The organism is Streptomyces sp. UW30 (assembly GCF_008042075.1).
In the GTDB taxonomy this organism is placed as follows: domain Bacteria; phylum Actinomycetota; class Actinomycetes; order Streptomycetales; family Streptomycetaceae; genus Streptomyces.
In genome coordinates this window covers 462,831-544,695 of record NZ_RDBN01000033.1, presented here as the reverse complement: position 1 = coordinate 544,695, position 81,865 = coordinate 462,831, and the positions used below count along the sequence as shown (strand labels likewise).

Genomic DNA, 81,865 nt, shown 5'->3' with positions numbered 1-81,865 from the left:
GTCCGGGTTGCTCGGTACGGCCGTGGAGTTCTACGACTTCCTCGTCTACGGCACCGTCGCCGCGCTGGTCTTCGGCGAGCTGTTCTTCCCGGGTGCCGACCCCGCCGTGGGCACCATCGCCGCGTTCGGCACCTTCGCCGCCGGCTATGTCGCCCGCCCGCTCGGCGGCATCGTCTTCGGGCACTTCGGCGACCGGCTCGGCCGCAAGTCGATGCTGCTGCTCACCATGGGTCTGATGGGCGGCGCCAGCTTCCTCATCGGCCTGCTGCCGACGTACGACACGGTCGGCGTCTGGGCGCCGGTCCTGCTGATCGCCCTGCGTGTCCTGCAGGGCATCGCCATCGGCGGTGAGTGGGGCGGCGCCACCCTGATGGTCGTCGAGCACGCCGGAGAGCGGCGCCGCGGACTGTGGTCCAGCTTCACGCAGATGGGCGCCCCGCTCGGCTCCCTGCTGTCCTCGCTCGTCGTCACCTTCGTGGTCGCCATGCCCAGGGACCAGTTCACGGCCTGGGGCTGGCGCGTGCCGTTCCTACTGAGCGTGGTGCTGCTCGGCGTCGGGCTGTTCGTGCGGCTGAAGGTGGTCGAGAGCCCGCTGTTCGCCGAGGTGAAGAAGGACCGCGCCGAGGCCCGGCTGCCGATCGTCGACGTCCTGCGGCGGCCCCGGCCCCTGCTGCTGGCCTGCTGCGTGGGCATCGGCGCCTTCACCGCCCAGTCCCTGCTGACCAGTTACCTGATCGCGTACGCCACCGGCATCGGCTACGCCCGCCCGCAGGTGCTCACCGCACTCACAGTGTCCGCCGCCGTCGCCCTCGTCGTACTGCCCTGCGCCTCCGCGCTCTCCGACCGCGTGGGCCGGCGCCCGGTCGTCCTCACCGGAGCCGTCCTCTCGGCGGCCACCGCCTTCCCGGTCCTCTCGCTGATCGACTCCAAGTCGCCGGGCGCGCTGATCCTCGCCGTCGTCATCGGCCACGGCATCGCCCAGTCCGCGATGTACGGCCCGCTGGGCGCCCTGCTCACCGAGATGTTCGGCACGCGGGTGCGCTACACCGGCGCCTCCCTCGGCTACCAGGGCGCCACTCTCATCGGCGCCGGCTTCTCCCCCATGATCGCCGGAAGCCTGGTCGCCGGAAGCGGCAACGGCACCCCGGTCGCGCTGCTGCTGTGCGGCGGCTCCCTCATCACCGCGCTGACCGTGTGGTTCGTACGCGAGACGAGCCGTACGTCCCTGTCCGGCGCCCCCACCGAACTCCCCACCACCCCACGCTCGCAGGAGATCACCGCATGACGACCGGCACCCGCACCGCCTTCGCGGCGGCCCTCCTCCTCGCGGCGACCGCCCTCCCCACCTCGACGGCAGCCGCCACCGGTGAGCCCACCCACCTGAACGGCCGACTCCCCTCGGGCGCCACGTACATGATGGACGTGCCCGCCCAGTGGAACGGCACTGTCCTGCTCTTCAGCCACGGCTACACCTCCGGCCCGGCCAACCCCGCTCAGGACGCACCGGACGACGCCACCAAGGCCCTGCTCCTCCAGCGGGGTTACGCCCTCATAGGCTCGTCCTACGCCACCACCGGCTGGGCGGTGACGGACGCGGTGCCCGACCAGCTCGCCACCCTCACCGCCTTCACCGAACGCTTCGGCACGGCCTCCCGCACCATCGCCTGGGGGCAGTCGTACGGCGGACTCGTCACCACCGCCATCGCCGAGCGCCACCCGGAGCGGATCGACGGCTCGCTGTCCCTGTGCGGTCTGGTCCATGGCGGCGTAGCCAACTGGAACAGCACCCTCGACCCGGTCTTCGCCCTCAAGACCCTCCTCGCGCCCGGCACCGACATTCCGCTGGTGAACCTTCCGGACCAGCGGACCGCCGCCGCCGCGGCGAACACCCTGACAGCCGCCGTCGAGACCGCCCAGGCGACACCCGCCGGACGGGCCCGGATCGCCCTGGCCGCAGCCCTGCACAACATCCCGGGCTGGAACCAGCCCACGCAGCCCCGGCCCGCCGCGACCGACTGGGACGCCCAGCAGGCCCATCAGTACGAGGCCGTCAAGGGCCTGGTCAAGCTGCCCGCCTTCAGCTGGCGACAGGAGGCCGAGACCCGGGCCGGCGGCAACATGTCCTGGAACACCGGGGTCGACTACGCGAAGCTGCTCGGGCAGTCCTCGGTCGCCAAGGAGGTGACCGAGCTCTACAAGGAGGCCGGCCTCTCCCTGAAGGCCGACCTCGCCACCCTCAACCGCGCCCCGCGCGTCAGCGCCGACCCGGACGCCGTCGCGTGGATGGCGAGCACCAGCTCCTTCACGGGCGAGCTGACCAAGCCGCAGCTCGCCGTCCACACCACGGGCGACGCCCTCATCCCCGTCCAGGCGGAGAGCGCACTGAAGCGGGCCGTCACCGCCGCGGGATCGGCGTCGCGGCTGCGGCAGGCGTACACCGACAACGCCGGCCACTGCACCTTCAGCCCCGCCGAACAGGTCGCCGCCCTGCACACACTGGAGGACCGCCTCGCCACGGGCAGGTGGGAGGGCACCGACGCAGCCTCCCTCAACTCCCGTGCCACGCAGGCCGATCCGACCACACCCACCCGCTACGTCCACTACCGCCCGACCCCGTACCTGCGCCCGTTCGACCTCGCGCACCCCGCCGACGGCCGATGAAGCCCCGCGACCGCCCGTCGCACCGTCGGCGGGCGGCCGTAACCTTGCCAGCGTGGAGGACGACGACATCCTGGACGGTCAGGACACCTCGCAGGGCCCGCAGCCGCGCCCGCAGTCGCTCATGCTCGCCTTCTTCGGCAACCACGTCCTGGAGGAGGGCGACGTGGGGGTCTACTCGGGCAGCATCATCGACGTGCTCGGCCGTGTCGGGGTCGGCGAACAGGCCGTGCGCTCCACCCTGACCCGGATGGTCAACCGGGGCCTGCTGCGGCGCCGGCGCGAGGGCCGCAAGATGTTCTTCGGGCTGACCCCGCAGGCGACGCGCGTCCTGGAGGACGGCCGTACCCGTATCTGGCAGCAGGGCGCGGTCAACGACGACTGGGACGGCTCCTGGACCCTGCTCGGCTTCTCCCTGCCCGACTCCTGGAAGCGCCAGCGCCACGACCTGCGCTCCCGGCTCACCTGGTCCGGGTTCGGCGCGCTGTACAACGGACTGTGGATCGCGCCCGGGCATGTCGACGTCGGCGGTGTGGTCGCGGAGCTCGGTCTCGCCGCCCACGTGAAGATCTTCCACGCCCAGGCGGACGGGGCCACCGACATCGAGCTGATGGTCCGTGACACCTGGGACCTGGAGAGCATCGCCGCCCGCTACGTCGTCTTCGACAAGCGCTGGACCGCGCATCTCGACGCCGGGTCCGGCGACGACCCGATCGGCACCCGGCTGCGGCTGGTCAGCGAATGGCTCTGGACGATCCGCGCCGACCCCAGGCTGCCGGCCCGGCACCTCCCTCCGGAATGGCCGGCCCGCCCCGCACAGGAGACCTTCCGGCGCGTCGCCGACCACACCGCCGGGCCCGCGCGGGAGATGGCGCGCCAGCTGCTGGAGACCACCCGGCTGCCATGAGCGATCGGCGACGCTTCGGGCGTCCTCAGCCTCGACCGTCGTGCCCGGCCTGCCCCTTCCACCGGTAAGTGGCGAAGGATCCCGCCGGTACGGTCACCACGAACCTCTGGCCGCCGGCCACGACGCGGACCCTGCTGTCGGTGCCGGCGCTGTTGCCGAGGACGGCGACATAGCCGCTTCTGCCGGAGCGGTAGACCACGTTGCTGACCCCGTTCTCCGCGGCGCTCGACTCCAGGCGCACGTCACCGGGCGCGAGGTACTTCGCGAACTGTCCGAGCCCGTACAGCTCGTCGCGGACGGTGAAGTCCTTGGTGACCGTGTTCACCTTCACCAGCCGGTTCGGCCACTTGGTGGTGGCGCCGACCTGCTCCCAGTCGATGTTGTTGTCCCGGGACGGCGTCCAGTGCAGGGTCCCGCCGTCCTGGTCCGTGGTCTGGGCCCACAGGATGTAGGAACTGGCGTCGAGCCGGAAGTCGTCGAGGACGGTCGAGGGCGCGAGGTCGCTCGTCTCCGTGAGGTGGACCGGCTTCCCGGTCTCCTCGCGGGCGTCACGCATGACGCCCGGGTCTCCCCAGTACGGGTGGAAGGCGACGCCGTCCGCCGCCTTGCGGACCTGCTCGCCGGTCACCGAGCCGTCCGGGGCGTCCTCGAAGATGCGGTGGTAGTTCTTGGTCGCCGTGCTGTTGGGGTCGCGCCAGTCCCAGAAGTTGAAGTCGTGCACGTACAGCTGGGTGTTCAGCCGGGCGGCGCGCAGTTCACGCTTGATGGCCAGGGCCAGCTTCTGCTGCTGGGCGACGCTGATGTCCATGGCCGGGTAGACGACGTCCATGCCCGGCTCGTTCAGCAGGGTCAGCGCGTCGACGCGGATGCCGTGGCGGGCGTACGCCTGGACGAACTTGACGTAGTAGCGCGCGAACACGTCGACGCAGTCGTCGCGCAGCTTGCCGACCTGGTAGTGCTCGGTGGTGCTGCCGGGCTTGAGCGCGACCTCGCCGGTGAACCGGTTGTTGGTCTTCATCCACGCCGGGGCGCTCCATGCCGACGCGAAGAACGTGGCCTTGGGGTTGTAGCGCTGGATGAGCTTGATCGTCTCGATGATGTGCAGGTCGATGTCCCTCTGGACGGAGAAGTGCTTCAGCCCGAAGTCCTCGGTGACACCGGCGGGCAGGTCGTCCAGCGACCAGAACGGCAGATGCTCGATGAGGTCGGGGCTGCCGATCGTCAGCCGGAAGCGGTCCAGGCCCGCGCCGCGTTCGGGGTCGACGAGCAGCCGGACGGCCTTCTCCCGCTCGGCGCGGGTGAGCTTGAACAGGTTCGACACGCTCGTCTCGTCCAGGGAGAAGCCGACGCCCGCGTACTTCTGCCGGGTGGCGGCGGGGTCGGCGACCACGGTGGCGTCGACGGGGCCGCCGGAGTCGTTGCCGATCCGGACGGTCGGCAGTGGCCGCCAGGCCTGAGTGCCGCCGGTCGAGTACGTGCCGGTCACGGCCTGGCCGTGGGCGGCCTGACCGGTGCCGACCAGTGCGGACAGTGTCGTGACCGCGACGGCCGCGAAGGTGGTGAGGGGACGTCTCACAGCTGCTCCTGACGTGGGGGACCAACAGCGCGGGATGGAGCGGGAGTTGAGATCCAAGCAACGTCCGCACACTTAAGTCAAGACGTGAAGAAAGCCCTCATGGGGTGTGCGGGGCGTCCGTGCCGTCCGAGGACGGTTCACCCGGCGGCGGCGGCTTCGAGCAGGTGGGCCCGCGTGGGCCCCGGCGGCATGCGGCGCTCGAGCTCGGGCATCAGCCCGTCCACCGCCTCGACCAGGGCGGGAGCACTCAGTTCGGCAGCGGCTCCGGGCAGGAGGTGGGCGGCGGCCCGCTCCGCCCGCAGCGCGTCAGGCTCGCGTTGCGTCAGCAGCGCCAGCGCCCTCGCCCGGTCCCAGTCGGGGTGCCGGTAGCGGCGGCCGGCCGCGTGTGCGTCCATCTCGGCCAGGCGGTGCCGGGTGTAGGAGGTGCTTCGCCGGTATACGCCGCCGAGTCCGTCCCGGGTGGCCCGGCCGAACGCGGTGACCAGCTCGACGCGGTCGGCGGTGCCCGTGCGCCGCAGGACGTCACGCAACATCAGACTGTGCCGCATGCTCATCGCCAGTCCCCGTCCGATGGTCGGCACGGTGAGCGCCCACGCGTCGCCGACGGCAACCACCCCGGTGACTCGGGGGTGTTCGTCGTCGTACAGGGTCCGCTTGCGGTCCGTCAGGCCGGCCATGATCTGCACGCCGTCGGTGAGGGGCCGGCCGTCGAGCCAGGCGTCCGCGCCCGGGAAGAGGCGGACGGCGGCACACCAAGCGCCCTCGTGGCGCAGCAGCCGGCGCAGTTCGTGGTCGTGGCTGCGGCTGATGAGGCCGAGCGAGTACGTGCCGTGGTCGGCCGGGATGCGCAGGAGGCCGAGGGATCCGTGCTCGGCGATCAGGGGGAACGTACTGGCCGGCAGGGCGCCGTCGGCCGACCGGAAGTAGCGGCAGTAGTACGTGAAGCCGCGCCGCCCCGCTTCCTCGACCGGGCCCGGTACGCCGATGTCCCGCAGCCAGGCGGGGAGCGGTGAGCGGCGCCCGGTGCAGTCGACGACCAGGTCGGCGGCCAGGGGGCCGGTGCCGGTCTCCACCCCCGTGACGTGCGGTACGCGCCCCTTGGCTCTCGGCCCGTCATCGGAGCCGGCGCGCAACCCTCGGCACACGACACCCCGTTCGATGCGCACACCGGCCGCCTCCGCCGCACGCGTGGCGACGTGCTCCAGCAGACATCTCCGTGCGGCCAGCGTGTCGAAGCGCACGTCGGCGGGCAGCAGGCCGCCACGCATGCCGGGTTCGGGCGCCAGGACGTTCATCCGGACTGCCCCGGCCGCCGTCATCCGCTCCACCAGGCTCGGCAGCTGCGCTTCGGACAGTTGGAGCCAACTGGCGAGCGGGAGGTGGGTGAGGCGCAACTGGGGGATGCCCGGGCGTTGCCACCGCGACCATGCCTCTTCCGGATCCGGCGGCGCCGGATCCGGGTCACGCTCCAGCACGGTCACCTGATGGCCGTCCGCGGCCAGCAGCAGGGCTGTCTGCAGGCCACCGAGGGCGGCGCCCAGTACGACGATCCTCGCCATGAGGGTCATCATTCCCCGTGGGACGGGCAGATGCCCGGCCGGACGGCTCCGGCCGGGCATCTCACCGGTGAGACCCGGCGTTGGTGTGGGGGCTAGTCGCGCGTCGTCTCCTGGAAGCGGCCCGCCCAGTACGCGGTGCGGTCCAGGTATGCCGTCTGCGCCGCCTCTCCCGTCTGCCCGTACGCGCCGTCGTAGGTCCGGTAGCCGTGGCCGGCGGGCGGCGTGGAGTCGGCCGGTTCGATGGAGCTTCCTTCGTGCCACTCGTTGAACGAGGTCACCGACACCCAGGTCGGTGAGCCGCCGATCGCCGGGTCCAGGGCGTTGGACCACTGCCGGTCGTAGGCCGCACCGTTCGCCCGTTCCACAGTGGGCGTGGAGTTGCCCGGCACGGCCCGGTCGTCGATGTAGCCGGGCGCGACGGACGGGGCCCAGATCAGGCCGTTGGCCCGGGCGTGGTCGCCGGCCTGCTTCCAGCCCGGGGCCGTGGCGCCCGCGATGCCGTCGTAGGTGTACATGCCGGAGAAGTGCGCGATCTTGGTGGTGTCGGTGGTCTGGGCGAGCACGATGCCGGTGTCGGTCACCTGGTCCAGCGCCGACCAGTCGGTGATGTCCAGGCTCTGGAACACGTAGAACGCGCTTCTGTCGCCGTGCTCCGCCGAACGGTAGAAGGCCGGGTGGCCGCCGTAGGTGCTGTTGATGTACTCGATGTCGGCGGCCGTCGAGGCGGCGGTGCGGCCCGCGTACGGCTCCAGGTGCCAGGCCACCTCGATGCCCCGCTCCTGCGCCGCGTCGAGCACTCCCCGCACGAGCCGGTCCTCATAGCTGCCCCGGCCCCACCAGCTGTAGACGATCACACCGGCACCGGACCGGGCGACCCACTCCATGTGCCGGGCGACGGCGCCTTCGAGGTCGCCCGAGTCGTACGGGCCGAGGGCCGGGTAGAGGTCGGCGCCGATGTCGTCGGGCGGGGTGCGGCCGCCCTGCTGCCAGTGCCGCCAGCCGCCGTTGACCGCCGGGCTGCCGTACCACGGGTAGTAGAAGAGGTGCACGTCGTCGGCCAGGGCGCCGGCCGTGGGTTCGGCGCCGAGGCTGAAGGTGTCGACGTCGAACAGGGCTCCCCCACCGCCGGTGAACCTCAGGAACAGCGGCCCGGAGGCGGAGCCGGTCAGGGTCGTGGTGACGGTCGTGAAGGTCTCCCAGCCACCGGTCACCGGTACCGCCACGGAGCCGAGCAGGGTGCCCGTCGCCGAGCCCGAGCGGATCTCGATGGTGCCGCCCGCTCCCGCCGAGGACACCTTCGCCGTGAAGGTCCGCGCCCCTGCGGTGGAGACGGAGGCGTAGCCCGCCCAGTCCCCGTTCTCGATGTAGCCCAGCGTCTGGCCCCCGCTCGCCGGAGTGTGCGCGGCGGGCTGCACTCCGGAGCCGGAGGTGTACGACTCGGCCTCGACCTGTCCGCTGCCGTCCGGGGCGGAGCAGTCGGCGGCAGCCTGCCCGGCGGCGTAGCGCACGCCGCCCAGCAGCAGGGAACGGAAGGCCGGGTCGGCGTAGGACTCGGTGGTGTGGCCGAGTCCGGTGTAGAAGGAGCGGCCCTGCCCCTGGCCGTGGCACCAGGTGATGGGGTGGTCGGCGCCCATCGAGCCGCCGTTGTAGGTGCTTTCGTCCAGGGTCTGCAGGACGTGCACGTCGGAGCGGGGGTTGGCGCGGTAGTTGTACCACTCGTCGGTGCGGGTCCAGGTCGCGCCGAGGTGCGAGGTGGCCGGGTGGGTGCGGTCCTCGTTGCGGATCGTGGCCTGCTGGATCGCTGGATGGCTCTGGAACCATGCGCCGACGAGCTGCCCGTAGTACGGCCAGTCGTACTCGGTGTCGGCGGCCGCGTGCACGCCGAGGTAGCCGCCGCCGGAGTCGACGTAGGACTGAAGGGCGTTCTGCTGGGCGGTGTTGAGGACGTCGCCCGTGGTGTTGAGGAACACCACGGCCTCGTATCCGGCGAGGTTCGCGGACGTGAAGGCGCCGGCGTCCTCGGTGGCGGTGACGGTGAAGTCGTTCTGCCCGCCGAGGGTGCGCAGGGTGTCGAGGCCGGCCGGAATGGCGTCGTGCCGGAACCCGGCCGTCTTGGAGAAGACGAGGATCTCGAAGGAGGCCGCGTGCGCGGTCCCGGCCGGGGTGAGCAGGGCGCCGAGCACGGCCAGGGCCAGTGCGGTCGCGCCACGGCGCAGCCGCCGCGTCAGGGTGGTCATGTTCATCGCCCCTTTCGCGCCGAGGAGGCGAGCGTGAAGGTGTCGACGTCGAAGAGGCTGCCGGTGCCTCCGGTGAAGGTGAGGAAGAGCGGGCCCGTTCCGGCGCCGTTGAGCGTGCTGCTGACGGTGGTGAAGGTGTCCCAGTCGCCGGTCACCGGCACGGTCACCGAGCCGAGCAGCGGCCCGGTCTGCGAGCCGGAGCGGAACTGGAGGGTACCGCCGGCACCGGCGGAGGAGACCCGGGCGGAGACGGAGGTCGCGCCGGCGGTGGAGACGGAGGCGTAGCCCGCCCAGTCGCCGTTGTCGATGTAGCCCAGCGTCAGTCCGCCACTGGCCGAGCCGTGCGCCGCGGACTGGACGCCGGAGGCGGAGCTGTACGACTCCGCCTCCCACGGTGTGGTCGTGGTGGTGCCGGAGCCCAGGGTGAAGGCGTCGATGTCGAAAAGGTTGCCCTGCCCGGTCGGGCCGCGGAACACCAGGAACAGCTCGGTGGTGCCGGCGGGCGCGCCGGAGAGGTTGGCGGTGACGTCGGTGAAGGTGTCCCAGCCGCCGGTCACCGGCACGGTCGCGGTGCCGAGCAGTGTGCCGGTGGCGGATCCGGCGCGCACCTGGAGGGTGCCGCCCACTCCGCCGGAGGCCACCCGGGCGGTGAACTTGGTTGCACCGGCGAGGACATACGGCTTGAACGAGATCCAGTCGCCGTCGTCGGTGAACCCGACCGTCCTGCCGCCCTCGGCGGTGGCGTGGTTCGCGATCTGGATGCCGGACTGGGCGCCGAAGTGCTCGCCCTGCCGGTGGCGGGGTTGCAGAGTGCGCACGGAGTGCGTGGTCAGGCCGCCGGCGTCGGTGTACTCGGCGTCGAAGACTCCGTAGAGGTTGGCGGCGCTGTCGTGTTCGCCGTCGGCGGGCACGGTGAGGTTGCCCTCGCAGCCGTTGGTGGAGGTGATGGCGTGGGTGTGGCTGTCATGGCCGAGGAGATAGGTGACCTTCACCTTGGAGCAGTCGACGGTGCCGTCCTCGGGATCGCTGACCTGCACCTTGAAGGGCACGGTGTCACCGAAGGCGAACGGCTGCCCGTCCGGGGGCTGTTGCAGGGTCACCGTCGGTGCGGTGTTGCCCGCGGTGACGACCAGGCTCGCGGTGCCGGTCAGACCCTCGGGGTCGCGGACCGTGAGGGTGGGGCGATAGGTGCCGGCCGTGGTGTACGTGTGACTGGGATCGGCCTGCGTGGATGTGGTGCCGTCGCCGAAGTTCCAGGAGTAGGTCAGCGCCCCGCCCTCGGGGTCGGAGCTGCCCTGGGAGGAGAACCGCACCGTGAGCGGCAGGGCGCCGGAGGTCCGGTCGGCGGACGCCTGCGCGACGGGGTTGCGGTTGCTGCCCGCGATGTACTCGATGCGGTACAGGGCCTGGTTGTTGCTGCCGGTGCCGTAGTCCAGGACGTACAGCGCGCCGTCGGGGCCGAAGTCGGTGTCCATCACCTGGGTGCCGTCCCAAGGGACGTCCTCGATCGTGCCGTAGGTGCCGTCGCTCCTGACCTCGACGGCCTTGATCCACTGGCGTCCGTACTCGGCGGCGAAGAAGCGGCCGTCGAGGGACTGCGGGAACTTCACCGTGGACGTGGAGTTGGGGTCGTACCGGTAGACCTCGCCGCCCATCGGGGACTCCGAGCCGCCGCCGAACTCGGGCGGTGAGCCGTCCAGGCCGTACTTGATCCAGCTCGGCCTGGCCGGGGGCAGCTTGGCCTGGCCGGTGTTGCGGAAGGAGTTGTTGGCGGGGCCGCCGGCGCAGTCGTACTTCGCTCCGGAGGGGCCGCTGGGGAAGGTGTACTCGTTGTACGTCTCGCCGGTGGTGTTGGTGCCGGTGCAGTACGGCCAGCCGTAGTTGCCGGGCGCGGTGATGCGGTCGAACTCGACCTGGCCGCCCGGTCCGCGGTTCGCGTCGGTGCCGCCCGCGTCGGGGCCGTAGTCGCCGACGTAGACGGTGCCGGTGGGACGGTCGACGGACATGCGGAACGGGTTGCGGAAGCCCATCGCGTAGATCTCGGGCCGGGTGCCGGCCGTGCCCGGTGCGAAGAGGTTGCCCGCGGGGACGGTGTAGCCGCCGGCCGCGGTCGGCTTGATCCGCAACACCTTGCCGCGCAGGTCGTTGGTGTTGCCGGAGCTGCGCTGGGCGTCGAACTGCGGGTTGCGGTCGGTGCGTTCGTCGATCGGCGCGTAGCCGGAGGAGTCGAAGGGGTTGGTGTCGTCGCCGGTGGTCAGGTACAGGTTCCCGGCCGCGTCGAAGTCGATGTCGCCGCCCACATGGCAGCACTGGCCGCGGTCGTTGGGGACCTCCAGGACGACCTTCTCGCTCGCCGGGTCCAGGGTGCCGTCGCTGCGCAGCGTGAACCGCGACAGGTTGAGGTGCCCTTTCCAGGGCTCGAAGTCGGCGGCGGTGCCGGTGACGGGGGCGTCGCCCGCCGGGGTGTTCAGCTTCGGGGAGTAGTAGACGTAGACGTACCGGTTGGCGGTGAAGGAGGGGTCGACGGCGATGCCCTGGAGGCCCTCCTCGTCGTGTGTGTAGACGTCGAGCCTGCCGGCCTGTTTGGTGTTGCCGGCGGCGTCGGTGAGGCGGATCGTGCCGTCGCGCGCGGTGTGCAGGACCGAGCGGTCGGGCAGTACGGCCAGGGACATGGGTTCACCCAACTCAGCCGCGCCGGTGGCGAGTTGGACCTGCTGGTAGTCGGTGGGCGGGAGGTCCGCCGGGGCCGCGGAGGCCGGGCCTGCCGTGGGTGCCGTGGTGACGGCCGCGGCCATGAGGAGCGCGAGCGCGGTGAGCGTTCTCAGCCCCGCGCGAGGGCGCCGAAGCATGGGGGGTTGTCCTTCCTGACGATGCGGGTGTCAGGCAAGGCGCGCGCCGGCCGCGCTTGCCGGGGTGTGTCCGTGCGGATTCGATGCGCAGTGCGGAAAAATTACGCCTTGAACAAAGGGAATTGCAGGCTTCCGCAGATGTCTTGCATGCTGCGCGGGACCGTCAAATTTGTCAAGGGCCTGTCAAAATTGACGCTACCGCGCCGGGGTCACGAGAAAACGAGTGGACGACGCCCCGCACGCGGGTGCTAGCTTGAGCGAGCTCAGCCCATCGACTTTGTTCCACCTTGCCCTGGAAGGGGTGTTTATGACCCGGCTCGCGCCGAGCGCGCCTCGACGCATCGCGTAGCCGCCCCTGACCCCTGTCAGGGCTTCCCGAGGCCGCTCGGCCTGCTCTTGCTGTCATCGCAGACTTCTCAGCAAGGAGCATCCGGGTGTCCAGCGACAACCTCGATCACCAGCACAACCCCACCGACCACGTCCTCAGCACCGGCACCTTCTCCTGCATGTGGTGCGGGCTGACCGTGTCGGCCCTGGCCGCCGACGGCAGCCGCCGCAACCACTGCCCGTCCTGCCTGCATTCACGGCACGTCGCCGACCAGGTCGACGGCGGTCGGTCCGAGTGCGACGCGCGCATGAACCCCATCGCCATCGCGGTGCTGCGCACCGGTGACTGGATGCTGATCCACCGCTGCATCCGCTGCGGCGAGCTCACCTCGAACCGGGTGTGCGCGGACGACAACCAGCTCATCCTGATGCGCATGGCCGTACGGCCACTGGCCCAACCTCCCTTCCCCCTCGAAGCGTTCGGGACCCTCTGAACGCCGCGGACGGAAAGGAGGACCAGCCATGCCACGCCGCACACAGACAAATGGCCGCAAACGGCGCCGCCGACCTCAACGGACCAAGGACGTGCCGCACGCGAGCGGCGGTCACCGCGGCAATGACTTCCGGTGCGTGGGCTGCCGACTGGACGTGCCCCTCGTCGCGCCCGGCACCGCGCACCGCAACCACTGCCCGAACTGCCTGGTCAGCCTTCATGTCGACCGGAGAGTTCCCGGCGACCGGGCCGCGGACTGCCATGGCCGCATGGAGGCACTGAGCCTGACCGTACGGCCGGACGGTGAATGGCTGCTCATCCACCAGTGCCGGACCTGCGCCGGGCTCAGCGCCAACCGCATCGCCGGCGACGACAACGCACTCGCCCTGATACGTCTGGCCCTCAGACCCCTGCGGGACGGCAGAGCCGCCGGCAGCGCACTGCTCACGGTTCTGTGATACCGAGTCAGTGAGCGGCGCTGCGCCGGGGCGGGCGGGTCGCTGATCCCCCTCAGCGACCCGCCCGGACCGGCGTCCTCAGGCGGCCCCGCCCCGGCGCTTCGTCAGCCACCACGCACCGCCGCCGAGCACCACCACTGCGGCAGCGATGCCCACGGGCACGGCGATCGACATGCCGTCGTCGTCCTTCGCCTCGGCCGCCGCCGGCTCGGCGGAGGAACCCTGGGCGGCAGGCTTGTCCGAGGCGGGGGCCGACGACGGGGCAGCCGTCGTCGGTTCCTGCGTGGGGGTCGGACTCACCGACTCGGCGCCGGSGGCGGCCGCCTTCAGGGCCAGGTGGGGTGCGGGGTGGCCGTGTCCGTGGCCGTCCCCCTCGGCCTCCTCCTCCAGCTCGATCCAGCGGTCGACCTTGCCGTCGCTGTAGGTCTGGAGGGTCTTGAAGGCCACCTCCTTGGCGTCCGGCAACTGCCGTACGGTCACGACGTACTCGACGTCCTCACCCACGGCCAGCTTCGGCCCGGACACCGTGTAGCCCCGGTCGGTGGAGGCGAACTTCCAGCCCTTGGGCCCCTTTTCGTAGGTGATGTCCTGCGGGACGATTCCCTCGGGCAGGATCACCTCCAGCTTGCTGATCCCGGCCGAGGCCGACTCCGACTCGGCGGAGAAGGTCAGCTCGACGTTCTGGTCGAGGGCCCGCGCGCCCTCGGCCTCCACCTCCGCATGAGCCGCCGCCGGCCCCGCGGTGGCGACGGCCAGCGCGAGGGCGACCGAGGTGAGTACGCCGGTTCGGCGCAGACTGCGGATCAGAGTGGAGCGGGACACGTACGACTCCCTTGTAGCGACGACGTGGTGACTGCGGACGAGCGCGGACAGAGCCGCCTCTTCACACAAGTCGGCCGCGGACCCCGATGAGTTCCCGGCCATCCCCAGGAAATCTTGGGGCGGGTCCGGCCTTTCGGTCGAGTGCGAGTGGTGCAAGTTGAAACTCATACGAAACAAGGGCTTGTTAGCGCGATTTTCTGAGGGTTATTTTAACCGTCACTCGAAGCCGGGCCCGGGCTCCCGAGAGCTGATCCCTGCGCGTTCGCGCACCTCAACGAGGGGTATTGCCATGCCAGTTGACAGGCTTCAGGTGTCCCGCCGTGGTTTCCTCGGCCTCGGGATCGCGGCCGGTGTCGTGACCCTCACCGCGTGCGGTTCCTCCAGCGGCGGTTCCACCGGCGGTCCGCTGGTGATGACGGTGTGGGGAGGCGACGCCGACCGCAAGGCGTACCAGGCCCGCATCGACCTGCTGGTGAAGAAGTACCCGGAGCTGAAGGTCAAGCTGCAGCTGATCCCGAGCGACTCGTACCCGCAGAAGGTCCAGACGATGATCGCCGGCGGCAACGGGCCGGACATCATGCAGGTCGCCGAGAGCGTCAACACCTATTCGAGCAAGAACCAGCTGCTGCCCCTCGACGACCTCGCCAAGAAGGCCGGGCTCGACGCCGGGCAGCGCTTCGGCTCGGTCGGCTCCATCTACACGTACGAGGACCAGCTCTACGCGATCCCGGACCGCTCCGGCGCGATGATCGTCTACTACAACAAGGAGCTGTTCGAGAAGAAGGGCATCAAGGCGCCCACGGCGGACTGGACCTGGGACGACGCGCTCGACGCGTTCAAGGAACTCACAGTCCCGGGCAAGCAGTGGGGATACGGCGGTGCCGGCTGGTGGCCGCAGTGGTGGAGCTTCGTGTACCAGAACGGCGGCGCCATCATCGACGAGGCCGGCAGACCGGCCGTGGACAGCGACGAGGCGATCGAGGCCCTCCAGTGGGCCGGCGACCTGGTCTTCAAGCACAAGGTCGTGCCCACCGCCGAGGACTACGCCGACATGGGCGCCGACATCGGCGGCGACCAGGCGTTCGCGAACCAGAAGGTCGCCGTCAACGCCACCGGGTTCTGGGCGATCGCCGGACTGACGGAGACGAAGTTCGGCTGGGACATCGCACCCCTGTGGCGGGGCAGGAAGCAGGCGGTCTCCGCCTTCGGCAGCGGCCTCGCCGTCTCCCGCAGCTCCAAGCAGGCCGACAACGCGTTCAAGGCCATCGACTTCCTCACCTCGCCCGAGGCTCAGCAGGTGATCATCTCCTCCGGCGAGGACGTACCGGCCAACCTGGAGGTGCAGAAGAGCGACGCGTTCCTCAAGCCCTCGTGGATGAAGACCCAGGTGGACATGGGGGTGTTCGCCGAGTCGAGCGAGTTCGTCTTCCGGGCGCCGTTCATCCCCGAGTGGAACGAGATGCAGGCGGCCATCGAGAGCGGGCTCGCCGACTTCTGGCTCGGCAAGGAGCGCAGCGCCAAGAAGGTGCTCACCGCGCTCCAGAAGAACCTGGAGTCCCTCATCAAGTCTGCGGGATGACGGGCGATGGCGACCACGACGGCCCCGACCCCGCCGACCGCACCGGCTGTCGCTAAGGGGGCCGCGTCACCGAAGAAGCCGAAGCTCTCGAAGAGGCGACGCCGTGAGGCGCTCTCCTTCTACCTGTTCGTCTCGCCGTGGGCGATCGGCTTCCTGGTCTTCCTGCTCGGCCCGATGATCGCGTCGGTCTACTACTCACTGACCGACTGGGACTCCTTCACCCCGCCCCAGTGGGTCGGCTTCCAGAACTACGTCACGCTCCTGACCGACGACCCGGCCTTCTGGAAGGCGCTGGGGAACACCTTCTACTACGCCGCGATCTCGGTCCCGCTCGGCCTGGTGCTCGGCCTGTGGCTGGCGAACCTGCTCAACAAGCAGGTGCGGGCCCGCAAGTTGTTCCGCACCCTGATCTATCTGCCGACGCTGGTCCCCCTGGTCGCCACGGCGATGATCTTCAAGATGGTGCTGGCCCSGTCCGGCCCGGTCAACGACTTCCTCGGCCTCGTCGGCATCTCGGGCCCGGCGTGGCTGATCGACGGCCCCTGGGTCAAGCCCGCGCTGATCCTGATGTCGGCGTGGGGCGCGGGCAGCGCGACCGTGCTGCTGCTCGCCGCGATGAAGGGCATCCCGCGGGAGCTGTACGAGGCCGCCGAGGTCGACGGGGCGGGCTCGGCCCGGCAGTTCTGGAGCATCACGCTGCCGCATCTGACGCCCATCATCTTCTTCAACCTGATCATGGGCCTGATCAACGCGTTCCAGGTGTTCGCGCAGGTCTACATCCTGACCCCGAAGAGCAACCGCGGAGCCTACGACTCGGCCCAGACGATGGTGCCGCTCCTGTTCGACCAGGCCTTCGGCTTCTACCACATGGGGTACGCGTCGGCGATCTCATGGCTGTTGTTCGCCGTGATCCTCGTCTTCACGGTGATCGCCTTCCGAACGACCCGACGCTGGGTGTTCTACGAAACCGAGGTGAAGTGATGGCCACTGTGGTGACGTCAGTACGCCAAGACGGCCAACAGACCTCTGCCGTACGGGCGTTCCGCGCGACCCCGTTCACCTACGGCACCCTGATCATCGTGGCGGCGATCCTGTCGACGCCGCTGGTGTTCGTCGGGTCGATCGCGCTGTCCAGTGACGCGACCGTGAACGCCAACACGTTCACGATCATCCCGCGCGAGTTCCACTGGGAGAACTTCTCCCGGGTGTTCGGCACCGAGCTGCCGATGGGTACCTTCCTGCTCAACTCGGTGATCATCTCGCTGTTCTCGGTCGTCGGGCAGGTGCTCTCCAGCGGCCTCGTCGGCTACGCGTTCGCCCGTCTGCGGGCCCCGGGCAAGAGCACGATGTTCCTGGTTGTCCTCGCGACGATGATGATCCCGACGCAGATCACGATGATCCCCCAGTTCATCCTGTTCCGGGACCTGGGCTGGGTGAACACCTTCCTGCCGCTGATCGTGCCGAACTTCTTCTCCAACGCCTTCAACATCTTCCTGGTCCGCCAGTTCGTCTCCCGGCTGCCGAGCCAGCTCGACGAGGCCGCGATGGTGGACGGCCTGGGCTTCTTCGGCATCTACCGGCGGATCATGTTCCCGATGCTCAGACCGGTGCTGATCGCCATCGGCATCTTCACGCTCACCCACACCTGGGGCGACTTCATGGGCCCCCTGATCTATCTGAACGACGAGTCGAAGATGCCGCTGGCCCTGGGCGTGCAGTACATCACCAGCACATCGGCGGCGATGCAGGCGCCGCCCTGGAACCTGGTCATGGTCGGCTCCATCCTGCTCGCGGTTCCGATGATCGTCATCTACTACCTGGGCCAGAAGTACCTGTACGAAATGGACATCAGCGGCGGAAGCGCGGGAGTGAAGTGAACCGTACGGAGACCATCGAAGCCGTCCGCCTCGACGGCCGGGGCGTGTGGATCGACGGCCGCCCGCGCACCCTGCTGTGCGCCTCGCTGTTCTACTTCCGGCTGCCCCGGGAGCAGTGGCGCGAGCGGCTGGAACAGGTGCGGSCGTCGGGGTACACCTGCGTCGACGTCTATCTGCCGTGGAACTTCCACGAGRCGGCGCCCGGCCGCTGGTCCTTCGAGGGCCGGCGGGACGTCGCGGCCTTCCTGGACCTCGCCCACGAGACGGGCCTGTACGTCGTCGCGCGGCCGGGCCCGTACATCTGCTCCGAGTGGGACGGCGGCGCACTGCCCGCCTGGCTCGGCCTCGACGCCGAGTTGAGGGTCCGTCAGAACGAGCCCCGGTTTCTGGAACGGGTCACCGCGTGGTTCGACCAGGTGCTGCCGTTGCTGGCCGAGCGGCAGTACCCGGCGGGCGGCCCGGTCATCATGGTGCAGTTGGAGAACGAGCTGGACTTCTTCGACTGCGCGGACCGCGCGGGCTATGTGAGCGCCCTGCGTGAAGCGGCGCTCGGGCACGGCATCACGGTCCCGCTGATCGCCTGCTCAGGCCAGGGCGACCTCACGGGCGCCACCGGGGACGTGGACGGTGTCGTACCGGCCTGCAACTTCTACCCGGACGACGACTCCCCCGACATCGAGGCCGAGGTGGGCCGCTATGCCGCCCTGGTCGCCGAGCGCGGGGTGCCGCTGCTGATCACCGAGACGAACCGGCGCCACCGTACGCTGCGGCGGCTGTTGGCGAGCGGCGCCAAGCTGATCGCGCCGTATCTCCAGTCCTCCGGCTGGAACTTCGGGTACACGCCGTCCAGCGGCAACTGGGGCCGGCCGGGCAACTTCATGAGCCATGGCTACGACTTCGGCGGATACGTCACGTCGACCGGCGCGCAGCGGCCGGAGTTCGCCGAGGCGCAGGTGCTGGCGCGGGTCGTCGAGACCTGGGGGGACCAACTCGCCCTGGCGAAAACGACGTTCTCGGACCTGGACGCCGACTTCCCGACCAGCTCCGAGCTGTCGGCGCTGGACATGCCCGAGGGCGGCCGGCTGGTGGCCGTACCGCATCTCGGAACGGACCCGGGCACGGCGGTCGTCGAGGGCGTGCCCGTCGCGGTCGCGCCGGGATCGTGCCCCCTGATGGCGGTGGACGTGCCCCTGCGGCCCTGGGGCATCGACGCGATCCTGTCGCTCGCGTCCGCGGATCTCGTCGCGGCGGCGGACGGGGTGCTGGTGTTCTCGTCCGACGTGCCGGTCACCGTCGTACTGGACGGAGCGCGGACCGAGATCCCGGTGTCCGAGCGCAGGACCGTGGCGGGAGTGACGCTCGTCGTGCTGCCGTCGGCGCGGGCCGCACGGCTCCGGTCGGTCGACGCCGACGGCACGGTGCACGTGACCGACGCACCGCACCGGCCCGCCAAGTCCGCGCCGACCGCCGTACGCGAGGTGCGGCGGCGATGCGACGCCGCCCCGGAGGAGCCGGCCGGCCGGCACGCGCTACCGCCTACGCTGGAGTCGCTCAGGGTCTACCGGGGGCGGGGCGTCTACCGGACCGCCACGGATCTGACCGACGTCGAGGAGCTGCTGCTCACCGGCGCGGCGGACATCGTCGACCTGTCCGTCGCGGGCCGGACGCATCCGCCGATCGCCGGGTTCGGTGCGGCCCGGCTTGTCGACGTCAGGGACGTGACGGGCAGCGTCGCGGTCGAGGCCGTGGTGGAGATCTGGGGCCACGCCAACTTCGACGACGCCCGTCTGCCCGCCCTGCGCATCGGCGCGCTGCGCGGCCTCGGCACCCTGTGGAAGGTACGGGGAACGACGGATGTGTCGGCGCTGTGGACCGTGCACGGGCACTGGGCCGCGGACCCCGCACCCACCCGGGTGCTCGGCGGCTGGAGCAGCACACGCGTCGCGGAGCCGGTCACCTACACCCGTACGCTGCACTCCCCCACCCCGTCGGCGCTGCATCTGCGCGGTGTCGTCCAACCGCTGCGGGTGAGCGTGGACGACGGCGAAGCGGAGACCGTCCACGCCGAGAACCCCTGGGTGCTGCTGCCCGCCGGCGCCCATCAGGTCTCGGTCACCCTGCCGCACCATCCCAGCGGCCCCGGCCTGCGCGCCGAGCTGCTCGCGTTGGAGGCCGTGCGGGACTGGTCGTGCGCGGCGCAGAACGACGAGCTGCTGACCCGGTTCGCGGCCCGGCCGGGGCGCACGGAGGAGGTTCGGCTGCCGTTGGCGCTGAAACCGGGTGAGGAGGCATGGCTCGACGTCGACCTGCCGCCGTCCCCGGAGGGTTACCTGATCCGACTGGAGGCCACGCAGGTCCGGGTGACCGGGTGGGCCGGCGGGGAGTGCGTGGGACGCGTCTGGGCCGGCGACCGGCCCGCCTTCTCGGGCGGGGACCCCGATGCGCTCTGGGTACCGCCGGGCTGGCCGGGCCTGACCTTGTTCGCGCAGGGCATCGAGGGGCGGGAGGCTCCGGAGATCCGTGCGCTGTGGCTCGGGGCACCGACCGACTGAGGCGCAGGGACGGCCGGCCAGGCACCGCGCTCGCGAGGAGGCCCCCGCGCCCGGCGAATTGCCTTTGATATTCCTGGGCTGGACGGATGAAAGCGGCCTGCTCCATATGAGGTGCCGCGAGCGGCTGTTGAGGTCTGTGCGGATCCGCTCCTCGATCATCTTCGCGTCGGCGCCCGGCCGGCGATGAGATGAGGAGTGGCCCGATGTCGAATCGGATTGTTTCCCGGAGCCGGTGGAACCGGCGGCGCGCCAGGTGGGCCGCGGTCTGCGCGGGCCTCGCCCTGTCGCTGACCGCCGGACCCCGGGGTGCGGCGGCAGCATCCGAGGACCCGACGCCGCCGCGGCCGTTGAGCCGGATCCTCGACGTCACCACCGCCGTGGCCGGAGGGCTCCTCCACCCGCAAGCGCCTCCGTCCGGGGCCAACGACTGGAGTTGCCGTCCCACGCGCAAGCACCCCCGCCCGGTCGTGCTGCTGCACGGGTCCGCGGCGAACGCGTTCAACAACTGGGGCATGATGTCGCCCTGGCTGAAGCAGCAGGGATACTGCGTCTTCGCCCCCAACTACGGTGGGCCGCCCGGCAGTCCGTTCCAGGCCACCGGTCCCGTCCGGGACTCGGCCCGGCAGGTCGCCCGCTACGTCGACCGCGTCCTGAAGGCCACCGGCGCCCGCCAGGTCGACATCGTCGGACACTCCCAGGGCGGCGGTCCCACGCCCCGCTGGTATCTGCGGTTCGAGGGCGGCACGAACCCCAAGCACCCCGACCGGAACAAGGTGCGCAGCCTCGTCGCCCTCGCTCCGTCCAACCACGGCGGGAACATCTCCGGCATCGGCACGCTGACGACCCGGCTCGGTCTCAACCCCGCCGTGTCCGCCGTCGTCGGGCAGGCCTGGTCGGACCAGATGGTCGGCTCCGGGATGAACAGGACGCTCGACCGGGACGGCGACACCCAGCCAGGCGTCCGCTACACCGTCATCGCCACGCGGTACGACGCGTTCGCCACCCCGTACCGGAACAACTTCCTGACCGCGGGACCGGGCGCGACCGTGCGGAACATCCTGATCCAGCAGATCTGCAAGCAGGACCTCGCCGACCACCTGTCGCTGGCGTACGACACCAACGCGGCCCAACTCGTCAGCAACGCCCTCGATCCCGCTCACGCACACCCCGTCCGCTGCGGACTCGCGCTGCCCGTGCTCGGGGGCTGACGCGAGACGCCTCAACTGCGTTTCCCGGAGGGCACTTTCCTGCGGCTCCGCTACCGCGCGACGTGACCGGCCCGAGGGTCAGGCAACAGGATTGGAGTGCGGGTTGGCTGCCGTGCCCTCGGTGCTGAGCAGTACGACCACCGAGGTCACGTCGAGTCCCAGTGCCGTACGGCGCTCCGCGCATCCCGTGCCGGTGAGGACCGCCCGTGTCCCGGCGAGCGTGGCGGCTCCGCAGGGGCCCGAGTTGACGCCGAGGGCGGCGAGGCGGTCGGCGGCGCGGGCACTGTCGGCGTCGGGGACGGCGACCGCGGCGTCCAGCCCGCCGTACAGGTACGGCCAGGCGATGCTGGACGGGGTTCCGCAGTTCAGCCCGGCCATGATGGTCTCGCCGGTGGTGACGCTGACGGGTTCGCCGAGGGCGAGGCTGTGCAGGACGCAGGCCGCGTTCTCCGGTTCCACCGACAGCAGCGCGGGAGCCCGCCCGCGGGGGCGGCTGCGGTAGTGGGTGACGACGGCCTGGGCCAGCGACCCCACGCCCACCGGCACGGCGACGAGGTCGGGGCCCGCGGCGACCCCGTGAGCCGCCAGTTGCTCGTCGATCTCGGCGCAGAGGGTGGCGTAGCCCTCGACGATCCAGCCGGGGATCCGCTCGTAGCCGGGCCAGGCGGTGTCCTGGACCAGGACGGTGTGCGGCGCGTCGGCCGCCTCGGCGGCGCGGCGTACGGCCTCGTCGTACGGGCCGGATACCTCGGTGACCTGCGCCTGTTCGGCGGCGATGGCGGCCACCGCCGCCGGGTGCACGCCCTGCGGGACGAAGATGTGGGCGCGCTGCCCGAGCAGGCGTGCGACGCGGGCCACGGCCCGGCCGTGGTTGCCGTCGGTGGCGGCCACCAGGGTGACGGGGCCGGGCTCTTCAGCGCCGTCGGCGTGCTCGGCGAGGGTGCGGTGGATCGCCCAGGACGCGCCCAGCACCTTGAACGCGGGCAGCCCCAGACGGCACGACTCGTCCTTGACGAAGACCCGGCCCACCCCCAACTCCGTTGCCAGTTGCGGTAGTTCGATCAGTGGGGTGGGTGAGTGGCCGGGCAGTGCGGCATGGAAGGCGCGCACCTCGGTCGGTGCCGGTGCGCACCGCCATGTGCGGGCGCCGGTGCGCACGATCCATGGCGGTGCGTGAAGGGGGGAACGGTTGTCGGACACAGGATCAGGGTCCGACGGGCACGTGCAGTCGGTCCAGCGAATGTTCTCGACCTATGGCCATCGGAATTGCCGATCGGTGGGTCATCGGATCAGTTCGGCGGGCTTGGTGGCCTTTCCGAGCAGCCACTCCAGGGGGCCGCGGCGGAAGCGGCGTGACCAGAGGGCGGCGAACACGGTCATGGCCGCGATGAAGCCGAGCAGCACATGGAGGGCGGGTCCGGGCAGTTCCTCGATGCCGAGGAAACGGATGGCGGCTATGTGGAGGACATAGGCGGTCAGGGACATCGAGCCGACCGCGATCACCGGGCGGGCGAGGCGGTGGAAGCGGGGGAAGGCGTCCACGGCGGCGAGGCAGCCGACCAGGACCGCGATGGCAACCCCGGTGTTGGCCACGATCGACAGGGTCGTCTCGCTGTGCGGCGAGGCGACCAGGAGCCCGGCCGGGGTGCTGCCGTCGGGGTAACCCCAGGTGTCGGACCACCAGGCCGACGAGACCGTGCTGCCACCGCCCCAACTGACCTCGCTCAGCCGCGACATGGCGCCGGGGACCAGATGAAGGGCCAGCCAGGAGCCGGCGTAACCGAGTACAGCGAGGCGGACACCGGTGAGTGCGAGGCGTACGCGGACGGCGGTGGCGGCGAGGTCCAGCCGGGCCACGGCCATGCCGGCGATGACGAAGGGGATCCAGGTCAGAGCCGGGTAGCTGCCCGTGAACAGCAGCGAGACGATGCCGTCGGCGTCCGCGGGCCAGGCCCAGATGCCGGCGGCGCCGTCCGCGGGCAGCGCGTGCTGGACGACGTACAGGATCTGTGGCAGCACCAGTGCACCGGCGGCGGCGATGATCGCCAGCGCGCGGGCGCCGAGCCGGTGCAGCGGCAGGACGAGCAGGAAGTACAGGCCGTAGAAGGCGAGGATCACCTCGACGGAGGTGCCGATCATGGTCAGCGCGGTGCCCAGCGCCAGCAGGACGAGTGCCCGGATCACCACCTTGGCGACCGCCTGGCGGCCCGCGCGGCCCGTCTTCGGGGTACGGCGGCCGGTCATCAGCATGATCGAGAAGCCGGCGAGGAAGGCGAACAGCGCGGAGGCGCGGCCGTGCGCCAGCTCCATGACGTGGCCGGTGAAGCCGCCCTGGGACGGGTCGGGGCCGACGTGGGCCGCGTACATGCCGAAGACCGCGAGCCCGCGCGCCAGGTCGACGCCGATGAGGCGGCCGGTCGAGGACGGTGGGCTCTGCGCGGGCCCGGCGGGTGTGGTCCGGACCGTCCCGGGACGGGGCACGGTCGGCGCCGCGAGCACGGAGTCGTCTGCGTTCTGGGTCATGCCTCCACGCTGGCGATCGGCCCGGGCCCGCAGTATCCGGCGACCGTCCGGTCCTCCCCCGCCACCCGGCGGGTCGACCCCCTGCCGGACAGAGACCCGACCGATGGCGTCGCGCCCCGCCGGACACGGCCCGGCCGGTGGCGTCGCGCGCTACTTGATCAGGGCATTGGCGACCACCACGACCACGCCCAGCAGCGCGTCCGCGCAGCCGATCGCGAGTGCCGCGCGCCAGGTCCGGCCGCGGGCGCGGGCGGTGGACAGGCCCCAGGCGAAGAGGAGGGCGATGTTGAAGCCGAAGGCCACGTACTCGATGCCGGCGGAGCGCCACCAGCCCCAGCCCGCGCCGAGCAGGATCACCAGCGTGGGCAGGGTGGCCACCACGAGCGGCCATTCGCCGGCCAGTGCCCGCAGTGCGCCGGGCACGCCGCGTCGGGCGGTGTCGCCGCGCCGGGCGATGAGGTGCGCGTATCCGTGCGCCAGGGCCGAGGCGACGGCCGTGATCAGCAGCCACCGGGCGTCGTAGAGCCGCTCCTCACGTGCCGTCTCCCCGTACTGCGTGAGCGCGGCGACCAACGAGCTGGCCAGTACGGCCCCGTACACACCTCCGAACAACACGTTCGGCTGTACCGCGACTCGTCGCAGGGCGGGGGACATGGACATGAGAGCCTTCCTCGGGAGTGGGGTTGCGGGCACAAAGGCCGGTCTCCCAGGAGACCCGGTACGCGCTCGTGGGGACCATCCCTCGCTCTTCCGGAACGACCCCGTCGGCCGGTCACCGCGCGTCCCCCGTACGGCGGGAACCCACCCCCCGGGTGGCGGGAGTGTCCCGTCGGCCCGCCTCACCAGGCGTTTCCCGCTCTACCGTCGAAGCGGTGACAATCGACACCGACGTGCGGCCTGAGACGTACGCACAACGACGACGAGGCGGAGCGCACGTGATCCGGGTCATGGTGGTGGACGACGAGGCGCTGGTGCGCTCCGGCTTCGAGTTGATCCTGAGCGCGGCCGACGACATCGAGGTCGTCGCGACCGCGGTCGGCGCCGAGGCGGTCGACACCGTACGGCGGGAGGGTCCCGACGTCGTGCTGCTGGACATCCGGATGCCGGACGTGGACGGGCTGACCGTGCTGGGGCAGCTGCGCGCCCTTGCGGAGCCGCCGGTGGTGGCGATGCTGACGACCTTCGACGCCGACGAGTACATCCTCACCGCGCTGCGCTCCGGCGCGGCCGGCTTCCTGCTCAAGGACACCGAGCCCGACCAGCTCGCCCAGCTCGTGCGCACCCTGGCCGCGGGCGGGGTCGTGATGTCGCCGAAGGCGTCCCGCGCCGTCTGGCAGAGCCACCCGGGGGCCGCGGCCGTCGACGACGAGGAGACCGCGCGCGTCGGCAGGCTCACCGACCGCGAGCGCGAGGTGCTCGTGCTGATCGCGGAAGGACTGTCCAACGCCGACATCGGCGCCCGCATCCACCTCAGCGCGGGCACCGTCAAGGACCACGTCAGCGCGATCCTCACCAAGCTGCGGGTCGGGGGCAGGGTGCAGGCGGCGCTGCTCGCGCAGCGGGCCGGACTGCTCGACGACGAGGGGCAGCGCCGCCCGGGATCAGGGCGATGACCGCGGCCAGGGCGTGGTGGGCGCGGATCCCCGATCCGGTGATCGACCTGGTGGTCGTCGCGGTCGCCGTCGTGGACGCCCTGGTCAGCCTGGAGGACGAGAGCCGTCTCGTCGTGGCGATGGCCGCGCTGGCCTGTGTCGCGCTCGTGGTGCGGCGGCGCTTCCCGTTGCCGGTGTTCCTGCTGACCCTCCCGGCCAGCCTCATGCTGGACATCGTGTTCGCCCCGTTCGCGGCCCTGTTCACCCTGGCCGAACGGTCCCGCGACCGGCGTCTGCTCGGCGTCTGCGCCGTGCTGTTCGCGGTCGCCTCCGCCGCGCCCTGGCCGCTGAGCGACCTCACCTCGTACGACCGCACCTGGACCCTGGTCTACTTCTTCTACACGCTGGCCACGGCCGCGGCCCCCGTGCTGCTGGGCCAGCTCGTCCAGGCCCGCCGGGACCTGGCCCGGCGTCTCGTCGAGATCGAGGATGCGCGTGAGCACGAGCGGCTGCTGCACTCGCAGGCCGTCCTCGCCCGGGAACGCGCCCAGCTCGCCCGCGAGATGCACGACGTCGTCTCCCACCAGGTCAGCCTGATCGCCGTACAGGCCGGTGCCCTCCAAGTCGCCGCGAAGGACCCGGACTTCAAGGAGGGCGCCCGCACCATCCGCTCCCTGAGTGTCGACACCCTCGACGAACTGCGGCACATGGTCACGCTGCTGCGGGCCTCCGGTGGCCGGGCCACCGAGCTCACCCCTCAGCCGACCCTCGCCGACCTGCACAAACTGGTCACGACCAGCGGCATCGACGCGGAGCTGACCGGTGACCCGCCTCCCGACGTCAGCTCCACCGCGCAGCGCGCCGTCTACCGAACCGTCCAGGAGGCCCTCACCAACGTCCGCAAGCACGCCCCCGGCGCCACTGCGGTCGTCGGGCTGTGGCACGCCGACGACGGCGACGCCTTCGGCGTGACCATCACCAACACACCGCCGGCCCGCCCCTCACTGCCGCTGCCCGGTTCCCAGCAGGGCCTGGTCGGCCTGAGGGAGCGCGCCGAGCTCCTGGGCGGCACGTTCGAGTCCGGTCCCACGGCCGACGGCGGCTACGAGGTGAGCCTGCGCATCCCGGCGCGGACGGGCTGACGGCGGCCTGCGGACCTCTCAGGGACGTCGGCTACTGTGCAGGGCGAAGTGTGACGAAGAGGGGCAGAGCAGGCGGAGGACAGGGCTGTGGCGGACGAGGGACGGCTGGTCGCCGGGCGATACCGGCTTGTCGAGCGCGTCGGCAGCGGCGGTATGGGCACGGTGTGGCTGGCCAAGGACGAGGTGCTCGCCCGCCGGGTCGCGCTCAAGCGGCTCCACCCGCAGCCGCACCTGTCCGACGCGGAGGTCGCCACGCTCTACGAGCGCACGCGCCGCGAGGCACGCAGCGCCGCCCGGGTGGTCCACCCGAACGTGGTCGTGGTGCATGACGTCGTCGAGGACGACGGACGGCCCTGCATCGTCATGGAGTACGTGCCCGCGCCGACCCTCGGCGACGTCCTCAAGCACGGCCGCACCCTGCCGCCCGGGGAGACCGCCCGTATCGGGCTGGGCATGATCGCGGCCGTGCGGGCCGCGCACGCCGCCGGAGTCCTGCACCGCGACATCAAGCCGGGCAACGTCCTGCTCGGCGCCGGCGGCCGGGTGGTCCTCACCGACTTCGGTATCGCGCAGACCGCGGGCGCGTCGACGCTCACGCAGACCGGCGAGATGGTCGGCTCCATCGACTTCATGGCCCCGGAGCGCATCCGCGGACACAAGCCCGGCCCGTCCTCCGATCTGTGGTCGCTGGGCGCGACGCTCTACCAGGCGCTCGAAGGGCGCCCGCCCTACCGTCGGGACACGGCCATGGAGACCGCGTACGCCATCGCCGTCGACCCGCTGGAGCCGATGCGCCGGGCCGGTCCGCTGGAACCGCTGGTCGAGGTCCTGCTGGCGAAGGACCCCGAGGACCGGCCCACGGCGGAGCAGACGGAGCGGGCCCTGCACGCCGCCCGGTCCGGCGGCTCGACGACCACCCGGCCGGTCGCCGTGGCGGATGACCGTCCCGAGGGCATGCCGGTCGCGGCGCCGCCCCAGCCCGCGCCCGGGAAGGGCAGCCGCCGGGGCCGGAGGCGAGGGCGCCGCGCTCTGGTGGCCGTCGCGGTCACCTTGGCGGCGTTCACCGCGGCCGGCACGCTCTACGTCACGTCGCACCGAGGCGACGGTGACGCCGCGATCTCGACGCCGACCCGGTCCGCCTCGCCCTCCCCCGTCCCCGACGGCTACCGCCTGGTCCGCGACGAGCGGCTCGGCGTCTCGTTCCCCGTGCCGAAGGGCTGGAAGCTGAGGAAGGGCGCGACCGACGAGGTCACGTATACCGACCCGACCGGCCTGGCCGGCCTCACCATCGGCATGGTGGACCCGGCCGGCTCGCACCCCGTCGAGCACTTCAAGGACATCGAGGCGAACACCAAGGCCAACTACCCCACGTACCGCAGGCTGCGCCTGCAGAAGACCACGTTCAGGGACAAGCCGGCCGCGGTGTGGGAGTTCACCTTCCAGGGCCGCGCCCGCGGCTTCCGGGCCATCGACCTCGGCTACGGCACCGCGGGCGGCCGGGAGTACGACATCTACCTGTCGGCACCGGACGCCCAGTGGGACACGTACCGTCCTGTCTTCGACAACGTGCGCGACGGGTTCACGGACTGACGCGCCGAACGCGCTGAACGTCACATCGCATGACGCTCAGACGTACTCCGTCGCCGCGTCGAGCAGCCAGTCGGCCAGATAGCCGGCGAACGACGCACGCACCAACACCCAGAATCCGGCCCTGGGTTCGTCCCGGGCGACCAGTACGACCTGAGTGCGGCCCAGTGTCGTCTGGGCGCAGTGCCCGGAGCCGAAGGACCGCGGATGCAGGTCCAGGGAACAGCCGTGGGCCAGCAGATCGTGGGCGCGGGGGCCGGTCACCAGCAGCGTGGTGCGTTGTGCGGAGACGTCGGTGACCGAGACCGGCTCGTCCCCCGCCGCCTCCCGGATCCGGCTCTCCAGGTCCCGTTCGCCGCCCGGCGGTCCCACCAGGAGCCATTCGTCCGGGCCGAGCCACAGCGCGGTCAACTCCCCCGCGCGGACGACGGTGTTCGGCTGGAGGGGCAGCTGGAGGTCCAGCGCCAGGCCGACGGCTTCCGCCGCGGCTCCCTTGGCGTCGAGGCGCACATTGAGCTGGGTGAGGAAGGGGAGTTCGGCCAGCCGGATCGCGCCCCGGGAGCTACGGGTCACGGCGGCAAGGCGATCCGCGACCGGCGACAAGGGGCTGCGGAGCGGGACGGTCGGGGCGTTGTCAGCCATCGCGGCGGGCTCCCTCGGGGTCGTAGAGGACGGGGCTTGCGACGGTCACGGGGACCAGTTGGTCGCCCACGGGGGCGTACAGCCGCTCGCCCATGCGGTCCCGGCCGCCCTTGATCAGGGCGAGCGCGAACGTCCGGCCGAGGGCCGCGCTGCGATAGCTGGAGGTGACGTGGCCGAGCATCGGGACGGGCGGGATCGGCAGCACGCCCTCGGCGATCAGATGCGTGCCCTCCGGGAGGAAGGTGCCCGGGTCGTCGGGGAGGAGGCCGACCAGGTGCTTGCGGTCGGGGCGGGCGGTGTCGGCGCGGGCGTGGGAGCGCTTGCCGATGAAGTCGCGCTTCTTCTTCGACACCACCCAGCTCATGCCGAGGTCCTGGGGGGTGACGGTGCCGTCGGTGTCCTGGCCGATGATCGGGTAGCCCTTCTCGGCCCGCAGGACATGCATGGTCTCGGTGCCGTACGGGGTGATGCCGTACGGGGCACCCGCCTCGTGCACCGCCTCCCACAGGGCGAGTGCCTGCCACGGTGACACGTTGATCTCGTAGGCGAGTTCACCGGAGAAGCTGATCCGGCAGACCCGGGCCGCGATGCCGGCGACGGTCGTCCCGCGCCAGGCCATGAACGGGAAGTCGACATTGGCCACGGCCAGTTGGGGTGCGAGCGTGCCGAGTACGTCGCGGGACTTCGGGCCGACCAGGGCGATCGTGGCCCACTGCTCGGTCACCGATGTGCAGTGGACCTTCAGCTCGGGCCACTCCGTCTGGTGCCACTCCTCCATCCAGTCCAGTACGGCGGCCGCGTTGCCCGTCGTCGTGGTGACCAGGAAACGGTCCTGGGCGACGCGGATGACCGTGCCGTCGTCGAAGACCATGCCGTCCGGGCGGCACATGACGCCGTAGCGGATCATGCCGACCTTCAGGGTGCTCATCATGTTGGTGTAGAGCCGGTCGAGGAAGGCGGCCGCGTCCGGGCCCTGTACGTCGATCTTGCCGAGGGTGGAGGCGTCCATGAAGCCCACGCTCTCGCGGGTCGCCCGGCACTCACGCAGTACGGCGGCCTCCATGTCCTCGCCGTCCTGCGGGTAGTACCAGGGGCGCTTCCACTGGCCGACGTTCTCGAACAGGGCGCCGCGCGCGACGTGCCACGCGTGGAGGGCGGTCGTACGGACCGGGTCGCTGAGCGCTCCGCGGTCACGGCCTGCGAGGGCGGCGAAGGAGACCGGCGTGTAGGGCGGGCGGAACGTGGTCGTGCCGAGTTCCGAGATGTCCACGCCGAGCAGCTCGGCGACGATGCCACTGGCCAGGACGCCGGAGGTCTTGCCCTGGTCGTTGGCCGTGCCGGCCGTGGTGTAGCGCTTGGTGTGCTCGACCGAGCGCAGGCCGGCGCCGGTCGCGCGGGTCAGGTCGTCGACGGTGACGTCGCGTTGGAGGTCGACGAAGCGCGGGGCGTCCGCGTCACCCGGGACGACGTACACGTGCATGGGCGGCGTACGCCGCGGTTGCGCGYCCGGCGCCGGGAGGCGGGGCGTCTCGGGCGGGTAACCCTCGGCCTCGACGGCACGGGCGCCTGCCGCCGCGCCCTGCGCCAGGGCCGTGGCCAGGTCGAATACGCCGCTCGCGGCGCCCGCGACCTCGACCGCCTGGCGGCCGCCGTCGGGGACGAAGGAGCCGAGCGCCTCGTCGTAGTGCAGTGTGCCGCCGGACTGGCTGAACAGGTGCGCCACCGGGTTCCAGCCGCCGGAGACCAGCAGCAGGTCGGCGGCGAACTCCCGCCGCCCCACGGACTCTCCGTAGGGGGCGACGGTCACGGCGGTGACGCGTGCCTCGCCCTGGGTGCCGATGACCGCGTGCCCGGCCAGCACCTCGATGCCGGCCGCCCGCGCGCGCTCGGCCCACTCCCCCGGTTCGGGACGGGTGTCGACGATGGCCGTGACGGCCAGGCCGGCCGTGGTGAGGTCCAGGGCCGCGGCGTAGGCGCTGTCGTTGGTGGTGAAGACGACCGCGTGGCGGCCGGGCAGGACGCCGTGGCGGTTGACGTACGCACGGGCCGAGGCGGCCAGCATCACTCCGGGGCGGTCGTTGTCCGCGAAGGCGAGTGAGCGTTCGTGGGCGCCGGTGGCGAGGACGACTCGGCGGGCGCGGATGCGCCAGACGCGTTCGCGGGCGACGCCTGCGGGGGCGGCGGCGCCGAGGTGGTTGGTGCGGCGTTCGACGGCGAGGAGGTGGTTGTCGTCGTAGTGGCCGAAGACGGTGGTGCGGGGCAGGACGCGTACCTCGGGGGCGGTGGCGAGTCGTCCGGCGACGTCCGCCACCCAGTCGAGGTGCTCGCCGGTACCGAGGAGGCTGCCGCCGGGCTCCGATTGGTCGTCGGCCAGGATGACGCGGGCGCCGCTTGTCGCTGCCGCGGCTGCGGCGGCGAGGCCTGCGGGGCCCGCGCCCACGACGAGCAGGTCGCAGTGGGCGTGTACGGCGTCGTAGCGGGCCGGGTCGGGTTCCGTGGCCAGGCGGCCCTGGCCGGGGAGGCTGCTTGCGGCCAGGCCGTCGTACAGCTCGACCGTCGTCGCGGGGAGCATCGGCTCGGGGAAGGGTGCCTCGATCTGGACGACCGCGTTGGGTTCTTCGGCGCCGGCGGAGAAGATGCCTCGCGGGCGGCCGAGCTTGATGCTGGTGCCTGCCTGGATGACGCCGTTGGCGAGGAGGGCCGACGCGAGGGTGTCGCCTCGGTAGCCCTGGTATTCGGTGCCGTCGAAGGTGAACGTGAGGGGGGTGTCGCGGTCGATCCTGCCGCGGGTGGGGTGTCGGAATGTCTCGCCCCCGCCGCCCCTGCCCTTCCCGTCCTGAAGGGGCTCCGCCCCTTCGACCCCGCCAGGGGGCTCTGCCCCCTGGACCCCCGTCGGCCCTGAACGGGCCTCGTCCTCAAACGCCGGACGGGCTGGAAGTACCTGGCTCGGCTGGGATGTGACCGGACGTTCCTCGCCCGATCGGTACACCGTCAGGATCTCATTCGTGGACGTGTCCCGTACCGCGTTGAACCAGCGGCGGCAGCCCGCCGCGTGGGTCCAGCGTTCCGCGAAGGGGCCCTTGGGGTTGTCGCGGAAGAAGAGGTATCCGGCCCACTCCTTGTCGGTGAGGGACGCCGGGTCCTGCGGGTACGGCACGTGGGCCTGGCCGCCGTAGTGGAACTCGGCCTCGTCGCGGGGCCCGCACCACGGGCAGGGGATGAGCAGCATGGATCGGCTCCCAAAGCGTCCAGTGGTCCTAGTGGGCCACCGCGGCCGCGCCGTGCTCGTCGACGAGCGCGCCGGTGGTGAAACGGTCGAGCGAGAAGGGGGCGTTCAGGCCGTGCGGGGTGTCGTTGGCGATGGTGTGGGCGTAGACCCAGCCGACGCCCGGGGTGGCCTTGAAGCCGCCCGTTCCCCAGCCGCAGTTGAGGTAGAGGTTGTCGACCGGGCTGAGGCCGATGATCGGCGAGGCGTCCGGGCTGACGTCGACGATCCCTCCCCAGGTGCGCAGGACGTGGGCACGGGCGAAGACGGGGAAGAGTTCGAGGGCCGCCGACATCTGCTCTTCGATGATGTGGAAGGCGCCGCGCTGGGTGTAGGAGTTGTACGCGTCGATGCCCGCGCCCATGACCAGTTCGCCCTTGTGCGCCTGGCTGACGTATACGTGGACGGCGTTGGACATGACGACCGTGGGGTGGACCGGCTCCAGGAGCTCCGAGACCAGGGCCTGCAAGGGGTGGCTCTGGAGGGGGAGTTCGATGCCGGCCATGGCGGCGAGGACCGAGGTGTGGCCGGCCGAGCACAGGGCCACCTTGCCCGCCGCGATGGGGCCCAGGTTCGTCCGGACGCCGACCACCCGGCCGCCGGCCAGGTCCAGGCCCGTGACCTCGCAGTTCTGGATGATGTCGATGCCGGCGGCGTCGGCGGAGCGGGCGAGGCCCCAGGCCACGTGGTCGTGCTTGGCGATGCCGGCGCGGGGCTGGTAGGTGGCGCCCAGGACCGGGTAGCGCACGTCCGGGGAGGTGTTGACGATCGGGCAGACTTCCTTCACGCCGTCCGCGTCGAGCCACTGCGCGTCCACGCCGTTGAGGCGGTTCGCCTCCACGCGGCGCACGCTGTCACGGACGTCCTGGAGGCTGTGGGCCAGGTTCAGCACGCCTCGCTGGGAGAACAGGATCGGGTAGTCGAGCTCCTCCGCCAGCCCCTCCCACAGCTTCAGCGCATGCTCGTAGATGCCGGCGCTCTCGTCCCAGAGGTAGTTGGAGCGGATGATCGTGGTGTTGCGGGCCATGTTGCCGCCCGCGAGCCAGCCCTTCTCCAGCACGGCGACATTGGTGATGCCGTGGTTCCTCGCCAGATAGTGGGCGGTGGCCAGGCCGTGTCCGCCGCCGCCGACGATCACCACGTCGTACGACCGCTTCGGCTCCGGGGTGCGCCACAGCCAGTCGGGGTGTTCGGGGAGGTCGGCGCCGGGCGTGCGGGGGCTCATCGGACGGCTCCGCCCTTGGGCAGGGACAGGTTCATACGGTGTTCGCGTTCCTCTCGGCGGCCTCGACGACGTTGGCCAGCAACATGGCGCGGGTCATGGGGCCCACGCCGCCCGGCATGGGCGCGAGCCATCCGGCGACCGCCGCGGCCTCCGGGTGTATGTCGCCGGCCAGCCCGTCGGCGGTGCGGGTGATGCCGACATCGAGGACCGCCGCGCCGGGGCGCAGCATGTCCTTGGTGATCAGTCCGGGCGAGCCGGCGGCCGCGATGACGATGTCCGCCTCGCGTGTGTGCCAGGCCAGGCCCTTCGTGCCGGTGTGGCACAGGGTGACGGTGGCGTTCTCGGAGCGGCGGGTCAGGAGGAGACCGATCGGGCGTCCGACCGTGATGCCCCGGCCGATCACGCACACCCGTGCTCCGGCGAGCGGTACGTCGTGGCGGCGGAGCAGTTCGACGATGCCGCGCGGGGTGCACGGCAGCGGGGCCTCGACGCCCAGGACGAGCCGGCCGAGGTTGACGGGGTGCAGGCCGTCGGCGTCCTTCGCCGGGTCCATGCGTTCCAGGACGGCGCCCGCGTCCAGGTGGCGCGGGAGCGGGAGCTGGACGATGTAACCGGTGCAGTCCGGGTCGGCGTTGAGCTCGTCGATGGTCTCCTCGACCTGCCGCTGCGAGGCGTCGGCGGGCAGGTCCCTGCGCAGGGAGGCGATGCCGACCTGGGCGCAGTCGCGGTGCTTGCCGGCGACGTAGGCGTGGCTGCCGGGGTCGTCGCCGACCAGGACGGTGCCGAGGCCCGGGGGCCGGCCGACCGTGGCGGTCAACTTGGCGACGCGCTCGGCGAGTTCGCGGCGGATGGCAGCGGCGGTCGCCTTGCCGTCGAGCAGCTGTGCGTTCACCTTCGGTGTTCCTTCCCTGGGCGGCGACGCTGGGTGTCAGCCACGGAGGCGGGACATGGTGGGGTCGAACAGGGGCTCCTCGGTGACGACCGCCTCGACGCGCCGGTCGAAGTAGCCGATGTGCACGGCCTGGCCGGGGGTGGTGAGCTCGGCCGGGAGCCATGCGTAGGCGATGCCCTTGCCGATGGTGTAGCCGTAGGCGGCGCTGGTGACATAGCCGACCGCGCGGTCGCCGTCGTACACCGGCTCCTTGCCCATGACGACCGACCAGGGGTCGTCGATGGTGAGGCAGGTCAGTTTGCGCCGCACGTCGGACCTACGGCGCTCCAGCGCCGCCTTGCCGATGAAGTCGTCCTTGTCGAGCTTGACGGCGAAGCCGACGCCGGCCTCGTAGGGGTCGTGCTCGTAGGTCATGTCGGTGCCGAAGGAGCGGTAACCCTTCTCCAGGCGCAGGCTGTTGAAGGCTCCGCGGCCTGCGATGACGCCGCCGAGCGGCTGGGCCGCCTGCCACAGGGTGTCCCACAGTTTCAGGCCCTGGTCGGCGGTGGTGTAGAGCTCCCAGCCGAGTTCGCCGACGTAGGACAGCCGCATCGCCGTCACCGGGACGCTGCCGATGTGGGCGCGCTTGGCGCGGAAGTACTTCAGACCGTCGTTGGAAAAGTCCTCGTCGGTCAGGGGCTGCAGGACCTTGCGGGCCAGCGGGCCCCACAGGCCTATGCAGCAGGTGCCCGGGGTGATGTCACGGACCTGGACCGTGCCGTCGGCCGGGAGGTGGCGGGTGAACCAGTCGAGGTCGAGGTTGCCGTTGGCGCCGACCTGGAAGAGATCACGGCCGAGGCGCGCGACGGTGACGTCGCTGCGGATGCCGCCGTCGTGGTCGAGGAGCAGGGTGTACGTGACCGAGCCGACGGACTTGGCGACCTTGCCGGAGCACAGGCGCTCCAGGAGCTGCGCGGACCCGGGGCCGCTGACCTCCAGGCGCTTGAGGGCCGTCATGTCGTACAGGGCGACCGTCTCGCGGGTGGCCTGCGCCTCGGCGCCGACGATGGGCGTCCAGTACTGCGCGGCCCAGTCGTTGGGGGTGGGGATGCTGCGGCCTTCGACGAGGGGGGCGTTGGCCTCGTACCACTGCGGGCGCTCCCAGCCGTTCGCCTCCAGGAAGAACGCGCCGTGCTCCTGCTGGCGGGGGTGGAAGGGGCTGGTGCGGATCGGGCGCGGGTCCCCGGAGGGCTGGAGGGGGTGGAGGATGTCGTAGACCTCCACGAAGTTCTGGCAGTCGCGGGCCAGGACGTACTCCGGGGACAGCTGGTGCGGCTCGAAGCGGTTGACGTCGCACTCGTGCAGGTCGAAGGACGAGCAGTGGCCGTCGACCAGCCATTCGGCCATGGCCCGGCCCACGCCCGCGGAGTGGGTGACCCAGACTGCCTCGGCGACCCAGAAGCCCTTGACGTCCGGGGACTCGCCGAGCAGCGGGAAGTTGTCGGTGGTGAAGGAGAACAGGCCGTTGATGCCCTCTTCGACCTTCGCCTCGCGCGTCGCGGGGAGGAGGGACTGGGTCTCGGTCCAGGCCGGCTCGAAGTCCTCCTCGGTGAACTTCAGGACGGACGGCATGTCGTCGGCCTCGTCGACGGAGAGGATCTCGTCGGCGGAGATCGGCATCGGGCGGTGGCCGTAGTAGCCGATGCCGATGCCGTCGAAGCGGTCGCGGTAGTAGAGGTCGGCGTCCTGGTGGCGCAGGATCGGGCGGACCGCCTCCTGCGTCTGACCGGCGAGGGCCGGGWCGGGGCCGGTCCAGGCGAGCTGGTGGGCGAGCGGGGTGAGCGGGAGGTTCATGCCGGCCATGCGGGCGATCTTCGGGCCCCAGATGCCGGCGCAGCACACGACGATGTCGGCGGGGATCTCGCCCTGGTCGGTCAGGACGCCCGTCACCTCGCCGTCGGCCCGCAGCACGTCGAGGACCTCGTGCCGGGCGAGGAAGCGCACGCCTCGCTCGGTGGCCCGGCGGATCTGGGCCTCGACGGCGAGGACCGCCTTGGCGAGGCCGTCGGTGGGGACCAGGAGGCCGCCGAGGACCCGGTCGCGGTTGACCAGCGGGTGCTGCTCGACGCACTCGTCGGGGGTCAGCAGACGGGACTCGATGCCCCAGGCGGTGATCCAGCCGTGGCGGCGGTGCAGTTCCGTGAGGCGCTCGGGGCTGGTGGCCACTTCGAGGCCGCCGACCTGGAGGAAGCAGGGCTTGCCGTCGACTTCGAGGGAGCAGAACTTCTCGACGGTGTAGCGGGCCAGTTCGGTCATGGTCTTGGAGGAGTTCGTCTGGAAGACCAGGCCCGGGGCGTGCGAGCTGGAGCCCCCGGTGGCGGGGAGCGGGCCCTGGTCGACCACGGTCACCTCGGTCCAGCCTCGCGCGGAGATCTCGTCCGCGAGGGCCGCACCGACAACTCCCGCTCCGATGATGACCACTCGGGGTCCCGCCATCGCCGCACCTCCGGTTCAGTTGCTTCGTACGCAACGTGATTCAGGTTGCGCAACTCAATGTGCCTGGCGTGCAGGTGGGTGTCAAGGGGTCCGCGACCTCGGGAAACGCGCCCGGAAACGGCAATGCCCGGTGGGCGGTGCGCGTCCCGTGCGCACCGCCCACCGGGCATCCGTGTAGGGCCTACTTGATCCAGGCGTCCACCTTGTCGCGGTTGGCCTCGACCCACTTCTTGGCCGCCGCCTCGGGGGCCATCTTGTCCACGGCGATGTACTTCGCCACGACGTTCTGGTCGTCGTTGGTCCAGGTGAAGTTCTTCACCAGGTCATAGGCCGGGCTGCCCGACTTGGCGAACTTCGCGCTGACGATCTTGTCCAGCTCGTACACGGGGTAGTCGCAGTTCACCTTCTCCGTGTCGGCGTCGCAACCCTCCTTGTACTCGGGCAGCTTGACCTTGACGAGCGGTACCTCGGACATGAACCACTGCGGCTCGTAGAAGTAGCCGATCACCCATTCCTTGTTCTTCTCCGCCTTGCGGAAGGCCTGGATGAGCGCGGTCTCACTGCCCGCGTACACCACCTTGTAGTCCAGCTTCAGGTTCTTCACCAGCGCCTCGTCGTTGGTGACGAACGACGGGTCGCCGTCGAGGAGCTGGCCCTTGCCGCCGGACTCGGACGTCTTGAACTCGGCCGCGTACTTGTCGAGGTTGTTCCAGTCGGTGATGTCGGGGTGCTCCTTGGCCAGCCACGGCGGCACGTACCAGCCGATGAGCCCCTTGTTGCCGGTCGCGCCGGCCTCGACGGCCGTCTTCTGGTCGGTGATGTACTTCTTCTTCAGGTCGTCGTGGCCCCAGTTCTCGATGACCGCGTCGACCTCGCCGGTCCCGAATCCCTGCCAGGCGATCTCTTCCTTCAGGTCCTTCTGGGTGACCTTGCAGCCGAGGTCGTGTTCCGCGACGTAGGCGACGACCGCCGCGTTGGCCTCGTAGCCCACCCACGGGTTGACCGCGAGGTTGAAGGTGCCGCACTTGCCGGAGTCGCCCGAGCCGCCGGAGCCCGCGGAGTCGTCGCCGACCTTCGCGCCGCCGCATGCGGTGAGGGTGAGGCCGAGGACCGCTATCGCGGCCGCCCCGGCCCGCCAGTGTCTTGCCATGGTGTGGTGCTCCTTATGCGCTGGTGCGGCGAGCCGCAGCCTGAGTGATCCGGTCGAACATGACGCCGAGAAGGACGATGGCGAGCCCCGCGGCGAGTCCCTTCCCGTACAGCTGTCCCTGGGAGAAGCCGGCCACGACGTCGTAGCCGAGGGCACCCGCCCCCACCAGGCCGCCCACCACGACCATCGCAAGGACGTAGATCAGGCCCTGGTTGGTCGCGAGCGTCAGGGCGCTGCGCGCCATCGGCAGCTGGACCTTGGTGATGATCTGCCAGGTGTTGCACCCGGCGGCGGTGGCCGCCTCCACGGTGGTCGCGGGCACGTTCCGCACCCCGTCCGCGATGATCTTCATGGCGACGGGGGCCGCATAGACGACGGCGGCGACGATCGCCGTGAAGCGGGTCGCGCCGAACAGCGCGAGGAACGGCACCAGATAGACGAACGGCGGCATGACCTGGGCCGCGTCCAGGCTGGGCCGCAGCAGCCGGTCGACGAGGGCGCTGCGTCCCATCCACACGCCGAAGCCGGTGCCGAGCAGCATCACGAGCACCGTGGCGACAACGGTCGACGCAAGGGTCGTCATGCTGTCGGACCAGACGCCGGTGGCGACCAGCAGGCCCACGCACACCGCCGTGGTGATGCCGGCGCGCCAGCCGCCGAGGACGACGCCGAGCGCGATCAGGGCCGCGCCGACGAGCCACCACGGGGAGTCCGTGAGCAGTGTCTGGAAGGGGTTGAGCAGACCGTTGGTGATGGCGTCGCGGATCGCGTTGGTGAGACCGGACAGGTTGTCCTGTGCCCAGGTGGTCACGCTGTCGGCGCCACTGGAGATGGCGCTGCCGGTGCCTCCCTCGCCGGGGAACTCCGCCGCCCACAGATAGGTGTGGGAGAGGTAGATCAGGACCACCGTGAGCGCCGCGCCCGCCCCGAGGAGCGGGCGGCGCCAGGTCTGGAAGCGGTTCTTCGAGCGCCGGGCCGCCTCCTCGCGTCCGCTCGCCGCGGTGGTGACGCGGTCCAGCACGATGGCCATGACGACGATGGCGAGGCCCGCGTTGAAGGCGGTGCCGACGTCGAGCGACTGCAGGGCCTGCACGACGGTCTTGCCGAGGCCGGGCGCGTCGATCAGGGCGGCGATGGTCACCATGGCCAGGGCGGCCATGATGGTCTGGTTGACGCCCATGACCACGGTCCGCTTGGACATCGGCAGCAGCACCTTCATCAGGGTCTGCCGTCGGGTGGCCCCCAGCGAGTCGGCCGCCTCGACCGTGGTCGCCGGCACGGAGCGGATGGCGTGCGCGGTGATACGGATCGCGGGCGGCGCCGCGTAGATGAGCGTGGCGATGGTGGCGGWGGCCGGGCCGATGAGGAAGAACAGGGTCAGCGGGGCCAGGTAGACGAAGGTCGGCATCGTCTGCATGAAGTCCAGGAAGGGCGTCATGATCCGGTTGAACCGGTCGGACAGCCCCGCCCAGATTCCCAGCGGGATCGCGAACAGCAGCGCCACGAACACGGCGCAGACGATGAGCGCGAGGGTGTCCATGCTCTCCTGCCACAGGCCCTGCAGGCCCAGGAAGGTGAAGCCGGCCACCGCCAGCAGCGCGACCCGCCAGTTGCCCACGGCCCAGGAGACATAGCCGGCGATGCCGACGACACCGAGCCAGCCGATCTGCGGGACGGGGCGGTCGGCGCCCGGCTGGGAGATCAGCTCCTGGACGAAGGTGACCAGGGAGTCGATGACGAGCCGGATCTCGTTGAAGAAGTACAGGAAGAGCGGGTTGGAGTTGCGGTTCGCGCCGATCGAGTCGTTGACGTCGTTGAACCACCGGTGCAGATCGGTGAGGTCGGCCGCGGCCAGGGACAGGGTCTGCTTTCCGCGCAGGACGGCGAACAGCACGAGCCAGACGACGAATATCGCGGCCACGACCATGGACCGGGAGACCTTGAACGCGCCCTTGGCGGGGGCGGGTTGCTCGACGCTTGTGGTCTTCTCGGGTTTCTCGACGGTGACGGTCATCACGCGTCGCCTTCCGTCCCGGCGACCACGGCGAGGATCTCCTCGTCGCCGACGATGCCGAGCAGCTTGCCGTTCTCGACGACCTTGACCGGCTTGTCGGCGGCCAGCACGGCCCGGGTGGCTTCCCGTACCACGACGTCCGGTCCCAGCTCGGGGCCGTCCAGGGCGTCGCCGTCCGCCGGCGGGCGCATGATCCAGCGCAGGGTCAGCACATCGGCGCGCTGGACGTCCTTGACGAACTCGCGGACGTAGTCGTCCGCCGGGGCGCCGACGAGTTCGTCGCCGGTGCCGCACTGGACCATCTTGCCGTCGCGCATGATGAGGATGCGGTCGCCCAGCTTGAGGGCCTCGGAGAGGTCGTGGGTGATGAACACCATCGTCTTGCCGACCTCGTGGTGCAGCCGGATGACCTCGTTCTGCATGTCCCGGCGGATCAGCGGGTCGAGTGCCGAGAACGGCTCGTCGAAGAAGAGGACGTCCGGGTCTCCGGCCAACGCCCGGGCCAGGCCGACGCGTTGCTGCATGCCGCCGGAGAGCTGGTCGGGGTAGGAGTTCTCGTAGCCGGCGAGGCCGACCAGTTCGACGACCTCCTGGGCCCGCTTGACGCGCTCGGCCCTGCCCATGCCCCGGATCTCCAGACCGAACGCCACGTTCTCGACGACGCGGCGGTGGGGCAGCAGACCGAAGTGCTGGAAGACCATGGAGAACTTGCGGCGCCGCAGGTCGCGCAGGCGCCCCGCGTCGGCCTTGCGGATGTCCTCGCCCTCGAAGACGACCTCGCCGGCGGTGGGTTCGATCAGCCGGGTCAGACAGCGCACCAGGGTGGACTTGCCGGAGCCCGACAGGCCCATGACGACGAAGACCTCGCCGGGCGAGACGTCGAAGTGCACGTCGCGTACGGCGGCGGTACAGCCGGTGCGGTCCATCAGCTCGCGGCGGGTGAGGCCGCACAACTCCTCGGATTCCGGCACCTGGTCGGCCTTCGGGCCGAACACCTTCCACAGCCTGCGCACGGAGATGACCGGGGTGGAGCCCGAGTCCTGGGGCGTGCCGCGCCGCTGCGGCACCTCGGTCTGTGTGGTCACGTTCGACCTTCTTTCGGCGTTCAGCCGCGGAACCAGTGCTGCGGCCGGGGTTGGATGTTCTGCCAGATGTGTTTGGGCTCTCGGTACTCGTTCAGGCCGGTCGGTCCCAGTTCCCGGCCCACGCCCGAATGCCCGAAGCCACCCCATTCCGCCTGCGGCACATAGGGGTGGTAGTCGTTGATCCACACCGTGCCGTGGCGCAGCCGCCGGGCGACCCGCTGGGCCTTGCCGGCGTCCTGGGTCCACACAGCTCCGGCGAGTCCGTACTCGGTGTCGTTGGCGATGCGTACGGCGTCGTCCTCGTCGGTGAAGCGCTCCACGGTGAGCACGGGCCCGAAGGACTCCTCGTGCACCACCCGCATGTCCTGCCGGCACTCGTCGAGGACGGTGGGCGGGTAGTAGTGGCCGCCTCCCAGCGCGGGGTCGTCGGGCCGCGCGCCGCCGCAGCGCAGTACGGCGCCCTCGGCGAGGCCGGAGGCGACGTACGCCTCGACCTTCTCCAGGTGCTGCGCGGAGATCAGCGCACCGGTATCGGCGTCGGGGTCGAAGGGGCCGCCGAGGCGGATCCGGCGGGCACGGCGCACCACCTCGTCGACGAAGGCGTCGTGGAGCGAGTCCTCGACGATGAGCCGGGCGCCGGCCGAGCAGACCTGTCCCGAGTGCAGGAAGACGGCCGTGAGGGCGAAGTCCACGGCGGTCTCGAAGTCGGCGTCGGCGAAGACCACGTTGGGGTTCTTGCCGCCGAGCTCCAGCGCGACCTTCTTCACGGTCGCGGCGGCGGTGGCCATGATGCGCCGGCCGGTGTCCAGGCCGCCGGTGAAGGAGACCATGTCGACGCGGGGGTCCTCGGACAGGGGCGCGCCCGCTTCGGGTCCCGCGCCCAGGACGAGATTGGCGACGCCGGCCGGGAGTCCCGCCTCCTCCAGCGCCCGCATCAGCAGGACGGAGGTGGAGGGGGTGAGCTCGCTGGGCTTGAGGACGATCGTGTTGCCGGCCAGGAGCGCCGGGGCGACCTTCCAACTGGCCTGCAGCAGCGGGTAGTTCCAGGGGGTGATCAGTCCGCACACGCCGACCGGCTCGTACACGACGCGGCTGACGGCGTCGTCACGGCCGGTGTCGATCACGCGGCCCGCGTCGGTGCCGCCGAGTCCGCCGTAGTGCCGGAGGCAGGAGACGACGTCGGCGATGTCGTACTCGCTCTCCACCAGCCGCTTGCCGGTGTCCAAGGACTCGGCGCGGGCGAAGTCCTTGGCGTCGCGTTCGAGAATGTCGGCGGTGCGCAGGAGCAGCGCGCCACGCTCCCGTTCCGGGGTGTTCGGCCAGTGCCCCGCGTCGAAGGCGCGGCGCGCGGCGGCGATCGCGGCCTCGGTGTCGGGGCGGGTCGCTTCGGAGACGGTCGCCGCGAGCGTGCCGTCAGCGGGACATCGGATCTCCCGGTGACCGCCTGCCACCGGATCCCGCCATTCGCCATCCACGTACAGGTCTGCCACGCGCCGAGCCTTTCAACAGAAATTCGTTGCGCATCGTGCACCCGATTGCTTGTGGTGGAACACCCTGGCGAATGTCCAGACAGACGTCAAGGGGTTGGCGGATGACGATTTCCCCGGGCGGCGTCCCCACCCGGGGCCGTCGCCCCACGCCCGTTCCCGTTCCTGTCCCCGCCCGGCGGGCGGAGCCGCTCCCCCAGTCCCGTCAGCGCCGCGTACTGCTCCCCCAGGCTCGCGGGGCCGTCCCCCACCGGGTCCTTAAAGTAGAAGCCGAGTTCGGCGAGCGGGCCGGTCAGGCCGGCCTCGTGGGCGCGGGCGGTGAGGCGGGCGAGGTCCAGTACCAGGGGGGCCGCGAGGGCCGAGTCGCAGCCCTGCCAGATGGTCTGGAGGATCATGCGGGTGCCGAGGAAGCCGTCGAAGGCGATGTGGTCCCAGGCGGTCTTCCAGTCGCCGAGGGCCGGGACGTCGTCGATGTGCACCTCGCCCTCGGGGACGGTGCCGAGGGTGTCGGCGAGGACGCGTTCCTTGCCGGCGTTCTTCGCGGCCGCGGCGGCCGGGTCGGCGAGGGCGGCGCCGTCGCCGCCGCCGAGCAGGTTCGTTCCGGACCAGGCCCGGACCCTCAGCGCCCGCTGCGCGAACATCGGGCCGAGCACGGCCCGCAGCAGTGTCTGTCCGGTCTTGCCGTCCCGGCCGGCGTAGGGCAGGCCGCTCCGCTCGGCCTCGCGGGCGGCGACGGGGTGGTGCATGCCCTCGGACGGGGTGAAGTTGACGTAGGGGCAGCCCGCGCGCAGGGCCGCCAGTGCGTACAGGGTGCTGGCGGGCAGCGGAGCGTCGGGCCCCTGGGACGCCGGTTCGGTGGAGGCGACGTTCACCACCACGGCCCGCTCCAGCTCGTGGCGGTGCACGAAGTCGCGTATGTCGTCGGCGAAGGCCGTGATCAGTTCGGCCTCGCTCCTGGTGTCCCCCGGGGTGGGGCCACCGGGCCTGATCTCCCGGTCCGCGGCGGCGAGTTCGGCGGTGACGGCGGTGGCGACGCCCGGTGGGAGGACGCCGCCGGCGGTCAGGGTCTCGGCGCGTTTGGGCAGGGGGCAGTCGAGGGTGTCGTGGCCGCCGAAGACGAGGTCGGACAGCGCGGGTAGGCCGCTGCCGGCAAAAATTGCGCTCTCGGTCACCATGCCGGTGGGCGGATGCAGCCCCGCGGTGATGGCGGCGCACCCCGTGACGACGGTGGTGGCGACGGAGCCTCGGGCTCCGGTCAGCCACACTCCCACACGCGGTCGGGAGAGGGACGCGGACATGGGCAGCCTCCTTGTCGTGCGCGGACCCCCGGGGGGAGGGACAAAGACGGCGGGCGGGGGTCCGGCGTCCCCCGCCCGCCGCCGCTCAGCCGCCCGTGGTGGGCAGTTCCTTCAACTGGATGTTGCGGAAGGAGACCTGGTCGTCGGCACCGTGGTTCTGGAGGCCGATGTGACCGTCGGTCAGGCTCCGCTCGGGGTCCTTGTTGGTGAAGTCGTTGATCTTGACTCCGTTGAGGAACACCTGGAGGCGTTCGCCCTGGACCTTGATCTCGTAGGAGTTCCACTGGCCGGGCGGCCGCAGAACCCGGTCACGGGCCTTGATGTCCGCCGACTTGAACGAGTAGACGGAGCCCGTGGTGCGGTCGGGCGCGTCCGTTGCGTCGATCTGGATCTCGTAGCCCTTGTTCACCGCGGACCAGGGGTCGTCGGAGGCCGGGAAGCCCACGAAGATCCCGGAGTTGTCGTCGCCCTGCATCTTCCAGTCGAGCTTGAGCGAGTACGACTTCAGCTCCTTGGCCTGGTACCAGAGCAGGCCCATGCCGCCCTCGGTCTCCAGGGTGCCGTCCTTGACGTTGAACGTGCCGGGGCCGGCCTGCTTCCAGCCGTCCAGGGTCTGGCCGTTGAAGATCTTCCGGTAGTCCTTGCTCGGCTTGCAGTCCGCCTTCACCTGGCCGGTGGCGTACTGGAGGCCGCCGAGGAGATGGGCCCGGAAGGCTTCGTCGGCGTAGGACTCCTTGGTGTGGCCGCCGCCCGTGTAGAAGGACCGGCCGCCGCCGTAGCTCTGGCACCAGGCGATCGGGTGGTCGCCCTTCATGTTCCCGCCCTGGTAGGTGGTCTCGTCCAGGGTGGCGAGGACCTTGGCCTGCTCACGCGGGTTGGTGCGGTAGTTGTACCACTCGTCGGTGCGCTCCCAGGCGTCGCCCAGGTGCGCGGTCGACGGGTGGTCGTGGTCCTCGACGCGGACCGTGGCCTTCTGGATGGCCGGGTGCGAGTCGAAGTAGGCGCCGACGAGTCCGCCGTAGAACGCCCAGTCGTACTCGGTGTCGGCTGCGGCGTGGATACCCATGTACCCGCCGCCGCCCGCCACGTAGTCCTCGAACGCCTTCTGCTGATCGGCGTTGAGCACATCACCGGTGGTGGACAGGAACACCACCGCGTCGTACTTGGCGAGGTTGGTCGTGGTGAACTGCCGGGCCTCCTCGGTCGCGTCGACCGTGATGCCGGCCGGGGCGCCGAGCTCCTTCAGGGCGGCGATGCCGGCCGGGATGGAGTCGTGCCGGAAGCCGGCGGTCTTGGAGAAGACCAGGACCTTCTTGCCGCCCCTGAACGGCTCCTTGGAGAACTCGAAGTCGTCCACGTCGTACAGCGCGCCCTCGCCGCCCTTGAAGACCAGGTAGATCTCCGTGGTGCCCTTGGGCAGCGCGCGCAGCGGCACGTCTACGTTCTGGAAGGTCTCCCAGCCGCCGGTCGGCGGGATGTACGCCGAGCCGTGCAGCGGTCCGTCGGGCGAGCCGGTGCGCAGCTCGATGAAGCCGCCCGCGCCGCCCGAGGAGGCCCGCACGGTCATCTTCTTCTGTCCGTCGAACCGGTAGGGGGTGAAGGCGATCCAGTCGCCGTCGTTGATGTCGCCGACGGTCTTGCCGCCGTTGGCTCCGGTCTTGTCGTAGACCTTCACGCCCGACTGGGTGCCGAAGTGCTCGGCCTGGCGGTGCAGCGGCTGGAGCACGGCGCGGGCGGTGCCGGTCAGCGTCTCCTGGCCGTTCGCCCCTCCGTCGGTGTAACTGGCGCCGACGACGCCGTAGATGTTGGCGTTGGGGTCGTGACCGCCGTCACCGGCGGGCGGTGTCAGGGTGCCCTCGCAGCCCATCTCGCTGGTCAGCTCGTGGGCGTGGGAGTCGTGGCCGAGGCTGTAGGCGACCTTGACCTTGGAGCAGTCGACCGTCTCCTCGGGGTCGGTGACGGTCACCTTGAACGGGACGGGCTTGCCGAACTCCGCCATGGTCCCGTTGCCCGGGATGTCGATCCGCACCTTGGGCTCGGTGTTGCCGACCACGATCCGGGTGCTGGCGTTGCCGGTGTGGCCCTCGGGGTCCCTGGCGGTGAAGGTGGCCGTGTAGGTGCCGACCTTCCTGTACTGGTGGGTGGGGTTGAGACCCTCGCCCTTGGTGCCGTCGCCGAAGTCCCAGCTGTAGGTGAGGTCCGGGGAGTCGGCGTCCTTGGCCGCGCCGGTGAACTTGACCTTCAGGCCGGCCGCTCCGGACGTCTTGTCGGCGCTCACCTCGGAGATCGGCGAGAAGCCGTCCTCGGCGTTCTCGATCCGGTACAGCGCGGAGTGCTCGTCGCCCTGGAACCAGGAGATGCCGTAGTCGAGGACGTAGAGCGCGCCGTCGGGGCCGAACTCCATGTCCATGATCTGGGTGCCGGTCCATGGGAAGTCGTTGATCTTCGCGACGGAGCCGTCGTCGTTCTGCTCGATCCGCTTGATCCAGCGGCGGCCGAACTCACCGGCGAAGAAGTCACCGTCGTAGGCCTCGGGGAACTTCACCTTGGAGTCGAGGTCGGGGTCGTAGCGGTAGACCGGGCCGCCCATCGGGGACTCGGAGCCGGTGCCGAACTCGGGCACGGAGCCGCCGTCGTACGGGATCCAGGCGGCCTGCGCGGGCGGCAGGTCGGTGAGGCCCGTGTTGTACGGCGAGGTGTTCTTCGGGGCGGCGCAGTCGAACTTCGCGCCGGAGGTGCCGGTGGCGAAGTCGTAGTCGACGTAGGCGTCGTTGTTGCCGGTGCAGAACGGCCAGCCGAAGTTGGCGGCCTTGGTGACCTTGGCGAACTCGACCTGTCCGGCCGGGCCCCGGCTGGGGCTGGCGGCGCCGGCGTCGGGGCCGTAGTCGCCGACGTAGACGATGCCTGTCTTGTCGTCGACGCTCATCCGGAACGGGTTGCGGAAGCCCATCGCGTAGATCTCGGGACGGGTCTTGTCCGTGCCCGGGGCGAAGAGGTTCCCTTCCGGGACGGTGTACGAGCCGTCCTCGGCGACCTTGATCCGCAGGAGCTTGCCGCGCAGGTCGTTGGTGTTGCCGGCGCTGCGGCGGGCGTCGAAGGCGGGGTTGCGGCCCTGGCGGACGTCGATCGGCGTGTAGCCGTCGGAGGCGAAGGGGTTGGTGTCGTCGCCGGTCGACAGGTAGAGGTTGCCGGCCGCGTCGAAGTCGATGTCGCCGCCGACGTGGCAGCAGGTACCGCGGGAGGCCGCGACGTCGATGACCTTCTTCTCGCTGGCCGTGTTCAGGGTGCCGTTGGCGTTCAGGACGAAGCGGGAGAGGCGGTTGACGCCGTCGAACTTCTTGAACTCCTCGGCGGTGCCGGACTCCGGGGCGTCGCCCGCGGGGGTGTCCAGCGGCGGGGCGTAGTAGAGGTAGATCGCCCGGTTGTTCTTGAAGTCCGGGTCGATGCCGACGCCCTGGAGGCCCTCTTCGTCGTGGCTGTAGACGGGGATCTTGCCGGCGACCTTGGTGACGCCGCCCTGGTCGGTGAGGCGCAGTGTGCCGTCGCGCGAGGTGTGCAGGACGCTGCGGTCCGGGAGCACGGCGAGCGACATCGGCTCGCCCATCTCGGGTTCGCCCTTGGCGAGCGGTACCTGCTGGAACTGCCCTTCGGCGGCGGCCGGTTCGTCGTGCTCCGGGTGGCCGGGGTGGGCACCGGCGACGGTGGCCGGGGCGCCCACGGCCAGGAGCAGGCCGGTGAACAGGGCGAGGGAGGTGCGAAGCCTGGAACGCCTCGGGGTGCGGGTGCTTCTGAGTCTCGTTCTGTGCACGAAGTCCCTCCGGGAACGGGTGGGCCGTACTGGGTGGGTGCGTAGACGTGCCGTGCGGGCGCCGGGGTGCGCCGTCACCCCGGAGGGGGCTGTGCCGTAAACACTTCGGTGTGTCCTGGACCGGACCCTGCGGTGTGTCCTGGACCCTGCGGTGTGTCCTGAACACTTCGGTGTCCCTTGAACACTTCTGTGTGTGTCCTGAACACTTCAGGGACGGTAACCGCGTCCGTCCGGGGCGAACACCCCTTGCGTCAGGATCGGTTGAACTTTTTCCCATCGCAGGACAAAGCGGGATCCGTGCAGGTCGGAGGGGGGACCGGCGGTGCTTCCGGTCCCCGTCCCCGACCTGCGCCGGGTGCGCGGATTCAGCTGTTGAACGCGGCGTCGAAGGACGCGCTGGGCGGCTCGAAGTCGAAGGCCTTGAGCCGGGTCAGCGCCTCGGGGGCGCCCTGGAGCCGGTCCATGCCGGCGTCCTCCCACTCCACGGAGATCGGGCCCTTGTAGTCGATGGACCGCAGCATCCGGAAGACGTCCTCCCAGGGCACGTCACCGTGCCCGGCCGACACGAAGTCCCAGCCCCGGCGCGGGTCGCCCCACGGCAGATGGGAGCCGAGGCGGCCGTTGCGGCCGTCGAGGCGCTTGCGGGCCTCCTTGCAGTCGACGTGGTAGATGCGGTCGCGGAAGTCCCACAGGAACCCGACCGGGTCGAGGTCCTGCCACACGAAGTGGGAGGGGTCGAAGTTCAGGCCGAAGGCGGGGCGGCCCCCGACGGCCTCCAGGGCCCGCCAGGTCGTCCAGTAGTCGTAGGCGATCTCGCTGGGATGGACCTCGTGCGCGAACCGGACGCCCTCCTCGTCGAAGACGTCGAGGATGGGGTTCCAGCGGGTCGCGAAGTCCTCGTAGCCGCGTTCGATCATCGACTCGGGCGCGGGCGGGAACATGGCGACCAGATGCCAGATCGCGGAGCCGGTGAAGCCGATCACCGTGTCGACGCCGAAGGCTGCCGCGGCGCGCGCGGTGTCCTTCATACGGGCCGCGGCGCGCTGCCGGACACCCTCCGGGTCCCCGTCGCCCCACACCTCGCCCGGCAGGATCCCCTGATGGCGCTCGTCGATGATGGCGTCGCAGACGGCCTGGCCGACCAGATGGTTGGAGATCGCCCAGCACTTGAGGCCGTACTTGTCGAGCAGGGCCTTCCTGGAGTCGATGTACGACGGGTCCGCTAGGGCCTTGTCGACCTCGAAGTGGTCGCCCCAGCAGGCGAGTTCGAGCCCGTCGTAGCCGAAGTCGCGGGCGAGCCGGCAGACCTCCTCCAGCGGCAGGTCGGCCCACTGGCCGGTGAACAGCGTGAACGTACGCGGCATTGCGCGTCAGCCTCCTCAGGCCGCTATCGGGGTGGTTCAGACCGCTATCGGGGTGTAGACGGAGTTCTTCTCGGCGCTCTCCTCCACCGCCGCGAGCACGCGCTGCACCTGCAGCCCGTCGGCGAAGGAGGGCTCGGGCTGCCGGCCCTCGGCGATGGCGTGGACCAGGTCGCGGGCCTGGTGGACGAAGGTGTGCTCGTAGCCGAGGCCGTGGCCCGGCGGCCACCAGGCGTCCAGGTAGGGGTGGTCGGGTTCGGTGACGAGGATGCGGCGGAAACCGGCGTGCGCACCGGGTTCGGTGCCGTCGTGGTAGGCGAGTTCGTTGAGCCGCTCCAGGTCGAAGGCGACCGAGCCCTGTGAGCCGTTGAGTTCGATGCGCAGGGCGTTCTTGCGGCCGGTGGCGTAGCGGGTCGCCTCGAAGGAGGCGAGGGCGCCGGAGGGGAAGCGGCCGGTGAACAGGGCGGCGTCGTCGACGGTGACCTGACCGGCCCCGTTCGCGGAGACGGCGGACAGACCGCTCGTGGGGCCGCCCGGCAGCGGGCGTTCCTTCACGAAGGTCTCCGTCAGGGCGGACACCCCGCCGAGGTGCTCCCCGGCCAGGTACTGCGCCAGGTCGATGATGTGCGCGCCCAGGTCGCCGAGGGCGCCCGAACCGGCCAGCTCCTTGCGCAGCCGCCAGGTCAGCGGGAACTCCGGGTCCACGAGCCAGTCCTGAAGGTACGTCACCCTCACATGGCGCAGGTTGCCCAGGCGGCCCTCGGCGACCATCCTGCGGGCCAGCGCGGTGGCGGGCACACGGCGGTAGTTGAAGCCGACCATCGCCAACTGACCGCGCCCGTAAGCCTCTTCGGCGGCCGCGGTCATCGCCTCGGCCTCCTCGACGGTGTTCGCGAGGGGCTTCTCGCACAGGACGTGCTTGCCCGCGGCCAGCGCGGCGAGCGCGATCTCGGCGTGGCTGTCGCCCGGGGTGCAGATGTCGACGAGGTCGATGTCGTCCCGCGCGATGAGCGCCCGCCAGTCGGTCTCCGCCGTCTCCCAGCCGTGCCGTTCCGCGGCGGCCTGCACGGCCGTCGCGTCCCGCCCGCAGATCGCGGCCATCACCGGAGTCCGAGGGAGGTCGAAGACCCGGCCCGCGGTGCGCCAGCCCTGCGAGTGGGCGGCGCCCATGAAGGCATAGCCGACCATACCGACGCGCAGTGGTGGCTTGCGGGCCCCCGTGACCTGCACTCCCCCCTCGGAGTGCGTGGCCCGTGCCTGCGCCTCGTCGGGCTGCTGCGGCTGTCCCATGCGATGGTCCTCCTCGTCGTCGTACCGCGGTGGGGGGTTGGGGAGCGCCTTGCGGACCTCGCCGGCCGTCGCGCGGATCCGAGCGGTGCCGTACGGGCCCTACCGCATGCCGTACGAACTCCACGAGCTCCCGAAACCCCCGAGCTCCCAGCACCCCCGCAGCCCAGGTCGGCTCGATCCACAGAACGCTCCCGGCCCTGCCCGACGGACCCCTCGGCCGCGTCGGGCAGGGTGCGCCTCACTTGAAGCCGGTGGGCATGTACTGGTCGACGTTGGCCTTGTCGACGACCGCCGAGTACAGCGTGATCGAGGCGGGGATCTCGAACTCGGCCATGCCGCCGACGCCCTTGCCCTGGCCCAGCGCACGGGCCAGGTCGATGGCGGACGCGGCCATGGTCGGCGGGTACAGGACCGTGGCCTTGAGGACGCCGTCGTCCTGCTTGATCGCCTGGAACGCGGACAGCGCGCCCGCGCCGCCGACCATCAGGAAGTCGTCGCGCCCGGCCTGCTCGATGGCCCGCAGCGCGCCCACGCCCTGGTCGTCGTCGTGGTTCCACAGCGCGTCGAACTTCGGCTGGGCCTGCAGCAGTTGCGCCATCTTGGCCTGCCCGGACTCGACCGTGAACTCGGCCGCCTGACGGGCCACCTTCTTGATGTTGGGGTAGTTCTTCAGGGCGTCGTCGAAGCCCTGGGTGCGCTGCTTGGTCAGTTCCAGGTTGTCCAGGCCCGCCAGTTCGATGACCTTGGCGTCGGACTTGTCCTTGAGCTTCTCGCCGATGTAGTGCCCGGCGTTCAGGCCCATGCCGTAGTTGTCGCCGCCGATCCAGCAGCGGTACGCCTGCGGGGTGTTGAAGATCCGGTCCAGGTTGATGACCGGGATGCCGGCGCGCATCGCCTTCAGACCGACCTGGGTGAGGGCCTTGCCGTCGGCGGGCAGCACCACCAGCACGTCGACCTTCTTGTTGATCAGGGTCTCGATCTGGCCGATCTGCGCGGCCGTGTCGTTGGAGCCCTCGGTGATCTCCAGGGTGACGTCGGAGTACTTCTTCGCCCGGCTCTTGGCGTTGTCGTTGATCGCGTTGAGCCAGCCGTGGTCGGCCTGCGGACCGGCGAAGCCGATCGTGACCTCCTTGCCGGGCTTGTCGTCGGCGGCCGGCTGGTCGTTCGCGGCCGGCTCGTCGTCGGACTCATTGCTCGTGCAACCTACGAGGAGGGCACCGGCACCTATGGCGGCGGTTCCGAACAGCAGCCCTCTGCGACTGGTGAGCTCTGGCATGGCGGTGAACCCTTTCCTCAGGTCGTGCTTGCGGTACGGCGCTGGACCAGCACGGCGGCGACGATGATCGCGCCCTTGGCGATCTGCTGGACGTCGCTCTGCAGGTTGTTCAGGGCGAAGATGTTGGTGATCGTGGTGAAGATCAGGACGCCGAGCACGGAGCCGACGATGGTGCCGCGGCCCCCGCTGAGCAGGGTGCCGCCGATGATCGCGGCCGCGATGGCGTCGAGTTCGTAGAGGTTGCCGTTGGTGTTCTGGCCGGAGCCGGACAGGATGATCAGCAGGAAGGCGGCGATACCGCAGCACAGCCCGGACAGCAGGTAGAGGTAGAGCCGCTGGCGGCGCACGTCGATGCCGGCGAGCCGGGCCGCCTCCGCGTTGCCGCCGACGGCGACCGTGCGCCGTCCGAAGGTGGTCCGGTTCAGGATCAGCCAGCCGATGATCGTCACGACCGCGAACACCATGACCAGCGGCGGGATGCCGAGGACGTATGCGTCGCGCTCGCCGAGGTCGAGCACCGAGGGAATGGTGACGATCTGCGTCTTGCCGTCGGTGATCTGGAGTGCCAGGCCGCGTGCGGACGCCAGCATGGCGAGCGTCGCGATGAACGGCACCATGGCGCCGTACGCGATCAGCACTCCGTTGACCAGCCCGCATCCCACCCCGACGACCACCGCGGTGAAGAGGATGCCGGCGAAGCCGTACTCCTGGGTCGCGACCGTGGTCGCCCACACCGAGGCGAGCGCGACGATCGCGCCGACGGAGAGGTCGATGCCGCCGGAGACGATGACGAAGGTCATGCCGACGGTGACGACGCCGATGACGGAGGCCTGGGTGAGGACGAGCTGGAGGTTGCGGGTGTCCAGGAACTCGTCCGGCTTGGTGATGCCGCCGATGACGATGAGCGCGGCGAGAACGCCGAGCAGGGAGAGAGTGCGCAGGTCGGCGCGGGCCATCAGGCCCCGCCAGGCGGGCGCGGACCCGGCCGACGGCACCTTGCCGGTGCTGTCCCGGGGCGGGGAGGCATGCTGCGTCATGACGCCGGGCTTCCTTCCATGACGAGGTCGAGGACACGGTGTTCGTCGAGTTCGCGCGCGGGTGCGGTGTGTACGACACGGCCCTCGCGCAGCACCAGGACACGGTCGGCGAGGCCCAGTACTTCGGGCACTTCACTGGAGACCAGGAGCACGGCGAGGCCTTCGTCGGCCAGTCGCCGGACCACGGCATACAGCTCGGCGCGGGCGCCGACGTCGACGCCGCGGGTGGGTTCGTCGAGCAGCAGGACGCGGCAGCCGCGCAGCAGCCAGCGGGCCAGGACGGCCTTTTGCTGGTTGCCGCCGGAGAGGGTGCGCACGGGCACCGACGGGTTGTCGGGCCGCAGTGACAGCTCCCGGGTGGCGGCCCGCGCCGCGCCCAGTTCGGCGGCCCGGTCGATCCAGCCGCCACGCGAGAAGCGGGACATGGACGACACCGACACATTGCGGGTGACGGACTCCAGCATCAGCAGGGCCTGCGCCTTGCGCTCCTCGGGGGCGAGCCCGAGCCCCGCGCGCACGGCGGCCCGTACGCTGCCGGCCCGCAACGCCCGCCCCTCCACGAGGACTTGACCGGCGGTGGGCTTCCTGGCCCCGTAGATCGTCTCCAGGATCTCCGAGCGCCCCGAGCCCACCAGTCCGGCGAGCCCGACGATCTCACCGGGCCGCAGGGTCAGGTCGAGGGGCTCGAACTCGCCGTCCCGGGCAAGGCCCCGGACCTCCAGCAGCGGCTGCCCGCCCGTCGCGTCCTTCGCGGGCCGCTCGGGGAAGACGTACTCGACATTGCGCCCGGTCATCATCGCCACGACGTCACGCGTCGGCGTCGACTTCGCCGGGAGTCCGCCCGCCACGGCCCGCCCGTCCTTCAGCACGGTCACCCGGTCGCCGATCCGGCGGATCTCCTCCAGGCGGTGCGAGATGTAGACGACGGCGACTCCGGCTCCGGTGAGGTCGCCGACGATACGGAAGAGGTTGTCGACCTCGTCCGGGTCGAGGGCGGCGGACGGCTCGTCCATCACGATCAGCCGTACGTCGTGGGAGAGGGCCCGGGCCATCGACACGATCTGCTGCTGGGCCGCCGACAACTCCCCCACCAGGCGGGCTGGATCGATCTCCGGGTGCCCAAGTCGCTTGAGGAGCTGGGCCGTTGAGGAACGCGCGACCTTTCCCCGTACGACGAAGCCGGCGGCCGTGGGCTCATGGCCGAGGTGGACGTTCTCGGCGACCGACAGGTGCTCGACCAGGTCGAGTTCCTGGTAGATGGTGGCGATGCCGAGGCGCATCGCGGCGATCGGCGAGCGGAGGGTGACCTCCTCGCCGCGCCAGCGGATGATGCCGGTGTCGGGCTGGTGGGCGCCGGCCAGGACCTTGATGAGGGTGGACTTGCCGGCGCCGTTCTGGCCGAGCAGGCAGTGCACTTCACCGGCCTGGACGTCGAGGTCGACGCCGTCGAGTGCGCGGACTCCGGGGAACGACTTGGTGATTCCGGACATGCTGAGCAGCGGTGGTTCTGGTGCCATGAGGTCCCCTTGGCGGGCGTGCGGGCCGGTTTCAGGGCGGGGCGAGGCAGAGCAGGGCAAAGCTGAGCGCTGTGCGAGGTGCGGTGCTGGTGAGCCGTACGAGTAGGTGGCTTACGCGGGTGAGAACAGGTGGTCGCTGATGAGCCGGGCCGCGCCGATGACTCCGGCGGTGGGGCCCAACTCCCCCAGCACGATGGGGAGGTTGCCGGTCGCGAGGGGCAGCGACTGGCGGTAGACCTGGGTGCGGATGGCGGCGAGCAGGTTGTGGCCGAGGCCGGTCACCCCGCCGCCGATCACCACCAGGCCCGGGTTGAAGAAGCTGACGAGTCCGGCGATGACCTGGCCGACGCGGTTGCCGCCCTCGCGGATCAGGTCGAGCGCGGTGGCGTCGCCCGCGGCGGCCGCGGCGGCGACGTCGACGGCGGTCAGGGTGCCGTTCGCCTCCAGCCGCGAGGCGAGTTCCTCCGACAGCCCCTGCTGGGCCGCGTCCACCGCGTCCCGGGCGAGGGCCGCCCCGCTGAAGTGGGCCTCCAGACAGCCCCGGTTGCCGCAGGCGCAGGGGCGGCCGTCGGGCACGGCCTGGATGTGCCCGATGTCGCCCGCGCTGCCGGTGACACCGCGGTGGACGTCACCGCCCGCGACGATGCCGCAGCCGATGCCGGTGCCGATCTTGACGCAGAGGAAGTCGCCCACGGAGCGTGCGACGCCCGCGTGCTGCTCCCCCATCGCCATGAGGTTCACGTCGTTGTCGACCATGACCGGGCAGCCGAGTTCCTGGCTGAGCGCCTCCCGCACGGGGAAGCCGTCCCAGCCCGGCATGATCGGCGGAGCCACCGGGACGCCCTCGGGGAAGCGGACCGGTCCCGGGACGCCGATGCCGGCGCCGTCGAAACCCTCCGCGAGCCCGGAGGCCCTCAACTTCGCGGCCATGGACAGGACTTGCTCGAAGACCGCGACAGGGCCCTCGCGTACGTCCATGGGCTGGTTGAGGTGTCCGAGGATCTCCAGCTCGGCGTTGGTGACGGCGACGTCGACCGAGGTCGCGCCGATGTCGACGCCGAGGAAGCGCAGGTCCGGGTTGAGCCGGATGTTGTGGGACCGGCGGCCACCGCGCGAGGCGGCCAGTCCGTCGGCCACGACCAGTCCCGTCTCCAGCAGGCGCTCCACCTCCACGGCCAGCTTGGACCGCGAGAGGTCGATCTGATCGCCCAGTTGGGCCCGGGAGTTGGGTCCGCCGTCGCGCAACAGCCTGAGCAGCTTGGCCTGATGAGCGTTCGCGGGTCGCGCCGTCATGCGTCTCACGAGCCCCTCCCCGCCTCAATCGGCCTGAGCGCGCCGGGTTTCAGCCACGTCCGTGGCTGCTTTCGAGGGGAACGTAGCAGTGGCTGCCGGGAGTGGGAAGGACTTGCGCGCAGATTGCCGTCAACTTTCTCCACTCACAGGACAAAGGGAGGCTCGCGAGGGCGGACAGATGGGTGCCGCCGGCCGAGACCGGAAACGTCCTCGCTGATCGTCGGTTTGCCTCAAGGGGTCTGAAACGGGGCCCGGTTGGCTACGCTTTCCCTGCTGACAGGGAGTGCTTTGGGGGGCGCGCATGGCTCAGGGATCCTCGGCCGACGAACCGACACCGAGACCGCCGTGGGGCGACGACGAGAGCGAGCACGCGGGCGTCGCACGCTCCGTGGGCGACTTCCTCTGCGTCAAGATCGGCACCGGCATCGGCTGCGGCATCGTCGCGGGCGGTGACGTCCACCGCGGTGTCACCGGCAGCGCGGGCGACATCGGGCACATCCAGGCCGTGCCCGACGGCCGCCCCTGCGCCTGCGGCAACCGGGGCTGATTCCCGCCCCTCCACCCCGGTCCGGCGGCTCGCCCGAAACCGGCCCCGGCTATGCGATGCGCGTGGCGAACGGGTCGTACGACTGGTACCACCGTGCCGCCATCAGGGCCCGCCGTAACTTCCGGCTGTCCGAGACCCTGCTGCTGCTCGTCTCCGCCGCGATCCCGGTCTCGGCGGTCCTGGCGTCCAGGAGCACCGAGGTGCCCGCGGTGCTGGGCGGCATCGTCGTCGTGATCACCGGCCTGCGCTCGGTCTTCCACTGGCAGGACGACTACCTGCGCTTCAGCGAGGCCCGCGAAGCCGTCGAGGCGGAACGCCGCCTCTACTACACCGGCGCGGACCCGTACGCCGACCCCCGGACCCGCGACCGCACCCTCACCGCCAGCGTCACCCGCATCGAACAGCGCGAGCTGGGCACCTGGGTACAAATCGCCAGCCCGCGCACGGACTCCACCGGGAACAGCCTGCTGCCGTGAGCGTGGAACGCCGTATCCCACGCACTTCAGCCCTACCGACTTCGGCGACGACGAGCGGGTCGCTCAGGACTTGCCGCGCGCGTGGTACGACCGTCGCGTGTGCTCCGTGTGCTCGCGCATCAGCTGTGTGGCGCCGGCCTCGTCGCGGTCGGTGATCGCCGCGATCATTCCGCGGTGTTCGATCCAGGACTGGTGGCCGCGCTGGCGGGCGACCGGTGTGTAGTACCAGCGGACGCGGCGGTCGACCTGGGCGGCGAGCTCGGCGAGGACCGCGTTGCCGGCGAGTTCCATGATCTTCGCGTGGAAGCGGGCGTTGAGGGCGACGGCGGTGTCGACGTCGTCCGCGGCGACGGCCTTCTCGCCCTCCGCGCACAGCTGTTCCAGGGCCTTGATTCCGGCGCTGTCCGCGTGGGCCGCGGCGAGCCGGGCCGCCTCGGCCTCCAGGAGGGTGCGGACGGTGAGGAGCTGGTCGGCCTCCTCCTCCGTCGGCTCGTGCACGAACGCGCCCTGTGCGGGCCGCAGATCCACCCAGCCCTCGGTGTTCAGCCGCTGCAGCGCCTCACGCACCGGCTGGCGCGACACGCCCAGGTGACCTGCCAGTTCGCTCTCGACCAGGTGCTGGCCGGGCTGGAGGGCGCGGGTCGTGATGAGTTCGAGCAGCGCCTCGTAGACGCGGTCGCGCAGCGGGCCGGGCCGTTCGAGCTTGGGCACCGCACCCTGCGGTAGTCCTGTCGACAACATCGGTTCCCCTCCTGGGCGAACGCCGGGCGACTGCATCCCGTGGCCGATCGTCACTGAAAGCCAGTATTGATTGTCTTTCGTCTACAGTCTACGGCGCACAAAGGCCAGGGAAACGGGGAGTTGGTCACATCACACGCGCGTCAGGGACAACGGACGACCTGTCCGGCGTACGACAGGTTCCCGCCGAACCCGAACAGCAGCACCGGGTCGCCGGTGGAGATCCTCCCCTGCTCCACCAGCTTGGACAGGGCCAGCGGAATGCTCGCGGCCGAGGTGTTCCCGGACTCGGCGACATCCCGCGCGACCACGGCGTTGACCGCACCGAGCTTTTCGGCGAGGGGCTCGATGATGCGCAGGTTGGCCTGGTGCAGGACGACTCCGGCGAGGTCCTGCGGCGCGAGGCCGGCCCGCTCGCAGGCCCGGCGGGCGATGGCCGGCAGCTGCGTCGTCGCCCAGCGGTAGACGCTCTGCCCCTCCTGCGCGAACCGTGCGGGCTGGCCCTCGATGCGCACCGCGTGCCCCATCTCGGGCACCGAGCCCCACAGCACCGGCCCGACGCCGGCCTGCTCGGACGCCTCGACGACGGCCGCGCCAGCCCCGTCCCCGACCAGCACACAGGTCGTACGGTCGCTCCAGTCGGTCACGTCGGACATCTTGTCGGCACCGATCACCAGCGCCCGGACCGCGGCCCCCGCCCGCACGGCGTGGTCGGCGGTGGCCAGGGCGTGGGTGAAGCCGGCGCAGACGACGTTGACGTCCATCGCCGCGGGCGACGGGATGCCGAGCCGGGCGGCGACCCGCGCGGCCATGTTCGGGGAGCGGTCGATGGCGGTGGAGGTGGCGACCAGGACCAGGTCGATGTCGCCGGGCGCGAGGCCCGCCGTCGCGAGCGCCTTGGCGGCGGCGTGGGCGGCGAGCTCGTCGACCGGCTCGTCGGGCCCGGCGATGTGCCGCGTGCGGATGCCGACCCGGGACGTGATCCACTCGTCACTGGTGTCGACCATGCCCGCCAGCTCCTCGTTGGTGAGCACCCTGGCGGGCTGATAGTGCCCGACTGCGGCGATGCGCGAGCCGTTCATCGTTGGTGATCCCCTCGAACTTCGGGTAGCGGGATTCACCAGTCTGATCAGTGACTCACGGGTACGAGGGCACGTGATGCCACAGGAAACGGGCGCCCGCGTTGTCAGCTTCCCTCAGACCCTCGGACGCCCGAACAACTCCCGAACACCTACCCGGTGAACAGCTGCGTCGCCTTCTGCACGAGTTCGTAGAGCCCGTAGGCGAGCGGCGCCCCCACCCATACCCAGGCGAAGGCGATGAGCCCCCGGCGGTCAGGCGGACTCTGACTGCTGTCGCTGGACATCCGCGGCCTCCTTCTCCTTCTGTGCCGGGACGGGGACGTGGTGGCGCGGATCGACGGGCCGCACGAGTTCATTGGCGACGAACCCGACGGCCAGCAGCCCGATCATGATGAACAGGGACATCGTGTACAGGGACGAGCCGTCCTTGCCCGCCTCCTCCTGCCGGTCGGCGATCCAGTTCACGATCAGCGGCCCGAGCACGCCGGCCGTGGACCAGGCGGTGAGCAGCCGCCCGTGGATGGCGCCGACCTGGTAGGTACCGAAGAGGTCCTTCAGATAGGCGGGGATCGTCGCGAATCCGCCGCCGTAGAAGGAGAGGATCACGAGTGCGCACAGGATGAACAGCGGCTTCGAGGAGTCGCCGGCCAGCGCGATCAGGCCGTACATCAGCGCGCCCGCACCCAGGTACAGCCGGTAGATGTTCTTGCGCCCGACCAGGTCGGAGGTCGACGACCAGCCGATCCGGCCGGCCATGTTGGCGGCCGACAGCAGGGCGACGAAGCCGGCGGCAGCCGACATGGACACCGGCGTGGAGGTGTTCGCGAAGAAGTCCGTGATCATCGGCGCGGCCTTCTCCAGGATGCCGATGCCCGCGGTCACGTTCATGCAGAGCACGATCCACAGACACCAGAACTGGGGCGTGCGCACGGCGTTGCGGGCGGACACCTGCGGTCCGTCGAAGGCGCTGGGCCCGTCGCCGACCGGCTTCTCGGTGCGCGGCACCCGCACCAGCAGCACGCCCAGCAGCATGAAGACGGAGTACGACAGCCCGTGCACCAGGAACGCCAGCGCGATCCCGGAGCTGTCGCTGCCGAAGGACTCCAGCATCTGGGCCGACCAGGGCGAGGCGATGAGTGCGCCGCCGCCGAAGCCCATGATGGCGATGCCGGTGGCCATGCCGGGCCGGTCGGGGAACCACTTGATCAGGGTGGAGACCGGCGAGATGTAGCCGATGCCCAGGCCTATGCCGCCGACGAAGCCGTAGCCGAAGACGATCAGCCAGTACTGCTCGGTGGCCGCGCCGAGGGCGCTCAGCAGGAAGCCGGACGAGAAGCAGATCAGGGCGACGGTCATGGCCCAGCGCGGGCCGTTGCGCTCCACCAGCGTGCCGCCGAACGCGGCCGACAGCCCGAGCATGACGATGCCGAGCTGGAACGGGAGAGCACTCTGTGTGCCGCTGAGGCCGAGCGCGGATTCGAGCGGGGGCTTGAACACGCTCCAGGCGTAGGCCTGGCCGATGGACAGATGAACCGAGAGAGCGGCGGGCGGAACCAGCCAGCGGCTCCATCCCGGGGGCGCGAGCGGTGGACTCATGATCCCGAACGGTAGGGATGAGCAAGTCCGTTGAGAAGGCGGCACGTCGACTGTATGCGGTGAGCGGTATGCGGGGCGCGACGAACGGTCGAACGCTGTCCGGAAACCCGTGGCGAAGGGCGTGCGCGACCCCTTGCTGAGCCCCTATCCATACTGTAGACAATATTCCGTCGACAGGATTCGGCCGCTCTCCGGCCGGTCCGACAACTTCCCAGCCACCTCCGCGGTACTCCCTCGACCGAACGGAGCGTTCCGAAGTGAAAGTTGCAGTCCTCGGCGCCGGTGCCATCGGCGCCTACGTCGGAGCCGCGCTGCATCGCGCGGGTGCCGACGTGCACCTGATCGCCCGTGGACCGCATCTCGCGGCCATGAGGCAGCACGGAGTGCGGGTGCTCAGTCCGCGCGGCGACTTCACCGCCCGCGCCCACGCCACCGACGACCCGGCCGAGATCGGCCCGGTCGACTACGTCTTCCTGGGTCTGAAGGCCAACTCGTACGCGGCGTGCGGGCCGCTGATCGAGCCTCTTCTGCACGACACCACGGCCGTCGTGGCAGCCCAGAACGGCATCCCCTGGTGGTACTTCCACCGCCATGGCGGCCCCCACGACGGCCACCGCGTCGAGAGCGTGGACCCGGACGGCACGGTCAGTGCGGTGCTCGCGCCCGAACGGGCCGTCGGCTGCGTGGTCTACGCCGCGACCGAGCTCGAAGGCCCGGGTGTCGTACGGCACCTGGAAGGCACCCGGTTCTCCATCGGCGAGCCCGACCGCAGCGTGTCCAAACGCTGTCTGGACCTCGGCGAGGCCATGATCGCCGGCGGCCTCAAGTGCCCGGTCGAACCCGACCTGCGCAACGACATCTGGCTCAAGCTGCTCGGCAACATCTCCTTCAACCCGATCAGCGCGCTGGCCCGGGCCACCATGCGGCAGATGTGCCTGCACGGCGGCACCCGCAAGGTCATCGAGATCATGATGACCGAGACGCTCTCGGTCGCCGAGGCCCTCGGCTGCGAGGTCGGCGTCTCCATCGAGCGCCGGCTCGCGGGCGCCGAGAAGGTCGGCGACCACCGCACCTCCACGCTCCAGGACCTGGAGCGGGGCAAGCCGCTCGAACTCGACGTACTCCTCGCGGCGGTCGTCGAGTTGGCGGAGATCACCGGCGTGGAGGTGCCCACCCTGCGCACCGTGCACGCCATCTCGGACCTGCTCGCGCTGAGGAGCGCCGCATGAGGAGCGCCGTATGAGGAAACGGGACCGTACTCCGAAGAACTACACCCGGCTCACCCACCCCCTCGTCCGGGACTCCCGCGACGAGCCCTTCCGGCCGGCGAGCTGGGAGGAGGCCCTCGACCGCGCGGCCGCCGGACTGGCCCGCAACCGGGACGCGTTCGGCATGTTCTCCTGCGCCCGGGCCACGAACGAGATGAACTACGTGGCGCAGAAGTTCGCCCGGGTCGTCATGGGCACCAACAACGTCGACTCCTGCAACCGCACCTGCCACGCGCCGAGCGTCGCGGGCCTGTCGGCGGCCTTCGGCTCGGGCGGCGGCACCTCCTCCTACGAGGAGATCGAGCACACCGACGTCATCGTGATGTGGGGTTCCAACGCCCGCTTCGCGCACCCGATCTTCTTCCAGCACGTACTGAAGGGGATCAGGAACGGCGCCCGGATGTACGCGGTCGACCCGCGCCGCACCTCCACCGCCGAGTGGGCGGAGAGCTGGATGGGGCTCAACGTCGGCACCGACATCCCGATGGCGCACGCGATCGGCCGCGAGATCATCCACGCGGGCCTCGCGAACGAGGCGTTCATCGGGCGCGCGACCAGCGGTTTCGAGGAGTACAAGGCACTCGTCGAGCCGTGGACGCTGTCGCTGGCCGAGAAGGTGACGGGCGTACCGGCCGCCGCCATCAAGGAGTTGGCCCACGCCTACGCCCGCGCCGAGCGCGCCCAGCTGTGCTGGACCCTCGGCATCACCGAGCACCACAACGGCACCGACAACGTCCGCGCGCTGATCAACCTGTCCCTGCTGACCGGGCACGTCGGCCGCTACGGCAGCGGGCTCCAGCCCCTGCGCGGCCAGAACAACGTGCAGGGCGGCGGCGACATGGGGGCTATCCCCAACCGGCTGCCCGGCTTCCAGGACATCCTCGACCCCGACAGCCGGCTGAAGTTCGAGTCGGCCTGGGACACCGTGATCCAGCCCCACTACGGCCTCAACCTCACCGAGATGTTCGAGGCGATGGAGGAGGGCACCCTCAAGGCCGTCTACTGCATCGGCGAGAACCCGGCGCAGTCGGAGGCGGACAGCGAGCAGGCCGTACGGCGCATGCGGGAGCTGGACTTCCTCGTCGTCCAGGACATCTTCCTGACGAAGACGGCCGAGCTGGCGGACGTCATCCTCCCGGCCACCGCCGGCTGGGCGGAGACCGACGGCACAACGACCAACAGCGAAAGGCGAGTTCAGCGCGTGCGGCGGGCGGTCACCCCGCCCGGCGAGGCGCGCGAGGACATCGACATCATCTGCGAGCTCGCGGCCCGGCTCGGCCACGAGTGGAAGTACGCCGATGCCGAAGCGGTCTGGAACGAGCTCAGGTCGGTGTCGCCGGACCACTACGGGATGACGTACGAACGCCTGGCGGAGGAGCAGGGCATCCAGTGGCCCTGCCCGAGCACCGAGAAGGTCGAACCGACCTATCTGCACGGCCGGTTGTGGGAGACCGACCCGGCCAGGCGCGGCATGGCGGCGCCGTTCGGGATCGTCCAGCACGATCCTCCGGTCGACCTCACCGACGAGGAGTACCCGGTCCGCCTCACCACCGGGCGACGGCTCGACTCGTACAACACCGGTGTGCAGAGCGGGAGTTTCGCCTCCCCGCTGCGGCGCGGCGAGTACGTCGAGATCAGCCCGGAGGACGCCGAGCGGTACGGGGTCGTCGTCGGCGAGGAGGTCCAGGTGTCCTCGCGGCGCGGTTCGGTCGTCGCGCCGGTGTGGGTCGACCCCGCGCTGCGGCCCGGGCTCGCCTTCATGACCATGCACTTTCCCGACGAGGTGGACACCAACCAGCTGACGATCGAGGCGAACTGCCCGATCGCGGGGACGGCGGAGTTCAAGGCGTCGGCGATCCGGATCGAGAAGCTCCCCGTCGCGACCATCGTGAGGTGACATAAGTGGACCTGCACTTCGGCGACAGCAAACCGACGGACGACGAACGGGCGGCCGTCGACGCCCTGCTCGGACCGCCCGAGTCCTCCTGGGAGGGCGCCGACCGCTCCGACGCCGACCTGCGGTGGGCACGGGGCGGGCGCGCGGCCCGGGACCGCCGCGACCTGCTGTTGCCGGGGCTGCACGCGATCAACGACCGGATCGGCTGGATCAGCGAGGGCGCCCTCGACTACCTGTGCCGGCGGCTGACGGTGCCGCCGTCGGAGGCGTACGGGGTCGCCACCTTCTACGCCATGTTCTCGGTCAAGCCCCGCCCCGCGACCGTGCTCCACGTGTGCACGGACCTCGCCTGCGCGGCCGCCGGGGCGAGCGAGCTGTGCGCCGGGATCGAGGCGCGGCTCGGGCTCGGCAGCGGGGTGAGCGTGGAGCGCAGCCCGTGTCTGGGGCTGTGCGAACGGGCTCCGGCGGCACTCGCGATCAAGGCCGGGGAACCGGTGCGTACGGCGGTCTCGGCGCCGGCGACCGTGCACGACGCCGTCCTCGCCGCGAGCGCGCCGGACTCGGCGCCCGAGGAGCCGGCGGCCGTACTGGCGGTGCCGCAGGCGGGCGACGGCGACCTGGTTCTGCTCCGGCGGGTGGGCGTGGTCGACCCGGCCTCGCTGGACGACTACCGCGCCCACGGCGGCTACACCGCACTGCGCCGGGCCTTCGAGCTCGGTCCCGCCGGAGTCATCCGCGAGGTCGGCGACTCCGGCCTGGTCGGGCGTGGCGGCGCCGCCTTCCCCACCGGCCGCAAATGGCAGGCCACGGCGTCGCAGCCCGACCATCCCCACTACGTCGTCTGCAACGCCGACGAATCCGAGCCGGGCACCTTCAAGGACCGCGTCCTCATGGAGGGCGACCCGTACGCGCTGGTCGAGGCGATGACGATCGCGGCGTACGCGACCGGCGCCCACAAGGGCTACCTGTATCTGCGCGGCGAATACCCGCGCGCCCTGAAGCGCCTGGAGCACGCCATCGCGCAGGCACGCGCGCGTGGCCTCCTCGGCGACGACGTCCTCGGCCAGGGCTACGCCTTCGACATCGAGATCCGGCGGGGCGCGGGGGCGTACATCTGCGGCGAGGAAACAGCGCTCTTCAACTCCATCGAGGGCTACCGGGGCGAACCGCGCTCGAAGCCGCCGTTCCCCGTGGAGAAGGGCCTGTTCGGCAAGCCGACGGTCGAGAACAACGTGGAGACGCTTCTCAACGTCCTGCCGATCCTGACCATGGGCGCACCGGCGTACGCGGCGATCGGCACGGCGAAGTCGACCGGGCCGAAGCTGTTCTGCGTGTCCGGGAGTGTCGAGCGGCCCGGCATCTACGAGCTCCCGTTCGGCGCGACGCTCGGCGAACTGCTGGAGCTGGCCGGGGTCCGGGACGGGCTGCGGGCGGTGCTGCTGGGCGGCGCGGCCGGCGGCTTCGTACGGCCGGACGAGCTCGGCATCCCGCTCACGTTCGAAGGCACGCGGGAGGCGGGCACGACGCTCGGCTCGGGTGTCGTCATGGCCTTCGACGACACGGTCCCGCTGCCGCGGCTGCTGCTGCGCATCGCGGAGTTCTTCCGCGACGAGTCGTGCGGGCAGTGCGTGCCGTGCCGGGTCGGGACCGTACGTCAGGAGGAGGCGCTGCACCGGATCGTCGAACGGACGGGTGTGGCGGCCGCCGATGACATCGCCCTGCTCAGAGAGGTCGGCCGCGCCATGCGGGACGCCTCGATCTGCGGTCTGGGGCAGACCGCGTGGAACGCCGTGGAATCCGCCATCGACCGACTGGGGGCGTACGAATGACCGTGACACCGCTGGGGATTCCGCGCCGTCTGCTGGAGTTCACGATCGACGGGGAGCCGGTGCGCACACCCGAGGGGTCGACGATCCTCGACGCCTGCCGGGCGGCCGGGAAGGACATCCCGACGCTGTGCGAAGGGGACACGCTGCGGCCGAAGAACGCCTGCCGCGTGTGTGTGGTGGAGGTCGAGGGGGCCAGGACCCTGGTCCCGGCCTGCTCGCGCAGGGCCGAGCCGGGCATGGAGGTCCGCACCGGCACCGAGCGCGCCCGGCACAGCCGCAAGATCGTCCTTGAGCTGCTCGCCTCCTCGGTCGATTTGTCGACGACTCCGCGGGTCGCCGAGTGGATCAAGGAGTACGAGGCCAAGCCGGACCGCTTCGGCCCGGACGCGGCCCGGCTGAACGAGGAGCCGAAGGTCGACAACGATCTGTATGTGCGCGACTACGACAAGTGCATCCTCTGCTACAAGTGCGTGGACGCGTGCGGGGACCAGTGGCAGAACAGCTTCGCGATCTCGGTCGCCGGGCGGGGGTTCGACGCCCGGATCGCCGTGGAGCACGACGCCCCGCTCACCGACTCGGCCTGCGTGTACTGCGGCAACTGCATCGAGGTCTGTCCCACGGGCGCCCTGTCGTTCAAGTCGGAGTTCGACATGCGGGCGGCGGGCACGTGGGACGAGACGAAGCAGTCCGAGACGACGACCGTGTGCGCGTACTGCGGTGTGGGCTGCAACCTCACTCTCCACGTGCAGGACAATGAGATCGTGAAGGTCACCTCGCCGCACGACAACCCGGTGACCCACGGCAACCTCTGCATCAAGGGCCGTTTCGGCTACCAGCACGTACAGAACCGGGACTGAGGCACACATGGGACGAGTCACGGAACGACGCAAGGTCATCCGGATCCGGGACGGGGCGGTCTCCAGCCGCCCGGACACGCTCGTGGCCGAGGAACCGCTGGAGATCCGCCTCAACGGCAAGCCGCTCGCGATCACCATGCGCACCCCCGGCGACGACTTCGCGCTGGCGGCCGGTTTCCTGGTGAGCGAGGGTGTGCTGGCCGAGGGGTCCGACCTGCAGAACATCGTCTACTGCGCGGGCGCCACGGTGGACGGCTCGAACACGTACAACGTGGTCGACGTGCGGACCGCGCCAGGGGTGACCATCCCCGACATCACCCTCGAACGGAACGTGTACACGACGTCGTCCTGCGGGCTGTGCGGCAAGGCGTCGCTGGACGCCGTCCGTACGACGGCCCGCTGGCCGATAGCCGACACTCCCCCGGTCCGGGTCGAACCCGAACTGCTCGCGAGCCTCCCCGACCGGCTGCGCGCGGCCCAACGGGTCTTCGACCGGACCGGGGGCCTGCACGCGGCGGCCCTGTTCACCGAGGACGGCGAGCTGCTGGACATCCGGGAGGACGTGGGCCGGCACAACGCGGTCGACAAACTGGTCGGCCGGGCCCTGCAGAACGACGGCCTGCCGCTGTCCCGGACGATCCTGCTGGTCTCCGGCCGGGCCTCCTTCGAGCTGGCGCAGAAGGCGGTCATGGCGGGGATCCCGGTCCTGGCGGCGGTCTCGGCGCCGTCGTCGCTGGCCGTGGACCTGGCCGCGGAGACGGGCCTGACCCTGGTGGGCTTCCTGCGGGGCAGCTCCATGAACGTGTACGCGGGCGAGGACCGCATCGCCCTGCGGACCGCGGCCGCCCAGGGGTGACCGCCTCCCCGCGGCACGGCGGCGGGACCCCGACGGCGGGGAGCGCCCCCTGCGCCGAGGGGTCCCGCCTCAGTCTCAGCCCTGCGCGGCTGCCACGAACTGCGCGATCAGCGGGGACCTGCGGCCGGCGTCCCAGGCGAGCAGCACCTCGTCGGGAGCGGCGTCCGTGACGGGTACATAGGTGATGTCCGGGCGCGAGTACTGCTCGGCGACCGAGACCGGTACGAGGGTGATGCCGGTGCCGGCGGCCACGCGCTCGAACTTCTCCTCGATGGTGCGGATCGGCACGTCGTCCGGCCGGGGGTCGACGTAGCGCAGCCAGGTCTCGCCGTCCAGGTCGGCGCGCAGGAGTTCCTGCTTGCCGGCCAGCCGGTGCTCGGCGGGCAGCATCGCCACCCTGGCCTCGGTGTACAGGGGCAGCAGTTGCAGGCCCTGCTCGCGGATCGGGTGCCGTACGTAGGCGAGGTCGACGGTCCCGTCGAGGATCAGGCGCTCCTGGTCGTCCCATTCCACCCGGCGGGCCATGACGTCGACGTCGGGGTGGGCGGCGCCGAAGGCGCGCACGGCGGGTGTGACGACGACGCCTGCGCGAAACCCCACGACGAACCGGCGCGGACCGTGCGCGGCGCCCCGCACCCTGCGCCGGGTCGCGTCGGCCGAGGCCAGCAACTGACGTGCGTCGTCGAGCAGTTGAGTGCCTGCCGCAGTCAACGTCACGCCATGGCTGTCCCGTACGAACAGCTCGGCGCCCAAGTCCTTCTCCAGCGCCCGGATCTGACGGCTCAGCACCGGCTGGGCGATGTGCAGCTGCTCGGCCGCCCGCCCGAAGTGCAGCAGTTCGGCCACGGCCACGAAGTAGCGCACTTTCCGCAGGTCGAGGTCCATGGCCGCCCCTTCCGTCGGTGATGCCTTCAGGGTATCGCCACCGCCGAAAGAGGTCTTGGACGCCGGGACGTGGGCGACCGCAGGCTGGACGGCACAAGGCAGTCACGAGTCGAGCACCACGGAAGGGACACCCCATGAGCCTGCGAGGACAGCGGATCGTCGTCATCGGCGGTACGGCGGGTATCGGACTGGCGGTCGCGCAGGCGGCCGCAGGTGAGGGCGCGCAGGTCGTGGTGGCCTCGCGTCGGCAGGAGAGCGTGGACGCCGCGCTGAAGCGGCTGCCCGAGGGCGCCGAGGGACACGTCCTGGACGCGACCGACGAGGAGGCGGTGCGGGCGTTCTTCGGACAGGTCGGCGCCTTCGACCACCTGGTCTTCACGGCGGGCGAGTCGCTGCTGATGGAGAGCCTGGCCGAGTCGGACCTGGGCCGGGCCCGGCGGTTCCTGGACACGCGGCTGTGGGGCGCGTACACGGCCGTCAAGCACGGCGCCGGGTCGATCCGGCCGGGCGGCTCGGTGGTGCTGACGACCGGCACGGCCGCCCGGCGTCCGATGCCGGGCACGAGCGTCGCGGCGAGCCTGTGCGGGGCGATGGAGTCGCTGACCCGTGCCCTCGCCCTGGAGCTCGCCCCGGTCCGCGTCAACGTGGTCTCCCCCGGCGTGGTCCGCACCGAGCTGTGGCGGGAACTGCCGGAGGCGGAGCGCGAGGGCCTGTACACCTCGTCCGCCGCGTCGCTGCCCGTCGGCCGCGTCGGCGCGCCCGAGGACGTCGCCGAGGCCTATCTGTACCTGATGCGCGGCGGCTACAGCACCGGTTCGGTCGTGGTGGTGGACGGCGGCGGAACGCTGGTCTGAGGCTCAGCCGCGCGTACCGGAAATCCGGATCAACAGGTCCATGAACTGGTCGCGTTCGGCCGCCGAGAGCGGGGCGAGGAGCGCGTCATTGGCCTCGCGGGCCGCCTTCTCGCAGCGCCCCAGCAGGCGTGCGCCCTCGTCCGTGAGGGAGACCGCGTTCTTGCGGCGGTCCCTGGGGTCCGGCTCGCGGACGACCAGGCCGGCGGACTGGAGGTCGTTGAGGATCCCCACCAGGTCCTTGGGGTCGAGCTGGACGCCGCGGCCGAGATCCGCCTGGGCGACGGGAGCCAGGTCGCGGACGGCGGAGAGCACCACGTGGTGCCACATCTTCATGCCCTGCGCCGCGAGCGCCTCGGCCACCAGCGCACGGCCCCGGGCCGCCGCACGGCCGAGCAGCCAGCTGGGGAGGGAGCGGATCGCGGGGAGCGGAGCGTCGGGCATGGAGGCACCCTACCGGGAATTCGTTGGACTTCCCAACGACTGGCCGATAGCTTCGGCACCACTGAAAACCGTTGGGATTCCCAATGACCTTGGAGGTGCGATGCGGCGTGTCCGCTACGAATCCACCGGCGGGCCCCTCTTCCTGGAGGAGGCACCCGTCCCGGAGCCGGGCCCCGGCGAGCTGCTCGTCCGCTGCGAGGCGATCGGCGTCACGCTTCCCGTCGTCCGCAAGGTCACCGAGGCCGCCGAGCCCGTTCCGCTGGGCGGCGAGATCGCGGGCGAGGTCGTGGCCGTGGGCGCCGGAGTCGGCCGTTTCGGCGCCGGCGAGCGGGTGACCGGGCTGTGCTTCGGGCACGGATACGCCGACTACGCGCTGCTGCGCGAGGCCATGGCCTCCCCGATTCCCGACACGGCCACGGCCGTCGACGCCGTCGCCCTTGTGCGCAGCGGTCTCGTCGCGCTCGGCGCACTGGAGGCCGCCCGGCCCGAGCGGGGAGAGGCCGCACTGGTCACGGCTGCGGCGAGCGGGGTCGGGCATCTCGCCGTGCAGCTCGCACAGGCGCGGGGCGCGGGGCGAGTCGTGGGTGCCGTGTCCGATCCGGCCAAGGCGGACTTCGTGCGATCCCTCGGCGCCGACGACGTGGTCACGTATGGAGAGGAGAGCTGGGGAGACCCCGTCGACTATCTCCTCGATGCCGTCGGCGGCGACATTTTCCGACCCGCCCTCGCGGCGCTCACGCCGGGCGGGCGTCTCGTGGCATACAGTTCGGGCGGTGGGACGATTCGGGCATATGACCTTCTTGTCGGCGCCAAGTCCGTCATCGGGTTCCAGATGGCACGGATCGCTCGCGGTGAGCCGGAGTTGTACGAGCGATGGCGGCGAGAGCTGTGGAGGCTGTTTGAAGTGGGGGCCGTCAAGCCTGTGGTGCATGGGGAGTTCGCGCTGGAAGATGCCTCTCAGGCGCATGCGGCGATCGAGTCGCGGGTCAACCGAGGGAAAGCAGTACTCCATCCGTGACATGACACGTGCACGGTTCTTGTGATGTATGCGATAGCCCAACTAACGTCTGTGATGCGCACTTTGGACGTGGGATGTCCGAATGTTCAGATGCCTGGACGCATGACCAGACGATGAAGGGCGGGCCGCACCATGCCGTCAAGAGTTCGCGCACGTCTCAGAGCTGCCCTGGTCGCGGCCGTCGCCCTCTCGGCGACGGCCGCGACATTAGGTCCCGCAGAGTCCCAACCGGCGAAGACGGTCCCGTCGTTCGAACAGCAGGTTCTGTTCAAGGCGTCCCAGGATCCCGGGTACGCCTGCTTCCGCATCCCCGCGATCGTGAAGAGCAAGGACGGCACGCTGCTGGCGTTCGCCGAGGGACGGGTGCTCAACTGCGGCGACGCCGCCGACATCGACCTCGTGCTCAAGCGGTCGACCGACGGCGGGCGCACCTGGGGACCGCTCCAGGTCGTCAACGAGGGCAACGGCAACACCCACGGAAACCCGGCGCCGATCGTGGACCGCGAGACCGGGCGCATCCTGCTGGCCGAGACGTACAACACGGGCCGTACCGACAGCGGCAGTTGCTCCGTCCCGTGTGATCGCACTCCCCACCTCCAGTACAGCGACGACGACGGCCGGACCTGGTCCCAGCCGCGCGATCTGAGCAGCGAGATACTGCCTGCGGACTGGAACTCCTGGTACGCCACCGGCCCCGTGCACGGCATCCAGCTCACCAAGGGCAAGCACGCCGGACGTCTGGTCTTCGGCGTCAACACCGAGACCTGGAACGGCAGTCGGGTCACCGACAACCACGCCGCGCTCATCATCAGCGACGACGGCGGCGACAAGTGGCGGGTCGGCGCCACCGACTCCTGGCCCATCTCCGCCACCGACCGCACCTTCCGCCAGAAGCCGTCCGAAGTGACCCTCACCGAGCGCACCGACGGCAAGATCATCATCAGCGGCCGGGAACAGGACGGCACCGACCTCGGGCACCGCTCACAGACGTTCAGCAGCGACGGCGGCGAGAGCTTCACCGGGCCGTTCGACGACCTTCCGGACCTCTACACGCCCCAAGTCCAGGGCGCCACACTCCAGTTGGGCAACCGGATACTGCTGTCCGCCCCCGGCGACCCGGACCGCCGGCGGACCATGATGATCCGCAGCTCCTACGACGGCGGCGACACCTGGGAGAGCGCGGACCGCGGCAAGGTCGTCACCACGGACTGGTCGGGGTACTCCGACATGGTGGACGTCGACGCCTCCACGGTGGGCCTGATGTACGAGGGCGGTGCCGTCGACGCGCGGGACGAGATCCGCTTCGCCCGCTTCAACGAGGACTGGCTCGGCCCGCGCCGCGGACCCGACCCGACCACGGCCGACCTCGCCATCGGCGCACCCCGCGCGACCGTCCTGGGCGGCCCCGAGGTGACTGACGGCGTGCTCGGCAAGGCGGTGGAGTTCGACGGCCGCGACGATGCCATGAGGCTGCCGTACCGCTCCCAACTGCCCCTGGGCTCCGGTGAGTTCACGGTGTCGCTGTTCTTCCGCTACTCCGCGACGAGCGGCGAGCAGCCGTTCCTGTGGATGGGCGGGATCGGCAGCACCCAGCCGCAGATCTGGCTGCGCGGCGAGCCCGACAACGACCGGGTGCGCGCCCTGATCACCACGCGTGAGGGGTTCGGGACCGTGCACACCTCGTCCGTGTGGGCCGGCGGTGCCGCCAACGACGGCCAGTGGCACCATCTCGCCCTGCGSCGCGGCGGCGGACGGCTGACGCTGTTCCTGGACGGCAGGGCGGTCAGCACCACCGACGTGCCCGGTTCGGTCAGCCGGAACTCGCCGTTCGGCGTGCACATCGGCCAGCGCATGGACAGCCGGGCCTTCCTCACCGGCACGCTCGACGACGTACACGTGTGGAACCGGGCGCTGGGTGAGGAGGAGCTCAACGCCGCCGCGGCGCAGGCCGCATCCCGCAAGAAGGTGAACACCCTCGACACCGTTCTGTGGTTGCCCATGGACCAAGTGGGCTGAGGCCACTAACGTCCCGGGCGTGCCCGACGACACACGAGCACGGCAGCGCACGGGAACCGGCCTCGGATTCCTGCTGGCCCTGGTTCTCGCGGCCGTGCTGCTCACCGCCCTCCCGGACGACGGCGAACGGGAGGGCGGTGGCGCGTGCGCACCGCACTCGGTCGCGTCCTGGTCGGCGGACGAGGGCCTGACCGCCGAGTTCGCCCGCTACGGCGACGACCCGATCCGCACGGACGACTGGACCGGCGGCGACGGCACGCACTCGGTGCGGCTGCCGGACGGCCGGATGCTGTGGCTGTTCTCGGACACCTACCTGGGGCAGGTGCACGCGCCGCCCAACCCGTTCGGCGAGTCCTACACCTGGCGGGAGGCGTCCGCTCCTCTGGTGCGCAACTCGGCGGTCGTCATGCGCGACGGGCGTCTGCAGAGCACGCTCCCCGCTCCGCTGTTCCCGGATCCCGCCCCGAACCAGTGGCGCTGGCCGGTCGCGGCCCGCGTCGAGCCCCGCTCCCCCGGCTCCTCGGAGCGGGTGCTGCGGGTGCTGCTGTGGGTGCGCACGGCCGGGCAGTCACCCTGGATCTACGGCGTGCCGACCGCCACCGAGGTGGCCACGCTCTCGTTGCCGCAGCTGCGGGTCGAGTCGGTCGTGAGGGTCCTCGACCAGCAGCTGGTGCCCGATCCCTCACGGCGGGTCCTGTTCGGGACGACCCTGGTCGAGGAGGACGGCTGGAGTTATGTCTTCGGCGGCGACGACGGTCAGGCGGCCTCCCGTCCGGTCTCGCACGCCTACGTCGCGCGCGTGCCGAAGGGGCGGCTCGCCGAGCCGGGCGCCTGGCAGTACTGGAACGGCTCCGCGTGGGCGAAGCCGGGGAAGCGGTGGCGACCGGTGCTGGGGGACGGGCAGGGCACGGGGGTCGGGAGCGCGTTCTCGGTGGCGCGGGTGCGGGGGACGTACGTGCTGTTCACCATGGCCGCCGGCASCGACGGGCTGACGAGTGTGACCTCGTACTGGGCCTGCTCGCCCGTGGGCCCGTGGCGCGGGCCGACGAAGGACTTCAGCCCGTCGCTGCCGCCGGGCGGCCAGGTCGCCGCCTACAACCCGCAGGTGCACCCCGAACTGAGCGGTGACGGCCGTCTGGTGCTGAGCTACGACGTCAACTGGCTCGACACCGGCAGCGCGGCGGCGCAGCTCAACCGGAACGTGTCCCTGTACCGACCGCGGTTCGTGACTCTGCGGGCGGCGCCGACACGGTGATCGTCTCCGGGGCGTCGTGGGCGCGGCGCTTGGCGATGACCGCGCACACCATCAGCTGCATCTGGTGGAAGAGCATCAGCGGCAGCACGGCCAGCGAGGCATGGGCACCGAACAGGACGCTCGCCATGGGCAGTCCGGCGGCCAGCGACTTCTTCGAGCCGGCGAACTGGATCGCGATGCGGTCCTCGCGGTTGAAGCGCAGGGCCTTGGCGCCGTACCAGGTCAGGGCGAGCATCACGGCCAGCAGGACCGCCTCGACGACGAGCAGGCCGCCGAGCCGCAGGGGGCTCACCTGGTGCCAGATGCCCTGGACCATGCCCTCGCTGAACGCGGTGTAGACGACCAGCAGGATCGAGCCGCGGTCGACGAGCCCGAGGGCCTTCTTGTGCCGGGCGACGAAGCCACCGATCCAGCGGCGCAGCACCTGTCCGGCGGCGAACGGCACCAGCAGTTGCAGCACGATCTCGACCACCGAGTCGGCCGAGAAGCCCGCGCTGCTGCCGAGCACGGCCGCCGCGAGGAGCGGGGTGACGACGATGCCGACCAGGGAGGAGAACGAACCCGCACAGATCGCGGCGGGCACGTTGCCGCGGGCCATCGAGGTGAAGGCGATGGACGACTGGATGGTCGACGGGACAAGGGTGAGGAAGAGCAGGCCCTGGTAGAGCGGCTGGGTCAACAGCACCGGGACGAAGCCGCGGGCGGCCAGACCGAGCAGCGGGAAGATCAGGAAGGTGCAGGCCAGGACGGTGACATGGAGCCGCCAGTGCTTCAGGCCGTCCATCGCCTCACGGGTGGACAGCCGGGCGCCGTAGAGGAAGAAGAGGAAGGCGATCGCGGCCGTGGAGGCACCGGACGCCGCGTCGGCTCCCGTCCCGCGCGCCGGGATCAGGGCCGCGAGGCCCACGGTCCCGAGCAACAGCAGGATGTACGGGTCGATCGGCATCCAACGCGGCCATTGCAGGCGTTTCACTGTGCTCCACTACTTCGCTGTCAGCGTCGCTGAACTTCCGGTTCCGGGCACGGACGTGCCCTCTCCATCGTCCTCCGGCGGTCAGCGATCGGGAATCCCACATACCACTCTGACTGTCATCACGTTCCGCGATGACAAAGGGGTAGCCTGGCGGCGTGTACGACCCCTCCCACCTTCGTACGTTCCTCGCGGTGGCCCAGACGCTGAGCTTCACGCAGGCCGCCCGCCGGCTGGGCCTGCGCCAGTCGACGGTCAGCCAGCATGTACGGCGGCTGGAGGACGCCACCGGGCGGCCGCTGTTCACCCGGGACACCCACTCGGTGGAACTGACCGAGGACGGCGAGGCGATGCTCGGTTTCGCCCGCCGGATCCTGGAGGTGCACGAGCAGGCCACGGCGTTCTTCACCGGTACCCGGCTGCGGGGCCGGCTGCGCTTCGGCGCGTCCGAGGACTTCGTGCTGACCCGGCTGCCGGAGATCCTGGAGGGCTTCCGGTACGAACACCCCGAGGTCGACCTGGAGCTGACGGTCGAGCTCTCGGGCACTCTGCACGAGCAGCTCGCCGCCGGGAAACTGGACCTGGTGCTCGCGAAACGACGCCCCGAGGATCCGCACGGCGAACTGGTCTGGCACGACCGGCTGGTGTGGATCGGCGCGGAGCGGCTCCGCCTGGAGCCGGACCGTCCGGTGCCGCTGATCGTCTATCCGCCGCCGGGGATCACTCGGGCGCTCGCGTTGGAGGCGCTGGAGCGGCAGGGGCGGGAGTGGCGGATCGTGTGCACGAGCGGGAGCCTGAACGGGCTGATCGCGGCGGCGCGGGCCGGGCTCGGGGTGATGGCGCACTCGCGGGGGCTGATTCCGCCGGGGCTGGTGCGGGTGCCGGAACGGTCCGGGCTGCCGGGACTGGGGCGGGTGGACTTCGTGCTGGTGCACGGGCGGCGACGGACGGCGGCTCAAGGGGCTGCGGACCACCACACCGGCCGCTCTGACCGCGGTCGGCAAGGCCCTCGCCGCCCACGACGAGATCGCCCACGCCGCGGCGATCGCGGGCCCGTGCAGCATCGTGGCGACGGCGGCGGCTCAAGGGGCTGCGGATGCGTTGGCGGGGGCGATCCTGGCGGGTGGGGATCGGTTGCACCGGCGGTGAGTGCTCCGGGGTGCGGCCATTTTCGACTGCGGGTGCTTCGTGGCTGGTCGCGCGGTTCCCGCGGCCCCTGGGCGGGGCGCTTCAGCGCGGCGGGATCTGATACGTCAGCTGCTTCACGCGCCGTAGGAACACCGACGACTCCACGTGCTGCACCCCGTCCAGCTGCCCGAGCGGGCCGCTCAGGTACGTGTACAGGTCCGCCGTGTTCCGCACCACCGCCGTCGCCACGATGCTGCACGGGCCCGCGATCGCCGCGGCGTGGGCGATCTCGTCGTGGGCGGCGAGGGCCTTGCCGACCGCGGTCAGAGCGGCCGGTGTGGTGGTGATCCACAGAACGGCGGCGACGGGAAAGCCGATGGTCTCCGAGTGGTACTCCACGTCGACGTACACCGCCCCGGACGCCAGCAGCGCGGCGAGACGGCGCTTGACCGCGGACTCCGAGCGGCCGGTGGCGCGCTGGAGCTCCGGGTAGCCGGCGCGTCCGTCGCGTTCCAGGGCGGCCACGAGAGGCTCGTCCTCCGGGTCGATGCGGGCCGGTCCCGCGGCGCCGGGGGCGGGCCGCAGCGCGGCCTTCTGCTCGTCGGTGAGCGCCCGGAACTTGCTGAGCCAGCCCGACGGCCCGCCGTAGAAGCGGTGCAGTATCTGGTAGGCCCTGATCTCCAGGACGCGCGGCGTGCGCGGCAGTTTGCCGAGCAGGAGGTCGTCGCGGTCGCCCGGGCTGCGCGGACGGGTGCCGAAGATGACCTCGGTGCCGCCGGAGGCGATGCCGATCCAGTTGGTGTCGGGCCGCTTGGCGAGCGCGTCCGCGATGGCCTGGGCGCTGTCCGGGACGCAGCGCAGCCGCAGCGTCCACTGGTCCTGGCCGAGGCGCACGGCGTCGCGCACGGCGACCACCCTGAGGCCGCCCTCGGCGCACAGGCGGCGGTAGCGGCGGGCCACGGTCTGGTCGGAGACCCCGAGCACCTCTGCGAGCCGGGCGAACGACGCCCGGGCGTTGACCTCCAGTGCGTCGAGCAGTTGCAGATCGAGCTCGTCGAAGATGTCGGATTCCATCCTCACGACGGCATCTCCTGTCGGGTTCCGGCGGCTGAACGCCTCATGCAACCGTATTCGGCCGCTCGCGGCCCATCGTACGGACGCATACACAACTCGCACAGGAGGGGACGAAGACATGCGCACATGGGGGCCGCTCACGGCCGTGTGCCTGAGCACGTTCATGTTGTTGCTGGACGTGACGATCGCGATCGTCGCGCTGCCGGACATGGCTCGGGCGCTGGACGCGTCGCTGAGTGATCTGCAGTGGGTGATGGACGGGTACGCGCTGGCGCTGGCCGCGCTGCTGCTCGGGGTGGGGGCCGCGGCCGACGTGCTGGGGCGGCGACGCGTCCATGTCGTGGGCGTGGTGGTGTTCGCGCTCGCGTCGCTGCTGTGCGGCGTCGCGACCGGGCCGGGAATGCTGGTCGCCGCCCGGGGCCTCCAGGGGATCGGCGCGGCGGCCATGTTCGCCACGACGCTGCCGCTGCTCGCCTCCGTCTACCAGGGCAAGCGGCGCTCGATCGCGCTCGGCGTGTGGGGTGCGGTCAGCGGGGCGGCGGCCGCCGTCGGCCCGATCGCCGGCGGGCTGCTCACCGACGGGCCGGGCTGGCGGTGGATCTTCTACGTCAATCTGCCGGTGAGCGTCGTCGCGGTGTGGCTGACGCTGCGGGTGGTGCCGGAGTCGCGGGGTGCTCGGGGCCGTCGTATCGACTGGGCGGGCACGGTGACGTTCGCGGCGTTCGCGGGCGCCTTGACCTACGGGGCCGTGCGGGCCGGCACCCATGGGTGGGGCGAGACCGGGACCCTCGCGTGGTTCGCCGGGGCGGTCTCGGCGCTGGTCTGCTTCGTCGTCGTGGAGCGGCGGGTCGCCGATCCGCTGCTGGATCCGCGGCTGTTCCTGCGGCCCGCGTTCTCGGGGGTGATGGCGGGTGGGCTCGCCTTCAACGCGGCGGCATTCGGTGCCATGGCGTACACCTCGATCTGGTTGCAGACGCTCCTCGGGATGAGCCCGGTGCGCGGCGGCGCGGTGTTCCTGTGGCTGTCGCTGGCGTCGTTCGTGGTCGCGGCGCTCGGCGGGCGGCTGCTGCACGGGGTGCCGGCGCGGCTCACCATCGGGGGCGGGCTGCTGCTGATCGGCGGGGGCCAGTACTGCATGGCGGTCCTGGACGCCGGGTCGACGGCGAGCGCCCTGGTACCGGGGCTGGTGCTGGTGGGCGTCGGTACGGGGCTGGTGTCGCCCGGCATCGCGGGGGCCGCGCTGGCCGCCGTACCGCCGGAGCGGGCGGGCATGGCGGGCGGTGCGGTGAACACCTTCCGACAGCTCGGGTACGCGCTCGGCATCGCGCTCTACGGCACCGTGCTCACGTCCCGTATGCGGGACACGCTGCCCGAGGAGGCGGCCCATGCCCTCGCGGGCGGCGGCGCCGGTGCGCTGCGGGGCACCTTCGGCGAGGAGACGCTGCGCGCGGCCTTCGCCGACGGGCTGAACTCGGTCGCGGTGGCGGCGTGCGCGACGGCGGCGGTGGCCGGGGTGCTGGTGCTCGTCCTGGTCAGGAGGCCGACCGTGACGAAGACCTCGGTGACAGGTTCGGCCACTCGTACGCTTACAGAGGAGACGACGGCACGCAGGGGATGACATGATCGAAAGGACTCGTACCCGGTAATCGGGTCGTACAGATTCGGTGGAGATTACGGGTCCGAAACTTACTCAACCGTCAGTTTTCTGTCCGACCCTTCCCCATGTGAGCGCATTTTCCTGCGCTGACCAGTGCGTACCTGAGCCTCGCTCGGCTTTCGCCCCCCTCCCGCCCTCACGGCGGGTGGGGTAGCTTTCACGGCGCTGAGCGGAGCTTTTCAGCCGAGGCATTCGGAGCGGGGAGCGGGGTTTGCGCGAGTTCACCAACCCTCCGTTGGCGTTGGCACCGCCGGTGGGCGGCCTGGCCGACGTCGTCTTCCAGCATGCCCAGGAGGACCCGCTGTATGTCGTCCTGGGCCGCAAGGACGAGGACGGCCACTGGCGGGACGTCACCGCCGCCGAGTTCCGCGACGAGGTCCTGGCCCTGTCCAAGGGCCTGCTGGCCCGGGGGATCCGGTTCGGCGACCGGGTCGCGATCATGGCCCGCACACGCTACGAGTGGACGCTCTTCGACTTCGCGCTGTGGACGATCGGCGCGCAGGTGGTGCCGATCTATCCCACCTCCTCGGCCGAGCAGTGCTTCTGGATGCTGTACGACGCCGAGTGCTCGGCCGCGATCGTCGAGCACGAGGACCACGCCATGACGATCGCGACCGTCATCGACCGGCTGCCCCGGCTGCACCAGCTGTGGCAGCTGGACGCGGGAGCGGTGCAGGAGCTGTACGACGCGGGCGCCCACCTCGATGACGACGTTGTCCACCGCCATCGGCAGGCGGTCACACCGGACTCGACCGCCACCGTCATCTACACCTCGGGCACCACGGGGCGCCCCAAGGGCTGTGTCGTCTCGCACGGCAACTTCATGTACGAGGCCGACACCGTCATCGAGCGCTGGGAGCCGGTGTTCCACTCCAAGAAGGGCGACGAGGCGGCGACCCTGCTGTTCCTGCCGCTCGCGCACGTCTTCGGGCGGATGGTGCAGGTCGCGGCGATCCGCGGCCGGGTCCGCTTCGGTCACCAGCCGCAGATGAACGCGGCCGCCCTGCTGCCGGACCTCGCCGCGTTCAAGCCGACCTTCTTCCTCGCCGTGCCGTACATCTTCGAGAAGGTCTTCAACGCCGCCCGCCGCAAGGCCGAGAAGGAGGGGCGGTCCGGTCCCTTCGAGAAGGCCGTCGAGGTCGCCGTCAAGTACGCGGACGCCGTGGAGGCCAGGGCGTGGGGCATCGGGCCCGGCCCGTCGGCCGGCCTGCGCATGCAGCACCAGCTGTTCGACAAGCTCGTCTACTCCAAGATGCGGGCGGCGATGGGCGGCCGGATCCGGCAGGCGATGTCCGGCGGTTCGGCGATGGACCGGCGCCTCGGGCTGTTCTTCGCGGGCGCGGGCGTGCACATCTACGAGGGCTACGGCCTCACCGAGTCCACGGCGGCGGCGACCGCGAACCCGCCCGGGCGCACCCGCTACGGCACCGTCGGACAGCCCATCCCCGGCATGACCGTGCACATCGCGGACGACAGCGAGATCTGGCTGCACGGCGCCAACATCTTCCAGGGCTATCTCAACAACCCGAAGGCCACCGACCAGGCCCTGCACGACGGCTGGCTGGCCACCGGTGACCTGGGCTCCCTCGACGAGGACGGCTACCTCACCATCACCGGCCGCAAGAAGGAGATCCTGGTCACCTCCGGCGGCAAGAGCGTCTCGCCGGGCGTTCTGGAGGAGCGCGTCCGGGACCATCCGCTGGTCTCGCAGTGCATCGTCGTCGGCAACGACCGCCCGTACATCGCCGCCCTGGTCACCCTCGACCAGGAGGCCGTGGAGCACTGGCTGATGATGCGCGACAAGCCCCAGCTGACGCCGGCCCAGCTGGTGCGCGACCCCGACCTGGAGACCGAGGTGCGGCGTGCGGTCGTCGCCGCCAACACCCTGGTCTCCCAGGCCGAGTCGATCCGTACCTTCCGTATCCTCGCCCAGCCGTTCACCGAGGAGCACGGGCTGCTCACGCCGTCACTGAAGCTGAAGCGCAAGGCGATCGAGAACGCGTACTCGGGCGAGGTCGAGGCGCTCTACCAGGCCTGAGCGAGCGCCGGGCCGGTCAGCCGATGGTCACGCGGAAGACCTTGTCCGAGCCGGCCGGCTCACCGCCGTTGTTGTCGCAGTTGGTCGTCGACAGCCACAGCTGGTCGGCGCCCGGCACCTTGCTGACCGTGCGCAGCCTGCCGTAGGTCCCGACGTAGTACGCGCTCGCCGCACCGACGTTCTCGGTGTCACCGTCGATCGGGATGCGCCACAGGCGTTCGCCGCGCAGGGCGGCCATGTAGACGACGTTGCCGACGACGATGCACTGCGAGACCAGCGGATGGTCCCGGACGCGCTCCTCCAGAACGCCCGGCGAGACGCTCTTGCCGCCGGAGGTGACCAGGATCTCCTTCGGGTTGGTCATGCCGGTCACGGAGCAGGTGCCCTCGCAGGTGGGCCAGCCGTAGTTGGCGCCCGGCTTGACGAGGTTGAGCTCGTCGTAGGCGCTGTTGCCGAACTCCGCCTCCCACAGCCGGCCGCCCCGGTCGAAGGCGAGGCCCTGGGGGTTGCGGTGGCCCAGGGAGTAGACGTGGTTGCCGAAGGGGTTGCCGGGGGCGGGCGCGCCGTCGGTCGTCAGGCGCAGGATCTTGCCGTTGAGGGAGTTCTTGTCCTGGGCGAGCGCGGCGCTCTGGGCGTCGCCCGTGGAGGCGTACAGGTAGCCGTCCGGGCCGAAGGCGAGGCGGCCGCCGTTGTGGTAGCGGTTCTTCTTGATGCCCTGGAGCAGGATCGTGTAGCCGCTCAGGCTGCTGCCGTCGTAGGTCATGCGCGCGATGCGGTTGCCCTCGGCGGCCGTGTGCATGAAGTACACGCGGTGGTTGGCGGCCCAGTCGGGGTCGACGGCCACGCCGAGCAGCCCGCCCTCACCGCCGGTGGTGACGACGTTCGGCACGCTGCCGACCTGGGTCCTGGTGCCCTCCTTGGTCAGCCTGAACACCTTGAAGGTGTCGCGCTCGGTGAGCAGGGCACTCGCGCCGTCGGGCATCCACTCCGTGCCCCAGGGGATGGTCCAGCCGGTCGACACCGTGCCTATGGAGGTGGGCACGCCGCCGTCCGTGGCGCAGGCCCGGGTGGTGAAGGTGACCGGGTCGCTCTGCCCGGAGACGTTCCCGGCCGCGTCCCGGGCCACGACGTTCAGGCTGTACGGGCTGTCGCAGGCGAGCCCGGTGAGGGTGATCGAGGTCGGGGCCGGTGTGCCGGTGACGGTCCCGTAGACGGTGGCGCCGCTGCGGATGTCGTACGCCGCGACCGCCTCGTCGTCGGTCGAGGCGCCCCAGCTCAGCACGGCGCTGTTGGCTGTGACATCCGTGTACGTCGGTGTTGCGGGCGTCGCCGGCGGGCCCGCGTCGGCGGCACGGGACGGCGGGGCGGCGCTGAGGAGGGACAACAGCAGGCCGGACAGGGCGGTGAGGAGTAAGCCGGCGTGGGGACGGCGGCTGGCGGTGCCGAGGTGCATGGGGGCCACCTCCAAGTGGTGGGGGGAGGTCGAGCGGGCAGGGCTCAGACGAGTTGGTAGCCGCGGAGGTTCCTGAGCAGCAGGTGACAGTCCTGGAGGGAGCCCGAAGTGTCGCCGAGGCTGCGGTAGATGCCCCACTTGGGGCGCACCCGGTCGGCGAGGAAGGTGTCGACGCCGCTGCGCGACTTGTCGATCAGCGTGGTGCCGCCGCTCTTGAGGATCCAGCGCACCGAGCCGGACGAGCCGTCGCCGACCTTGATCTGGAAGTCGACGTCGGTCCATGTGTCGTGCAGCGGGTCCAGGGAGGTGCGGCCGATGAGGGTGCCCGAGATGGGCAGCTGGAGTTCGATGGTCTGGGCGCCGTTCACCCGGCGCAGCGACTGCACGACGATCGGCGAGGAGCCGGTGCCGGGCTGCTTCATCTGCATGATGTGCGTGAAGGTGGTGGTGGCCTTCAGCGAGCTCGGGATGTACATGGAGTACGTCACCCGCCAGGTCTGGCCCGGCAGCCACTTCAGATAGCCGGAGGACGTGCGCAGTCCGGTGACCTCCTGGCGCTGGCGGTCGGTACTGGTGTCCCGGTCCACCGTGTGCATGGTGAAGCGCCAGTTGTCGCCGTCCGCGCGGATGTGCGGCTGCCCCGCAGGGTGCGAGTCGGCGCGGTCGTCCTCCAGCGTCTCGAAGGCGCGCAGGCCGTCGGAGTTCGCGGAGGGGGACCACTTCAGCCGCCAGGAGGCGGCGCTCGCGGGGGTGGCGGGCAGGCCGACGGTGGCGCCGACCGCGCTTGATCCTCAGGTCGTCGCCCAGCTGTTGGTACGGCGGTCGAGCGATCCGCTGAACCGGCTGACGGCCCGCGAACGGGAGGTGCT

General features: G+C 70.9%; 60 protein-coding genes and 3 pseudogenes. 28 read left to right on the top strand and 35 right to left on the bottom strand.

The features are described from left to right. The 3 genes from EAO75_RS17735 to EAO75_RS17725 all read left to right on the top strand — a co-directional run. A partial coding sequence (locus tag EAO75_RS17735; protein ID WP_147996011.1) for an MFS transporter occupies positions 1-1,285 on the top strand: 1,285 nt, incomplete at its 5' end. Further along, complete coding sequence (locus EAO75_RS17730; RefSeq protein ID WP_147996010.1) at positions 1,282-2,661, top strand: alpha/beta hydrolase family protein; 1,380 nt, start codon at positions 1,282-1,284, stop codon at positions 2,659-2,661. The genes EAO75_RS17735 and EAO75_RS17730, both read left to right, overlap by 4 nt. A gap of 52 nt (positions 2,662-2,713) precedes the next feature. Beyond that, positions 2,714-3,565, top strand: coding sequence for a PaaX family transcriptional regulator C-terminal domain-containing protein (locus EAO75_RS17725; RefSeq protein WP_261989326.1), 852 nt, complete (start codon positions 2,714-2,716; stop codon positions 3,563-3,565). Positions 3,566-3,590: 25 nt separating this feature from the next. Here the strand turns inward: EAO75_RS17725 and EAO75_RS17720 are convergent, their stop codons facing one another. From EAO75_RS17720 to EAO75_RS17705, 4 genes are all read right to left on the bottom strand, one after another. Further along, a complete protein-coding gene (locus EAO75_RS17720) occupies positions 3,591-5,141 on the bottom strand; it encodes a glycoside hydrolase family 30 protein (RefSeq protein ID WP_187284481.1) in 1,551 nt (516 codons plus the stop codon). Between the two features lie 137 nt (positions 5,142-5,278). Next, positions 5,279-6,700 (bottom strand): FAD-binding oxidoreductase, encoded by a 1,422-nt coding sequence (locus EAO75_RS17715; protein WP_147996009.1) that lies wholly within the window; start codon positions 6,698-6,700, stop codon positions 5,279-5,281. Between the two features lie 92 nt (positions 6,701-6,792). Further along, on the bottom strand, positions 6,793-8,937 hold the full coding sequence (locus EAO75_RS17710) for a ThuA domain-containing protein (RefSeq protein WP_187284480.1): 2,145 nt from the start codon (positions 8,935-8,937) through the stop codon (positions 6,793-6,795). Positions 8,938-8,939: 2 nt separating this feature from the next. After that, positions 8,940-11,786 (bottom strand): carbohydrate-binding protein, encoded by a 2,847-nt coding sequence (locus EAO75_RS17705; protein WP_147996007.1) that lies wholly within the window; start codon positions 11,784-11,786, stop codon positions 8,940-8,942. A gap of 434 nt (positions 11,787-12,220) precedes the next feature. On the opposite strand from EAO75_RS17705, the gene EAO75_RS17700 reads away from it, so the two are divergent. Beyond that, the gene (locus tag EAO75_RS17700; protein ID WP_410092401.1) at positions 12,221-12,607 is read left to right on the top strand and encodes an RNHCP domain-containing protein; all 387 of its coding nucleotides are present in this window, start codon (positions 12,221-12,223) and stop codon (positions 12,605-12,607) included. Between the two features lie 28 nt (positions 12,608-12,635). Further along, positions 12,636-13,064, top strand: coding sequence for an RNHCP domain-containing protein (locus EAO75_RS17695; RefSeq protein WP_147996006.1), 429 nt, complete (start codon positions 12,636-12,638; stop codon positions 13,062-13,064). A 78-nt stretch (positions 13,065-13,142) separates the two neighbouring features. On the opposite strand, the gene EAO75_RS17690 is transcribed toward EAO75_RS17695, so the two are convergent. Then, complete coding sequence (locus EAO75_RS17690; protein ID WP_187284479.1) at positions 13,143-13,886, bottom strand: DUF1775 domain-containing protein; 744 nt, start codon at positions 13,884-13,886, stop codon at positions 13,143-13,145. Between the two features lie 289 nt (positions 13,887-14,175). Between EAO75_RS17690 and EAO75_RS17685 the strand changes: the two genes are divergently transcribed. The 5 genes from EAO75_RS17685 to EAO75_RS17665 all read left to right on the top strand — a co-directional run bounded on the left by EAO75_RS17685 (position 14,176) and on the right by EAO75_RS17665 (position 21,102). Then, positions 14,176-15,465 (top strand): ABC transporter substrate-binding protein, encoded by a 1,290-nt coding sequence (locus EAO75_RS17685; RefSeq protein WP_147996004.1) that lies wholly within the window; start codon positions 14,176-14,178, stop codon positions 15,463-15,465. Between the two features lie 6 nt (positions 15,466-15,471). After that, entirely contained in the window at positions 15,472-16,446 is a 975-nt protein-coding gene (locus EAO75_RS17680) for a carbohydrate ABC transporter permease (RefSeq protein ID WP_147996003.1), read from the top strand. Next, a complete protein-coding gene (locus EAO75_RS47450; protein WP_147996002.1) occupies positions 16,446-17,342 on the top strand; it encodes a carbohydrate ABC transporter permease in 897 nt (298 codons plus the stop codon). The genes EAO75_RS17680 and EAO75_RS47450 overlap by 1 nt, the downstream gene beginning before the upstream one ends. Then, positions 17,339-19,894 carry a beta-galactosidase gene (locus EAO75_RS17670; RefSeq protein WP_147996001.1) on the top strand — a complete coding sequence of 852 codons (2,556 nt, stop codon included), beginning with the start codon at positions 17,339-17,341 and terminating at the stop codon, positions 19,892-19,894. The genes EAO75_RS47450 and EAO75_RS17670 overlap by 4 nt, the downstream gene beginning before the upstream one ends. A gap of 203 nt (positions 19,895-20,097) precedes the next feature. Then, complete coding sequence (locus tag EAO75_RS17665) at positions 20,098-21,102, top strand: esterase/lipase family protein (RefSeq protein WP_147996000.1); 1,005 nt, start codon at positions 20,098-20,100, stop codon at positions 21,100-21,102. Between the two features lie 78 nt (positions 21,103-21,180). Here the strand turns inward: EAO75_RS17665 and EAO75_RS17660 are convergent, their stop codons facing one another. The 3 genes from EAO75_RS17660 to EAO75_RS17650 form a co-directional block, all read right to left on the bottom strand. Then, on the bottom strand, positions 21,181-22,302 hold the full coding sequence (locus tag EAO75_RS17660; RefSeq protein WP_147995999.1) for a diaminopropionate ammonia-lyase: 1,122 nt from the start codon (positions 22,300-22,302) through the stop codon (positions 21,181-21,183). 81 nt (positions 22,303-22,383) lie between these two features. Next, positions 22,384-23,625 (bottom strand): DUF418 domain-containing protein, encoded by a 1,242-nt coding sequence (locus EAO75_RS17655; RefSeq protein ID WP_147995998.1) that lies wholly within the window; start codon positions 23,623-23,625, stop codon positions 22,384-22,386. 150 nt (positions 23,626-23,775) lie between these two features. After that, positions 23,776-24,285, bottom strand: coding sequence for a hypothetical protein (locus tag EAO75_RS17650; RefSeq protein ID WP_147995997.1), 510 nt, complete (start codon positions 24,283-24,285; stop codon positions 23,776-23,778). 287 nt (positions 24,286-24,572) lie between these two features. Between EAO75_RS17650 and EAO75_RS17645 the strand changes: the two genes are divergently transcribed. The 3 genes from EAO75_RS17645 (at position 24,573) to EAO75_RS17635 (ending at position 27,949) form a co-directional block, all read left to right on the top strand. Continuing rightward, a complete protein-coding gene (locus EAO75_RS17645; protein WP_147996057.1) occupies positions 24,573-25,238 on the top strand; it encodes a response regulator in 666 nt (221 codons plus the stop codon). Beyond that, a complete protein-coding gene (locus EAO75_RS17640; protein ID WP_147995996.1) occupies positions 25,235-26,359 on the top strand; it encodes a sensor histidine kinase in 1,125 nt (374 codons plus the stop codon). Before EAO75_RS17645 ends, EAO75_RS17640 begins: the two co-directional genes overlap by 4 nt. Positions 26,360-26,446: 87 nt before the next feature. After that, positions 26,447-27,949: a serine/threonine-protein kinase gene (locus tag EAO75_RS17635; RefSeq protein WP_147995995.1), complete on the top strand. Its 1,503-nt coding sequence runs from the start codon at positions 26,447-26,449 to the stop codon at positions 27,947-27,949. Positions 27,950-27,985: 36 nt separating this feature from the next. On the opposite strand, the gene EAO75_RS17630 is transcribed toward EAO75_RS17635, so the two are convergent. The 17 genes from EAO75_RS17630 to EAO75_RS17550 all read right to left on the bottom strand — a co-directional run bounded on the left by EAO75_RS17630 (position 27,986) and on the right by EAO75_RS17550 (position 55,061). Further along, the gene (locus EAO75_RS17630; RefSeq protein WP_147995994.1) at positions 27,986-28,588 is read right to left on the bottom strand and encodes a sarcosine oxidase subunit gamma; all 603 of its coding nucleotides are present in this window, start codon (positions 28,586-28,588) and stop codon (positions 27,986-27,988) included. Continuing rightward, on the bottom strand, positions 28,581-31,817 hold the full coding sequence (locus EAO75_RS17625; protein ID WP_147995993.1) for a sarcosine oxidase subunit alpha family protein: 3,237 nt from the start codon (positions 31,815-31,817) through the stop codon (positions 28,581-28,583). Before EAO75_RS17625 ends, EAO75_RS17630 begins: the two co-directional genes overlap by 8 nt. Positions 31,818-31,845: 28 nt before the next feature. Beyond that, complete coding sequence (locus EAO75_RS17620; RefSeq protein ID WP_147995992.1) at positions 31,846-33,078, bottom strand: sarcosine oxidase subunit beta family protein; 1,233 nt, start codon at positions 33,076-33,078, stop codon at positions 31,846-31,848. A 31-nt stretch (positions 33,079-33,109) separates the two neighbouring features. Continuing rightward, positions 33,110-33,970, bottom strand: coding sequence for a bifunctional methylenetetrahydrofolate dehydrogenase/methenyltetrahydrofolate cyclohydrolase (locus EAO75_RS17615; RefSeq protein ID WP_147995991.1), 861 nt, complete (start codon positions 33,968-33,970; stop codon positions 33,110-33,112). 36 nt (positions 33,971-34,006) lie between these two features. Continuing rightward, complete coding sequence (locus tag EAO75_RS17610; RefSeq protein ID WP_147995990.1) at positions 34,007-36,445, bottom strand: FAD-dependent oxidoreductase; 2,439 nt, start codon at positions 36,443-36,445, stop codon at positions 34,007-34,009. 181 nt (positions 36,446-36,626) lie between these two features. Then, positions 36,627-37,595 carry an ABC transporter substrate-binding protein gene (locus EAO75_RS17605; RefSeq protein ID WP_147995989.1) on the bottom strand — a complete coding sequence of 323 codons (969 nt, stop codon included), beginning with the start codon at positions 37,593-37,595 and terminating at the stop codon, positions 36,627-36,629. Between the two features lie 13 nt (positions 37,596-37,608). Next, the gene (locus tag EAO75_RS17600; RefSeq protein ID WP_147995988.1) at positions 37,609-39,609 is read right to left on the bottom strand and encodes an ABC transporter permease; all 2,001 of its coding nucleotides are present in this window, start codon (positions 39,607-39,609) and stop codon (positions 37,609-37,611) included. Beyond that, the gene (locus EAO75_RS17595; protein ID WP_147995987.1) at positions 39,609-40,694 is read right to left on the bottom strand and encodes a glycine betaine/L-proline ABC transporter ATP-binding protein; all 1,086 of its coding nucleotides are present in this window, start codon (positions 40,692-40,694) and stop codon (positions 39,609-39,611) included. Before EAO75_RS17595 ends, EAO75_RS17600 begins: the two co-directional genes overlap by 1 nt. A 20-nt stretch (positions 40,695-40,714) precedes the next feature. After that, on the bottom strand, positions 40,715-42,184 hold the full coding sequence (locus EAO75_RS17590) for an aldehyde dehydrogenase family protein (RefSeq protein WP_147995986.1): 1,470 nt from the start codon (positions 42,182-42,184) through the stop codon (positions 40,715-40,717). 86 nt (positions 42,185-42,270) lie between these two features. After that, on the bottom strand, positions 42,271-43,479 hold the full coding sequence (locus tag EAO75_RS17585) for an inositol-3-phosphate synthase (protein WP_147995985.1): 1,209 nt from the start codon (positions 43,477-43,479) through the stop codon (positions 42,271-42,273). Positions 43,480-43,564: 85 nt separating this feature from the next. Further along, positions 43,565-47,287 carry a ThuA domain-containing protein gene (locus EAO75_RS17580; RefSeq protein ID WP_147995984.1) on the bottom strand — a complete coding sequence of 1,241 codons (3,723 nt, stop codon included), beginning with the start codon at positions 47,285-47,287 and terminating at the stop codon, positions 43,565-43,567. A gap of 365 nt (positions 47,288-47,652) precedes the next feature. Next, positions 47,653-48,651: a sugar phosphate isomerase/epimerase family protein gene (locus EAO75_RS17575; protein WP_147995983.1), complete on the bottom strand. Its 999-nt coding sequence runs from the start codon at positions 48,649-48,651 to the stop codon at positions 47,653-47,655. A gap of 36 nt (positions 48,652-48,687) precedes the next feature. Next, positions 48,688-49,938 carry a Gfo/Idh/MocA family protein gene (locus EAO75_RS17570; protein ID WP_147995982.1) on the bottom strand — a complete coding sequence of 417 codons (1,251 nt, stop codon included), beginning with the start codon at positions 49,936-49,938 and terminating at the stop codon, positions 48,688-48,690. A gap of 238 nt (positions 49,939-50,176) precedes the next feature. Continuing rightward, positions 50,177-51,214 carry a substrate-binding domain-containing protein gene (locus tag EAO75_RS17565; RefSeq protein ID WP_147995981.1) on the bottom strand — a complete coding sequence of 346 codons (1,038 nt, stop codon included), beginning with the start codon at positions 51,212-51,214 and terminating at the stop codon, positions 50,177-50,179. Positions 51,215-51,231: 17 nt separating this feature from the next. Next, positions 51,232-52,251 (bottom strand): ABC transporter permease, encoded by a 1,020-nt coding sequence (locus EAO75_RS17560; RefSeq protein WP_147995980.1) that lies wholly within the window; start codon positions 52,249-52,251, stop codon positions 51,232-51,234. Next, complete coding sequence (locus tag EAO75_RS17555) at positions 52,248-53,768, bottom strand: sugar ABC transporter ATP-binding protein (protein WP_147995979.1); 1,521 nt, start codon at positions 53,766-53,768, stop codon at positions 52,248-52,250. Before EAO75_RS17555 ends, EAO75_RS17560 begins: the two co-directional genes overlap by 4 nt. Positions 53,769-53,879: 111 nt before the next feature. Beyond that, positions 53,880-55,061 carry an ROK family transcriptional regulator gene (locus tag EAO75_RS17550; RefSeq protein WP_147996056.1) on the bottom strand — a complete coding sequence of 394 codons (1,182 nt, stop codon included), beginning with the start codon at positions 55,059-55,061 and terminating at the stop codon, positions 53,880-53,882. Positions 55,062-55,425: 364 nt separating this feature from the next. Here EAO75_RS17550 and EAO75_RS17545 point away from each other — a divergent pair. Both EAO75_RS17545 and EAO75_RS17540 read left to right on the top strand, forming a co-directional pair. Next, a pseudogene (locus EAO75_RS17545) lies at positions 55,426-55,605 on the top strand (ROK family protein); the annotation flags it as partial. 59 nt (positions 55,606-55,664) lie between these two features. Beyond that, positions 55,665-56,084, top strand: a complete 420-nt coding sequence (locus tag EAO75_RS17540) for a DUF4231 domain-containing protein (RefSeq protein WP_147995978.1) — start codon at positions 55,665-55,667, stop codon at positions 56,082-56,084. 63 nt (positions 56,085-56,147) lie between these two features. On the opposite strand, the gene EAO75_RS17535 is transcribed toward EAO75_RS17540, so the two are convergent. The 4 genes from EAO75_RS17535 to EAO75_RS17525 form a co-directional block, all read right to left on the bottom strand. Then, positions 56,148-56,825: a GntR family transcriptional regulator gene (locus EAO75_RS17535; RefSeq protein WP_147995977.1), complete on the bottom strand. Its 678-nt coding sequence runs from the start codon at positions 56,823-56,825 to the stop codon at positions 56,148-56,150. Between the two features lie 140 nt (positions 56,826-56,965). Further along, positions 56,966-57,904: a beta-ketoacyl-ACP synthase III gene (locus EAO75_RS17530; RefSeq protein WP_147995976.1), complete on the bottom strand. Its 939-nt coding sequence runs from the start codon at positions 57,902-57,904 to the stop codon at positions 56,966-56,968. 149 nt (positions 57,905-58,053) lie between these two features. Then, positions 58,054-58,188 (bottom strand): hypothetical protein, encoded by a 135-nt coding sequence (locus tag EAO75_RS47445; protein ID WP_261989325.1) that lies wholly within the window; start codon positions 58,186-58,188, stop codon positions 58,054-58,056. Next, a complete protein-coding gene (locus EAO75_RS17525; protein ID WP_147995975.1) occupies positions 58,157-59,500 on the bottom strand; it encodes an OFA family MFS transporter in 1,344 nt (447 codons plus the stop codon). Before EAO75_RS17525 ends, EAO75_RS47445 begins: the two co-directional genes overlap by 32 nt. Before the next feature lie 257 nt (positions 59,501-59,757). On the opposite strand from EAO75_RS17525, the gene EAO75_RS17520 reads away from it, so the two are divergent. From EAO75_RS17520 to fdhD, 5 genes are read left to right on the top strand one after another with little or no spacing between them, the layout of a single operon-like run. After that, a complete protein-coding gene (locus EAO75_RS17520) occupies positions 59,758-60,729 on the top strand; it encodes a 2-dehydropantoate 2-reductase (RefSeq protein WP_147995974.1) in 972 nt (323 codons plus the stop codon). A 10-nt stretch (positions 60,730-60,739) separates the two neighbouring features. Continuing rightward, entirely contained in the window at positions 60,740-62,665 is a 1,926-nt protein-coding gene (locus tag EAO75_RS17515; RefSeq protein ID WP_147995973.1) for a molybdopterin oxidoreductase family protein, read from the top strand. A gap of 5 nt (positions 62,666-62,670) precedes the next feature. Further along, a complete protein-coding gene (locus EAO75_RS17510; RefSeq protein ID WP_147995972.1) occupies positions 62,671-64,494 on the top strand; it encodes an NAD(P)H-dependent oxidoreductase subunit E in 1,824 nt (607 codons plus the stop codon). Beyond that, entirely contained in the window at positions 64,491-65,351 is an 861-nt protein-coding gene (locus EAO75_RS17505) for a 2Fe-2S iron-sulfur cluster-binding protein (RefSeq protein ID WP_147995971.1), read from the top strand. Before EAO75_RS17510 ends, EAO75_RS17505 begins: the two co-directional genes overlap by 4 nt. A 7-nt stretch (positions 65,352-65,358) precedes the next feature. Then, entirely contained in the window at positions 65,359-66,207 is an 849-nt protein-coding gene (fdhD, locus tag EAO75_RS17500; protein ID WP_147995970.1) for a formate dehydrogenase accessory sulfurtransferase FdhD, read from the top strand. 75 nt (positions 66,208-66,282) lie between these two features. Here the strand turns inward: fdhD and EAO75_RS17495 are convergent, their stop codons facing one another. Next, complete coding sequence (locus EAO75_RS17495) at positions 66,283-67,092, bottom strand: LysR family transcriptional regulator (protein WP_147995969.1); 810 nt, start codon at positions 67,090-67,092, stop codon at positions 66,283-66,285. A 134-nt stretch (positions 67,093-67,226) separates the two neighbouring features. Here EAO75_RS17495 and EAO75_RS17490 point away from each other — a divergent pair, with 134 nt between their 5' ends. Next, positions 67,227-67,946, top strand: a complete 720-nt coding sequence (locus EAO75_RS17490; RefSeq protein WP_147995968.1) for an SDR family oxidoreductase — start codon at positions 67,227-67,229, stop codon at positions 67,944-67,946. Positions 67,947-67,949: 3 nt separating this feature from the next. Here EAO75_RS17490 and EAO75_RS17485 read toward each other — a convergent pair whose 3' ends face one another. Further along, positions 67,950-68,387 (bottom strand): MarR family winged helix-turn-helix transcriptional regulator, encoded by a 438-nt coding sequence (locus tag EAO75_RS17485; RefSeq protein WP_147995967.1) that lies wholly within the window; start codon positions 68,385-68,387, stop codon positions 67,950-67,952. A 100-nt stretch (positions 68,388-68,487) separates the two neighbouring features. Between EAO75_RS17485 and EAO75_RS17480 the strand changes: the two genes are divergently transcribed. The 3 genes from EAO75_RS17480 (at position 68,488) to EAO75_RS17470 (ending at position 72,676) form a co-directional block, all read left to right on the top strand. Further along, positions 68,488-69,405 carry a zinc-binding alcohol dehydrogenase family protein gene (locus tag EAO75_RS17480; protein WP_147995966.1) on the top strand — a complete coding sequence of 306 codons (918 nt, stop codon included), beginning with the start codon at positions 68,488-68,490 and terminating at the stop codon, positions 69,403-69,405. 132 nt (positions 69,406-69,537) lie between these two features. Then, the gene (locus EAO75_RS17475) at positions 69,538-71,421 is read left to right on the top strand and encodes a sialidase family protein (RefSeq protein WP_147995965.1); all 1,884 of its coding nucleotides are present in this window, start codon (positions 69,538-69,540) and stop codon (positions 71,419-71,421) included. 19 nt (positions 71,422-71,440) lie between these two features. Continuing rightward, entirely contained in the window at positions 71,441-72,676 is a 1,236-nt protein-coding gene (locus EAO75_RS17470) for a DUF4185 domain-containing protein (protein ID WP_147995964.1), read from the top strand. Here EAO75_RS17470 and EAO75_RS17465 read toward each other — a convergent pair. After that, a complete protein-coding gene (locus tag EAO75_RS17465) occupies positions 72,612-73,622 on the bottom strand; it encodes a bile acid:sodium symporter family protein (RefSeq protein ID WP_187284478.1) in 1,011 nt (336 codons plus the stop codon). The genes EAO75_RS17470 and EAO75_RS17465 overlap by 65 nt on opposite strands. Before the next feature lie 182 nt (positions 73,623-73,804). Here EAO75_RS17465 and EAO75_RS17460 point away from each other — a divergent pair. Beyond that, positions 73,805-74,617, top strand: a pseudogene (locus EAO75_RS17460) (LysR substrate-binding domain-containing protein); the annotation flags it as partial. A 259-nt stretch (positions 74,618-74,876) separates the two neighbouring features. On the opposite strand, the gene EAO75_RS17450 reads toward EAO75_RS17460, so the two are convergent. Then, positions 74,877-75,848, bottom strand: coding sequence for an Lrp/AsnC family transcriptional regulator (locus EAO75_RS17450; RefSeq protein WP_187284488.1), 972 nt, complete (start codon positions 75,846-75,848; stop codon positions 74,877-74,879). A gap of 118 nt (positions 75,849-75,966) precedes the next feature. Here EAO75_RS17450 and EAO75_RS17445 point away from each other — a divergent pair, with 118 nt between their 5' ends. Both EAO75_RS17445 and EAO75_RS17440 read left to right on the top strand, forming a co-directional pair. After that, positions 75,967-77,466 (top strand): MFS transporter, encoded by a 1,500-nt coding sequence (locus EAO75_RS17445; protein WP_147995961.1) that lies wholly within the window; start codon positions 75,967-75,969, stop codon positions 77,464-77,466. Positions 77,467-77,716: 250 nt separating this feature from the next. Beyond that, complete coding sequence (locus EAO75_RS17440) at positions 77,717-79,543, top strand: AMP-dependent synthetase/ligase (protein WP_147995960.1); 1,827 nt, start codon at positions 77,717-77,719, stop codon at positions 79,541-79,543. Positions 79,544-79,559: 16 nt separating this feature from the next. On the opposite strand, the gene EAO75_RS17435 is transcribed toward EAO75_RS17440, so the two are convergent. Together EAO75_RS17435 and EAO75_RS17430 are read right to left on the bottom strand one after the other, a co-directional pair. Further along, positions 79,560-80,996: a PQQ-dependent sugar dehydrogenase gene (locus EAO75_RS17435; RefSeq protein ID WP_147995959.1), complete on the bottom strand. Its 1,437-nt coding sequence runs from the start codon at positions 80,994-80,996 to the stop codon at positions 79,560-79,562. Positions 80,997-81,040: 44 nt separating this feature from the next. Next, a complete protein-coding gene (locus tag EAO75_RS17430) occupies positions 81,041-81,583 on the bottom strand; it encodes a polysaccharide lyase (RefSeq protein ID WP_261989324.1) in 543 nt (180 codons plus the stop codon). A 7-nt stretch (positions 81,584-81,590) separates the two neighbouring features. Here EAO75_RS17430 and EAO75_RS47435 point away from each other — a divergent pair. Then, positions 81,591-81,865, top strand: a pseudogene (locus EAO75_RS47435) (hypothetical protein); the annotation flags it as partial.

Bases quoted from the DNA above. Each gene is read 5' to 3' on its own strand.
- EAO75_RS17730 (WP_147996010.1), top strand. From the start codon at position 1,282: ATGACGACCGGCACCCGCACCGCCTTCGCGGCGGCCCTCCTCCTCGCG.
- EAO75_RS17715 (WP_147996009.1), bottom strand. From the start codon at position 6,700: ATGGCGAGGATCGTCGTACTGGGCGCCGCCCTCGGTGGCCTGCAGACA.
- EAO75_RS17710 (WP_187284480.1), bottom strand. From the start codon at position 8,937: ATGACCACCCTGACGCGGCGGCTGCGCCGTGGCGCGACCGCACTGGCC.
- EAO75_RS17705 (WP_147996007.1), bottom strand. From the start codon at position 11,786: ATGCTTCGGCGCCCTCGCGCGGGGCTGAGAACGCTCACCGCGCTCGCG.
- EAO75_RS17695 (WP_147996006.1), top strand. From the start codon at position 12,636: ATGCCACGCCGCACACAGACAAATGGCCGCAAACGGCGCCGCCGACCT.
- EAO75_RS17685 (WP_147996004.1), top strand. From the start codon at position 14,176: ATGCCAGTTGACAGGCTTCAGGTGTCCCGCCGTGGTTTCCTCGGCCTC.
- EAO75_RS47450 (WP_147996002.1), top strand. From the start codon at position 16,446: ATGGCCACTGTGGTGACGTCAGTACGCCAAGACGGCCAACAGACCTCT.
- EAO75_RS17665 (WP_147996000.1), top strand. From the start codon at position 20,098: ATGTCGAATCGGATTGTTTCCCGGAGCCGGTGGAACCGGCGGCGCGCC.
- EAO75_RS17655 (WP_147995998.1), bottom strand. From the start codon at position 23,625: ATGACCCAGAACGCAGACGACTCCGTGCTCGCGGCGCCGACCGTGCCC.
- EAO75_RS17650 (WP_147995997.1), bottom strand. From the start codon at position 24,285: ATGTCCATGTCCCCCGCCCTGCGACGAGTCGCGGTACAGCCGAACGTG.
- EAO75_RS17645 (WP_147996057.1), top strand. From the start codon at position 24,573: ATGGTGGTGGACGACGAGGCGCTGGTGCGCTCCGGCTTCGAGTTGATC.
- EAO75_RS17640 (WP_147995996.1), top strand. From the start codon at position 25,235: ATGACCGCGGCCAGGGCGTGGTGGGCGCGGATCCCCGATCCGGTGATC.
- EAO75_RS17630 (WP_147995994.1), bottom strand. From the start codon at position 28,588: ATGGCTGACAACGCCCCGACCGTCCCGCTCCGCAGCCCCTTGTCGCCG.
- EAO75_RS17620 (WP_147995992.1), bottom strand. From the start codon at position 33,078: ATGAGCCCCCGCACGCCCGGCGCCGACCTCCCCGAACACCCCGACTGG.
- EAO75_RS17605 (WP_147995989.1), bottom strand. From the start codon at position 37,595: ATGGCAAGACACTGGCGGGCCGGGGCGGCCGCGATAGCGGTCCTCGGC.
- EAO75_RS17585 (WP_147995985.1), bottom strand. From the start codon at position 43,479: ATGTCCGCGTCCCTCTCCCGACCGCGTGTGGGAGTGTGGCTGACCGGA.
- EAO75_RS17575 (WP_147995983.1), bottom strand. From the start codon at position 48,651: ATGCCGCGTACGTTCACGCTGTTCACCGGCCAGTGGGCCGACCTGCCG.
- EAO75_RS17570 (WP_147995982.1), bottom strand. From the start codon at position 49,938: ATGGGACAGCCGCAGCAGCCCGACGAGGCGCAGGCACGGGCCACGCAC.
- EAO75_RS17565 (WP_147995981.1), bottom strand. From the start codon at position 51,214: ATGCCAGAGCTCACCAGTCGCAGAGGGCTGCTGTTCGGAACCGCCGCC.
- EAO75_RS17560 (WP_147995980.1), bottom strand. From the start codon at position 52,251: ATGACGCAGCATGCCTCCCCGCCCCGGGACAGCACCGGCAAGGTGCCG.
- EAO75_RS17555 (WP_147995979.1), bottom strand. From the start codon at position 53,768: ATGGCACCAGAACCACCGCTGCTCAGCATGTCCGGAATCACCAAGTCG.
- EAO75_RS17550 (WP_147996056.1), bottom strand. From the start codon at position 55,061: ATGACGGCGCGACCCGCGAACGCTCATCAGGCCAAGCTGCTCAGGCTG.
- EAO75_RS17540 (WP_147995978.1), top strand. From the start codon at position 55,665: ATGCGCGTGGCGAACGGGTCGTACGACTGGTACCACCGTGCCGCCATC.
- EAO75_RS17535 (WP_147995977.1), bottom strand. From the start codon at position 56,825: ATGTTGTCGACAGGACTACCGCAGGGTGCGGTGCCCAAGCTCGAACGG.
- EAO75_RS17530 (WP_147995976.1), bottom strand. From the start codon at position 57,904: ATGAACGGCTCGCGCATCGCCGCAGTCGGGCACTATCAGCCCGCCAGG.
- EAO75_RS47445 (WP_261989325.1), bottom strand. From the start codon at position 58,188: ATGTCCAGCGACAGCAGTCAGAGTCCGCCTGACCGCCGGGGGCTCATC.
- EAO75_RS17525 (WP_147995975.1), bottom strand. From the start codon at position 59,500: ATGAGTCCACCGCTCGCGCCCCCGGGATGGAGCCGCTGGCTGGTTCCG.
- EAO75_RS17515 (WP_147995973.1), top strand. From the start codon at position 60,740: ATGAGGAAACGGGACCGTACTCCGAAGAACTACACCCGGCTCACCCAC.
- EAO75_RS17505 (WP_147995971.1), top strand. From the start codon at position 64,491: ATGACCGTGACACCGCTGGGGATTCCGCGCCGTCTGCTGGAGTTCACG.
- fdhD (WP_147995970.1), top strand. From the start codon at position 65,359: ATGGGACGAGTCACGGAACGACGCAAGGTCATCCGGATCCGGGACGGG.
- EAO75_RS17495 (WP_147995969.1), bottom strand. From the start codon at position 67,092: ATGGACCTCGACCTGCGGAAAGTGCGCTACTTCGTGGCCGTGGCCGAA.
- EAO75_RS17490 (WP_147995968.1), top strand. From the start codon at position 67,227: ATGAGCCTGCGAGGACAGCGGATCGTCGTCATCGGCGGTACGGCGGGT.
- EAO75_RS17485 (WP_147995967.1), bottom strand. From the start codon at position 68,387: ATGCCCGACGCTCCGCTCCCCGCGATCCGCTCCCTCCCCAGCTGGCTG.
- EAO75_RS17480 (WP_147995966.1), top strand. From the start codon at position 68,488: ATGCGGCGTGTCCGCTACGAATCCACCGGCGGGCCCCTCTTCCTGGAG.
- EAO75_RS17465 (WP_187284478.1), bottom strand. From the start codon at position 73,622: ATGCCGATCGACCCGTACATCCTGCTGTTGCTCGGGACCGTGGGCCTC.
- EAO75_RS17450 (WP_187284488.1), bottom strand. From the start codon at position 75,848: ATGGAATCCGACATCTTCGACGAGCTCGATCTGCAACTGCTCGACGCA.
- EAO75_RS17445 (WP_147995961.1), top strand. From the start codon at position 75,967: ATGCGCACATGGGGGCCGCTCACGGCCGTGTGCCTGAGCACGTTCATG.
- EAO75_RS17435 (WP_147995959.1), bottom strand. From the start codon at position 80,996: ATGCACCTCGGCACCGCCAGCCGCCGTCCCCACGCCGGCTTACTCCTC.